General features: G+C 69.1%; 107 protein-coding genes and 2 tRNA genes (2 of these 109 cut by a window edge). 24 read left to right on the top strand and 85 right to left on the bottom strand.

Features of this window, described 5'->3' with window-relative positions:
- On the bottom strand, nucleotides 1-3166 hold the 5' portion of the coding sequence (gene ileS, locus AKH00_RS16275; RefSeq protein WP_050723819.1) for an isoleucine--tRNA ligase. The gene continues 197 nt to the left of window position 1, outside the view; 3166 of the gene's 3363 nt are visible here — the first part of the coding sequence; the start codon lies at nucleotides 3164-3166; the stop codon falls past the left edge of the window.
- 340 nt (nucleotides 3167-3506) lie between these two features.
- Here ileS and AKH00_RS16270 point away from each other — a divergent pair, with 340 nt between their 5' ends.
- Nucleotides 3507-4157, top strand: coding sequence for a pentapeptide repeat-containing protein (locus tag AKH00_RS16270; protein WP_050723818.1), 651 nt, complete (start codon nucleotides 3507-3509; stop codon nucleotides 4155-4157).
- 10 nt (nucleotides 4158-4167) lie between these two features.
- Here the strand turns inward: AKH00_RS16270 and AKH00_RS16265 are convergent, their stop codons facing one another.
- The 4 genes from AKH00_RS16265 to AKH00_RS16250 are packed head-to-tail and all read right to left on the bottom strand — an operon-like array spanning nucleotide 4168 to nucleotide 9070.
- Entirely contained in the window at nucleotides 4168-5679 is a 1512-nt protein-coding gene (locus tag AKH00_RS16265) for a dipeptide ABC transporter ATP-binding protein (RefSeq protein WP_050723817.1), read from the bottom strand.
- On the bottom strand, nucleotides 5676-6488 hold the full coding sequence (locus AKH00_RS16260) for an ABC transporter permease (protein WP_050723816.1): 813 nt from the start codon (nucleotides 6486-6488) through the stop codon (nucleotides 5676-5678). Before AKH00_RS16260 ends, AKH00_RS16265 begins: the two co-directional genes overlap by 4 nt.
- Nucleotides 6485-7426: an ABC transporter permease gene (locus AKH00_RS16255; protein ID WP_050723815.1), complete on the bottom strand. Its 942-nt coding sequence runs from the start codon at nucleotides 7424-7426 to the stop codon at nucleotides 6485-6487. Before AKH00_RS16255 ends, AKH00_RS16260 begins: the two co-directional genes overlap by 4 nt.
- Before the next feature lie 33 nt (nucleotides 7427-7459).
- Nucleotides 7460-9070, bottom strand: coding sequence for an ABC transporter substrate-binding protein (locus AKH00_RS16250; protein ID WP_050723814.1), 1611 nt, complete (start codon nucleotides 9068-9070; stop codon nucleotides 7460-7462).
- Nucleotides 9071-9249: 179 nt separating this feature from the next.
- On the opposite strand from AKH00_RS16250, the gene valS reads away from it, so the two are divergent.
- Both valS and AKH00_RS16240 read left to right on the top strand, forming a co-directional pair.
- Nucleotides 9250-11859: a valine--tRNA ligase gene (valS, locus tag AKH00_RS16245; RefSeq protein ID WP_050723813.1), complete on the top strand. Its 2610-nt coding sequence runs from the start codon at nucleotides 9250-9252 to the stop codon at nucleotides 11857-11859.
- Entirely contained in the window at nucleotides 11859-12074 is a 216-nt protein-coding gene (locus AKH00_RS16240; protein WP_050723873.1) for a hypothetical protein, read from the top strand. Before valS ends, AKH00_RS16240 begins: the two co-directional genes overlap by 1 nt.
- Here AKH00_RS16240 and AKH00_RS16235 read toward each other — a convergent pair.
- The 4 genes from AKH00_RS16235 to tdh form a co-directional block, all read right to left on the bottom strand.
- Nucleotides 12071-12289 carry a hypothetical protein gene (locus tag AKH00_RS16235; RefSeq protein WP_050723812.1) on the bottom strand — a complete coding sequence of 73 codons (219 nt, stop codon included), beginning with the start codon at nucleotides 12287-12289 and terminating at the stop codon, nucleotides 12071-12073. The two genes, AKH00_RS16240 and AKH00_RS16235, sit on opposite strands and share 4 nt — an antisense overlap.
- A complete protein-coding gene (locus AKH00_RS16230; RefSeq protein WP_050723811.1) occupies nucleotides 12286-12882 on the bottom strand; it encodes an ArsR/SmtB family transcription factor in 597 nt (198 codons plus the stop codon). The genes AKH00_RS16235 and AKH00_RS16230 overlap by 4 nt, the downstream gene beginning before the upstream one ends.
- Before the next feature lie 75 nt (nucleotides 12883-12957).
- Entirely contained in the window at nucleotides 12958-14136 is a 1179-nt protein-coding gene (locus AKH00_RS16225; protein ID WP_050723810.1) for a glycine C-acetyltransferase, read from the bottom strand.
- Nucleotides 14136-15179 (bottom strand): L-threonine 3-dehydrogenase, encoded by a 1044-nt coding sequence (tdh, locus tag AKH00_RS16220; RefSeq protein WP_050723809.1) that lies wholly within the window; start codon nucleotides 15177-15179, stop codon nucleotides 14136-14138. The genes AKH00_RS16225 and tdh overlap by 1 nt, the downstream gene beginning before the upstream one ends.
- A gap of 81 nt (nucleotides 15180-15260) precedes the next feature.
- Between tdh and AKH00_RS16215 the strand changes: the two genes are divergently transcribed.
- Genes AKH00_RS16215 through AKH00_RS16205 form a run of 3 tightly spaced genes read left to right on the top strand, consistent with a single transcriptional unit; the run spans nucleotide 15261 to nucleotide 18827 of the window.
- Nucleotides 15261-16169: a LysR family transcriptional regulator gene (locus AKH00_RS16215; RefSeq protein WP_050723808.1), complete on the top strand. Its 909-nt coding sequence runs from the start codon at nucleotides 15261-15263 to the stop codon at nucleotides 16167-16169.
- Nucleotides 16166-18217: a M3 family metallopeptidase gene (locus AKH00_RS16210; protein ID WP_050723807.1), complete on the top strand. Its 2052-nt coding sequence runs from the start codon at nucleotides 16166-16168 to the stop codon at nucleotides 18215-18217. Before AKH00_RS16215 ends, AKH00_RS16210 begins: the two co-directional genes overlap by 4 nt.
- Nucleotides 18210-18827 carry a class I SAM-dependent methyltransferase gene (locus AKH00_RS16205; RefSeq protein ID WP_050723806.1) on the top strand — a complete coding sequence of 206 codons (618 nt, stop codon included), beginning with the start codon at nucleotides 18210-18212 and terminating at the stop codon, nucleotides 18825-18827. The genes AKH00_RS16210 and AKH00_RS16205 overlap by 8 nt, the downstream gene beginning before the upstream one ends.
- A gap of 252 nt (nucleotides 18828-19079) precedes the next feature.
- Here AKH00_RS16205 and AKH00_RS16195 read toward each other — a convergent pair whose 3' ends face one another.
- From AKH00_RS16195 to AKH00_RS16145, 11 genes are all read right to left on the bottom strand, one after another.
- Nucleotides 19080-19634: an NUDIX hydrolase gene (locus tag AKH00_RS16195; RefSeq protein WP_050723804.1), complete on the bottom strand. Its 555-nt coding sequence runs from the start codon at nucleotides 19632-19634 to the stop codon at nucleotides 19080-19082.
- A 2-nt stretch (nucleotides 19635-19636) separates the two neighbouring features.
- Nucleotides 19637-20905 carry an ATP-dependent Clp protease ATP-binding subunit ClpX gene (gene clpX / locus AKH00_RS16190; protein ID WP_050723803.1) on the bottom strand — a complete coding sequence of 423 codons (1269 nt, stop codon included), beginning with the start codon at nucleotides 20903-20905 and terminating at the stop codon, nucleotides 19637-19639.
- Nucleotides 20906-21114: 209 nt separating this feature from the next.
- The gene (locus AKH00_RS16185; RefSeq protein WP_050723802.1) at nucleotides 21115-21966 is read right to left on the bottom strand and encodes an aldehyde dehydrogenase family protein; all 852 of its coding nucleotides are present in this window, start codon (nucleotides 21964-21966) and stop codon (nucleotides 21115-21117) included.
- Complete coding sequence (locus AKH00_RS16180) at nucleotides 21963-23405, bottom strand: aldehyde dehydrogenase family protein (protein WP_050723801.1); 1443 nt, start codon at nucleotides 23403-23405, stop codon at nucleotides 21963-21965. The genes AKH00_RS16185 and AKH00_RS16180 overlap by 4 nt, the downstream gene beginning before the upstream one ends.
- Nucleotides 23406-23415: 10 nt before the next feature.
- Complete coding sequence (gene deoC / locus AKH00_RS16175) at nucleotides 23416-24417, bottom strand: deoxyribose-phosphate aldolase (RefSeq protein ID WP_050723800.1); 1002 nt, start codon at nucleotides 24415-24417, stop codon at nucleotides 23416-23418.
- Nucleotides 24414-25349 (bottom strand): sugar-binding transcriptional regulator, encoded by a 936-nt coding sequence (locus tag AKH00_RS16170; protein WP_050723799.1) that lies wholly within the window; start codon nucleotides 25347-25349, stop codon nucleotides 24414-24416. The genes deoC and AKH00_RS16170 overlap by 4 nt, the downstream gene beginning before the upstream one ends.
- Nucleotides 25350-25515: 166 nt before the next feature.
- Nucleotides 25516-26157, bottom strand: a complete 642-nt coding sequence (locus AKH00_RS16165) for an ATP-dependent Clp protease proteolytic subunit (RefSeq protein ID WP_050723798.1) — start codon at nucleotides 26155-26157, stop codon at nucleotides 25516-25518.
- A 17-nt stretch (nucleotides 26158-26174) separates the two neighbouring features.
- A complete protein-coding gene (locus tag AKH00_RS16160) occupies nucleotides 26175-26765 on the bottom strand; it encodes an ATP-dependent Clp protease proteolytic subunit (RefSeq protein ID WP_050723797.1) in 591 nt (196 codons plus the stop codon).
- An 81-nt stretch (nucleotides 26766-26846) separates the two neighbouring features.
- Nucleotides 26847-27341 (bottom strand): tetratricopeptide repeat protein, encoded by a 495-nt coding sequence (locus AKH00_RS16155; RefSeq protein ID WP_050723796.1) that lies wholly within the window; start codon nucleotides 27339-27341, stop codon nucleotides 26847-26849.
- A gap of 81 nt (nucleotides 27342-27422) precedes the next feature.
- Nucleotides 27423-28880 carry a trigger factor gene (gene tig / locus AKH00_RS16150; RefSeq protein WP_050723795.1) on the bottom strand — a complete coding sequence of 486 codons (1458 nt, stop codon included), beginning with the start codon at nucleotides 28878-28880 and terminating at the stop codon, nucleotides 27423-27425.
- 63 nt (nucleotides 28881-28943) lie between these two features.
- Nucleotides 28944-29017, bottom strand: a tRNA-Pro gene (locus AKH00_RS16145).
- Nucleotides 29018-29125: 108 nt separating this feature from the next.
- On the opposite strand from AKH00_RS16145, the gene AKH00_RS16140 reads away from it, so the two are divergent.
- A tRNA-Gly gene (locus tag AKH00_RS16140) sits at nucleotides 29126-29199 on the top strand.
- A gap of 109 nt (nucleotides 29200-29308) precedes the next feature.
- Nucleotides 29309-30526, top strand: coding sequence for a hypothetical protein (locus tag AKH00_RS16135; RefSeq protein ID WP_050723794.1), 1218 nt, complete (start codon nucleotides 29309-29311; stop codon nucleotides 30524-30526).
- A gap of 94 nt (nucleotides 30527-30620) precedes the next feature.
- Here the strand turns inward: AKH00_RS16135 and AKH00_RS16130 are convergent, their stop codons facing one another.
- The 16 genes from AKH00_RS16130 to AKH00_RS16055 form a co-directional block, all read right to left on the bottom strand.
- Nucleotides 30621-30974 carry an RNA polymerase-binding protein RbpA gene (locus AKH00_RS16130; protein WP_050723793.1) on the bottom strand — a complete coding sequence of 118 codons (354 nt, stop codon included), beginning with the start codon at nucleotides 30972-30974 and terminating at the stop codon, nucleotides 30621-30623.
- Complete coding sequence (secG, locus tag AKH00_RS16125) at nucleotides 30974-31222, bottom strand: preprotein translocase subunit SecG (RefSeq protein WP_050723792.1); 249 nt, start codon at nucleotides 31220-31222, stop codon at nucleotides 30974-30976. Before secG ends, AKH00_RS16130 begins: the two co-directional genes overlap by 1 nt.
- A gap of 85 nt (nucleotides 31223-31307) precedes the next feature.
- Nucleotides 31308-32099, bottom strand: a complete 792-nt coding sequence (tpiA, locus tag AKH00_RS16120) for a triose-phosphate isomerase (protein WP_050723791.1) — start codon at nucleotides 32097-32099, stop codon at nucleotides 31308-31310.
- Nucleotides 32090-33304, bottom strand: a complete 1215-nt coding sequence (locus AKH00_RS16115) for a phosphoglycerate kinase (RefSeq protein ID WP_050723790.1) — start codon at nucleotides 33302-33304, stop codon at nucleotides 32090-32092. The genes tpiA and AKH00_RS16115 overlap by 10 nt, the downstream gene beginning before the upstream one ends.
- A 10-nt stretch (nucleotides 33305-33314) precedes the next feature.
- A complete protein-coding gene (gap, locus tag AKH00_RS16110) occupies nucleotides 33315-34325 on the bottom strand; it encodes a type I glyceraldehyde-3-phosphate dehydrogenase (RefSeq protein ID WP_050723789.1) in 1011 nt (336 codons plus the stop codon).
- A 114-nt stretch (nucleotides 34326-34439) separates the two neighbouring features.
- Nucleotides 34440-35066 (bottom strand): superoxide dismutase, encoded by a 627-nt coding sequence (locus tag AKH00_RS16105; RefSeq protein WP_050723788.1) that lies wholly within the window; start codon nucleotides 35064-35066, stop codon nucleotides 34440-34442.
- Between the two features lie 187 nt (nucleotides 35067-35253).
- Entirely contained in the window at nucleotides 35254-36231 is a 978-nt protein-coding gene (gene whiA, locus AKH00_RS16100) for a DNA-binding protein WhiA (RefSeq protein ID WP_050723787.1), read from the bottom strand.
- Nucleotides 36232-36299: 68 nt separating this feature from the next.
- Nucleotides 36300-37172, bottom strand: a complete 873-nt coding sequence (rapZ, locus tag AKH00_RS16095) for an RNase adapter RapZ (protein ID WP_050723786.1) — start codon at nucleotides 37170-37172, stop codon at nucleotides 36300-36302.
- 31 nt (nucleotides 37173-37203) lie between these two features.
- Nucleotides 37204-39123, bottom strand: coding sequence for an excinuclease ABC subunit UvrC (uvrC, locus tag AKH00_RS16090; RefSeq protein ID WP_050723785.1), 1920 nt, complete (start codon nucleotides 39121-39123; stop codon nucleotides 37204-37206).
- On the bottom strand, nucleotides 39123-42011 hold the full coding sequence (gene uvrA / locus AKH00_RS16085) for an excinuclease ABC subunit UvrA (RefSeq protein WP_050723784.1): 2889 nt from the start codon (nucleotides 42009-42011) through the stop codon (nucleotides 39123-39125). The genes uvrC and uvrA overlap by 1 nt, the downstream gene beginning before the upstream one ends.
- 9 nt (nucleotides 42012-42020) lie before the next feature.
- On the bottom strand, nucleotides 42021-42605 hold the full coding sequence (locus AKH00_RS16080; RefSeq protein ID WP_152926230.1) for a hypothetical protein: 585 nt from the start codon (nucleotides 42603-42605) through the stop codon (nucleotides 42021-42023).
- On the bottom strand, nucleotides 42602-43918 hold the full coding sequence (locus tag AKH00_RS16075) for a DUF58 domain-containing protein (protein WP_050723782.1): 1317 nt from the start codon (nucleotides 43916-43918) through the stop codon (nucleotides 42602-42604). The genes AKH00_RS16080 and AKH00_RS16075 overlap by 4 nt, the downstream gene beginning before the upstream one ends.
- A complete protein-coding gene (locus AKH00_RS16070) occupies nucleotides 43915-44883 on the bottom strand; it encodes an AAA family ATPase (protein WP_050723781.1) in 969 nt (322 codons plus the stop codon). Before AKH00_RS16070 ends, AKH00_RS16075 begins: the two co-directional genes overlap by 4 nt.
- Nucleotides 44873-45397 (bottom strand): hypothetical protein, encoded by a 525-nt coding sequence (locus AKH00_RS16065; protein ID WP_200903881.1) that lies wholly within the window; start codon nucleotides 45395-45397, stop codon nucleotides 44873-44875. Before AKH00_RS16065 ends, AKH00_RS16070 begins: the two co-directional genes overlap by 11 nt.
- Complete coding sequence (locus tag AKH00_RS16060; protein ID WP_050723780.1) at nucleotides 45394-46149, bottom strand: DUF4129 domain-containing protein; 756 nt, start codon at nucleotides 46147-46149, stop codon at nucleotides 45394-45396. The genes AKH00_RS16065 and AKH00_RS16060 overlap by 4 nt, the downstream gene beginning before the upstream one ends.
- Before the next feature lie 63 nt (nucleotides 46150-46212).
- A complete protein-coding gene (locus AKH00_RS16055; RefSeq protein WP_050723779.1) occupies nucleotides 46213-46653 on the bottom strand; it encodes a MarR family winged helix-turn-helix transcriptional regulator in 441 nt (146 codons plus the stop codon).
- Between the two features lie 45 nt (nucleotides 46654-46698).
- Between AKH00_RS16055 and AKH00_RS16050 the strand changes: the two genes are divergently transcribed.
- A complete protein-coding gene (locus AKH00_RS16050) occupies nucleotides 46699-46941 on the top strand; it encodes a hypothetical protein (protein WP_050723778.1) in 243 nt (80 codons plus the stop codon).
- 20 nt (nucleotides 46942-46961) lie between these two features.
- Here AKH00_RS16050 and AKH00_RS16045 read toward each other — a convergent pair whose 3' ends face one another.
- Nucleotides 46962-47294 (bottom strand): TfoX/Sxy family protein, encoded by a 333-nt coding sequence (locus AKH00_RS16045; RefSeq protein ID WP_050723777.1) that lies wholly within the window; start codon nucleotides 47292-47294, stop codon nucleotides 46962-46964.
- Between the two features lie 14 nt (nucleotides 47295-47308).
- The gene (gene uvrB / locus AKH00_RS16040) at nucleotides 47309-49381 is read right to left on the bottom strand and encodes an excinuclease ABC subunit UvrB (RefSeq protein ID WP_050723776.1); all 2073 of its coding nucleotides are present in this window, start codon (nucleotides 49379-49381) and stop codon (nucleotides 47309-47311) included.
- Nucleotides 49382-49446: 65 nt separating this feature from the next.
- Here uvrB and AKH00_RS16035 point away from each other — a divergent pair, with 65 nt between their 5' ends.
- Nucleotides 49447-50052: a DUF4126 domain-containing protein gene (locus AKH00_RS16035; RefSeq protein ID WP_050723775.1), complete on the top strand. Its 606-nt coding sequence runs from the start codon at nucleotides 49447-49449 to the stop codon at nucleotides 50050-50052.
- A gap of 39 nt (nucleotides 50053-50091) precedes the next feature.
- On the opposite strand, the gene AKH00_RS16030 is transcribed toward AKH00_RS16035, so the two are convergent.
- The 9 genes from AKH00_RS16030 to rpsA form a co-directional block, all read right to left on the bottom strand.
- On the bottom strand, nucleotides 50092-51324 hold the full coding sequence (locus AKH00_RS16030) for an MFS transporter (protein ID WP_050723774.1): 1233 nt from the start codon (nucleotides 51322-51324) through the stop codon (nucleotides 50092-50094).
- Complete coding sequence (gene coaE / locus AKH00_RS16025; RefSeq protein WP_050723773.1) at nucleotides 51321-51920, bottom strand: dephospho-CoA kinase; 600 nt, start codon at nucleotides 51918-51920, stop codon at nucleotides 51321-51323. The genes AKH00_RS16030 and coaE overlap by 4 nt, the downstream gene beginning before the upstream one ends.
- Before the next feature lie 30 nt (nucleotides 51921-51950).
- Nucleotides 51951-52529, bottom strand: a complete 579-nt coding sequence (locus tag AKH00_RS16020; protein WP_082297689.1) for a CoA-binding protein — start codon at nucleotides 52527-52529, stop codon at nucleotides 51951-51953.
- Nucleotides 52526-53830 carry an O-acetylhomoserine aminocarboxypropyltransferase/cysteine synthase family protein gene (locus AKH00_RS16015; protein WP_050723772.1) on the bottom strand — a complete coding sequence of 435 codons (1305 nt, stop codon included), beginning with the start codon at nucleotides 53828-53830 and terminating at the stop codon, nucleotides 52526-52528. Before AKH00_RS16015 ends, AKH00_RS16020 begins: the two co-directional genes overlap by 4 nt.
- Nucleotides 53827-55839 carry an acetate--CoA ligase gene (acs, locus tag AKH00_RS16010; RefSeq protein ID WP_050723771.1) on the bottom strand — a complete coding sequence of 671 codons (2013 nt, stop codon included), beginning with the start codon at nucleotides 55837-55839 and terminating at the stop codon, nucleotides 53827-53829. The genes AKH00_RS16015 and acs overlap by 4 nt, the downstream gene beginning before the upstream one ends.
- Nucleotides 55830-56690 (bottom strand): ABC transporter permease, encoded by an 861-nt coding sequence (locus AKH00_RS16005; protein WP_050723770.1) that lies wholly within the window; start codon nucleotides 56688-56690, stop codon nucleotides 55830-55832. Before AKH00_RS16005 ends, acs begins: the two co-directional genes overlap by 10 nt.
- A complete protein-coding gene (locus AKH00_RS16000; protein WP_050723769.1) occupies nucleotides 56687-57733 on the bottom strand; it encodes an aliphatic sulfonate ABC transporter substrate-binding protein in 1047 nt (348 codons plus the stop codon). The genes AKH00_RS16005 and AKH00_RS16000 overlap by 4 nt, the downstream gene beginning before the upstream one ends.
- Complete coding sequence (locus AKH00_RS15995; RefSeq protein ID WP_050723768.1) at nucleotides 57730-58578, bottom strand: ABC transporter ATP-binding protein; 849 nt, start codon at nucleotides 58576-58578, stop codon at nucleotides 57730-57732. The genes AKH00_RS16000 and AKH00_RS15995 overlap by 4 nt, the downstream gene beginning before the upstream one ends.
- 165 nt (nucleotides 58579-58743) lie before the next feature.
- Entirely contained in the window at nucleotides 58744-60198 is a 1455-nt protein-coding gene (rpsA, locus tag AKH00_RS15990; RefSeq protein ID WP_050723767.1) for a 30S ribosomal protein S1, read from the bottom strand.
- A 210-nt stretch (nucleotides 60199-60408) separates the two neighbouring features.
- Between rpsA and AKH00_RS15985 the strand changes: the two genes are divergently transcribed.
- Nucleotides 60409-61344, top strand: coding sequence for a 5'-3' exonuclease (locus AKH00_RS15985; protein WP_050723871.1), 936 nt, complete (start codon nucleotides 60409-60411; stop codon nucleotides 61342-61344).
- Nucleotides 61345-61354: 10 nt separating this feature from the next.
- On the opposite strand, the gene AKH00_RS15980 is transcribed toward AKH00_RS15985, so the two are convergent.
- Nucleotides 61355-62341 (bottom strand): PHP domain-containing protein, encoded by a 987-nt coding sequence (locus AKH00_RS15980; RefSeq protein ID WP_050723766.1) that lies wholly within the window; start codon nucleotides 62339-62341, stop codon nucleotides 61355-61357.
- Between the two features lie 8 nt (nucleotides 62342-62349).
- On the bottom strand, nucleotides 62350-63414 hold the full coding sequence (trpD, locus tag AKH00_RS15975) for an anthranilate phosphoribosyltransferase (protein WP_050723765.1): 1065 nt from the start codon (nucleotides 63412-63414) through the stop codon (nucleotides 62350-62352).
- 192 nt (nucleotides 63415-63606) lie between these two features.
- Here trpD and ctaE point away from each other — a divergent pair, with 192 nt between their 5' ends.
- From ctaE to AKH00_RS15940, 7 genes are all read left to right on the top strand, one after another.
- Nucleotides 63607-64260, top strand: coding sequence for an aa3-type cytochrome oxidase subunit III (gene ctaE, locus AKH00_RS15970; RefSeq protein WP_050723764.1), 654 nt, complete (start codon nucleotides 63607-63609; stop codon nucleotides 64258-64260).
- A 20-nt stretch (nucleotides 64261-64280) separates the two neighbouring features.
- Complete coding sequence (gene qcrC / locus AKH00_RS15965; protein ID WP_050723763.1) at nucleotides 64281-65084, top strand: cytochrome bc1 complex diheme cytochrome c subunit; 804 nt, start codon at nucleotides 64281-64283, stop codon at nucleotides 65082-65084.
- A gap of 36 nt (nucleotides 65085-65120) precedes the next feature.
- Nucleotides 65121-66197 carry a cytochrome bc1 complex Rieske iron-sulfur subunit gene (gene qcrA / locus AKH00_RS15960; RefSeq protein ID WP_050723762.1) on the top strand — a complete coding sequence of 359 codons (1077 nt, stop codon included), beginning with the start codon at nucleotides 65121-65123 and terminating at the stop codon, nucleotides 66195-66197.
- The gene (gene qcrB / locus AKH00_RS15955; protein ID WP_050723761.1) at nucleotides 66194-68041 is read left to right on the top strand and encodes a cytochrome bc1 complex cytochrome b subunit; all 1848 of its coding nucleotides are present in this window, start codon (nucleotides 66194-66196) and stop codon (nucleotides 68039-68041) included. Before qcrA ends, qcrB begins: the two co-directional genes overlap by 4 nt.
- Nucleotides 68042-68117: 76 nt before the next feature.
- Complete coding sequence (locus tag AKH00_RS15950; protein WP_050723760.1) at nucleotides 68118-68531, top strand: Rid family hydrolase; 414 nt, start codon at nucleotides 68118-68120, stop codon at nucleotides 68529-68531.
- The gene (locus tag AKH00_RS15945) at nucleotides 68528-69031 is read left to right on the top strand and encodes a GNAT family N-acetyltransferase (RefSeq protein WP_050723759.1); all 504 of its coding nucleotides are present in this window, start codon (nucleotides 68528-68530) and stop codon (nucleotides 69029-69031) included. Before AKH00_RS15950 ends, AKH00_RS15945 begins: the two co-directional genes overlap by 4 nt.
- A gap of 88 nt (nucleotides 69032-69119) precedes the next feature.
- A complete protein-coding gene (locus AKH00_RS15940; RefSeq protein ID WP_050723758.1) occupies nucleotides 69120-69539 on the top strand; it encodes a rhodanese-like domain-containing protein in 420 nt (139 codons plus the stop codon).
- A 58-nt stretch (nucleotides 69540-69597) separates the two neighbouring features.
- Here AKH00_RS15940 and AKH00_RS15935 read toward each other — a convergent pair whose 3' ends face one another.
- The 5 genes from AKH00_RS15935 to AKH00_RS15915 form a co-directional block, all read right to left on the bottom strand.
- The gene (locus tag AKH00_RS15935) at nucleotides 69598-70032 is read right to left on the bottom strand and encodes a cytochrome c oxidase subunit 4 (protein ID WP_050723757.1); all 435 of its coding nucleotides are present in this window, start codon (nucleotides 70030-70032) and stop codon (nucleotides 69598-69600) included.
- 3 nt (nucleotides 70033-70035) lie between these two features.
- On the bottom strand, nucleotides 70036-71769 hold the full coding sequence (ctaD, locus tag AKH00_RS15930; protein ID WP_050723756.1) for an aa3-type cytochrome oxidase subunit I: 1734 nt from the start codon (nucleotides 71767-71769) through the stop codon (nucleotides 70036-70038).
- A gap of 3 nt (nucleotides 71770-71772) precedes the next feature.
- On the bottom strand, nucleotides 71773-72675 hold the full coding sequence (gene ctaC, locus AKH00_RS15925) for an aa3-type cytochrome oxidase subunit II (RefSeq protein WP_050723755.1): 903 nt from the start codon (nucleotides 72673-72675) through the stop codon (nucleotides 71773-71775).
- A gap of 97 nt (nucleotides 72676-72772) precedes the next feature.
- Nucleotides 72773-73138, bottom strand: a complete 366-nt coding sequence (gene erpA, locus AKH00_RS15920) for an iron-sulfur cluster insertion protein ErpA (RefSeq protein ID WP_050723754.1) — start codon at nucleotides 73136-73138, stop codon at nucleotides 72773-72775.
- Between the two features lie 73 nt (nucleotides 73139-73211).
- The gene (locus tag AKH00_RS15915; RefSeq protein ID WP_050723753.1) at nucleotides 73212-74633 is read right to left on the bottom strand and encodes a dipeptidase; all 1422 of its coding nucleotides are present in this window, start codon (nucleotides 74631-74633) and stop codon (nucleotides 73212-73214) included.
- Between the two features lie 46 nt (nucleotides 74634-74679).
- Here AKH00_RS15915 and AKH00_RS15910 point away from each other — a divergent pair, with 46 nt between their 5' ends.
- A complete protein-coding gene (locus AKH00_RS15910; RefSeq protein ID WP_050723752.1) occupies nucleotides 74680-75267 on the top strand; it encodes a DUF3043 domain-containing protein in 588 nt (195 codons plus the stop codon).
- 66 nt (nucleotides 75268-75333) lie between these two features.
- Here the strand turns inward: AKH00_RS15910 and AKH00_RS15905 are convergent, their stop codons facing one another.
- The 9 genes from AKH00_RS15905 to AKH00_RS15865 form a co-directional block, all read right to left on the bottom strand.
- Nucleotides 75334-76365 (bottom strand): quinone-dependent dihydroorotate dehydrogenase, encoded by a 1032-nt coding sequence (locus tag AKH00_RS15905; RefSeq protein ID WP_050723751.1) that lies wholly within the window; start codon nucleotides 76363-76365, stop codon nucleotides 75334-75336.
- Between the two features lie 10 nt (nucleotides 76366-76375).
- Complete coding sequence (nrdR, locus tag AKH00_RS15900; RefSeq protein WP_050723750.1) at nucleotides 76376-76846, bottom strand: transcriptional regulator NrdR; 471 nt, start codon at nucleotides 76844-76846, stop codon at nucleotides 76376-76378.
- Between the two features lie 10 nt (nucleotides 76847-76856).
- Entirely contained in the window at nucleotides 76857-78161 is a 1305-nt protein-coding gene (hisD, locus tag AKH00_RS15895; RefSeq protein WP_050723749.1) for a histidinol dehydrogenase, read from the bottom strand.
- Nucleotides 78162-78164: 3 nt separating this feature from the next.
- Nucleotides 78165-79406 (bottom strand): hypothetical protein, encoded by a 1242-nt coding sequence (locus AKH00_RS15890; protein ID WP_082297688.1) that lies wholly within the window; start codon nucleotides 79404-79406, stop codon nucleotides 78165-78167.
- 150 nt (nucleotides 79407-79556) lie between these two features.
- A complete protein-coding gene (gene dnaE, locus AKH00_RS15885; protein ID WP_050723748.1) occupies nucleotides 79557-83075 on the bottom strand; it encodes a DNA polymerase III subunit alpha in 3519 nt (1172 codons plus the stop codon).
- A 76-nt stretch (nucleotides 83076-83151) separates the two neighbouring features.
- Complete coding sequence (locus tag AKH00_RS15880) at nucleotides 83152-83739, bottom strand: GNAT family N-acetyltransferase (RefSeq protein WP_050723747.1); 588 nt, start codon at nucleotides 83737-83739, stop codon at nucleotides 83152-83154.
- Nucleotides 83740-83774: 35 nt separating this feature from the next.
- Nucleotides 83775-84473: a hypothetical protein gene (locus AKH00_RS15875; protein WP_050723746.1), complete on the bottom strand. Its 699-nt coding sequence runs from the start codon at nucleotides 84471-84473 to the stop codon at nucleotides 83775-83777.
- Entirely contained in the window at nucleotides 84470-84916 is a 447-nt protein-coding gene (locus tag AKH00_RS15870) for a DUF6114 domain-containing protein (RefSeq protein ID WP_235556812.1), read from the bottom strand. The genes AKH00_RS15875 and AKH00_RS15870 overlap by 4 nt, the downstream gene beginning before the upstream one ends.
- Complete coding sequence (locus AKH00_RS15865) at nucleotides 84907-85524, bottom strand: DUF6230 family protein (protein ID WP_050723745.1); 618 nt, start codon at nucleotides 85522-85524, stop codon at nucleotides 84907-84909. The genes AKH00_RS15870 and AKH00_RS15865 overlap by 10 nt, the downstream gene beginning before the upstream one ends.
- Nucleotides 85525-85623: 99 nt before the next feature.
- Between AKH00_RS15865 and AKH00_RS15860 the strand changes: the two genes are divergently transcribed.
- The gene (locus AKH00_RS15860) at nucleotides 85624-86223 is read left to right on the top strand and encodes a TetR/AcrR family transcriptional regulator (protein ID WP_050723744.1); all 600 of its coding nucleotides are present in this window, start codon (nucleotides 85624-85626) and stop codon (nucleotides 86221-86223) included.
- A gap of 1 nt (nucleotide 86224) precedes the next feature.
- Here AKH00_RS15860 and AKH00_RS15855 read toward each other — a convergent pair whose 3' ends face one another.
- From AKH00_RS15855 to AKH00_RS15765, 19 genes are all read right to left on the bottom strand, one after another.
- Nucleotides 86225-87145 carry an RluA family pseudouridine synthase gene (locus tag AKH00_RS15855; RefSeq protein WP_050723743.1) on the bottom strand — a complete coding sequence of 307 codons (921 nt, stop codon included), beginning with the start codon at nucleotides 87143-87145 and terminating at the stop codon, nucleotides 86225-86227.
- 2 nt (nucleotides 87146-87147) lie between these two features.
- A complete protein-coding gene (gene lspA / locus AKH00_RS15850; RefSeq protein ID WP_082297687.1) occupies nucleotides 87148-87813 on the bottom strand; it encodes a signal peptidase II in 666 nt (221 codons plus the stop codon).
- A gap of 9 nt (nucleotides 87814-87822) precedes the next feature.
- A complete protein-coding gene (locus tag AKH00_RS15845) occupies nucleotides 87823-88410 on the bottom strand; it encodes a DivIVA domain-containing protein (protein ID WP_050723742.1) in 588 nt (195 codons plus the stop codon).
- Nucleotides 88411-88563: 153 nt separating this feature from the next.
- Complete coding sequence (locus AKH00_RS15840; RefSeq protein ID WP_050723741.1) at nucleotides 88564-88860, bottom strand: YggT family protein; 297 nt, start codon at nucleotides 88858-88860, stop codon at nucleotides 88564-88566.
- Between the two features lie 3 nt (nucleotides 88861-88863).
- On the bottom strand, nucleotides 88864-89349 hold the full coding sequence (locus tag AKH00_RS15835; RefSeq protein WP_050723740.1) for a cell division protein SepF: 486 nt from the start codon (nucleotides 89347-89349) through the stop codon (nucleotides 88864-88866).
- A gap of 43 nt (nucleotides 89350-89392) precedes the next feature.
- Nucleotides 89393-90073: a YggS family pyridoxal phosphate-dependent enzyme gene (locus tag AKH00_RS15830; RefSeq protein WP_050723739.1), complete on the bottom strand. Its 681-nt coding sequence runs from the start codon at nucleotides 90071-90073 to the stop codon at nucleotides 89393-89395.
- Nucleotides 90070-91230 carry a cell division protein FtsZ gene (gene ftsZ / locus AKH00_RS15825; RefSeq protein ID WP_050723738.1) on the bottom strand — a complete coding sequence of 387 codons (1161 nt, stop codon included), beginning with the start codon at nucleotides 91228-91230 and terminating at the stop codon, nucleotides 90070-90072. Before ftsZ ends, AKH00_RS15830 begins: the two co-directional genes overlap by 4 nt.
- Nucleotides 91231-91433: 203 nt before the next feature.
- A complete protein-coding gene (locus AKH00_RS15820; RefSeq protein ID WP_152926229.1) occupies nucleotides 91434-92186 on the bottom strand; it encodes an FtsQ-type POTRA domain-containing protein in 753 nt (250 codons plus the stop codon).
- Nucleotides 92187-92369: 183 nt separating this feature from the next.
- A complete protein-coding gene (gene murC, locus AKH00_RS15815) occupies nucleotides 92370-93767 on the bottom strand; it encodes a UDP-N-acetylmuramate--L-alanine ligase (protein ID WP_050723737.1) in 1398 nt (465 codons plus the stop codon).
- 62 nt (nucleotides 93768-93829) lie between these two features.
- Nucleotides 93830-94906 carry a UDP-N-acetylglucosamine--N-acetylmuramyl-(pentapeptide) pyrophosphoryl-undecaprenol N-acetylglucosamine transferase gene (locus AKH00_RS15810; RefSeq protein ID WP_050723736.1) on the bottom strand — a complete coding sequence of 359 codons (1077 nt, stop codon included), beginning with the start codon at nucleotides 94904-94906 and terminating at the stop codon, nucleotides 93830-93832.
- Nucleotides 94903-96159: a putative lipid II flippase FtsW gene (gene ftsW / locus AKH00_RS15805; RefSeq protein ID WP_050723735.1), complete on the bottom strand. Its 1257-nt coding sequence runs from the start codon at nucleotides 96157-96159 to the stop codon at nucleotides 94903-94905. The genes AKH00_RS15810 and ftsW overlap by 4 nt, the downstream gene beginning before the upstream one ends.
- Nucleotides 96128-97663, bottom strand: coding sequence for a UDP-N-acetylmuramoyl-L-alanine--D-glutamate ligase (gene murD / locus AKH00_RS15800; RefSeq protein ID WP_050723734.1), 1536 nt, complete (start codon nucleotides 97661-97663; stop codon nucleotides 96128-96130). The genes ftsW and murD overlap by 32 nt, the downstream gene beginning before the upstream one ends.
- Nucleotides 97653-98765, bottom strand: a complete 1113-nt coding sequence (mraY, locus tag AKH00_RS15795; protein ID WP_050723733.1) for a phospho-N-acetylmuramoyl-pentapeptide-transferase — start codon at nucleotides 98763-98765, stop codon at nucleotides 97653-97655. The genes murD and mraY overlap by 11 nt, the downstream gene beginning before the upstream one ends.
- Nucleotides 98762-100174, bottom strand: a complete 1413-nt coding sequence (locus tag AKH00_RS15790) for a UDP-N-acetylmuramoyl-tripeptide--D-alanyl-D-alanine ligase (protein WP_050723732.1) — start codon at nucleotides 100172-100174, stop codon at nucleotides 98762-98764. Before AKH00_RS15790 ends, mraY begins: the two co-directional genes overlap by 4 nt.
- 28 nt (nucleotides 100175-100202) lie before the next feature.
- Nucleotides 100203-101987: a peptidoglycan D,D-transpeptidase FtsI family protein gene (locus tag AKH00_RS15785; RefSeq protein ID WP_050723731.1), complete on the bottom strand. Its 1785-nt coding sequence runs from the start codon at nucleotides 101985-101987 to the stop codon at nucleotides 100203-100205.
- 40 nt (nucleotides 101988-102027) lie between these two features.
- Nucleotides 102028-102597, bottom strand: a complete 570-nt coding sequence (locus tag AKH00_RS15780; protein WP_050723730.1) for a hypothetical protein — start codon at nucleotides 102595-102597, stop codon at nucleotides 102028-102030.
- Entirely contained in the window at nucleotides 102594-103529 is a 936-nt protein-coding gene (gene rsmH, locus AKH00_RS15775) for a 16S rRNA (cytosine(1402)-N(4))-methyltransferase RsmH (protein ID WP_050723729.1), read from the bottom strand. Before rsmH ends, AKH00_RS15780 begins: the two co-directional genes overlap by 4 nt.
- A 117-nt stretch (nucleotides 103530-103646) precedes the next feature.
- Complete coding sequence (gene mraZ, locus AKH00_RS15770; RefSeq protein WP_050723728.1) at nucleotides 103647-104078, bottom strand: division/cell wall cluster transcriptional repressor MraZ; 432 nt, start codon at nucleotides 104076-104078, stop codon at nucleotides 103647-103649.
- A gap of 280 nt (nucleotides 104079-104358) precedes the next feature.
- Entirely contained in the window at nucleotides 104359-104736 is a 378-nt protein-coding gene (locus tag AKH00_RS15765) for a DUF3040 domain-containing protein (RefSeq protein WP_050723727.1), read from the bottom strand.
- A gap of 96 nt (nucleotides 104737-104832) precedes the next feature.
- Between AKH00_RS15765 and AKH00_RS15760 the strand changes: the two genes are divergently transcribed.
- Nucleotides 104833-105921 (top strand): polyprenyl synthetase family protein, encoded by a 1089-nt coding sequence (locus AKH00_RS15760; protein WP_235556811.1) that lies wholly within the window; start codon nucleotides 104833-104835, stop codon nucleotides 105919-105921.
- Between the two features lie 33 nt (nucleotides 105922-105954).
- On the opposite strand, the gene AKH00_RS15755 is transcribed toward AKH00_RS15760, so the two are convergent.
- Complete coding sequence (locus AKH00_RS15755) at nucleotides 105955-106260, bottom strand: Rv2175c family DNA-binding protein (RefSeq protein ID WP_050723867.1); 306 nt, start codon at nucleotides 106258-106260, stop codon at nucleotides 105955-105957.
- A 385-nt stretch (nucleotides 106261-106645) separates the two neighbouring features.
- Between AKH00_RS15755 and AKH00_RS15750 the strand changes: the two genes are divergently transcribed.
- Both AKH00_RS15750 and pknB read left to right on the top strand, forming a co-directional pair.
- Nucleotides 106646-107653, top strand: a complete 1008-nt coding sequence (locus AKH00_RS15750) for a LysM peptidoglycan-binding domain-containing protein (protein ID WP_235556810.1) — start codon at nucleotides 106646-106648, stop codon at nucleotides 107651-107653.
- Nucleotides 107654-107732: 79 nt separating this feature from the next.
- Nucleotides 107733-109679, top strand: coding sequence for a Stk1 family PASTA domain-containing Ser/Thr kinase (pknB, locus tag AKH00_RS15745; protein ID WP_050723724.1), 1947 nt, complete (start codon nucleotides 107733-107735; stop codon nucleotides 109677-109679).
- Between the two features lie 83 nt (nucleotides 109680-109762).
- Here the strand turns inward: pknB and AKH00_RS15740 are convergent, their stop codons facing one another.
- Both AKH00_RS15740 and AKH00_RS15735 read right to left on the bottom strand, forming a co-directional pair.
- Nucleotides 109763-111103, bottom strand: a complete 1341-nt coding sequence (locus AKH00_RS15740) for a class II 3-deoxy-7-phosphoheptulonate synthase (protein ID WP_050723723.1) — start codon at nucleotides 111101-111103, stop codon at nucleotides 109763-109765.
- A gap of 38 nt (nucleotides 111104-111141) precedes the next feature.
- Complete coding sequence (locus AKH00_RS15735; RefSeq protein ID WP_050723722.1) at nucleotides 111142-111840, bottom strand: lysophospholipid acyltransferase family protein; 699 nt, start codon at nucleotides 111838-111840, stop codon at nucleotides 111142-111144.
- A 162-nt stretch (nucleotides 111841-112002) separates the two neighbouring features.
- Here AKH00_RS15735 and AKH00_RS15730 point away from each other — a divergent pair, with 162 nt between their 5' ends.
- A protein-coding gene (locus tag AKH00_RS15730) for an AMP-dependent synthetase/ligase (RefSeq protein ID WP_050723721.1) crosses the window boundary here: on the top strand, nucleotides 112003-113418 show its 5' portion. It continues 417 nt past the right edge of the window; 1416 of the gene's 1833 nt are visible here — the first part of the coding sequence; the start codon lies at nucleotides 112003-112005; its stop codon lies off the right edge, out of view.

The following is a 113418-nucleotide window of genomic DNA, read 5'->3' as shown; positions in this document are numbered from 1 at the left end:
CCGCGAAGACGAGATCCAGACGGATCCGGTCGCTCACGTCGAAGCCGGCGTTCTTGCGGGTCTCCTGGACGGCGCGGATCACGTCGCGCGCGAGCCCTTCCGCCTCGAGCTCCGGCGTGGTCGCCGTGTCGAGCAGGATGAAGCCGCCGCCGGGCACGAGAGCGAGCGCCTCACCCTCGGGACGGCCGGAGGTCTCCAACGCCAGTTCGTACTCGGACGGCTCCAGGGCGATGCCGCCCGCCGTCACGACGCCGTCGGTCTCGGACCAGTCCCCCGCCTTCGCGGCCTTGATCACGGTCTGGACGTTCTTGCCCAGGCGCGGTCCTGCCGCACGGGCGTTGACGCTCAGGCGGTGGCTGATGCCGTAGTCGACCGCGGTCGTCTCCGACTGTGCGACGAGCTCCACGGCCTTGACGTTGAGCTCCTCGCGGAGGATGTCCTCGAACTGGCCGAGCGTGTCGGCGAGCGGCGATACGACCGTGAGGCGCGCCAGGGGCAGCCGGACCCGCAGCTTCTCCTTCTTGCGCAGAGCGTTGCCGACGCTCGACAGTTCGCGCACGGCATCCATCGCATCGCGGATGTCGTCCGCTGCGGGGAAGGCGTCCGCATCCGGCCAGTCCTGCAGGTGCACGCTGCGTCCGCCGGTGAGCCCCTGCCATACGCGCTCGCTCACGAGCGGCACGAGCGGGGCAGCCACGCGGCACAGGGTCTCGAGCACGGTGTAGAGGGTGTCGAACGCCTCGGTCGACGAGCCCTCCCAGAAGCGGTCACGCGAACGGCGGATGTACCAGTTCGTGAGCACCTCGGCGAAGTCGCGCAGACGCGACGAGGCCGTCGTGGAATCGAGACCCTCGAGGTCGGCGCGCACCTCGCGCACGAGGTCGCCGAGCCTCGCGAGGATGTAGCGGTCGAGAACGTCGGTGGAGTCCGTGCCGCGTTTCGTCTCGCTCCGCTCGCTCAACGACCGCTGGACTTCCGGGTTCGCGGCGTTCGCGTACGTCGCGAAGAAGTACCAGGAGTTCCACAGCGGCAGCAGGAACTCGCGCACGCCGGAGCGGATGCCCTCCTCGGTCACGGCGAGGTTGCCGCCGCGCAGCACCGAGCTCGACATGAGGAACCAGCGCATCGCGTCGGAGCCGTCGCGGTCGAGCACCTCGGAGACGTCGGGGTAGTTGCGCAGCGACTTCGACATCTTGTAGCCGTCGCTGCCCAGCACGATGCCGTGGCAGCTCACGCCCGTGAACGCCGGGCGGTCGAACAGCGCGGTCGACAGCACGTGCATGACGTAGAACCAGCCACGGGTCTGCCCGATGTACTCCACGATGAAGTCGGCCGGTGCGTGCGAGTCGAACCACTCCTGGTTCTCGAACGGGTAGTGCACCTGCGCGTACGGCATCGAGCCGGAGTCGAACCACACGTCGAACACGTCCTCGATGCGTCGCATCGTGCTCTTCCCGGTGGGGTCGTCCGGGTTCGGACGCGTGAGGTCGTCGATGTACGGACGGTGCAGGTCGACCTCGCCCTCCGGGTTGCGCGGCAGCGCGCCGAAGTCGCGCTCGAGCTCCTCCAGCGAGCCGTAGGTGTCGACGCGGGGATACTCGGGGTCGTCGCTCTTCCAGACCGGGATCGGCGACCCCCAGTAGCGGTTGCGGCTGATCGACCAGTCGCGCGCACCCTCGAGCCACTTGCCGAACTGGCCGTACTTCACGTTCTCGGGCACCCAGGTGATCTGCTCGTTGTTCGCGAGCATGCCGTCCTTGATGTCGGTCACGCGGATGAACCAGCTCGACACGGCCTTGTAGATCAGGGGGTTCCGGCACCGCCAGCAGTGCGGGTAGGAGTGCACGTAGCTCTGCTCGCGCAGCAGCCGGCCCTCGCCTCGCAGCAGGCGGATGAGCGGCGTGTTCGCATCCATCCACAGCATGCCCGCGACGTCGGTGACGTTCGGGAGGAACTTCCCTCCGTCGTCGAGCGACAGGATCGTCGGGACGCCCGCCGCACCCGCGACGCGCTGGTCGTCCTCACCGTAGGCGGGCGCCTGGTGCACGATGCCGGTGCCGTCGCTGACCGTGACGTAGTCGTCGACGAGGATGCGCCAGGCGTTCTCCGTGCCGTAGATGTCGGCATCCGCGTAGTAGTCGAACAGTCGGTCGTAGGTGACGTCCTGCAGCTCTGCACCCCGCACGGTCTGATCGACGGCGGCGAGCGCGTCCTCGGGGCTCTCGTAGCCGAGATCCTTGGCGTAGCCGGCGAGAAGCTCGCGGGCGAGGAGGTAGCGGTGCGCCGAGGCCTCGACCACGGCATCCGTGGTGCCGGCGGCGGCGTGCACGTCGGCGGCGCCGTTCGGACCCGCGGGCAGGACGACGTACTCGATGTCGGGGCCGACGGCGAGCGCGAGGTTGGTCGGGAGCGTCCAAGGCGTGGTCGTCCACGCGAGGGCCCGCACGGCGGTGAGCCCCAGCGCCTCGGCCTTCGCCCCGGTGAGCGGGAACGTCACCGTCACTGACGGGTCCTGACGGTTCTGGTACACGTCGTCGTCCATGCGCAGCTCGTGCGCGGACAGCGGGGTCTCGTCTCGCCAGCAGTACGGCAGCACGCGGTAGCCCTCGTAGGCGAGACCCTTGTCGTACAGCGTCTTGAACGCCCAGAGCACGCTCTCCATGTAGCCCAGATCGAGCGTCTTGTAGCCGCGCTCGAAGTCGACCCAGCGGGCCTGGCGGGTGACGTAGTCCTGCCACTCATGCGTGTACTTCAGCACCGAGGAGCGCGCCTTCTCGTTGAAGACGTCGATGCCCATCGACTCGATCTCGCTCTTCTCGGTGATGCCGAGCTGCTTCATGGCCTCGAGCTCGGCGGGGAGACCGTGCGTGTCCCAGCCGAACACGCGGTCGACCTTCTTGCCGATCATGGTCTGGAACCGCGGGAACACGTCCTTGGCGTAGCCGGTCAGCAGATGCCCGTAGTGCGGGAGTCCGTTGGCGAACGGGGGGCCGTCGTAGAACACCCACTCGTCCGCACCGTCGCGCTGCGCGATCGAGGCGCGGAACGTGTCGTCCTGCTTCCAGAACTCGAGCACGTCCTGCTCGATCTCGGGGAAGCGCGGGCTCGGGGCGACGGAAGCAGCCTGGTCGGCGGCGGGGCCGAAAGAGGAACGCGGGTAGGTCATGTCGTCTCGCAGGAGTCGTGGCGGATGCTGCTGCGAGGACGATCCGTCCGGCTTGTCGTTCCGGGGACCGCGGTACCACCTCGCGTGCCGCGCCTCACGGCGGGGCCACTCTCACTGCGGCTGTGACGGGCCTGCCCCGCTCGGTTCTACTTGCTCCCGCCTGCACTGGGCCTGCTGGAGCGTTCTTCCGAGAGCTCCCCGGTGATGGCCGGATCGGTGCTCGTGCCTCCATTGTACGCATCGGGTGCCACCCCTGGCGCGCGGGTCCCGACGTCTGCGCGACGGCGGCACGGGTACGAACCCGCGCCGCGGCGTCGGACCCCAGCCCTACGCTCGAGTCATGGCTCGTGCATCCGACTCTCTCGTCGCTCCCCGCGTCTCCCCTCCCGATCTGCCGCCGCGGCTCGAGCACGCACGTCCATCCCGCGGCGCCGACCTGCTGGCGGCGGAGCTCGACCTCCACGGCACGGCCGATCTGGCGCACGCCTCTCTCGAGCAGTGCGCGATCGCGGCGGATGCCGACGCGGTCGACCTCGTCGGGGCGACGCTGATCGACGTCGAGCTCGTGGATGCGCGGATCGCCTCGCTGCGGGTGCGCGACGCGAACCTCCGCCGCGTCCGCGTCACGGGAGGCCGGCTCGGCACTCTCGACCTCAGCGGAGCGCGCATCGACGAACTCGAGCTGCGGGGCGTGCGCATCGACTACCTGAACCTCGGCGGCGCGAAGGCGACGGATGTCGAGATCGCCGACTGCGCCATCCGCACGCTGGACATGCCCCAGGCCGAGTTGACCCGGGTGCGATTCGCGGACACCCGCACAGACGAGGTCGATCCGCGTGGGCTGCGAGCCGCGCACGTCGATCTGCGCGGACTCGACGCCGGCGCGTTCCTGGACGCGAACAGCCTGCGCGGCACCACGCTCTCCTCGTTCCAGGTTCAGCTGCTGGCGCCCGTGCTCGCCGCAGGCATCGGCATCCACGTGCTCGACTGAGAACGCGCACTCAGCGCGCCGTGGGGCCGCTCGCCTCCAGGAGCTCGCGGGTGAACGGATGCTGCGGTGCGGCGAACACCGAGTCCACCGCGCCCTTCTCGACGATCGCGCCGTCCTGCATCACGATGACCTCGTCGGCGACCGCGCCGACCACGTCGAGGTCGTGCGACACGAACACCATCGTGAGGCGGCGCTCGCGCTGCAGGCGGAGAAGCAGTCGGAGTACCCTCTCGCGCACCGAGGGATCGAGCGCCGACACGGGCTCGTCGAGCACGAGGATCTCGGGTTCGGCGGCGAGGGCCCGGGCGATCGCCGCGCGCTGACGCTGACCGCCGGAGAGCGCGATCGGTCGGCGTGCGGCGAGCGCGGGGTCGAGGTCGACCTCCCGCAGCAGCTCCGCGATGCGTGCGGCGCGCTGCGCACGCGGCACTCCTCCCGCCGCGAGGGCCTCGCGCAGAGAGCGTCCGACGGTCCAGCGCGGGTCGAAGGCTCCGAGCGGGTTCTGGTGCACGAGCTGCACCCGCCGCCGCCCGCCCGTCCAGCGCAGAGCACCCTCGTCGGGCGCCTCCACCCCGACGATCATGCGCGCGAGGGTGGTCTTCCCCGATCCGGACTCCCCCACCACTCCCAGGGTCCTGCCCTGTGGCACGGTGAACGACGCGTCCGACACCGCGACGAGATCTCCGTAGCGTCGGGTCGCTCCCGCGACGACGAGCACCGGCTCCGCAGCGGCCGTCTGCGGCTCGCGCGGCTCGTGGATCGTGGCGGCGATCAGCTGGCGCGTGTAGTCGTGCTGAGGTGCCTCGAGCACGTCCTCGACCGGCCCGGACTCGACGACGACTCCGTCGCGCATCACGATCACGCGGTCGGCGATGCGACGCACCGCGGCGAAGTCATGGCTGATGAAGACGACAGCCGTGCCGGCGTCCGCGATGTCCCGCAGCAGTGCGAGGATGCGCGCCTGCACCGTGGCGTCGAGCGCGGTCGTCGGCTCATCGGCCACGAGCACCGCGGGTTCGCCGGCGAGCGCCGAGGCGATGAGGGCCCGCTGGCGGAGCCCGCCGGACAGCTCGTGCGGGTACTGCCGCTCGCGACGATCGGCGTCGGGCATCCACACCCGCCGCAGCAGTTCGCGCACCCGTTCCTGCACGGCAGGCCGACCGGTCACGGTGCCGTGCAGGTGCAACGGCTCGGCGACAGCCGCCCCCACGCGCTGCAGCGGGTCGAGGGAGACGAGCGCGTCCTGCTCCACCAGGGCGATCCGACGACCCCGCAGCGCACGCCATTTTCGCTCGCTGAGCCCTCGGGCGTCAGCGCCGTCGACGAGGAGGCGCGCGAGCCGCACGCGCGCATCCGACGGTGTGAGTCCCAGGAGCGCACGTGCGGTGAGGGTCTTGCCTGCGCCCGACTCCCCCACGATCGCGACGCACTCTCCACGGTCGACGTGCAGCGAGACGCCGTCGACGACCGGTTCGCCTCCGAAGTCGATGCGGAGGTCGTCGAGCTCGAGCGCGGCGGTCATGCGCGCCGTCCTTCCGCACGAGCGCGCAGCACGCGCCCGACGATCGTCGCGGCGATGACCGTCACGGTGATCGCGATGCCGGGGAAGACGGCGATCCACCACGCCTGACCGAGCACGTTGCGCCCGCCCGCGAGCATCAGCCCCCACTCGGGAGTGGGCTCCGAGGGACCGAGACCGAGGAAGCTCAGCCCTGCGGCCGCGAGGATGCTGGAGCCGACGCCGATCGTCGCGAGCACGCTGAGAGATCCGAGCACGCCGGGCACCACGTGTCGGACGAACGCCTGCGCGGGCGGGACACCGAGGATGCGGGCGGCCTCGACGTGCTCGGCGACGCGCAGCGTGCGGGTCTGCACCCGGGCGAGCCGCACGTACACGGGCGCGGCGGCGAGAGTGACGGCGATCGCGATGTTCACGGGGCCAGGGCCGAGCACGGCGACGACGACGAGCGCGACGAGGAACTCGGGGAACGCCATGAGCACGTCGTTCACCCGCATGAGGGCGGTGTCGACCGGACGCGGTGCGAGCCCGGCCAGTGCACCGACGATCAGACCGGCGATGAGCGCGATCCCGGTCGCGAGCAGGCCGATGCCGATCGACCTCCCCGCGCCGAACACGACTCGCGAGTACACGTCCCGGCCGCTCTGATCCGTGCCGAACAGGTGCTCCCCGCTGGGCGGCAGCAGCGCCGAGCGCACGTCGGTCTGCAGCGGGTCGTGCGTCGCGAGCATCCCGGGGAACACGGCGACCACGGCGAGGACCGCGAGCACCCCCACGGCGATCCACAGCAGCACGCTCTGCCCGCGCCTCACCGGACACCTCCGCGCGTACCGCGCAGGCGCGGGTCCAGTAGCGGATGCACGAGCTCGACGACCAGGTTCACGATCACGAACACGACCGCGCTGAGCAGGATGATGCCCGTGATGACCGGGAGGTCGCGGTTGCTGATGGCCGCGAGCGTCACGCGGCCGAGGCCTGCCCGCGCGAAGACGGTCTCCACGAGCACGGCACCACCGAGCACGGACCCCGTGAGGTAGGCGGCGAGGGTGAGCGCGCCGGAAGCGCCGTGACGGAGACCATGGCGCAGCGTGAACCACGACGGACTCGCGCCGCGGGCGCGGACCGTCTCGGCGAACGGCATCCGCTCCGCCTGGGCCAGTCCGTCGCGGAGCACCTGGCTGAGCAGGGCGGCGACCGGGAGCGCGAGCGTGATCGCGGGGAGCACGATCGTCGCCGGGTTGCGGGCCCCTGACACGGGGAACCATCCGAGACCGAACGCGAACACGCTCAGGAGGATCAGCCCGATCCAGAACACCGGCGACGACAGGATCACGAGCTCGATGCCCGCCGCGACCGTGCGCGCGGCCTGACTGCGCACGAGCAGCGCCACCGCGAGGGCGAGCACCACCGCGAGCAGCAGCGCGAGCGCGGCGAGCTGCAGCGTGGGGCCCAGCTGGCGTCCGATGACCTCCGTCACCGGCATCCGCAGCTGGTACGACTCGCCCAGGTCGCCGCGCGCGAGCTGCCCGATGAACGTCAGGTACTGCTCGAGCGGCGGCCGGTCGAGCCCGAGATCGGCGCGGATGCCGTCCTTCACAGCCTCGCTGACCTGGGCCTGCGGGCCGAGCATGACCGACACCGGATCGCCCGGGATCACACGGAACGCGAGGAACGCCAGAGTCGCCGCTCCCCAGAGCACCACCACGACGGATGCCGCGAGACCGGCGATGCGGATGAGCGCAGCCTTCACGTCGCGCTCCGCTCGCTCAACGACCGATCCTGATCAGTCGATGCTCACATCGTAGAACAGGGGCCGGCCGTACAGGTCGTACTCCAGGTCGCTGACCCGGTCGCCGACCGCGGTGATCGCGGAGGGCACGTACAGCGGCACGATCGCCTGATGCGTCGCGTTCCATTCCTGCAGCTGCGTGTACAGCTCGTCGCGCTGGGCCTGGTCGCTGGTCGCCACGGCCTGCTCGAGCAGCGTGTCGACGGCGGGGTCCGACACTTGGGAGGCGTTCTGGAAGCCGTCGGTGTGCAGGTGGTTGCGCAGCAGGTCGGGGTCGACGCCCGAGAAGCCCCAGTCGGTCAGGTCGAACGTCTTGGGACCGTACTGCTCGTTGTAGGCGCCGGGCTCGAGGACCTCGCGCACGACGTCGAAGCCGATCGCCTTGAGGTCGGATTGAATCGCGTTGGCGAGAGCCGCACGGTCGTCGGGGACAGGCGTATAGGCGATCCACCGCACGGACAGCGGCTGGCCGTCCTTCATGCGGATGCCGTCCGCGTCGCGCTCGGTCCACCCGGCCTCGTCCAGCAGGGCGTTGGCGGCCGCCGGATCGAACGGCCAGCTGTCCTCGAGCGTGGCATCATAGCCGGGCGTGGTCGGGCCGAGGATGGACCACGCGCGCGGGAACTGGTCGAAGAAGATCTCCTCCACCGCGGCGTCGACGTCGATGCCGCGCGCGAACGCCTGTCGCACCTTCTCGTCGGCGAACACGCCGAACTTCTCGTTCAGGTAGAGCGAGTACGGGAGGCCGGGGTATTCGACGGAGTCGACCGTCACGTCGTCGCCCAGGTCGCCCGCGAGGTTCGGCGGGATGTTGCTGGCGATGTCGGCCTCGCCGCTCTGGACCACTCCGGCGCGCACGGACGCCTCGGGCTGGATCTCGACGCGGAGAGTCTCGACCTTCGGCGCCGTCTCGCCGTGCGGGCCCCACGCGTAGTCGTCGTTGCGCGTGTACACGATCTCCTGGTCGGGCGTGTACACGGTGAGCTCGTAGGGCCCGGTGCCGACCGTGATGCCGGGGCCGCCGGCCTTCAGCTGATCCGCCGACTCGGCGAGCACCGCCGGCGAGTAGAAGCCGAGCTGCGGGGTGCTGGCCGCCTGCAGGAACGGGGCGTACGGCTGCGTGAACGACACCTTCACGGTGTGGTCGTCGATGACCTCGGTGCCCTCGTAGAAGTCCGCGCCGAGCATGCTCGCGGCCTGCGCCGATTCGGTCTCGGGGTCGACGATGCGGTCGAAGTTCGCCTTCACGGCGGCGGCGTCGAAGGGCTCCCCGTCCGTGAACGTCACGTCGTCCCGCAGTGTGAAGGTGTACTCCGTGCTGTCGGGCGACACCTCCCAGTCGGTCGCGAGCCACGGCGTGAAGGAGCCGTCCTCCTCCTGGAACACGAGGGAGTCGAGCACTGCCCGCTGCACCATTCCCGACACATCGAGCTGGCTCACCTGGGGGTCCATGTGCCCGGCCGCGAGATTCGCTCCCTCGATCGACCACACCAGCTCTCCGCCCTCGGCGTCGGAGGAGGATGCGGTGCAGGCGCTGAGCGCGAGCGCCGAGACGGCGGCGAGCGCCACGAGCGGGAGGATGCGGCGTGCGGGGTGTGCGGGCATGACTATTCCTCGGAAGAACGGGTCGGGATGAGGCCAGTCTAGAGCGGATTCTTGGACCGGGTCGATCTGCGACGGGATCGGTCCCCGGGCGTCCGCCGCGCGGCTCTCGGTACACTGGAGGCACAACCCACACTCAGGCACGCTCACACAGTGCCGCATACATCGCTCGAGGAGACCTCATGGCCGCGTCCGCACACTCTCAGATCCCTGACAAGCCCGCGTTGGAAGGCCTCGAAGCGAAGTGGGGCGAGTCCTGGTCCGAGCGGGGCACGTACCTGTTCGACCGCATCCGCGCCGCGCAGTCCGGCCGCGACGGCGTCTACTCGATCGACACGCCTCCGCCCACGGCATCCGGCAGCCTGCACATCGGCCACGTGTTCTCCTACACCCACACCGATGTCAAGGCGCGCTACGAGCGCATGCGCGGCAAGACCGTTTTCTACCCGATGGGCTGGGACGACAACGGCCTGCCGACCGAGCGTCGCGTGCAGAACTACTACGGCGTGCGCTGCGACCCGTCGCTCCCCTATGAGGCGGACTTCACTCCCCCGTTCGAGGGCGGTGACAACAAGTCGAGCCGTGCTGCGGACCAGAAGCCCATCAGCCGCCGCAACTTCATCGAACTGTGCGAGCGACTGACCGTCGAGGACGAGAAGCAGTTCGAGGCGCTGTTCCGCCAGCTGGGCCTCTCGGTCGACTGGACGCAGACCTACCGCACGATCTCCGACGACACGATCCGCCAGAGCCAGCTCGCCTTCCTCCGCAATCTCGAGCGCGGGGAGGCCTACCAGTCACTCGCACCCACCCTGTGGGACATCGACTTCCGTTCGGCGATCGCCCAGGCGGAGCTCGAGGATCGCGACCAGCAGGCCGCGTACCACACGATCGACTTCCCGTTCGCGGACGGGTCGGGCGCGATCACGATCGAGACCACCCGCCCGGAGCTGCTCCCCGCGTGCATCGCGATCGTGACGCACCCCGAGGGCCCGCACAAGCACCTGATCGGCACGAAGGTGAAGACGCCCTTCTTCGGCGCCGAGATCGAGATCCACGGCCACCACCTCGCCCAGCCCGACAAGGGCACGGGAGCCGCCATGGTCTGCACCTTCGGCGACGTGACCGACATCATCTGGTGGCGCGAGCTGCGCACGGCCGACGGCCGCGACCTGCCCAACATGACGACCATCGGCCTCGACGGTCGCTTCCTGCCGACCGCGCCGTCGATCGTGACGGACCCTGCGGCGATCGGCTGGTACCAGACCGAGCTCGCCGGCAAGACCGTGTTCTCGGCGCGCAAGGCCATCGTCGAGAAGCTGCAGGAGACCGGCGACATGACGGCCGTCGGCAAGCCCTTCAACCACGCCGTGAAGTTCTTCGAGAAGGGCGACCGCCCGCTCGAGATCGTGTCGACGCGTCAGTGGTACATCCGCAACGGCGCCCGCGACAGCGAGCTGCGCGACCAGCTGCTCGCGCACGGCTCCGAGCTGTCGTGGCACCCCGACTTCATGCGCGTGCGGTACGAGAACTGGGTGGGTGGCCTGACCGGTGACTGGCTGGTGTCCCGCCAGCGCTTCTTCGGCGTGCCGATCCCCCTCTGGTACGGCCTCGACGAGAACGGCGAGCGCGACTACGACCGCGTGCTCGCGCCCGACCACGCCGCCCTGCCGATCGACCCCACGACCGACGTGCCCGCGGGGTACACCGAGGACCAGCGCGGTGTGCCCGGCGGGTTCGACGCCGAGGCCGACATCCTCGACACCTGGGCGACGTCGTCGCTCACCCCGCAGCTCGCGGGCGGATGGCAGCGCGACGAGGAGCTGTGGTCCCTCACCGCCCCGTTCGACCTGCGCCCGCAGGGCCAGGACATCATCCGCACCTGGCTGTTCTCGACCATGCTGCGCTCGACGCTGGAAGACGGCCGGACTCCGTGGCGCAACGCCGCGATCTCCGGCTTCATCGTCGACCCCGACCGCAAGAAGATGTCGAAGTCCAAGGGCAACGTCGTGACTCCGGCCGATATCCTCGACGCCCACGGATCGGATGCCGTGCGCTACTGGGCGGCCTCGAGCCGTCTCGGCATGGATGCGGCCTTCGACCCGCAGAACCCCACGCAGGTGAAGATCGGCCGCCGTCTGGCCATCAAGGTCCTGAACGCGGCGAAGTTCGTGCTGTCGTTCCCCGTGCCCGAGGGCGCGCAGGTCACGCACGCGCTCGACGCGTCGATGCTCACCGCCCTCGACGCCGTCGTGGTGGAGGCGACGAAGGCGTTCGAGAGCTACGACCAGGCCAAGGCGCTCGAGGTCACCGAGGCGTTCTTCTGGACGTTCTGCGACGACTACCTCGAACTCGTCAAGGAGCGCGCCTACGACCAGACGAACGTGGGCCAGGCCTCGGCCGCACTCGCCCTGCGCCTGGCGCTGTCGACGTTGCTGCGTCTGCTCGCCCCGGTGATCTCGTTCGCGACCGAAGAGGTGTGGTCGTGGTTCGAGGAGGGCTCCGTGCACACCGCGTCGTGGCCCGAGCCGCTGTCGATCGAGGGAGACACCGCGGTCCTCGCCGTGGCCAGCGAGGCCCTGATCGGCATCCGTCGCGCCAAGACCGAGGCCAAGGCCTCCCAGAAGACGCCGGTCTCGCACGCCACGATCGCCGCACCCGCCGGAAAGCTCGACGCGCTGCGCGCCGCAGCCGACGACCTGCGTGCCGTGGGACGGATCGCCGAACTCGAGTTCGTCGAGGCGGAGGACTTCGCCGTGACGGAGATCGTGCTCGCTCCGGTCGAGGAGGCATGATGCAGCTGGGTACGCGCTGGGCGACGGGTTCGGCCGCACCGGCATCCGTCCCGGCGGCGCTGCGACCGGCGATCGCCGAGGTCGAGGGCCGGGGATTGGTCGGCCATTGGACGCTGACCTGGCTCGAAGGCCGGGCGATCGCCGAGCTCGACGCCGGCTGGGAGGTCGTGCAGACGGCCTCCGGCGAGGTCGTCGCCCGCCCCTTCGAGGACTAGCGGCGCGGAACGCCCATCTGCGCGAGCAGGTGCTCGACGGCACGCGGGTCCTGCCTGCGCGCCTGCTGCTCGCGGAGCAGATCGTTGGCGATCTCGCGCCGCTCGGCGCGAGCCGCGATCCGGCGCTCCACGAAGGCCGTCAGATGCGTCGCGACGTTCAGCAGTCGGCGCTCGACGAGGGTCGGGGCCGCGAGGTGGAGCGCTGCACTGGTCATGATTCCTCCGTACGTGCGTCGGTGGGCAGATCGAAGAGCTCGGCGCGCAGGGACACACGCCGCACATCGGGACCGGACTGTCCCTGGTACCGCTCGACCACGCGGTCCACGACCTCGGTGAGTTCGGCCTTGAGCTCGGCCATCTGCTCGACCGTGAGGTCGAGGTAGGTCGTCATGACGATGCCCGCGTCGCGCCATTCCTCCGGGATCTCCGACTCGGCGCGATTGAGGTAGGCCATCAGGGTCTCGTGCCGCAGACGGAAGAACTCGGCGGTGACGATCTGCGCCGACGCCCTGTTCGAGGGCGTCATGCTGTCGTCGGGTCCGGGCAGGTCGATCCGCCCCTTGGGGCGCTCCCACCAGCGCTCGCGCGCCGTCCCCCGCCCCTCGACCTCGCGGATGAGGTCGTGCGCCGCGAGGGCGCGCAGGTGGTAGCTCATCGACCCGGAGGTCTCGCCGACCAGTGCAGCGAGCGTGCTCGCGGTCTGCGGGCCTCGCTCGCTGAGCAGGTCGAAGATGCGCACGCGCAGCGGGTGCGCGAGCGCCTTGAGCGCTCCGGCATCCAGGCTGCGGGACTCGCGTGTGTTCGTCATGCATGCAAAGATACTCTTGCAAACGTTTCTTTGCAAGTTTTTCTTTGCAAAGACTTCTCTGTACTCCCGGGGTCTTCAGGAGACAGCAGCGCGCGCGGCCACGAACGCCGCCACGCACCGCTCGACCTGCTCGGGCGTATGCGCCGCCGAGAGTTGCACCCGGATGCGCGCGAGCCCGCGCGGCACGACGGGGAAGCTGAACGCCGTGACATAGACGCCGTGCTTCTGCATCTCGCTCGCGATCCTGGCCGTCACCGCGGCGTCGCCGAACATCACCGGCACGATCGGATGCTCTCCCGGAAGCAGCTCGAAGCCCTCGGCCGTCATGCGCTCGCGGAACAGCGCCGCGTTCTCACGCAGCCGCGCCCGCAGGTCGGCCGAACCCTCCACGAGATCGAGAGCAGTGAGCGTCCCCGCGACGATCGAGGGGGCCAGCGTGTTGGAGAACAGGTACGGGCGCGAACGCTGTCGCAGCAGCGCGACGATGTCGGCGTGCGAGGCCACGTATCCGCCGGACGCCCCGCCGAGGGCCTTCCCGAACGTCCCCGTGTAGATGTCCACGCGGTCGGCGACCCCGCACAGCTCGGGCGTCCCCCGTCCGTGCTCCCCCACGAAGCCCACGGCGTGCGAGTCGTCGACGAACACCAGGGCGTCGTAGCGCTCCGCCAGATCGCAGATCTCCGTGAGTGGCGCGATGTAGCCGTCCATCGAGAAGACACCGTCCGTCACCACCACGCGGAAGCGCGCATCGGAAGCCGCCTTCAGCTGCTCCTCCAGGTCGGCCATGTCACGGTTGCGGTACCGCAGCCGCCGCGCCTTGGAGAGCCGGATGCCGTCGATGATCGACGCGTGGTTCAGCTCGTCCGATATGATCGCGTCCTCCGCGCCGAAAAGCGTCTCGAAGACCCCGCCGTTGGCATCGAAGCACGAGGAGTAGAGGATCGCGTCATCCGTGCCGAGGAAGCCGGCGAGCCGACGCTCCAGCTCGAGGTGCTGCTCCTGGGTGCCGCAGATGAACCGCACGCTCGCGAGACCGTAGCCCCACTCGTCCAGCGCGCTCTTCGCGGAGTCCCTGATGCGCACGTCGTCCGCGAGGCCGAGGTAGTTGTTGGCGCAGAAGTTCAGAACCTCGGCGCCGTCGGCCGTGATCTCGGCACTCTGCGGTCCGCGGATGCCGCGCTCGCGTTTCGTCAGTCCGGCCTCCTCGATCCCGGCGAGCTCCGCGGCCACATGCGTCTGAAAAGTCCCGTACATCACAGCTCCGTCCAATCGAGGATGATCTTTCCCGTGCCGGCGGACTCCGCCGCCGCGAATCCGCGCTCCCACTCCCTCGCCGGGAGCACCCCCGCGATCACGCGGCCGATCGACGCGCGCAGCGTCGCGCTCGTCTGCAGCATCGCGCCCATCGCATTCCAGGTCTCGAACATCTCGCGCCCGTAGATCCCCTTGATGGTCAGCATGTGCGTCACGAGTTTGCCCCAGTCGATCTCGAACCCCGACGTCGGGAGTCCGAGCATCGCGATGCGTCCGCCGTGATTCATGTTGTCGATCATGGCGGGGAGCGCCGACGGAGCGCCGCTCATCTCGAAGCCGATGTCGAAGCCCTCCCGCATCCCGAGCACCCGCTGCGCCTCGCGCACTTCCCGCTGCGACACGTCCACGACCTGGTCGGCACCCATGAGCGTCGCCATCTCGAGCCGCGGCGCACTGACGTCCGTCGCCGTGATGAACCGCGCCCCGGCGTGACGGGCCACCGCGATCGCCATGAGGCCGATCGGACCGCAACCCGTCACGAGCACGTCCTCCCCCACGAGCGGGTACGTGAGCGCGGTGTGCACGGCGTTGCCGAGGGGGTCGAAGATCGCACCGAGCTCGGGACTGACGTCGGCATGGTGCACCCAGACGTTCGTCGCCGGCAGGGCGAGGAACTCGGCGAACGCGCCGTCACGCTGCAGCCCGAGTCCGATCGTGCGGATGCACATCTGCCGTCGGCCGGCCCGGCAGTTTCGACAGGTCCCGCACACGATGTGACCCTCACCCGAGACCCTGTCACCCACGGAGATGTCGTGCACGAGGGGGCCGACCTCGACGACCTCGCCGTAGAACTCGTGGCCGGGGATCAGGGGCGCGTCGATCGCGGACGCGGCCCACTCGTCCCACCGGCGGATGTGCAGGTCGGTGCCGCAGATGCCGGTGCGGAGCACGCGGATCACGACCTCGCCGGCGGCGGCGACCGGATCCGGCCGCTCGACCATTTCGAGTCCGGATGCGCGTTCGGCTTTGAACAGTGCCCTCATGCCTCGATCCCACCGCACATGACCATGTAGAACAAGGCCACCCTTCTGCACAGATGATGTAGACAAGGCTAATGTGTGGGAATGGAGATCCATCAGTTGCAGATCCTGCGCGAACTCGGCGCGCTGGGCAGCGTGGCTGCCGTCGCTGACACCCTCGGCGTGACCCCTTCGGCCGTATCGCAGCAACTGTCCGCACTGCAGCGCGGGTTCCGCACCCCGCTCACCCGCAAGGACGGTCGCCGCCTCGCTCTCACCGCCGCCGGCGAAGTGCTCGCCGCCGCCGGCGCCGAGGCGATCGACGCGGTCGCCGCCGCGCGGAGCGCGATCGACGACTTCGAGGGAACCGCATCGGCCGTGGTCACCATCAGCGGCTTCCACAGCGTCGGCCAGGCGCTGTTCGGCGAGCTGATCCGCGAGCTGTCCGTCTCGGAGGAGGCCCCGACCGTCCAGCTCACCGACGAAGATGTCGCCCAGAGCGAGTTCCCCGGCCTCACCGCGCGGTACGACCTCGTGCTGGCGCATCGCATGGAGCACTCGACGCCCTGGCCGACGCAAGGAGTGCGCAGCCTCACGCTCGCGAAGGAACCGCTCGACGTCGCCGTCGCCCGCACGCATCCGCTCGCGTCGAGGTCGCGGGTGACCCCGGCCGACGTCGTCAACGGGCCGTGGGTCACGAGCCGGACCGGATACTCCCCCGACGACGTGCTCGGCGCGGTCGCGGCGGTCGCCGGGCGACCGGTGGAGATCCGGCACCGCATCAACGACTACGGCGCGGTCGCCGCGATCGTGGCCGGCGGGGACGTCATCGGGATGCTGCCGCGCTACACCTCGCGCACGGTCGACGACGACGAGATCGTGCGGCTGCCGCTGCGCGGAGTCTCGACTCACCGCCTCATCGACGTGCTCGCCCGACCCGAGAACCTGCGCCGCCGCTCCGTGCGCCTCGTCATCGACGCTCTCGGACGCGTGATGGCTAGGCTCAGGGGATGACCGACGACACCAATCCGCTGCTCCAGCCGTCGACGCTCCCCTACGGACTCCCCGACTACTCCCGCATCCGCCCCGAGCACTATCTGCCCGCGTTCCGGACCGCGTTCGAGGAGCACCGCTCGGAGATCTCGCGTATCACGATGGTGCGGTCGATGCCGACGTTCGAGAACACGATCGAGGCGCTCGAGCGCTCCGGCGCGCTGCTCGACCGGGTCTCCCACGCGTTCTACACCGTGAGCTCGGCCGACGCGACACCTGAGATCCAGGCGATCGACGAAGAGCTGGCACCGCTCATGGCCGCCCATCAGGATGCCGTGACGCTCGACGGCGCGCTGTACTGGCGGGTGCAGCAGGTGCACGCTCAGCTCGCCGATCTCGACCTGGATGCCGAGCAGCGCTACCTCGTCGAACGGCACCACCGCGAGATGACCCATGCGGGAGCGGCCCTCGACGACGAGGCGAAGGCCCACCTCACGCTCCTGAACCAGCAGCTGTCCACGCTGAGCACGACGTTCGAACGGAACCTGCTGAACGACACGAACGACCTCGCCGTCGTGTTCGACTCGCCCGAAGAGCTCGCCGGTCTCGGCACGGGAGAGCTCTCGGCCGCCGCCCGCGCCGCGCAGGAGCGCGGACTCGACGGGCGCTACCTCGTCACCCTCCCGCTGTTCACGGGACACCCGTACCTCGCGCAGTTGAGCGACCGCGAATCACGGCGACGCATCATGCAGGCATCGCGCAGCCGCGCCTCCCGCGGAAACGCGAACGACAACCGCGCCGTCCTCGCCGACATCGTTCGGCTCCGCGCCGAGCGCGCCGCGCTGCTCGGCTACCCCTCGCACGCCGCGTACGTGACGGCCGACGAGACGGCGGGAACTCCCGAAGCGGTGGAGCGGATGCTGCGCCGACTGGCCGCGCCGGCCGCCCGGAACGCGGCGGTGGAGAAGGCAGCCCTGCAGGAGATCGTCGACGAAGTCGAGGCGGAGCCGTTCACGGTCGAGGCCCACGACTGGGCGTTCTACACCGAGAAGGTCCGCGCGGCGCGCTATGACATCGACACCGCGGCCCTCCGCCCCTGGTTCGAGGCGGAGCGGGTGCTGCAGGACGGCGTCTTCTCGGCGGCCACGCGGCTGTACGGCATCACGTTCTCCGAACGCCACGACCTCGTCGCCTATCATCCGGGCGCGCGGGTGTTCGAGGTGAGCAACGCTGACGGCTCGGCGCTCGGACTCTACGTGCTCGACCTCTACACGCGCGACTCCAAGCGCGGCGGCGCGTGGATGAACCCGATCGTCAGCCAGTCGAGGCTCCGCGGCACAGCGCCCGTGGTCGTGAACAACCTCAACGTGGCACAGCCCGGCGACGGGGAGCCGACCCTGCTCACCCTCGACGAGGTGACGACGCTGTTCCACGAGTTCGGGCACGCTCTGCACGGCCTGTTCGCCGTCGTGACCTACCCGCACTTCTCGGGCACGAACGTGTTCCGCGACTTCGTGGAGTTCCCGAGCCAGGTCAATGAGATGTGGATCCTGTGGCCCGAGGTGCTCGACGACTACGCGCGACACCACGTGACGGGCGAGCCGCTCGACCCCGCGATCGTCGAGAGACTCCGCGCCACCGAGACCTTCGACCAGGGACACGCGACGAGCGAGTACCTCGCCGCCGCGTGGCTCGACCAGGCCTGGCACCGGGTCGGCGTCGATGCGGAACCCGGCGACGTGGCAGCGTTCGAGGCTGCCGCGCTCTCCGACATCGGCCTCGACGAGCCGGCCGTGCCGACCCGATACTCCTCGGCGTACTTCGCCCACGTGTTCTCGGGCGGCTACAGCGCGGGCTACTACTCGTACATCTGGAGCGAGGTGCTCGACGCCGACACGGTCGAGTGGTTCCGTGAGAACGGCGGGCTCACCCGTGAGAACGGCGACCGCTTCCGCGAGAGGCTGCTGGGCGTGGGCGGCTCGAAGGATCCGCTCGAGGCCTACCGCGACTTCCGCGGCCGGGATGCCGAGATCGAGCCGCTCCTGAAACGGCGAGGACTCGATGCCTGACGACCGTCTGGCGCGGATCCGTCAGGCGTTCGACGCCCGCGCCGCGGACTACGACGAGAGCGAGATGCATCGTGACCTGGCCGCGACGGTCGCCGAACGCCTTGACCTCGATGGTGTCACGACGATGCTGGATGTCGCCACCGGGACCGGGCTGGTGCTGCGAGCCGTGGCTCGTCGCGACCCCGGAGTCCGTCGCCTCATCGGGGTGGACATCTCCCGCGAGATGCTGCGGGTGGCCCAGAGCGCGCTCCCCTCCGCGGACTGGTGGGAGGCCGATGCGACCGCACTCGACCTCGACGACGACTCGGTGGATCTCATCACCTGCGTGACTGCGCTGCACATCCTTCCCGATGTCCCGGCGGCGCTCCGGGAGTGGGCGAGGGTGCTCCGCCCCGCCGGACTCCTGGTGACGGCCAGCTTCAGCTCGGCGCACCTGACCGGCGTAGAACGCACGTCCCATCCATACCCCCGCGATCACGCGCCGTACGCGTCTCCGGGAGCGATCGCGACCACGTTCGCGGCGCAGGGTTTCGCGCTCGACACCTTCTGGGAGTGGACAGACGGTGTCGACACGGTGCTGATCGCGCAGTTCCGCCTCATGGCGGGCTGAGTCTGCACTGTCGTCACGCGACCCGGCGTACCTCGAGGGCCTCCTCGATCACGTCCTGACCGGCTCTCCGCACCCGAATCGCGCTGCGCGCCTGCCGCTCGCCCCACCGCATCGACGAGCGCGCCGTCGCGGAAGACCAACGCGGCGAAATCGACGATGTGATCGTCGATCGCGGAGCGCCCCCGTCGGACATCGAGAATCCACCGCCGCCGAGGGCGACGATCGTTTCTCGAGCCGCGGATTCCGTGTTCGTCATGGAGCGTGATCTTCCGTCGTCTCGCGATCGCGCCATTCCCTGGCCTTGTACCAGGTGAGCTGGTGGTAGCTCTGGCGCAGCTGCTCCCCGAGCGACTCGAAGGGCAGGATCTGCACGGCGACCGTCTCGTTCTCGTCGGGTGACGGGTCACCGACGCGACGGCATCCCCGCGCGAGGAAGTGATGCACGCGATTGGTGTGCGAGCCGAAGTTCGCCCAGGTCGCACCGAGGTCGATGAGCTCCTCGGCGGCGTAGCCGGTCTCCTCGCGCAGCTCTCGCGCAGCGGCGTCGTGCGGGTCCTCCCCTGCGGCGACACCGCCGCCGATAGTCCCGAGCGCGATGACGCCGGCTCCATGCCGGTACTCGTCGACGAGGATCGCGCGGCCGTCGGTATCGAGAGCAAGCACCGACACCCAGTCGCCGTACTCGAGCACGTAGTACGGGGCGATCGACCGGCCGTCGATCGTGCGGCAGTCGTCGGCACGGAGCCGCAACCAGCGATCGTCCACGAGGATCCGCCGGGAGACGACCTCCCACGGCTCGGGTCGCATGATCAGGCGCTCTTGCGCTTGCGCTCCATCACGATGGTCGGCGGCGCGCCCTCGTCGACGGCCGCACGGGTCACGATGACCTTCGCGACGTCCTCGGCGGAGGGGATCTCGAACATGATCGGTCCGAGCACGTCCTCGAGGATCGCGCGGAGACCGCGGGCACCGGTCTTGCGCTCGACGGCGAGGTCGGCGATGGATCGGAGCGCCTCGTCTTCGAACTCGAGCTCCACACCGTCGAGCTCGAACATCCGCTGATACTGCTTCACGAGCGCGTTGCGCGGACCGGTGAGGATGTCGATCAGTGCGTCCTGGTCGAGCGGCGAGACGTTCGTGACGACGGGGAGACGGCCGATAAACTCGGGGATCAGGCCGAACTTGTGCAGGTCCTCCGGCAGCACCTCGCTGAAGAGGTCGAGGTCCTTGCCCTTGTCGTGCAAGGGCGCGCCGAAGCCGATGCCGTGTTTGCCGACGCGGGCCGACACGATGTCTTCGAGACCGGCGAAGGCGCCGGCGACGATGAACAGGACGTTCGAGGTGTCGATCTGCAGGAACTCCTGGTGCGGGTGCTTGCGTCCGCCCTGCGGCGGCACGGAGGCGACCGTGCCCTCGATGATCTTCAGCAGGGCCTGCTGCACGCCTTCGCCCGACACGTCGCGCGTGATCGAGGGGTTCTCGGCCTTGCGGGCGATCTTGTCGACCTCGTCGATGTAGATGATGCCCTGCTCCGCACGCTTGACGTCGTAGTCCGCCGCCTGGATGAGCTTGAGGAGGATGTTCTCGACATCCTCGCCGACATAGCCGGCCTCGGTGAGCGCTGTGGCATCGGCGACCGCGAACGGCACGTTGAGTCGCTTGGCGAGTGTCTGCGCCAGGTAGGTCTTGCCGCAGCCGGTGGGACCGATCAGCAGGATGTTGCTCTTGGCGATCTCGACGCTCTCGGCCTTCTGCTCTGCGGGCTGCAGGGTGCCGTGCGCGCGGATGCGCTTGTAGTGGTTGTAGACCGCGACGGCCAGCGCGCGCTTGGCGGGCTCCTGTCCGACGACGTACTCCTCGAGGAACGTGAAGATCTCGCGGGGCTTGGGCAGCTCGAAGTCCGCGGTGCCCTCAGCGGACGATTCCGCCATGCGCTCTTCGATGATCTCGTTGCACAGCTCGACGCACTCGTCGCAGATGTACACACCGGGGCCAGCGATGAGCTGCTGCACCTGCTTCTGGCTCTTTCCGCAGAACGAGCACTTGAACAGGTCAGCGCTTTCACCGATACGGGCCATGCGCGTCCTCCTCGAGGGATCCAGAGATCGTCTACTGAGCCTAACCGGTGCGTCGGACAGCAGGGCGCATTGGCGCGGAAGCGTCCTGGACTCGCTCCCACCAGCATCCGCCCCGCGACGCCCCTGCCGATCGACGAAGCCCCTGCTCAGTCACGTGGATGAGCAGGGGCTTCGTAGCCCGGCAGGGGCGTCGGCGGCGTGAGCCGGGGTCAGACCATGCTCTTCGTGTGCCAGACGGTCTTGACCTCCGTGAAGGCCGCGATGCGCTCGGGCGAGGCCACGACCGCGCCGGGCGCGAGCACGCGCTTCAGCGTCTCGGCCGCGGCGATCTGCATGTCGATCCACTCCAGGTCACCGGCACCTGCGAGGTCGAGTGCGTTGACGTCCTGGTGGGAGGCCAGCCACGGGGCGATCTCCGCGGGCGAGCCGGTCAGCACGTTCACGACTCCCCCGGGCACGTCGCTCGTCGCGAGGACCTCGGCGAGGCTGATGGCGGAGAGCGGATGCCGCTCGCTGGCGACCACCACGACCGTGTTGCCCGCGACGAGCGCGGGCGCGACGACCGACACGAGGCCGAGCAGCGCGGAGTCCTGCGGCGCGACGATCGCGACGACTCCGGTGGGCTCGGGCACCGAGATGTTGAAGTACGGACCCGACACCGGGTTCGCGTTGCCCGCGACCTGCGCGTACTTGTCGCACCATCCGGCGTACCAGACCCACAGGTCGATCGCATCGTCGACCTGTGCGGCGGCGGCAGATGCCGACACGCCCTCCTGCGCCGAGATCTCGTCGATGAACTGCGCGCGGCGCCCCTCGAGCACCTCGGCGACGCGGTACAGCACCTGGCCGCGGTTGTACGCGGTCGCCCCCGACCAGCCCTTGACGGCGGAGCGTGCCGCGACGACGGCATCCCTCGCGTCCTTGCGCGACCCCTGGGCCGCGTTCGCGAGGAACGCTCCCTTCGCCGACAGCACCTCGTAGGTGCGCCCGGACTCGCTGCGCGGGAAGGCGCCGCCGATCGCGAGCTTGTACGTCTTCGGAACGCTGAGTCGCTTGCTCATGCTGCGGCTCCCTTCAGGTACGCGGTGAGACCCTGACGTCCGCCCTCGCGGCCGTATCCGGACTCCTTGTAGCCGCCGAACGGGCTCGACGGGTCGAAACGGTTGAACGTGTTCGCCCACACCACTCCCGCGCGCAGCCGGTCGGCGACCGCGAGGATGCGCGACCCCTTGTCCGACCAGATGCCGGCCGACAGGCCGTACGGGGTGTTGTTGGCCTTGGCGATCGCCTCGGCCGGTGTGCGGAACGTGAGCACCGACAGCACGGGGCCGAACACCTCGTCGCGGGCGATCCGGTGCGAGGCCTCGACGCCGGTGAAGATCGTCGGAGCGAACCAGAAGCCCTTCTCGGGGATCGCGCAGTCCGCCGTCCAGCGCTCCGCGCCCTCGGCCTCGCCGATGTCGCTGAGCTCGCGGATGCGGGCGAGCTGGGCGGCCGAGTTGATCGCGCCGATGTCGGTGTTCTTGTCGAGCGGGTCGCCCAGGCGCAGTGTCGAGAGGCGGTTCTTGAGCCGGTCGATGACCTCGTCGTGGATCGACTCCTGCACGAGCAGGCGGCTGCCGGCGCAGCACACGTGCCCCTGGTTGAAGAAGATGCCGTTCACGATGCCCTCGACGGCCTGGTCGATGGGCGCGTCGTCGAACACGATGTTCGCGGCCTTGCCGCCGAGCTCCAGCGTGAGCTTCTTGTTCGTTCCGGCGACCGCACGGGCGATGTCGCGGCCCACGCCGGTCGAGCCGGTGAACGCGACCTTGTCGACGTCGGGGTGGCGCACGAGCGCCGCGCCCGTCGGCCCCGCGCCGGTGACGATGTTGACGACGCCGGCGGGGAGGTCTGCCTGCTGCAGGATCTCCGCGAAGATCAGCGCCGTGAGAGGCGTGGTCTCGGCGGGCTTGAGCACGACCGTGTTGCCCGCGGCAAGGGCCGGGGCGAGCTTCCACGCGAGCATGAGCAGCGGAAAGTTCCACGGGATGACCTGCCCGGCCACGCCGAGCGCACGGGGGTTCGCGCCGAGTCCCGCGTAGTCGAGCTTGTCGGCCCAGCCCGCGTAGTAGAAGAACCAGGAGGCGACGAGCGGCACGTCGACGTCGCGGCTCTCCTTGATCGGCTTGCCGTTGTCGAGGCTCTCGGCCACGGCGAGCTCGCGAGCGCGCTCCTGCACGAGACGAGCGATGCGGAAGAGGTACTTGCCGCGGTCGCGGCCGCTCATCTTCGACCAGGTCTTGTCGTAGGCGCGGCGTGCGGCGGCGACGGCGCGGTCGACGTCCTCGTCGCTCGCCGAGGCGATCTCGGCGATGCGGCTCTCGTCCGCGGGCGAGATGGTGACGAAGCTCGAGCCCGAGCCGTCGACGAACTCCCCGTCGATGAACAGGCCGTAGCTGTCCTTGAGGTGCAGGACCGCTTTGGACTCCGGGGCCGGAGCGTATTCCAGGAATGACATGTGCGGGCTCCTAGTCGATCGTGACGTAGTCGGGGCCGGAGTAATGGCCGGTGGTGAGCTTCTGGCGCTGCAGGAGCACATCGTTGAGCAGGCTCGACGCGCCGAAGCGGAAGAGGTGCGGCTGCAGCCACTCCTCACCCACGGTCTCAGCGACCGTGACGAGGTACTTGACGGCGTCCTTGGATGCGCGGATGCCGCCTGCGGGCTTCACACCGATGCGCTGCCCGGTGCCGCGATACCAGTCGCGGACCGTCTCGAGCATGAGCAGCGTGGTCGGCAGCGTGGCCGCCGGCTGCACCTTGCCCGTCGAGGTCTTGATGAAGTCGCCACCGGCCAGGATTCCGAGCCAGGAGGCGCGCTTGATGTTGTCGTAGGTGTTGAGCTCGCCGGTCTCGAGGATCACCTTGAGCGAGGCGTACGTGCCGTCCTCGCGGCGGCAGGCCTCCTTGACCTGAGCGATCTGGTCGAAGACGAGGCCGTAGCGCCCGGACAGGAACGCCCCGCGATCGATCACCATGTCGATCTCGTCGGCGCCTGCTGCGACCGCCTCGGCCGTGTCGGCGAGCTTGATCGCGAGCGAGGAGCGGCCGCTGGGGAAGGCCGTCGCGACCGCGGCGACGGAGATCAGTCCGTCGTCGGGGTCGCCGCGCATCGCACCGAGCGCCTCGGTCGCGAACGGGACCATGTCGCCGTACACGCAGACGGCCGCGACCTTGGGGGTCGTCGGGTCGGCGGCATCCGGGTTCTTGGCCTTGGCGACGAGCGAGCGCACCTTGCCGGGCGTGTCGGCTCCTTCGAGCGTCGTGAGGTCGATCAGACGGATGATCGTGTCGAGGGCCCAGGCCTTCGAGGTGGTCTTGATCGAGCGCGTGCCGAGGCCGGCCGCGCGCTGCTCCAGCCCCACGGCGTCGACGCCGGGCAGGCCGTGCAGGAAGCGGCGCAGTGTGGCGTCGTCCGGCTCACCGCCGAGGACGTCCACCGCCGTCCTGCGACTGAGTTCTTGGGTCGTCATCGTTCCTCCAACAATGCTCGTGCTGTGGTCTCATCGGTCACCAGGACGCTGCACAGGCCGCTCGTCACGACCGTGCGGGCGATGTCGTGCTTGGCGTCGCCCGCGGTCACGAAGATCGCCCGCTCCGCCGAGCGCAGGCGCGCGAGGTCGACGCCGACCGTGCGCGAGTCCAGCTGCGGGTCGACGATGTTGCCGTCGGCGTCGATGTACCGGCCGAGCACGTCGCCGACCGCACCGCGGCGCGCGAGCTCCTCGACGTCGGATGCCGACAGGTAGCCGTTCTCGACGTGCGCGGAGCTGGCGTCGCACGGACCGGCCGTGAACAGGAAGGCCTGTGCCTGCGCAGCCTCTTCGAGCACGGCCGCGACGGTGCGGTCGGATTCGATGGCCTGCTTGGTCTCGACGCGCTCGAGGATCGCCGGGCTGGGCAACAGTGACACGTGCCCGGAGGCGCGCTGCGCGATCGTGACGGCGAGACCCGCGGCCCCGCCGGAACGACGGTTCAGGCTCACTCCCCCGTTGAGCTGCACGACCGTGACTCCGGTCGCCCAGCCGTCGGGCAGGGCTTCGGCGACGGCGCGGAGCGTGCGGCCCCAGCTGACGCCGAGAGTGCGGGGCACGGGGCGCATGGCGCTCAGGTAGTCGGCGGCCGCCTGGGCGACGCGTTCGAGCGTGCCGTCGTCGCCATCCGGCGAGGGGACGACCACGGCGGCGGTGAGGCCGTGGCGTTCCACCAGATCGCGCTCGAGTCCGAGCCGTCGCGCGCGGGGGTGGATGATCTCGATGCGGACGATGCCGCGCTCGCGGGCCTGGGTCAGCAGGCGGCCGACCTTCCAGCGGGAGAGCTTGAGGAGGGCGCCGATCTCGTCCTGCGTCTTGTCCTCGTCGTAGTAGAGCTCGGCGACGCGGACCATCGTGAGTTCGTCTTCCACGGCATCCTCCTTCCTCATCAAGGGTACGACGGAATCACCGTTCGCGCACCCATCTGCTCATATGAGCAGTCAGGTGCCGTGGCGTCGCACATCCGACGGAGGGTGCGCCAGGACGCAGAAGAGGACGCCGACCCGAAGGCCGACGTCCTCTTCTGCAGCGACGAGGTCAGGCGCGCTTGCGCGAGCTCAGCACCTGGTCGACGATTCCGTACTCGTGCGCCTCGGACGCCGAGAGGATCTTGTCGCGGTCGATGTCGCGGTTGACCTGCTCCACCGACTTGCCGGTGTGGCGGGCCATGGTCTCCTCGAGCCAGGTGCGCATGCGGAGGATCTCCGCCGCCTGGATCTCGATGTCCGACGCCTGACCGTGACCGGCCTCACCCATCGCCGGCTGGTGCATGAGCACGCGGGCGTTGGGCAGCGCCAGGCGCTTGCCGGGGTGACCGGCGGCCAGCAGGACGGATGCCGCGGACGCGGCCTGTCCCAGCACGACGGTCTGGATCTGCGGCGCGACGTACTGCATCGTGTCGTAGATCGCCGTCATCGCTGTGAACGATCCGCCAGGCGAGTTGATGTACATCGTGATGTCGCGCTCGGAGTCCTGGCTCTCCAGCACGAGAAGCTGCGCCATCACGTCGTCGGCCGACGCGTCGTCGACCTGCACGCCGAGGAAGATCACGCGGTCCTCGAACAGCTTGTTGTACGGGTCCTGACGCTTGAAGCCGTAAGCCGTGCGCTCCTCGAACTGCGGGAGCACGTAGCGGCTGGAGGGCAGGTCACCGGCGGAGCGGAAGGTGGGTGTGTACATGAAGGGTCCTCTCGCTCTCAGTTGGCGTCCGTGCCGCCGCCGCCGATGACGTCGGTGGCGGACTCGCGGATGTGGTCGACGAAGCCGTACTCGAGGGCCTCTTCGGCGGTGAACCAGCGGTCGCGGTCGCCGTCCTCGTTGATCTGCTCGACGGGCTTGCCGGTCTGCGCCGCGGTGATCTCGGCGAGACGGTTCTTCATCGAGACGATCAGCTGAGCCTGGGTCTGGATGTCGCTGGAGGTGCCTCCGAAGCCGCCGTGCGGCTGGTGCAGCAGCACGCGGGCGTTCGGCGTGATGTAGCGCTTGCCCTTCGTGCCCGCGGTCAGCAGGAGCTGACCCATCGACGCGGCCATGCCGATGCCGACCGTCACGATGTCGTTCGGCACGAACTGCATCGTGTCGTAGATCGCCATGCCGGCCGTGATCGACCCGCCGGGCGAGTTGATGTACAGGTAGATGTCCTTCTCCGAGTCCTCTGCGGCGAGAAGAAGGATCTTCGCGCAGATCTCGTTGGCGTTCTCGTCACGCACCTCTGATCCCAGCCAGATGATGCGGTCCTTCAACAGCCTGTCGAAGACGCTCGTCGCGAGGAGGGGTTCTGCAGCCATGTCAGCTCCTGATTCCGTGTTTCAGTGATTCGAATCTACCGGCGACAACGCAGCCCCCAGGCCGTGTTCGCCGTCGGCATATCAGGTGTCGAGTCCCGCGATCTCGTGCGCGTACGCCGTCATCGAACGGTGGTATCTCGGCAGGTGCGGGACGAGGGCGAGCAATGCCACCGACAGCCCGGTCGCCGGACGCCCCGCGCTCGCGAGGATCAGGGCGTGCACGGTCGCGACCGCGTCGCGATAGGGGCCGTCGGCGGAGAGCCGCTCCTCCTCCACGATGACCGCGAGCGCCTCATCGTAGGCGCCGAGGTTGCGCAGGGAGCTCGCGAGCTGGATCACGCACTGGGGGCGGTGCTCCTCGTCGAGCCCGAGCGCGAGCGCGCGACGGTAGAGCTCGACCGCCTCGGCCGGGCGTCCGGCGGAATCCCTGGCGCCCGCACGCTCGAACTCCGCGCGGGCATCGTCATTTCCCCGCTCCGCCGCCAAAGCGTCGATCCGTCCGATCGTGACATCGCCGACCTCCTCGCCCGAGGCATCGGCCCAGACCTCGTCGATCCGCTCATCCCAGCTCTTCATGTCTTCTCCTCACGAGGTCGACTGCCATGAGAAAGGGGCGGATGCCGCAGCATCCGCCCCTTCGCACGTGATCGGATCCGATCACTCGGCCTTGTCGGCCGCCTTCTTGGCCGGAGCCTTCTTGGCGGCGGGCTTCTTGGCGGCAGGCTTCTCGTCGCCCTCGGCAGCGTCGACCTTCTTGGCTGCTGCCTTCTTCGCGGGAGCCTTCTTGGCGGGCTTCTCCTCGGCCGGAGCCTCGGTGACCTCGTCGGCGGCGTCGTCATCGGTCACGACGAAGTCCGAGAGATCGACGGCCTTGCCGTTGCTGTCGACGACCTTGACCTTGCCGAGAGCGATCGCGAGCGCCTTGTTGCGGGCGACCTCGCCGACCAGGGCGGGGAGCTGGTTCGAGGACTGCAGCGCCTCGACGAACTCCTGCGGGGCCATGCCGTACTGCGCGGCGGACTGGATGAGGTACTGCGAGAGCTCCTCCTGCGAGACCTGCACGTCGGCCTGCTCGGCGATCGTGTCGAGCAGCACCTGCGTGCGGAACTGCTTCTCGCTCGCCTCGGTGACCTCGGCGCGGTGCACCTCGTCCTCCAGGCGACCCTCGCCCTCGAGGTGGTTGTGGACCTCGTCCTCGATGAGCTGCGGCGGGACGGGGATCTCGATCTTCTCGAGCAGCGTCTCGACGAGCTTGTCGCGTGCGGCGGACCCCTGCGTGAAGACGCCCTGCTGCGCGACGCGCTCGGCGAGGCTCGCGCGGAGCTCGCCGATCGTGTCGAACTCGCTCGCGATCTGCGCGAAGTCGTCGTCGGCCTCGGGGAGCTCGCGCTCCTTGACGGCCTTGACCGTGACGGACACCTCGGCCTCGGAGCCGGCGTGGTCGCCACCCACGAGGGAGGAGCGGAACGTCGTGTCCTCGCCGGCGGTCAGCGACTCGATCGCGTCGTCGATGCCCTCGAGCAGCTCGCCCGAGCCGACCTCGTAGGACACGCCCTCGGCGCGGTCGATCTCGGCGCCGTCGATCGTGGCGACGAGGTCGAGTTCGACGAAGTCACCCTTGGCCGCGGGGCGGTCGACGGGGACGAGCGTGCCGAAGCGGGCGCGCATGTTGTCGAGTTCGGCGTCGAGAGCCGCATCGTCGGCCTCGACGGCATCGACGGTCAGAGTGATGCCCTCGTAGTCGGGCAGCTCGATGTCGGGACGCACGTCGACCTCGACGTCCACGAGCAGGTCGCCCGAGAAGTCCTTCTCGTTCGGCCACTGCGTGATGTCGGCCGAGGGACGGCCGACCACGCGGAGCTTGTGCTCCGTGGTCGCCTCGCGGAAGAACTTGTCGAGGCCCTCGTTGACGGCGTGCTCGATGACGGCGCCGCGGCCGATGCGCTGGTCGATGATCGGCGCCGGGACCTTGCCCTTGCGGAAGCCGGGGATCTGGACGTCCTGCGCGATGTGCTCATACGCGTGCGCGATGCTGGGCTTGAGGTCGTCCGGGGTGACCGTGATGGTGAGCTTGACCCGGGTCGGGGTCAGCTTCTCGACGGTGCTGTTCGCCATGCTGGTGTGTTCTCCTTGTGGTTTCCGCGCTGAATCGCGGCTGTCAGGCTTTGTCGAGCCGTGTCGGGGCGACAGGAGTTGAACCTGCGACCTCCCGCTCCCAAAGCGGGCGCTCTACCAAGCTGAGCTACGCCCCGGGGAATCCGCGCGCAGATTCAGCCCCAGCGAGTCTAACGGACGAGAGCACCCTCGTCTGTCCGCTATGATCGAACAGTCGGTGCGATGCTCCTCGGAGTCGCCGCTCCGGGGGTGTAGCTCAATGGTAGAGTCTCAGTCTTCCAAACTGATTGCGCGGGTTCGATTCCCGTCACCCCCTCCACGTCACGAAGGCCCCCGCAGCTCCTGCGGGGGCCTTCGATGTTTTCTGCGGTCGATGGACGTTCTTCTGGCAGAGTCGTCTTGAGCAGGTTCTCATCGGAGGTTCCCGTATGTCCGTGCCCGCAGACATCACCGCCCCGCCGCGCGGCGGCCATGCGCTCCCCGCGCACATCGTCGGCGCGTCCGCCGGCGGCTCCCCCGCTGCGCGCTCGCGCCGACGGCCGCGCCGAGGGATCGTGCTCGGCGTCGCGGGGGCTGTGGTGATCGCAGGGGCGCTCGGCGCCGTCCAGGTCACGGCGAACCTCGGCTACGACGACGCGGCATCCGGGTTCGACGACGCGTACGAGTCGACGCAGAGCTCCTTCTCCGCGCTCGACGGTGCGACCGCGCAGCTGGCGGAGACCACCGAGGTCGCGAACCAGCTCGTCGCGGCGGACGCGGGGACCCTCACCGACCCCACCGCGAAGGAGACGCTGAACGCGGCGGTCGCCGCCGCCGGAGAGACGCAGTCCACGGCGCACGGGCTCCTCGCCGCCGAACTGCCGGATGCCGGCGAGAAGCCGGCCTTCTTCTGGGACCTCTTCGGCGCGACCGAGCAGCTGCACGCGCAGACCGCACACCTCGAGGGCCTCGCCGAGGACGCGGACGCCGAGTCCCCCGCCGTGGGCGATGCGGATGCCGCGATCGACGGCGCCGGAATGGCCTACCTCGGCACCGCGGCGACCGCGGCATCCGCCTTCGAGGCGGCTCATCTGTCGGCACGCAACGACGATGTGATCGCCCTGCGCGAGGCCGCCGGCACGCTGTCGCTGTCCACGACACTCGACACCACCAGCATCGACTCCTTCCTCGCGCTCCAGGACGCAGCGAACCAGGTCGTCGCCTCCGAGCAGGCCGAGCTCGCGGAGAAGGGCGGACCGCTGCTGAACGCCCGTCTGGAGGTGGAGGCGTTCGCGCGCTCGCTCGCCCCTGGCGTGCTGCTGGAGTTCGACTGGAACCCCATCGTCAACAACGCGGGATTCAACGGCAGCATGGGCGGTCTCACCACCTGGTGGTGGGATGAACCCGACCGCGCCGTGATCGAGCTGTCGAACTCCGTGGCGGAGCAGTGGCCCGCCGAGCGCAGCAGGGCACTGGTGGCCCACGAGGTCGGTCATGCGATCAGCGTCAAGTGCGAGGACATGTACGACTCGTCGACGCAGGACAGCATCGAGAAGTGGGCGACCGCCTGGGCCATCAGCATGGGCTTCACGGACGACGCCAACGGGGTCTGGGCCTACGGCTATCCCCCGCAGTCATACATCGACGCGGCCTACGGCTGCCGCTGATCACCCGCATCCTCGAGACGAGAAGAGGCCGTCGCGATCGGATCGCGACGGCCTCTCCCGTGATGTCGGATCGAGGTCACTGACCTCGGCGAGGTCACTGACCCCGGCGCTCCCGCAACTGCGTCAGCGCGTCCTCGAGGAGCTGGACGGCCTCCTCGTCGGTGCGACGCTCCTTCACGTAGGCGAGGTGCGTCTTGTAGGGCTCGGTCTTCGCGAGCGCCGGCGGATTCGCCTTGTCGCGGCCGGCCGGGAGCCCGCTCTGCGGGTGATCGATCGTCTCCGGGATCTCCTCTTCGGGGAGGCCGGCGGCGAAGTAGCGGACGGTCTCGTTGCCGAGGCCGTCCCAGTACGACACGGCGATGCGGTCGGCGTGATAGCCGTGGTCCTGCTCGCCCATGGGGCCGGAACCGACGCGGGTCCCGCGGATCGCGTTTCCACCGGTAGCCATCAGATCACCTCGAACTTCGTGATGAGACCGAGCGCGACGATCGCCACGAACCACGCCAGGGCGAGGATCACCGTGAAGCGGTTGAGGTTGCGCTCTGCGAGGCCGGAGGATCCGACCGCCGTCGACATGCCGCCGCCGAACATGTCGGACAGCCCGCCGCCGCGCCCCTTGTGGAGCAGGATGAGGAGGGTCAGCAGGACGCTGGTGATACCCAGCACGACCTGCAGGACGAACTCGAGAATTTCCACGAGGAAGAGCCTTTCGCTGGGGCACGACTGCCCCCGTAACGGTCAAGTATACGGTGCGACGGGGCCGGAGCCCCGCCGCACTCGCTCACACCCCGACGTGCTTCTCGAAGCGGATGATCGCCGCGAACTCGTCGACCACGAGGCTCGCACCGCCGACGAGAGCACCGTCGACGTCGGGCTCGCGCATGAAGCTCGCGATGTTCGCGGCCTTCACCGATCCTCCGTAGAGGATGCGCGTGCGCGCTGCAGCCTCGTCACCGAGCTTCGCCGCGATGACGGCGCGAAGAGCGGAGCACACTTCCTGCGCCTGGTCCGGCGAGGCGACCTGACCGGTTCCGATCGCCCAGACCGGCTCGTACGCCACCACGATGTCATCCGAGGCGGAGACCGCGCCGAGCGCGATCTCGAGCTGAGCGACCGAGACCGCTGTGGGCCCGGATTCCTCGCGCTGAGCCAGCGTCTCGCCGACGCAGATCACCGGAGTCAGACCGTGCTTGATCGCGGCCTTCGTCTTCGCCGCCACGACCTCGTCGCTCTCCGCGTGGTATTCGCGGCGCTCCGAGTGACCGATGATGACGTACTTCGCGTCGAGCTTCGCGAGGAACGCGCCGGACACCTCGCCGGTGTAGGCGCCCGAGTCGTGCGCCGAGACGTCCTGAGCGCCCAGGGCGAAGGGGATCTTGTCGGCGTCGATCAGCGTCTGCACGCTGCGGATGTCGGTGAAGGGCGGGAACACCGCGACCTCGACCGACCCGTCCTCGTGCTTGGCGTCCTTGAGCGTCCAGTGGAGCTTCTGCACGAACGCGACCGCCTGCAGGTGGTCGAGGTTCATCTTCCAGTTGCCCGCAATCAGCGGGGTGCGGGTGTTCACTGCCATCCGAGGACCTCCAGGCCGGGTAGTTTCTTGCCCTCGAGGAACTCGAGGCTCGCGCCGCCGCCGGTCGAGATGTGACCGAAGCGCTCGTCCGCGAAGCCGAGCTGACGCACGGCCGCCGCAGAGTCGCCGCCGCCGACGACGCTGAGGCCGTCGACCTCGGTGAGCGCCTGGGCGACGGTCTTCGTACCGCTCGCGAAGGCCGGGAACTCGAACACGCCCATGGGGCCGTTCCAGAACACGGTCTTCGAACTGCGGATGACCTCCGCGAACCGCGCAGCGGTCTCGGGGCCGATGTCGAGTCCGATTCCGGAGGCGCCGAACGCGGTGTCCTCGATCGCGTCCGCGGCCGCGACCTCATGCTCGGCGTCGGCCGAGAACGAGGACGCCACGACGACATCGGTCGGGAGCACGAGCTCCACGCCGCGCTCCTTCGCCTCGGCGATGTAGCCGCGGACGGTGTCGAGCTGGTCCTCTTCGAGGAGGCTCGACGCGACCGCATGACCCTGCGCCTTGAGGAACGTGAACAGCATCCCTCCGCCCACGAGGATGCGATCCACGCGCGGCAGGAGGTGCGAGATCACACCGAGCTTGTCGCTGACCTTCGAACCGCCGAGGACGACCGCGTACGGCCGCTCCGGGTTCTCGGTCAGACGGTCGAGCACGTCGAGCTCGGTCGCGATCAGCAGGCCGGCGGCGGACGGCACCAGCTCTGCGAGGTCGTAGACGCTCGCCTGCTTGCGGTGCACCACACCGAACCCGTCGGAGACGAGCACGTCTCCCAGCTCCGCGAGCTGAGCCGCGAAGGCGCCGCGCTCGGCGTCGTCCTTCGAGGTCTCCCCCGGGTTGAACCGCAGGTTCTCGATGACGACGACGCCGCCGTCCTCGAGCGAGTCCACGGCCTCGTGAGCCGACTCGCCCACCGTGTCGCGCGCGAACGCGACGGGCTTGCCGAGCAGCTCGGACAGTCGCTGGGCGACCGGCGCGAGGCTGTACTGCGGGTCGGGCGCCCCATCGGGGCGACCGAGGTGCGAGCAGACGACGACGCGGGCTCCCGCGTTGATCAGGGCGTTCAGGGTCGGCAGCGAGGCGCGGACACGGCCATCGTCCGTGATGATCCCGTCCCGGAGCGGGACGTTGAGATCACAACGGACGATGACGCGCTTGCCCTCGAGCGAACCCAGCGAATCCAGGGTGCGCAGAGTCATGAGGCGTGTCTCAGAGACGCTCTGCCACGTACTCGGTCAGGTCGACGAGACGGTTGGAGTAGCCCCACTCGTTGTCGTACCAGCTGGAGACCTTGACCAGGTTGCCGCTCACGTTGGTGAGGGTCGAGTCGAAGATCGACGAGTGCGGGTTGTGCACGATGTCGCTCGACACGATCTGGTCGGCGTTGTACTGGAGGTAGCCCGCGAGACGACCGTCGGCCGCTGCCTTCTTGTACGCCTCGTTGACCTCCTCGACCGTGAGGTTCTCGCGGTCGGTGACGAGCGTGAGGTCGACGATCGAGCCGGTGGGGACCGGGACGCGGTACGACGAGCCGCTGAGCTTGCCGTTGAGCTCCGGGAGGACCTCGCCGATCGCCTTGGCTGCACCCGTGGAGGCCGGGGTGATGTTGATCGCGGCGGCGCGCGCACGACGCAGGTCGCTGTGCGGACCGTCCTGCAGGTTCTGGTCGGCCGTGTACGCGTGCGCGGTCATCATGAAACCGCGGTCGATGCCGAACTCGTCGTTGAAGACCTTGGCGAGCGGCGCGAGGCAGTTCGTGGTGCACGAGGCGTTCGAGATGATGTTGTGCGCGGCGGGGTCGTAGGTGTCCTCGTTCACGCCCATCACGAAGGTCGCGTCGACGCCCGTGCCGGGAGCCGAGATGAGGACCTTCTTCGCGCCGGCCTCGATGTGCTTCTTGGCCAGCTCCGCCTTCGTGAAGAAGCCGGTGGACTCGATCACGATGTCGACGCCCAGCTCACCCCAGGGGAGGTTCGCGGGGTCGCGCTCGGCGAACGCCTTGATGGCCTTGCCGTTGACCGTGATGCTGTCGTCGTCGTAGCTGATCTCGGCGTCGAGCACGCCGCCGACCGAGTCGTACTTCAGCAGGTGCGCCAGGGTCTTGTTGTCGGTGAGGTCGTTGACCGCGACGATCTCGAGGTCAGCGCCCTGCGCGAGAGCCGCGCGGAAGTAGTTGCGTCCGATGCGGCCGAAGCCGTTGATACCGATCTTGACAGACACTCAGGTCTCCCTGTTTCTCGTGCGCGGTGCGCAGCAATCGTGCAGCGCGATGCGCGGGGGTTTTTGGCTGAGATGGCGTCCCGACGAGACCAGGCCCGTCGGGACGCGACCCGATTACGACAGTACCAGCAGGCCGTTCGTCTTCTCGCGGGCGACCTCGAGGCGCTGGGCGACGTTCTCCCAGTTCGCGATGTTCCAGGCTGCCTTCACGTAGTCGGCCTTCACGTTGAGGTAGTCGAGGTAGAAGGCGTGCTCCCACATGTCGAGCTGGAACAGAGGAATCGTCCCCTGCGCGGTGTTCGCCTGCTGGTCGAACAGCTGCTGGATGATGAGGCGCTGACCGATCGAGTCCCAGCTCAGCACGGCCCAGCCGGAGCCCTGGATGCCGGTGGCGGCGGCGGTGAAGTGGGCCTGGAACTTGTCGAAGGATCCGAAGTACTCGTCGATCGCGGCCTTGAGTTCGCCTTCGGGCTGACCGCCGCCGTTCGGCGAGAGGTTCGTCCAGAAGATCGAGTGGTTGACGTGGCCGCCCAGGTTGAATGCGAGGTCCTTCTCGAGCTTGTTGACGTTCGCGAGATTGCCGCTCTCACGGGCCTCGGCAAGCTGCTCGAGTGCGGTGTTCGCGCCGGCGACGTACGTGGCGTGGTGCTTGTCGTGGTGCAGCTCCATGATCTTGCCGCTGATGTGCGGCTCGAGGGCTGCGAAGTCGTAGGGAAGGTCGGGGAGCGTGTAGGTCGCCATGTCGCTTTTCATCCAATCCGCGCCGCGCCGCGGCGCTTGTCGGTCCTCCGCGACGCCGAAGTGCGGTGCGGAGCGGACGTAACACATCCTAGTGACGACAACACGTCGCCGTCCTCGATCCTTCCGCCGTATGACGAAGAGAGGCGGACCCTTGACAGGGGCCACCTCTCTTGCGTATCGCGTCGCGTCAGACGTCGAGGCCTGCCGGCACTGCGGCTTCGGTCCCGGGAATGCCCTCCTGCTGGGCGCGCTTGTCGGCCATGGCGAGCAGACGACGGATGCGGCCGGCGACGGCATCCTTGGTCATGGGAGGGTCGGCGTGGTGGCCGAGCTCGTCGAGGCTCGCGTCACGATGAGCGAGCCGGAGCTCTCCTGCGACCTTGAGATGGTCGGGCACCTCGTCGGCGAGGATCTCGAGAGCGCGCTCGACGCGCGCGCATGCGGCGACAGCGGCCTGCGCCGAGCGGCGCAGGTTCGCGTCGTCGAAGTTCACGAGCCGGTTGACGCCCGCGCGCACCTCGCGGCGCTGGCGCATCTCCTCCCAGGCGACGGCGGTCTTCTGAGCGCCCATCTCGGCGAGGATCGTGCGGATCGCCTCGCCTTCGCGCACGACGACGCGCGGCATGCCGCGCACCTCCCGCGCCTTGGCGGCCACACCCAGGCGGTGGGCGGCGCCGACGAGCGCCATGGCGGCCTCCGACGTCGGACAGGCCACTTCGAGCATGGCGGAGCGGCCGGGCTCGCTGAGCGTTCCCGCGGCGAGGAAGGCACCGCGCCACAGACCTGCGACCTCGGCGCGGGAGCCGGTCGTCAGGCGGTTCGGGAGTCCCCGGACGGGGCGGCGTCGCTGGTCGAGCAGACCGGTCTGACGCGCCAGGGTCTCCCCCGCGGCGATCACCCGAACGGCCCAGCGGGCGCCGTCGCTGGAGGCGCTCGACTGCACCTGGGCGATCTCCGGGCGGACCCCGTAGATCTCGGCGAGGTCGCGGGCCACGCGTTGGGCGAGCACCTCCGCGTCCACCTCCGCTTCGACGGCGACACGGCCGGCGATGGAATGCAGCCCGCCGGCGAATCGCAGGATCGAGGTGACCTCCGCGACGCGCACCGTCGGGGGTGCGTTGCGGATGCTGACGAGCTCAGCCTTGACGTCGGTGGTTAGTGCCACGGGACTCCTTCACGATGACGCGTCGGGTCGCGACGCAAACCTCCAGCCTAGTCGGCCGAGGACCCCTGCTATTCCCTGCCGAGGTCGCGGTGCCGCACGTTCACGGCGACGCCGGGGACCGATGCGAGACGGCGTGCGAGTTCCTCGACCATCGCGACGGAACGGTGTTTGCCTCCCGTGCAGCCGATGGCGACCGTGGAGTGGCTCTTGTTCTCGCGCTGATAGCCCTCGAGCACGGGGGTGAGGGCGGCGGTGTACGCGTCGAGGAACTCGGAAGCTCCCTGGCGCGACAGGACGTACTCCTTGACCTCCTCATCCTGGCCGGTGAGCCCACGGAGCTCCTCGTTCCAGAACGGGTTGGGGAGGAACCTCATGTCGGCGACGAGGTCGACGTCGGTGGGGAGTCCGTACTTGAAGCCGAAGCTCAGGAGCGTGACGCGGTGACGCGGTGCCCCCTCCTCGGCGAACAGCTCCGACACCTGCGTCGCGAGCTGGTGGATGTTGAGCGCCGAGGTGTCGATCACGATGTCGGCGGCCTCGCGGATCGGCGCGAGGCGAGAGCGCTCACTGCGGATGCCGTCGAGCAGGGTCCCGTCCCCCTGGAGCGGGTGCGGGCGTCGCACCGATTCGAAGCGGCGGACGAGCACATCGTCGGACGCATCGAGGAAGAGCACCCGCACGGAACCGCGTGATCGGAGCGCGCGGGCCACTCCGGGGAAGTCGTCGAAGAGGTTGCGTCCCCGGACGTCGACCACCGCGGCGACCTTGGGGAGCGCTGTGCCGCCCATGTCGGTGAGGTCGAGCAGGGGGCGCAGGATCTGCGGGGGCAGATTGTCGACCACGTACCAGCCAAGGTCCTCCAGCGCATTGGCCACGGTCGTGCGCCCGGCGCCCGACATGCCCGTGACGATGAGGAACTCGCCCTTGTCCCCGTCAGTCATCGTTACTCCTTCTCCCCCCGCCGCGACCAGCCTAGCGAGTAGCGGCCTGCCGGGTGGCGAGATGGGAGTGGATGTTCTGCGCGAGGACGGGCCCGATGCCCTGGACCTCCTCGATCTGCCCGGGCTCGGCCGCCCGCAGTGCCGTGACCGACCCGAAGTGCTTGAGCAGGACCTTGATGCGCGATGCTCCGAGACCGGGGACCTCGGCGAGCACGCTCGTGATGTCGTTCCGCCGCCTCTTGCGCTGGTGGGTGATCGCGAAGCGGTGGGCTTCGTCGCGCAGCCGCTGCAACAGGTAGAGCGCCTCGCTGGTGCGCGGGAGGATCACGGGGAAGTCGTCGCCGGGCAGCCAGATCTCCTCGAGTCGCTTCGCGATGCCGCACACCGCGATCTCGATGTGGCCCGCGTCGCGAAGCGCGCGGGCGGCGGCTTCGACCTGCGGTCGGCCACCATCGACGAGCAGCAGCTGCGGCGGATAGGCGAACCGCGGCTTGCGCTTGACGGTCGCCTCCCCGACGTCTTCGCCGACGATCTCGTCGGTCGTGGGGTCGATGACCTCGATCTCCTCCGGGCGGTCGAGGTAGGCGAGGCGTCGGCGCAGCACCTGGTACATCGAGTCGGTGTCGTCGGTCGTCTCCGCGATGTTGAACGAGCGGTACTGGTCTTTGCGGGGAAGACCGTCTTCGAAGACGACCATCGAGGCGACCACGTTCGTGCCACCGAGGTGCGAGATGTCGAAGCACTCGATGCGCAGCGGGGCCTCGCTCATGCCGAGCGCCTCCTGCAGGTCGGTGAGCGCCTGGGTGCGCGCGACGTAGTCACTGGTGCGCCTGGTCTTGTGCCGGATGAGCGCCTGCTGGGCGTTGATCGTCGCGGTGCGCATGAGGTCGGCGCGTTGTCCTCGCTGCGCGACGGCGATCTCGACCTTGCGCCCGCGGCGCTCGCGCAGCCACTCCTCGAGCTCCGCCGCGTCGTCGGGAAGCGTGGGCACGAGGATGCGCCGCGGCACGTCCTGTGCGTCGCCGTACGCCCGCTGCAGCACCTGGTCGACGAGGTCGGCGGAGGAGATGTCGATCTCTTTCTCGATCGTCATGGCCCGTACGCCGCGCACGCGCCCGCCGCGGATGGTGAAGTGCTGCACGGCGGCGGCCAGCTCGTCCTCGGCGATGCCGAACAGGTCGGCGTCCTCGTCGGCCGCGAGCACGAGCGCGCTCTTGCCGAGCACTGCTTCGATCGCCGAGAGCTTGTCGCGGTACTTCGCGGCGGCCTCGTAGTCCATGGCGGCCGAGGCGGCCAGCATCCGCTTTCTCAGGTCGCGCGTGAATCGCTCGTCACCGCCGGCCATGAACGCGACGAAGTCGTCGACCATGGCACGGTGCTCTTCGATCGTGACGGTCATGGAGCAGGGTCCGCCGCACTTGCCGATCTGGCCGGGGAAACACGGCCGGCCGGTCTGCATCGCCCTCTTGTAGCTGGCGTCGCTGCACGTGCGGATCGGAAACGCCTTGACCATGAGGTCGATCGTCTCGTGCACGGCCCACACCTTGGGGTACGGGCCGAAGTAGCGTGCGCCGGGGATCTTCCTGTTCCGGGTGACGATCACCCTCGGTGCTTCATCGCCGAGCGTGACCGCCATGAACGGATACGACTTGTCGTCTTTGTAGCGGACGTTGAACGGCGGATCGAACTCCTTGATCCACATGTACTCCAATTGCAGGGAATCGACGTCGGTCGGGACGACCGTCCATTCCACCGATGCCGCAGTCGTGACCATGCGTCGCGTGCGCTCGTGCAGGGTCCGCAGAGGCGCGAAGTAGTTCGACAGGCGCTGACGCAGGTTCTTCGCCTTGCCGACGTAGAGCACTCGTCCTGCCGCGTCACGGAACCTGTACACGCCGGGGTCGGTCGGGATCTCGCCCGCCCTCGGCCTGTACGGCAGCACGTCGGCCATCAGCTGGCCTTCCGCGCGGAGCGCCCCTCACCCAGGATCTCCGCGAGGAACTGACCCGTGTGGCTCTCCTCGACTCGGGCGATCTGCTCGGGGGTCCCGGTCGCGAGGATCTCTCCACCGCCGGAGCCGCCCTCGGGTCCGAGGTCGATCACCCAGTCGGCCGACTTGATGACGTCGAGGTTGTGCTCGATCACGATCACGGTGTTGCCCTTGTCGACGAGTCCGTTCAGCACCTCGAGTAGTTTGCGGACGTCTTCGAAGTGCAGACCCGTCGTGGGTTCGTCCAGTACGTAGATGCTGCGTCCGTTGCTGCGGCGCTGGAGTTCGGTCGCGAGCTTCACGCGCTGCGCCTCGCCACCGGACAGGGTCGTCGCGGACTGTCCGAGGCGCACGTAGCCGAGACCTACGTCGACGAGCGTCTTCATGTAGCGGTGAATCGCCTGAATGGGCTCGAAGAACTCCGCCGCCTCGGCGATCGGCATCTCGAGCACCTCAGCGATGTTCTTGCCCTTGTAGTGCACGGCCAGGGTGTCGCGGTTGTAGCGCTTGCCGTGGCACACTTCGCAGTCGACGTACACGTCGGGAAGGAAGTTCATCTCGATCTTGATCGTGCCGTCGCCCGAGCACGCCTCGCAGCGCCCGCCCTTGACGTTGAAGCTGAAGCGCCCGGGCTGGTAGCCGCGCACCTTCGCCTCGGGGGTCTCGCTGAACAGCGTGCGGATGCGGTCGAACACGCCCGTGTAGGTCGCCGGGTTCGATCGCGGGGTGCGTCCGATCGGCGCTTGATCGACGTGCACGACCTTGTCGAGGTTGTCGAGCCCCGACACGCGCGTGTGCTTACCCGGCACCGTGCGCGCGCCGTTCAGCCGCGAGGCGAGCACCTGATAGAGGATGTCGTTCACGAGCGAGGATTTGCCCGAACCGCTCACGCCGGTGACGGCGGTGAGGACGCCGAGCGGGAAGTCCACGCTCACGTTCTTGAGGTTGTTCTCCCTCGCGCCCACGACGCTCACCTTGCGCTTCTTGTCGAGCTTGCGTCGCTTGCTCGGGGTCGGGATCTCTCGTGCGCCCGACAGGTACTCCCCCGTCATCGACGCGGAGTCACCGAGAAGCGCCGAGTACGGCCCGGAGTGCACGACCTCGCCGCCGTTGACCCCCGCACCGGGGCCGATGTCGACGACCCAGTCGGCCGCCTCGATCGTCTCCTCGTCGTGCTCGACGACGATGAGCGTGTTCCCGAGGTCGCGAAGTTTGATGAGCGTGTTGATGAGTCGACGGTTGTCGCGCTGGTGCAGGCCGATCGACGGCTCGTCGAGCACATAGAGGACACCGGTGAGCCCGGAGCCGATCTGCGTGGCGAGACGGATGCGCTGCGCCTCGCCGCCCGAGAGCGATCCGGCGGAGCGGCTGAGATTCAGGTACGACAGGCCGACCTGCAGCAGGAAGTCGAGGCGGAGGCGGATCTCGCGGAGCACCTGCGCCGCGATCTTCGCCTCGCGCTCGCTCAGAGTCAGGGTCTCCATGAAGTCGCGTGCGTCGGCGAGGCTCAGGTGCGAGACCTCGGCGATCGAGTGGCCGTGCACCTGCACCGCGAGCACCTCGGGCTTGAGGCGGTTGCCGTCGCACACGGGGCACGGGACCTCGCGGAGGTACTCCCCCCACCGGGCACGCTGCGTGTCGGACTCGGCCTGCGCGTACTGGCGCTCGATGTAGGGCACGACGCCCTCGAAACCCGAGGCGTAGCGCATCTCGCGACCGTAGCGGTTCTTCCACTTGACGGTCACCTTGTAGTTGTCGCCGCGCAGGATCGCGTCCTGCACGTCCACCCGGAGGTCCTGCCAAGGGGTGTCGAGCGAGAAGTTCAGGTCGGCGGCCAGTCCCTCGAGCAGACGCTCGTAGTACTGGAAGAGCCCCTTGCCCTGCGTGGTCCACGGGATGATGGCGCCCTCGCGGATCGAGAGCTCCTCGTCGCCGAGCATGAGGTCGACGTCGACCGACATGCGCGTACCCAGACCCGAGCAGGCCGGGCATGCGCCGAAGGGAGCGTTGAACGAGAAGGTGCGCGGCTCGATCTCGGTGAGGCTCAAGGGATGCCCGTTCGGGCACGCGAGCTTCTCGGAGAACGACTGCCACGCGGCATCCCCCTCCTCGTCGACGTAGTTGACCTGCACCACGCCGCCGGCGAGCCCCAGCGCGGTCTCCACGGAGTCCGTGACGCGGCCGAGGATGTCGTCGGAGGCCACGAGGCGGTCGACGACGACGGCGATGTCGTGCTTGTAGCTCTTCTTGAGCGTGGGCGGCTCGGCGAGCTGGATGAGGTCGCCGTCGACGATCGCGCGCGAGTACCCCTTGGCGCCGAGCTCGCGGAAGAGGTCGACGAACTCGCCCTTCTTCTGCGAGACGATCGGCGCGACGATCTGATAGCGGGTCCGCTCGGGCAGGCCCATGAGCTGGTCGGCGATCTGCTGCACCGTCTGGCGCTGGATGCGCTCACCGCACTCCGGGCAGTGCGGGATGCCGATGCGCGCCCAGAGGAGTCGCATGTAGTCGTAGATCTCGGTGATCGTGCCCACGGTCGATCGCGGGTTGCGGTTGGTCGACTTCTGGTCGATCGACACCGCCGGGCTCAGACCCTCGATGAAGTCGACGTCGGGTCGGTCGACCTGACCGAGGAACTGACGCGCGTACGCGCTCAGCGACTCGACGTAGCGGCGCTGTCCTTCCGCGAAGATCGTGTCGAACGCGAGGCTCGACTTTCCCGACCCCGACAGGCCGGTGAACACGACGAGCGAGTCACGCGGGATGTCGATGTCGACGTTCTTCAGATTGTGGACGCGGGCACCGCGAACGCTGAGTTTTCCTGGGGTTGCAACCGGGACGATAGGCACCGGACAAGTCTACGAGGGGCCACGGACATTGGCTCCGCCGGGGCTGGGAGCCACCTCCGAGATCCGCTCGTCTCGGGCGATGTCCGCCCGTCGCAGACTGCGCAGCGCGAATGCGATCCCGAGCACGAGGGCAGCCGCCGCGATCGGCGCGACCCATCCGACGCCGGTCGGGAGACCGCGCCCGGACAGGAGGGCGATGCCCAGCGCGAGAGGCTGGGAGATCAGCTGGATCACGGCGAGGCGGCGGAGCGACGCGCCGAGCACGCGCAGCGACAGTCGCGATCGGACCGGGATCACGAGGGAGAGGCCCGCGCACACGTGGATCGCGTGCACGAGCAGCACGGCCAGGGCGGTGCGGGCGATGCTCGGTTCCCCGAGAAGAACCCCGAAAGGCAGACAGGCCGCCGCTCCCCACGCCGCCATCGAGACAGGCAGGAGGACGGACGCGACAGCGAGGACGATCGCGATGCCCTGCCAGAGCGGGAACGGCATGAGCACGAGAGCACCGACCGCGACGAAGGCGACCACGAGGAGCCGCGGCACGATGCCGGGGATCGCCGCAGGGACGCGGAACGACTGTGCTCGCGCCTTCATCGGCGCCCCGCCCGCGCCCGCTGCTGCCGGAGAGCCGCGAGGCGCATCCCGGTGTCCCGGTCCGTCGCCCATCGCACGACCTCGATCCCCGCGTGCTGCAGTTCGGCGAGGACCTCGGTCCGTTCAGCGAGCAGCGTGCGCATCGCCACCGTCTGCTCCGGGGTCAGGCGCACGGCATCGAGTTCCGGGAGGGTGTCCACGGCGACCACGGCGTGGCCGGACGCCCGCCAGCGCGACGCCAGCTGCGCCGCGATGCCGTCGAAGAACGTCGACAGCACGAACACGATCGATCCCACGGGGACGACCGGAGAGCGACGGTAGCGGGTGCCGTCCGCACCGGTGCCGGTCGCCGAGATCGCTCCGCTCAGTCGGGCAAGATGCCGGGGACCGCTGCCCGACCGGAGTCCCTGCCCTCCGCTCGCGAGCGCGTGATAGGCGACCCGGTCCCCGGCGGCGATCGCAGTCGCGGCGATCGACAGCGCGGCCTCGCGTCCGAGGTCGAGCGAGGTGACGCCGCTGCGCTCGGGGTCGCCGGAGCCCCATGCGGCGACCGAGGAACCGAGGTCGTCGACGGTGTCGAGCGCCACGACGACCGAGGAGTCGCTCAGCGCGTCCGTGCGGCGCACGAGCAGATCTCCCGGGCGACGCGCGGCGCGGGCGGTCGCCCGCCAGTCGATGCGACGAAGCTCGTCACCGGGCGCGAAGGCGCGGATGTCGCGGAAGTCGCCTCCCTCCCCCGAACGCGCGCCGGGATGCCCTCCGTGGAGGCCCAGGAGGCGAGGGGCGAGCGGCAGCCGCCCCACGTCGTGTCGTCTCGGCGGGACGCGCCAGTCGAGCGAGACCCGCTCCCCGACCCCGGAGGCCCAGGCACCGTCGACGGAGATCGAGCGCCCGGTCACCGCGAGCAGCTCGACCGGTCCCGAGTGCAGCGGGCGGGTCGAGGTGGTGACGACGCCGCGCCCGGGCGGCACGTCGACGAGGCCCGCCCGGCGTCCACCCTGGTCCACCGCGAGCTGGATCCAGTCGAGGTCGGCGGGAGCCTGCACGTCGACCGCACCGCACACCTCGGCTCCCGTCTCCCCGTCGGCGGTGCGCGCCCGCAACGCGACGCTCACGGAGGCGCTCGTCGGGCGCCGCAGCAGCGCCCACGTCGATGCGAGGGCGAGCGGGAGTCCGATCGCGACCAGGTCGGCTCGGGACATCGCAAGACCGACGACGGCGACCAGCGCCGAGCCGATGATGCCGACGGCCACCACCGGACTCCGGTGCCATCGCACCGGCATCCGCGACTCGGACCGGACCTCCTCCGTCATCGTGCGACGGATGCGGTGGGTGGGACGGGTGTCTGCGCGAGCGCGGCCTCGACGACCGAGGCGGGATCCGTGCCCTGCGCCCAGGCCTGCGGAGTGAGCGTCAGCCGATGTGCGAGCACCGGGACCGCGATGCGCTTGACGTCGTCGGGGCGCACGTAGTCACGTCCGTCGAGAGCCGCCAGCGCACGACCGAGCAGCACGAGCGCCTGCGAACCGCGGGGCGAAGCTCCCACCGAGACCGTCGCGGCCGTCCGGGTCGCGCGAGCCAGATCGACGCAGTACGCGATCACATCCGCATCGACGTGGATGCGCTCGACGGCATCCTGGATGCCGCGGAGCTGCGCGCTGTCGACGACGGGCTCCACGGGCGCATCGGCACTGCGCCTCCTGATCCGCTCCGAGACGATCCGCGACTCGTCGTCGGTCGTGGGGTAGCCGACCGACAGCCTGACCATGAAGCGGTCCAACTGCGCCTCGGGCAGCGCGTACGTCCCTTCGTACTCGATCGGGTTGGACGTGGCGATCACGTGGAAGGGATCGGCGAGCGCGTGTCGGACGCCGTCGACGGTGACCTGACGCTCCGCCATCGCCTCGAGCATCGCTGATTGGGTCTTGGGCGTCGTGCGGTTGATCTCGTCCGCGAGCAGTAGTCCCGTGAAGATGGGCCCCGGTCGGAACTCGAACGATCCCGTGGCGGGGACGTACACCGACGAGCCTGTGACGTCGCCCGGAAGCATGTCAGGCGTGCACTGCAGACGCCGGAAGTCGAGCCCGAGCGCTGCGGCGAGGCTTCGGGCGGCGAGCGTCTTGCCGAGTCCGGGAACGTCCTCGAACAGCACGTGACCACCGGCGAGGATGCTCGCGAGCGCGAGCGTCAGGGGTTCGTCCATGCCCACGACGGCGGTGCGCACCCCCTCCAGGATGCGGCGTCCGGCGGCGGCGATGTCGACGGTCTCAGCGGTCATGCGTTCTCTCCTGGGCGGTGGGGTCGGTCAGTGTGCGGGCATCGCCGGGTGGCGAGCCCTGTTCGGGGAGGCGGTCGAGCGCGTCGAGGACTCTCTCGACATCCGCGCCGCGCACCTCTCTCGCGCGGATCAGGTCGAGGACGCCGGTACCGAGGAGCTCATCGATGCGCAGCCGATCCGCGGGGTCCTCGGGGTCGAGTCCGTGGCGGGCGAGCCGACGTCGCAGCACGCGGTCGACCCGACGGATCACCGCGTGGCCTGCGATGCCCGTGCGGCTGTTGATCGACCAGGCGAGCCGGGACACGTCCGAGCCCTGCGCGGAGCTCGATGGCGCGGGCGGAGGCCAGGCCCCGCTCTCGTCGACGAGCGTCGGGCGGGTGAGGAGCATGAGCGCGACCGCCAGCAGCGCCCAAGAAAGGGCGAAGTCGTAGGGCGCGCCGACGGCGGTCAGCAGCAGAGGTACGGCGACGACGAGAACGGCGCCGACCACGAGTACGAGGATCCTCCGCCTCATCGCCATCCCTCCTCGATCGATCGCAGACACTGCGCGGCCACCTCACGATCGTGCTCCGTCGTGACGAGTCCCCCGAAGCGCACGTCCTCGTACAGCCGCAGCAGTCGTGCGACCTCGCGGGTGATCGACGCGCGTCGCGCGAGGATGCGCACCGTGAACTCCGCTGCCGTCTCCGACGCGCCACGGATGACCCCGGCATCCGCGGCGGATTCCTCGAGACCGATCCAGGCGGCGACGATCGCGTCCGCGGGGATGTCGTCCCGCTCGATCGCGACGCGCGCTTCGGCGATCCCCCGACGGATCTCGACCGCATCCGGAGCATCCGTCGGCGCGGGCTCTGCGGCGACGGCACCCACGGCGACGTCCGCGCCGCCGCGACGACGCAGACGGCGCCCGTGCCACAGGCTCATCAGGGTGCGTACCAGGAGGCGGAGTCCGAAGAACAGGACGAGGAGGATCACCGCGCCGATGACAATGGCCACGACGGCCGTGAGGATCGTCAGGACGATCGAATCCTGCGGAGGTTCGAACTCGGGCAGCCCCGATGTCGTCGGAGCAGGCTCGGGCACCGGAGTCGTGGTCGGGAGCGGCTCGGCGTCGTCTGCCGTACGGAAGATCGGATGTCCTTGGACCGCGGCAGCGAGCATGAGGACCGCGAAGAAGCCGGCGACGGCGAGAAGCGGAAGCGCGAGGCCCGTTCGTCGCGCGACATCGGTTGTCCGCGGGTTCTCGGGCGGGACGGTGCGCGACATGCCTCCACCCTAGGTGGATGCTCGGCGACAGCTCGGACCCTGTGGACGGTGTCGGCGGAGCGGTCAGGCGTCCTGTCGTCGCCCCGCGAACCTCGACAGCCCGTCGCGCAGCGCGGATATCTGGTCGATGTCCATGCCCACGGCCGCCATGACCTGATGGGGCACGTCGAGTGCCCGCTCGCGCAACGCCCGTCCGGCGTCCGTGAGCGCGATGTCGAGCCGGCGCTCGTCCTGCGCGCTGCGCTGCCGGGTCACGAGTCCGTCGGACTCGAGACGCTTCACGAGCGGAGAAGCGGTGGCCGGGTCGAGCGCGAGGTCGGCCGCGAGGTCGTTCAACGGGCGCGGCGCCTTCTCCCACAGCGCCAGCATGACCAGGTATTGCGGATGCGTGAGCCCGAGCGGCTCGAGGATCGGCCGGTAGATCGCCACGACGTTGCGTGCCGCCGTGACCACGGCGAAGCACAGTTGATTGTCCAGCTTCAGCAGGTCGTCTCGGGTCGACATGCGATCGACTATACATGCCCCCTAATAGTTAGTACACTAAGCAACATGACGAGCCCCGATGAGCGCCCTCCCCTCCGCGACAGGATCCGCGAGGCCGGCGGGCTGTACTCGTGGATCAACACGAACCTCATCCGCTTCGCCGGCCCGGCGTCGGTCGGACCGTACGAGAAGACGCCTCCGCCGAGCGCCGCGGAGCGCGCGGAACGAGGATGCCCGCTGTGCGGAGCCCCTATGACGCAGCACGAGATCGACCGCTCGGGGCCCAAGCCGTTGGTGCACTGCCCCTGAGCACGGGGGTCAGCGGCGGGTCAGTGCAGACCTGAGGCGTCCTCTCGAGCGACGTCGAGCCAGAAGGCGAGCGCCTCGTCGTCGGCGGTCGCGCTCGGCGAGACGTCGAGCCACCCCGTGCCCATGGTCCGCGGTCCCATGACCGCGGTCGCCACGCCGGGTCGTGTGACCAGCGCCGCGCCGTTCTCCTCCTGCACTCGCACGAGCAGCACGCCTCCTGAGCGAGCGCCGACGAGGATGTGCCCGTCGACGAGGAAGGCGCGGGTGCCGAACATCCGCTTCTCCTCGACGTCACCCCCGAACGTCAGCAGCGCGCGCACCCGATCGGCGAGTTCCTCTCCGGCGGCATCCATCGCGGTCCCTTCGATCAGGCGTGCCCGGCGCGCTCCATGGCGCGCAGCTCCTTCTTGAGATCCTGCACCTCGTCACGCAGTCGTCCAGCGAGCTCGAACTTCAGCTCGGAGGCGGCGGCGAGCATCTGGTCCGACAGATCCTGGATCGTCGCCTCGAGCTGCTGCGCCCCCTCCGCCGCGATGCCCGTGCGACGCAGGTTCGGCGTCGGCGACTTGCCCTTGCCGGTGGCCCGGCCGCGACCCGCCATCATGTCGGCGGTGTCCTGCCCCTCGCGCGCGAGGACCTCGGTGATGTCGGCGATCCGCTTGCGCAGCGGTTGCGGATCGATGCCGTTCTCCTTGTTGTACGCGATCTGCTTGTCGCGGCGGCGGTCGGTCTCCTCGATGGCCTTGGCCATCGAGTCGGTCATATTATCGGCGTACATGTGCACCTCGCCCGAGACGTTTCGCGCGGCGCGGCCGATCGTCTGGATGAGTGAGGTGCCGGAGCGGAGGAAGCCCTCCTTGTCGGCGTCGAGGATCGCCACCAGCGACACCTCGGGGAGGTCGAGTCCCTCTCGGAGCAGGTTGATGCCCACGAGCACGTCATAGACGCCGGCACGGAGCTCGCTCAGCAGCTCGACGCGGCGCAGCGTGTCGACGTCGGAGTGCAGGTAACGGACTCGCACGCCGTGCTCGCCGAGGAAGTCCGTGAGCTCCTCCGCCATCTTCTTGGTGAGGGTGGTGACCAGGACGCGCTCGTCGCGCTCGACACGCAGGCGGATCTCCTCGAGCAGGTCGTCGATCTGCCCCTTCGACGGCTTCACGATGATGTGCGGGTCGACGAGTCCGGTCGGACGGATGATCTGCTCGACCACGCCGTCCGCGATGCCCATCTCATACTTGCCCGGCGTCGCCGAGAGGTACACGGTCTGGCCGATGCGGTTCTTGAACTCGTCCCAGCGGAGAGGACGGTTGTCCATCGCGCTCGGCAGCCGGAAGCCGTGGTCGACCAGGGTGCGCTTGCGCGAGGCGTCGCCCTCGTACATCGCGCCGATCTGCGGGACCGTGACGTGCGACTCGTCGATCACGAGCAGGAAGTCGTCCGGGAAGAAGTCCAGCAGCGTGTGCGGCGGCTCCCCCGCCTGTCGGCCGTCCATGTGTCGCGAGTAGTTCTCGATGCCGGAGCAGAAGCCGAGCTGCTGCAGCATCTCGAGGTCGAACGTCGTGCGCATGCGCAGACGCTGGGCCTCGAGCAGCTTGCCCTGACGCTCGAACTCGGCGAGGCGCTCCTCCAGCTCGTGCTCGATCGTCCCGATCGAGCGCTGGATCACGTCGGTGCCGGCCACGTAGTGCGAAGCCGGGAAGATCGGCACGGAGTCGAGCTTCTCGATGACCTCGCCCGTGAGCGGGTGCAGCGAGTAGAGCGCCTCGATCTCGTCGCCGAACAGCTCGATGCGGATCGCGTGCTCCTCATACACCGGGATGATCTCGATCGTGTCGCCGCGTACCCGGAAGTTGCCGCGCGAGAAGTCGACGTCGTTGCGGTTGTACTGCATCGCGATGAACTGCCTGATGAGGGCGTCGCGGTCGTACCGCTCCCCCACCTGCAGCGCGACCATTGCCCGCAGGTACTCCTCGGGCGCGCCGAGGCCGTAGATGCACGACACGGTCGACACCACGACGACGTCGCGGCGGCTGAGCAGCGAGTTCGTCGTGGAGTGCCGCAGCCGCTCGACCTCGGCGTTGATCGAGGAGTCCTTCTCGATGAACGTATCGGTCTGCGGCACGTACGCCTCGGGCTGGTAGTAGTCGTAGTACGACACGAAGTACTCGACCGCGTTGTTCGGCATGAGCTCGCGGAACTCGTTCGCGAGCTGAGCCGCCAGGGTCTTGTTGTGGGCGAGCACGAGGGTCGGACGCTGCACCTGCTCGATGAGCCAGGCCGTCGTCGCCGACTTTCCCGTTCCGGTCGCGCCGAGCAGCACGATGTCGGTCTCGCCCGCGTTGATGCGGGCGGCGAGGTCGGCGATCGCCTGAGGCTGGTCGCCGGCGGGAGCGTATTCGCTGACGACCTCGAAGGGACGGACGCTGCGGGTGGTCTGCATACCTCCAGCGTAGGCGGGACCACCGACATCCGGGCCGTGTCCGTCGCTGCGCCTAGAGTGGGGCCGTGATCGAGTTCGTGATCGGCACCAGCCTCGCGGCATCCGCAGGCCTCAACGCCTGGATGCCGCTCTTCCTGTTGGGACTCGCCGACCGGCTCCTCCCGCCGGTCGAGCTGCCCTCTGCCTGGGCGTGGCTGTCGAGCGATCTCGCGCTGTGGATCGTCGGCGCACTCCTCGTGCTCGAGATCGTCGCCGACAAGATCCCCGCGCTCGACTCGATCAACGACGTGATCCAGAGCATCCTCCGTCCGGCGTCGGGCGGAATCGCCTTCGGTGCAGGGGCCGGTGCGCAGACGGTCGCCGTCGACGACCCCGCCTCCTTCTTCGCCGACAGCACGTGGGTGCCCGTCGCCGTCGGCATCGTGATCGCGCTCGCCGTGCACGTCATCAAGGCGACGGCGCGGCTGGCCGCGAACGCGACGACCGGCGGGTTGGCGGCCCCCGTTCTCAGCACTGCCGAGGACGGCGCCTCGTTCGCCCTCGCTGCCGCGGCCATCCTGGTCCCGATCCTCGCCGCCGTTCTCCTGCTGGCCCTGATCGTGCTCGTGATCGTGCTGCTGCGACGGCGCGCGCGGCGACGTCGCGAGCGCGCATCCGTCCCGGTGCCGTGAGCCCACCGCGCCCTGACGTCTCCGCCGAAGCCTGAGAGCTCAGGACCCGCCGTCGTCGAGTGCGTGCGAGCCGGATGCCCGATGCAGCGCACCGCCCGCCAGCGCCGCCGCGACCCCGCACATCACGACGACCGCGACGACGAACCAGGTCCAGTCGACGCCTCCGAACACGATGCCCAGCGCCCAGCCGAAGAGACTCGACCCCGCGTAATACCCGAAGTAGTACAGCGACGACGCCTGCGCGCGGGTCGAGGGGTCGGCGGCGACCGGGGCCCATCCCGAGGCGACGGCATGGGCTCCGAAGAACCCCGCGGTGAACAGCACGAGTCCGAGCAGCACCAACGCCGTGACGCCCGCGAGCAGCAGCAGTGCGCCTGCGACCATGACGGCGATCGCTCCGAGCAGGACGGGGTATCGACCGAACCGCGACGCGAGCGAGCCCGCCCACGGCGAGGAGAACGTGCCCGAGAGGTAGGCGAGGAACAGCAGCGTGACGAGCCAGCTCGGCAATGCGAACGGTTCGGCGGCGAGATGGAACCCGAGATAGTTGTAGACCGCGACGAACGCGCCCATCAACAGGAACCCCTGCGCGTAGAGGGCGAGCTGAGATGCCGACCTCAGGGGCGTGACGAGCCGTGCGAGCGCCCCGACGGCGTCGCCCGGAGGACGCAGGCGTCCCGGCACGAACCCCTCCGCCCGCGGCACGAGCCACAGGAAGAGCACCGCAGCGACCGCGCAGATCGCGGCGACCGTCCACATCCCGACCCGCCATCCGGCGGGCTCCCCGACGATCCCCGAGAGGATGCGGCCGAGCAGGCCTCCGACGGTCGTCCCGGCGATGTAGCTGCCGGCTGCCGCCGCGGCGCTGCGCGCCCGGACCTCCTCGCTCAGATACGCGAGCGCGACGGCCGGGACCGCGCCGAGCGCCACACCCTCCACCAGACGGAGCAGGAGCAGCATCTCCAGAGTCGTGCTCAACGGCGCCAGGAGCCCGAGCACGGTCGCGGCGAGCACCCCGATGCCCATCGCCGGGATGCGCCCGATACGATCCGCTACGAGCGACCACGGGATCACGGCTGCGGCGAGTCCGAGCGTCGCGGCCGACACCGTGAGCGCCGCCGTCGCCGGCGCGACCCCGAGATCGGCCGACAGCCGAGGCAGGACCGCCTGCGGCGAATACAACTGCGCGAAGGTCGCGATGCCCGCGAAGAAGAGGCCGGCGATCAGACGGCGGTACGCAGTCGACCCCGGCGCGTGCCCGGAGAAGGTCACCGCGCGCGGAGGCGCTGCCAGAGCGCGTCGGTCTGAGCGAGCGTCTGGTCGAGCGTGCCCGACGTGTCGATCATCTCGTCCGCGATCGCGAGGCGCCGTTCGTCGGACACCTGCGCGTCGATGCGCCCCTGCGCAGACGCTGCGTCCATGCCGCGAAGCTCGACGAGGCGTCGAAGGCGCACCTCGGCCGGTGCGTGCGCGACGACGACGAGATCCCAGGGGTCGTCCACCCGCGCCTCGACGAGCAGGGGCACGTCGTACACCACGACCGCGTCGGGAGCCCCGGCGGCAGCCTCCTCGAATCGACGCTGCGACTCGGCCCGAACGGCGGGGTGCACGATCGCGTTGAGCCGCTGCAGCCGCTCCTGGTCGCCGAACACGATGGCTCCGAGAGCCGCGCGATCGAGCGATCCGTCCGCCGCGATCACCCCCTCGCCGAAGGTCTCGGCGATCGCTGCGAGGACGGGCGTCCCAGGAGCCTGCACGTCGCGGACGATCCGGTCGGCGTCCACGATGATCGCGCCGTGCTCCGCGAGCCGCCGGGCGATGGTCGACTTCCCCGACGCGATGCCGCCGGTGAGAGCGATGAGAGGCATGACGTCAGTCTAGGCTCGATGCCCGGCGCGTCAGCGTGCGAGCAGCTGCCGTCGCGAGCTCAGCACACCGGTGTCGAATCCTGCGAGGTGCAGCCCACCGTGGAAGCGGGCGTGCTCGATCTTGATGCATCGGTCCATGACGACCGAGAGCCCCGCGGACTCGGCGAGAGCTGCGGCATCCTCGTTCCACGAGCCGAGCTGCAGCCACAGCGTGCTCGCGCCCGCATCGATCGCCTCCTGCGCGACGCCCGGGAGGTCGTCGTGGCGACGGAACACGTCGACCACGTCCGGCACGACCGGGAGGTCGGCAAGCGAGGCGTACACGGGCTGTCCGAGGATCTCGGTCTCGCGCGGGTTCACCAGGTACACGTCGTAGCCGCTGCTCGATAGAAGGTAGGTGGTCACGAAGTACGAGGCCCGCGCCGGGTTGTTCGAGGCGCCGACGATCGCGACGCTCTTCGTGCGACGCAGGATCTCGAAGCGCCCCTGTGCACCCGGGCCGACCCACGTGCGCCCCTCCACGGTCGGCGCCGCGCCGGGCAGCGCGCAGGCGACGGCATCCGGGGTGGGGATGGTGCAGGCGTCGCCGGCGTTCACGGTGTCGCTCATCGGTTCGCTCCCGTCGCGAGGGTCAGGGCCTGGTCGAGGTCCCAGATGATATCGGCGGCGTCTTCCAGGCCCACCGAGATGCGGATCAGATCGGGGCGCACACCCGCCGCGACGAGCTGCTCCTCGGTGAGCTGACGGTGCGTCGTGGACGCGGGGTGGATCACGAGCGTGCGCGCGTCGCCGATGTTCGCGAGGTGCGACGCGAGTTGCAGGCTCTCGATGAGCTTCTCCCCCGCCGCACGTCCGTCCTCTGCCTTGACGCCGAACGCGAAGACGGAGCCCGGCCCCAGGGGCAGGTACTTCGCAGCGCGCTCATGGTGCGGGTGCCCTTCGAGCCCCGCCCACGTCACGTACTCGACTCGCGGGTCAGAGGCGAGCCAGTCGGCGACCACGCGCGCGTTCGCGACGTGCGCGTCGATCCGCTGCGGCAGGGTCTCGATGCCCTGCAGGAGGTTGAACGCGGACTGCGGGCTGAGTGCGGGACCGATGTCGCGCAGCTGCTCGGTGCGGAGCTTGGTGAGGAACCCGTACTCGCCGAAGTTGTCCCACCACTTGATCCCGCCGTAGGAGGCGACCGGCTCGGTCATCTGCGGGAAGCGTCCGTTGCCCCAGTCGAACGTGCCCTTCTCGATCACCACGCCGCCGAGCGTCGTGCCGTGTCCGCCGAGGAACTTGGTGACCGAGTGGATGACGATGTCGGCGCCGTGCTCCAGGGGTCGCGCGAGGTACGGCGTCGCGAGCGTGGCATCCACCACGAGCGGCACGCCGGCCGCGTGCGCGACCTCGGCGAGCCCCTCGATGTCGGCGATCTCGCCCGAGGGGTTGCCGATCATCTCGACGTAGACGACCTTGGTCTCGGGGCGGATCGCGGCGGCGAAGTCAGCCGGGTCGGTGGAGGAGACGAACGTCGTCTCCACACCGAAGCGACGCAGGGTCACGTCGAGCTGCGTCACCGTTCCCCCGTACAGCTGGGCGGCGGCCACGACATGGTCACCCGCGCCGACGAGGGCTGCGAACGTGATGAACTCCGCGCTCATGCCGGACGCGGTCGCCACGGCGCCGATCCCACCCTCGAGCGAGGCGAGGCGCTCCTCGAGGGCCGCGACGGTCGGGTTGCCGATGCGCGAGTAGATGTTGCCGTACTTCTGCAGCGCGAAGAGGTTGCCGGCGTCCGCCGCGTCGTCGAACACGAACGACGTCGTCTGGTAGATCGGCATGGCTCGCGCGCCCGTCGCGGCATCCGGCGTGCCGCCTGCGTGGAGCGCTCGGGTGCGGAATCCGAAGCGGTGTTCTTCCGTCATGGTGTCCTCAGTTCGACGTTCTCGAGCACGGCGGCGATGTCGTCGACGGCCCACGGGTTCTGCAGGGAGGTGGTGTCCCCCAACGGTGCGACCGGCCGACCGGCGCGACGGTCGTGCTCGGCCTCCCACAGCTGCGCGAGCAGCCGGCGCATGATCTTGCCCGATCGGGTCTTGGGCAGGTCCTCCACCACCACGATATGACGCGGCTTGGCCACGGGGCCGATCGCGCGGGCCACCTCGTCGCGGAGTGCGGCCGTCGAGATCTCGGCGCGACCGGAACCGGTGACGAAGGCGACGACCGCCTGACCGGTCACGGGATCCGCGACGCCCGCGGTCCCCGCCTCGCCCACGGTGTCGTGCGCCACCAGCGCCGACTCGATCTCGATGGTCGAGAGGCGGTGACCCGACACGTTCACGACGTCGTCGAGCCGGCCGAGGATGCGGATGCTGCCGTCGGCGTCGCGCGTCGCGCCGTCGCCCGCGACGTAGTAGCCGCCCCACTCGCCGTGTCCGGCGTAGGTCGCCCAGTAGGCGTCGCGGTAGCGCTGCGGATCGCCCCACACCGTGCGAGCCATGCCGGGCCAGGGTCGCCGGACCACGAGGGTGCCCGAGCGTCCGGGGGCGACCTCCTCGCCGTTCTCGTCGACCACGGCGGCGTCGATGCCGGGAAGCGGCACGGAAGCGGAGCCGGGAGTGATCGTGGTGACGCCAGGGAGGGGCGCGATCATCGCCGCGCCCGTCTCGGACTGCCACCAGGTGTCGATGACGGGGATCTCGTCGCGCCCGAAGTTCCTGCGGAACCACACCCACGCCTCGGGGTTGATCGCCTCGCCCACGGTGCCGAGAAGACGCAGCGTGGACAGGTCGTGACCCGCCGGGAGGTCGGCTCCGAACCAGGTCATGAAAGTCCGGATGAGCGTGGGGGCGGTGTAGTAGACCGTCACCCCGTAGCGCTCGATGATCTCGAGGTGCCGTTCCCGCGAGGGGGTGTCGGGCGTTCCCTCGTAGATGACCTGAGTCAGACCGTTCGACAGCGGGCCGTAGATCTCGTAGGTGTGCGCGGTGACCCAGGCCAGGTCCGCGGTGCACCAGTGCACATCGTCGGGCTTGGCGTCGAAGTGCGCCCAGTGCGCCCAGCTCGCGTGCGCGAGATAGCCGCCGGAGGTATGCACGAGGCCCTTGGGCTTCCCGGTCGTGCCGGACGTGTAGATGATGAAGAGCGGATGCTCCGCGTCGAACGGCTGGGGTGCGTGCACCGGCGATGCGGTGTCGACGACGTCGTGCCACCACACGTCGCGACCGCCGGTCCACGGAACGTCCTGGCCGGTGCGGCGGAGCACGAGCACGTGTTCGAGGTCGGGCAGACCCGCGGCGGCGGTGTCGGCGGTCGACTTCACCTCGGTGGCGGTGCCGCGACGGAACTGACCGTCGGTGGTGACGAGGAGCTTCGCTCCGGTGTCGGCGAGGCGGAAGCGCAGCGCTTCGGCCGAGAAACCGCCGAAGACGAGCGAGTGCACGGCGCCGATGCGGGCGCAGGCGAGCGTGATCACCACGGTCTCGACGAGCACGGGGAGGTAGATCACGACGCGATCGCCGGGGTGGATGCCGAGGGCCAGCAGTCCGTTCGCCGCCTGGGACACCCGACGCTGCAGATCGGCGTACGTGACCGTCGTGCGGTCGCCGGGTTCTCCCTCGAAGTGCAGGGCGACCTTGTCTCCACGACCGGCCTCGACGTGCCGGTCGACGCAGTTGTACGCGACGTTGAGTCGTCCGCCGAGGAACCATCGCGCCGCGGGTACGGCGCCCTCGACAGGCGGCTCCCACTCGTGCGCGGTGTGCCAGGACTCCGCCCAATCCAGTCGCCTGCCGGCATCCTCCCAGAACGCGATCGGGTCGGCGGCGGCCCGTGCGTAGGCCTCGGCCTGCACGTTCGCGCTGGCGGCGAGGTCGGCGGGCGGCGGGTAGCGGCGCGACTCGTGCAGTCGCGCTTCCGATCCGCTCACGTCCACCGCCGCAGCAGGTACTTCTCCACGAGCGCCAGGACGCCGTTCGTGATCGTGCCGAGTAGCGCGAGGAGAACGATAGACAGGATGATGCGGTCGACGCGTCCGCTGCTCTGCGAATCGGTCAGCAGGAATCCCAGACCCATGGACGACGCGATGAGCTCGGCGGCGACGAGGAACAGCCAGGCCTGCGCGAGCGCCAGTCGGAGGCCCGCGACGACCGACGGCACCACGGCGGGGAGCTGGACGGTGCGGAACAGCGACCACCCGCGCAGGCTGAACGAACGGCCCGCCTCCACGAGGTGCGGGTCGACGTGGCGCAATGCCGTCGCGACGGTGGTGTACACCGGGAAGAACGCGCCGATCGCGATGAGCGTGACCTTGGAGGACTCGCCGATCTGCATCCACAGGATCAGCAGCGGGACCCACGCGAGCGAGGGGACGGCGCGGATCGCGGCGAGCGTCGGGCTCAGCAGGATGTCTCCGAGCCGGGAGAGGCCGACGATGCCCGCGGCGGCGAGACCGATGATCGAGCCGATCGCGAAGCCGAGCAGCACGCGCTGCACCGAGATCGCGATGTGCGTCCACAGGGCACCGCGCTCGGCGAGCTCGACGCCCGCGGCCCACACGGACGCCGGACTCGGGAGGCGGTATGCCTCCACCATCCCGGTGGTGGTCGTGATCTGCCAGGCGGCGATGATGAGCACGGGAAGGACGAATCCTCCCACGATCCGCACCGCAGGACGGTCCCAGCCGCGGCGCGAACGTGCATCCGCGGGACGATACGTGCCCTTCGCGGCGTCGAGCGCGTCGCGCGCGTCCGCGAGGACGACCACGCGCTGGTCCGGGCCCGTCACTCTCCTCCGACCGCCCTCTTGGCGAACGTGTCGTTCACGATCGAGTCCAGGGCCTTGTCGACCGACTCCTTGCCGCCCTGCACGTCACCCGAGTCGACGAGCACCGGGGCGATCTTCTCGAGCACGGCGATCTGGTCGTCTCCGGGGACGCCGCTCACGTCGAGGTTCGAGCGCTCCTCGATCACCGTCGTGGCGACGGCGGGGTCGATGCCGGCGACCTCGGCGAGCAGCGCCGCGGTCTCCTCCGGGTTCTCGAGCGCCCACTCGCGTGCCTGCTCATAGGCGTCGACCACGGCCTGCGCCAGGTCGGCGTGGTTGTCGATGAAGTCCTCGGTGGCGTTGAGGAATCCGTAGGAGTTGAAGTCGACGTTGCGATAGACGAGCTTGTCGCCGGACTCCACCTCGGCGGCGGCCATGATCGGGTCCAGACCCGACCAGGCGTCGACCGAGCCGCCGTCGAGCGCTGCACGGCCATCCGCGTGCTGGAGGTTCTGCACCTCGACGTCGTCGACCGAGAGACCGGCCTCTTCGAGGGCCTGGAGCAGGAAGAAGTAGGGATCGGTGCCCTTGGTCGCGGCAACCGACTTGCCCGCGAGGTCCTCGACCGAGGTGATGTCGCTGTCGGGGCCGACGACGATCGCCGACCACTCGGGCTGCGAGTAGATGTCGATGACCTGGATGGGCGAACCGTTCGCCCGAGCGAGCAGCGCCGCCGACCCTGCGGTCGAGCCGACGTCGATCGATCCCGAGCGCAGCAGCTCGTTGGCCTTGTTCGAGCCGGCGGACTGCACCCACTCGACGGTGACGTCGTCGCCGAGGATGTCCTCGAGCAGACCCTGGTCCTTGACGACGAGGCTCAGCGGGTTGTACGTCGCGAAGTCGATCGACAACGTGTCGGCCGACCATTCGCCCGACGCCGCGGCGTCGTCCTTCGCGGCGTCGGCGGCCGGAGCGTCCTCGCCTGCGACGCAACCGGTCGCGAGGAGCATCGTCGTGCCGGCGATCGCGATCGCAGGGACGATTCGGCGGGTGATGGTGCTCATCGGGTCTCCTCGGTGGGGATGCGGTGGTGGGTGTCGACGCCGAGGCCTTCGAGGAGCTCGGCGCGGAGGTCGGCGAGGGCGCGGTCCGCCCTGTCGCGGGGCCGGGTGCCCGGGACGGTGATCGTGCGTGCGATGGACGGCTCGGCGGCCTCACCGGCCAGCGTGCGGAGCAGCAGCACGCGGTCGGCCAGGTACAGGGCCTCCTCGACGTCGTGCGTCACGAGAAGGATCGTCGTGGGCTCTGCGGCGTGGATCTCGAGAAGCAGGTCGTGCATGCGGAGGCGCGTGAGCGCGTCGAGTGCCCCGAAGGGCTCGTCGAGCAGCAGCACACCGGGGTTTCGCGCGAGCGCTCGCGCCAGCGACGCGCGCTGCGCCATTCCCCCGGAGACCTCGCGGGGGCGCTGCCCCGCGGCATGCTCGAGGCCGACCAGTCGCAGCAGCTCGGCGACGCGCTCGCGACCCTCACGGCGGGGAGTCCGCCGAGGCAGGCCGAGTTCGACATTCTGCGCGATGGTGCGCCAGGGCAGCAGACGCGGCTCCTGGAAAGCGACGGCGGTCCGCTCGTCGGCGTCCGCGACGGGGTCGCCTGCGAGCGCGATACGACCTCCGCTCGGCGAATCGAGTCCGCCGACCAGTCGCAGCAGCGTGGACTTGCCGCAGCCCGAGGGCCCGACGACCGCGACGATCTCGCCGGCCGCGATCTCGACGTCGACGCCACGCAGCACCGCGCGTGTTCCCCGTCCGAGGGGGAAGGAGCGCTCCACCGCGTCCAGACGCACCGGGACCGCGGCGCCGGGCGCTCCGAAGGCGTCGGTGCCCGAGGGCGCGCTGAGCAGGGAGGTCATGTCCCCATGGTGTCCGAGTGCGGCCGAATGTGACGAACCGCCTCGTAATGTTCGGTCACGAAGCTCCGAGGCCCGCGCATCCCGGTGCCCGGAGACACGGAACGGGCCGCCACCCCGAGGGGTGACGGCCCGTTCTGTCAGAGCGTCTCAGACGTGCTGAGCTGCTTAGGAGTTGCCACCCGAGAGCTTCTCGCGCAGAGCCGCGAGAGCCTCGTCGTCAGCGAGCGTGCCCGCACCGGCGGCCTCGCTCGTGAAGGACTGGCCGCCGAAGTCGTCGCCGGCCGCAGCCTCTGCCTCGGCCGCCTTGGTGACCTGAGCCTTGTGCGCCTCCCAGCGAGCCTGGGCCGCAGCGTACTCCTGCTCCCATGCCTCGCGCTGGGCGTCGAAGCCTTCCTTCCACGCACCGGTCTCGGCGTCGAAGCCCTCCGGGTACTTGTACTCGCCGTTCTCGTCGTACTCCGCGACCATGCCGTACAGGGCCGGGTCGAACTCGGTGCCGTTGGGGTCGACGGACTCGTTGGCCTGCTTGAGCGACAGCGAGATGCGGCGACGCTCGAGGTCGATGTCGATGACCTTGACGAAGACCTCTTCGCCGACGGAGACGACCTGCTCGGCCAGCTCGACGTGCTTGCTGGAGAGCTCGGAGATGTGGACGAGGCCCTCGATGCCGTCTGCGACGCGCACGAACGCACCGAACGGGACGAGCTTCGTGACCTTACCCGGCGTGACCTGACCGATCGCGTGGGTACGGGCGAAGACCTGCCACGGGTCCTCCTGCGTCGCCTTCAGCGACAGGGAGACGCGCTCGCGGTCGAGGTCGACCTCGAGGATCTCGACGGTGACCTCCTGGCCCACCTCGACGACCTCGGAGGCGTGCTCGATGTGCTTCCAGGACAGCTCGGAGACGTGCACGAGGCCGTCCACGCCGCCGAGGTCGACGAACGCACCGAAGTTGACGATCGACGAGACGACGCCCTTGCGGACCTGGCCCTTGTGCAGGTTGTTGAGGAACGTGGTGCGCGACTCGGACTGCGTCTGCTCGAGCAGGGCGCGGCGCGAGAGGACCACGTTGTTGCGGTTCTTGTCGAGCTCGAGGATCTTGGCCTCGATCTCCTGGCCGAGGTACGGCGTGAGGTCGCGGACGCGGCGCAGCTCGATGAGCGAGGCCGGCAGGAAGCCGCGGAGGCCGATGTCGACGATGAGTCCACCCTTGACGACCTCGATGACCGTACCGGTGACGACGCCGTCGTTCTCCTTGATCTTCTCGACGTCTCCCCAGGCGCGCTCGTACTGCGCACGCTTCTTGGAGAGGATCAGGCGGCCTTCTTTGTCCTCCTTCTGGAGGACGAGGGCCTCGACCTCGTCGCCGACCTTGACGACCTCGTTGGGGTCGACGTCGTGCTTGATGGAGAGCTCGCGCGAGGGGATGACGCCCTCGGTCTTGTAGCCGACGTCGAGCAGAACCTCATCGCGGTCGATCTTGACGATCGTGCCCTCGATGATGTCGCCGTCGTTGAAGAACTTCAGGGTCTTCTCGACCGCGGCCAGGAAGTCCTCAGCAGATCCGATGTCGTTGATGGCGACCTGCTTGGTGGCCGGGGCGGTCGTTGCGGTAGTCATGTAGTGGGTTGTCCTTGTGAATGGATACTCGGGCTGGGACGGCGTCGACCGCGCACGGTCGAGTGGATGCCTCTCAGCGGTGGGATTGTGATGTTCCGTCACGCGGGCATGCATAGGCACGCCACGAGTGACACTTCAGGCTATCAGATCGGAGGCGTCTCTGACGATGCGGATGCTGACGCGGAGCACGCGCGCTGACAGACTGTGCTCATGCCCCGCCCCGAGAAGCTTCTCCTGCTCGACACCGCAAGTCTGTACTTCCGCGCGTTCTACGGGGTGCCAGACAAGGTGACGGCGCCGGACGGCTCCCCCATCAACGCCGCCCGGGGGCTGCTCGATATCGTCGCGAAGCTCGTGACGCTGTACGAGCCCACGCATGTCGTGGCCTGCTGGGACGATGACTGGCGCCCGCAGTGGCGGGTCGATCTGATCCCGAGCTACAAGGCGCACCGCGTGGTCGAGGTCGTGCCTGCCGGGCCGGACGTCGAGGAGGTCCCCGATCCGCTCGAAGCGCAGATCCCGCTGATCCGGCAGACGCTCGGAGTCCTCGGCATCCCGATCATCGGCGTCGCCGAGCACGAGGCGGACGATGTGATCGGGACGCTCGCGACCGTCGCGACGATGCCGGTCGACATCGTGACCGGCGACCGCGACCTCTTCCAGTTGGTCGACGACGAGCGCGGCGTCCGCGTCGTCTATACGGCGAAGGGCATGAGCAACCTCGAAATCGTGACGGATGCCGTGGTCGTGGCCAAGTACGGCGTGCTCCCTTCTCAGTACGCGGACTTCGCGACGATGCGCGGCGATGCCTCCGACGGCCTGCCCGGCGTGGCCGGGGTGGGAGAGAAGACCGCGGCGACGCTCCTCAAGGAGCACGGCGATCTCGCCGGCATCCGCGCGGCGGCCGAGGCGGGCGAGGGCATGAGCGCCGGCGTGCGCGCCAAGATCCTGGCGTCGACCGTCTACCTCGACGTGGCGCCCACCGTGGTGGAGGTCGCGAAGAGCCTCGATGTCACCGTCCCGGCCGAGCCCCTCCTCCCGCTCGGGCCCGAGCGGGTCGATGCCGCCCTGGCGCTGGCCGAGAAGTGGAACCTCGGGGGTTCGATGGCCCGTGCGATCGCGGCGGTGGGCACGACCGCCGACTGAACGGCGGTCGTCAGCCCGCCCACGCGAGCAGCCGCTCGAGTCCCCAGGTCGTGACGATGCGGGATGCCGGGACACCGGCCCTCTCCGCACGCTGCGCTCCGTGATCGAGCAGCGACAGCTGTCCGGGAGCGTGCGCGTCGGAGTCGATCGAGAACAGGCATCCTTCCTCGAGGGCGATCGCGATGAGCTCGTCTGGGGGATCCTGACGTTCGGGCCGGGAGTTGATCTCGACAGCGACCCCGTGCTCGGCACACGCGGCGAACACCGTTCGCGCGTCGAACTGCGACTCCGGTCGCGTGCCGCGCTCCCCCTGCACGAGACGGCCCGTGCAATGACCGAGCACGTTCACCCGGGGATGCGCGATGGCCGCCAGCATCCGCGCCGTCATGGGCCGCGACTCCATACGGAGCTTCGAGTGCACCGAGGCCACGACGATGTCGAGTTCGCCCAGGAGGTCGTCGTCCTGATCGAGGGCGCCGTCTTCGAGGATGTCGACCTCGATTCCGGCGAGCAGAGTGAAGCCGTCGCCGGACTCGGCTCGCACAAGCGGGATCTGCTCGCGGAGCCGCTCCGCCGAGAGCCCGCGTGCCACGCGCAGGCGCGGCGAGTGGTCGGTGACGGCTTGATACTCGTGGCCCAATGCTCGGGCGGCGGCCGCCATGACCGCGATCGGCGTCGTCCCGTCCGACCAGTCCGTGTGCGCGTGCAGGTCGCCGCGGAGCTTCCCGCGGAGCTCTGATGCGATCTCCGGCTCGACCTCGCCGCGGAGTTCGACGAGATAGTCGGGCACCTCACCCGCCTGGGCCTGGCGGATCACCCCGAAGGTCGACTCTCCGATGCCCTTCGCGGCACGCAGCCGCGTGGGGTCCTCCCGGACGTCCGCCGGAAGCTGCTGCAGGGTCGCCGCCGCCTGACGGAACGCCTTCGCCCGGTAGCGCGACGCCCGCTCGCGCTCCAGCAGCGAGGCGATCTCGAGCAGCGCAGCGACCGGGTCCATGACGTCTCCTAGGCCGAGGCCAGTTCCCGGCTCACGCCGATCCACTGCTCGAGCTTGGCCGCGGCCCGTCCGTCGTCGACCGCCTCGGCCGCGCGGGCGTATCCCTCCCGCAGCCGCTCGACGATCGGCCGCTGCGCCTGCGCGGCATCCTGCGAGAGCTCGAAGGCGACGATGCCTGCCGCCGCGTTGAGCAGCACGATGTCGCGCACCGCGCCCTTCTCGCCCTCGAGCGTGCGACGCAGCACTCCGGCGTTGTGCTCGGGAGAGCCGCCGATGAGGTCGGCGAGGTCGGCGATCGGGATGCCCAGGTCGCGGGGGTCGAGATCGTGCTCGTGGATGTCGCCGCGGGTGACCTCCCAGATGCGGCTGTGCCCCGTGGTCGTGAGCTCGTCGAGGCCGTCGTCGCCGCGGAAGACCAGCGCGGTCGCCCCCCGTGTGCGGAACACGCCGGTGATGAGCGGCACGCGCTCGATCTGGGCGACGCCCACGGCGTTGGCCTCGGCGCGCGCCGGGTTGCACAGAGGTCCGAGCATGTTGAAGACGGTGGGGACCCCGAGTTCGGCTCGCACGGCGCCCGCGTGCTTGAAGCCCGGATGGAAAGCGCCCGCCCACGCGAAGGTGATGCCCGTGCGGTCGAGGATCGACGACACGGCGGCGGGGTCGAGCGTGAGCTCCAGGCCCAGCGCGCTCAGGACGTCGGAGGAGCCGGATGCCGAGCTCGCGGCCCGGTTCCCGTGCTTGACGACGGGGATGCCCGAGGCGCCGATGATGATGGCGGCGGTGGTCGAGACGTTCACAGTGCCGACGCGATCGCCGCCGGTGCCGACGATGTCGAGCACGTTCGGCGAGACCGGGAGCGGAACCGCGGCCTCGAGGATCGCGTCCCGGAAGCCCACGATCTCGTCGATCGTCTCGCCCTTGGCTCGGAGCGCGATCAGGAACCCGGCGAGCTGCGCCTCGGTGACGTCTCCGCGCATGATCTGGCGCATGGCCCAGGTGGACTCCCAGACGCTGAGGTCGCGACGCTCCAGGAGAGTGGTGAGGACGTCGGACCAGGTCAGCGATTCAGCCATGTGTGCGATCCTATCGGCGCGACACCTCGGGCCAGATTCTTCGTGACGGACGGTCGTCTGGCGAGCATCCCCCGTTTCCCGCGGATTCACCGTGGATTCGCAGTGTTTTCTTAGGGTCCCCTAAGTCGAATGCGGGCGAATCGGGTGCCCCGAGTGCAAGAATCACCCCCGAGGATCGGCCATAATGGAGGGGTGACGACCTCAGCGACGTATGCCCCGGCGGCGAGAACCATCAAGCGGCCCAACCCGGTAGCTGTCGGCACCATTGTGTGGCTCGGCAGCGAGGTGATGTTCTTCGCGGGACTCTTCGCGATCTACTTCACCCTCCGCAGCACCTCTCCCGAGCTCTGGGCCGACCGCACCGAGCTCCTGAACGTGCCCTTCGCGTTCGTCAACACGGCGATCCTGGTGCTCTCCTCGTTCACCTGCCAGATGGGCGTCTTCGCCGCCGAGGACCTGCAGCCCTACCGCATCGCCAAGGGCCAGAAGAACGGCGCCGGACGTCGTCGCCTGTTCGGCTGGGGCATGGTCGAGTGGTTCTTCCTCACCTTCGCCCTCGGCGCGATCTTCGTCTCCGGTCAGGTGTGGGAGTACGCCACGCTGGTCGCTGAGGGCATGCCGATCAGCGCCGACTCGTACGCCTCGGCGTTCTACCTGACCACCGGCTTCCACGCCCTGCACGTCACCGGAGGCCTCGTCGCGTTCCTCCTGGTGATCGGCCGCGCGTACGCCGTGAAGAACTTCCGGCACAAGGAGGCGACCTCCTCGATCGTGGTGTCCTACTACTGGCACTTCGTCGACGTCGTCTGGATCGTGCTGTTCGTCGTTATCTACTTCCTGAAATAAGAGCGGAGCTGATCCCCGAGATGGCACGAGAGAAGAAGCGCCGTTCGAACGGTCGTCGCAGTCCCCTGGCTGCGGCCGCCCTCATCGGCGCAGGCCTCATGATCACCGGCGCCGTGTACGCCGGAGCGTCTGCCGCGTTCGCCGCGACGGACACGCAGACCGCGGCGTCGAGCACGCTCACGGTCGAGGACGGCGAGAAGCTGTTCCAGGCGAACTGCGCGACGTGTCACGGTCTGGACATGCAGGGCACCGCGAACGGCCCGAGCCTCTACGGCGTCGGCGAGCTGGCCGTCGAGTTCCAGATGTCGACCGGACGCATGCCGCTGCAGATGCAGGGCCCCCAGGCCCCGCAGAAGCACCCGCAGTTCACCGAGGACCAGATCCTCGCGGTCTCGTCGTACGTGCAGTCCGTGGCGCCCGGCCCGACCTTCCCGTCGGACGAGACGCTCGACGGCAAGGGAGACGTCGCCCACGGCGCCGAGCTCTTCCGCGTCAACTGCGCGATGTGCCACAACGTGGCCGCCGCCGGTGGCGCGCTCACCGAGGGCAAGTACGCCCCCGCCCTGACCGAGACCAGCGCGCTGCACATCTACGCGGCCATGGTCACCGGCCCCCAGAACATGCCCGTCTTCGGTGACATGAACCTGTCCGACGAGGACAAGCGCGACATCATCTCGGCTCTGCTGTTCCAGCAGCAGTCGGTGCAGATCGGCGGCTTCTCGCTCGGCTCGCTCGGACCCGTGTCCGAGGGCCTGTTCGTCTGGATCTTCGGAATCGGCGCCCTGGTCGCCATCACCGTGTGGATCACGGCGAAGTCCAACTGACGCTTATTCATCGAAGAGGAACGTACGAGGAGCACCATGGCACACGACGACGACTCGCAGGCTCTCGAAAGGGCCTACCAGCCCTCTCCGGGGCTGGGTGTCGCAGTCAGCGACCCCGTGCAGAACCCGGGGCTGCCGCCGCACCGTGAGCGGATGACCGACAAGGACCCGCGCGCCGAGAAGACGGCGGAGCGCACGGTCTACACCCTGTTCTACCTCTCGCTCGCGGGCAGCATCTGGGCGGTCGCCGCCTACATGCTGTTCCCGATCGAGAGCGGCGCGCTCATCGACATCCGCCAGAACAACCTCTTCATCGGTCTCGGCATCGCCCTCGCGCTGCTCGCGATCGGCATCGGCGCGATCCACTGGTCCAAGGCGCTGATGAGCGACAAGGAGCACATCGAGCACCGTCACCCCACCCGGGGCAAGGACTCGACGCGTGAGGCCGCGGTCGCCGCTTTCGCCGCCGCGAACGAGGAGTCCGGCTTCGGCCGTCGCACCATGATCCGCAACTCGCTGTTCGCGGCGATCGTCGCGTCGATCATCCCCGGTGTCACGCTGTTCCGCGGCCTGGCGCCGCACAGCACCCCCGAGGACCCCACCGCGGGCGACCCGGTCGCGCTGCTCAAGCACACCATGTGGGAAGAGGGCGCTCGTCTCGTCCGGGACCCCGACGGCACCCCGATCCGCGCTGCGGACGTGACCCTCGGATCCGCCTTCCACGTGATCCCGGAAGAGCTCGCGACCCTCAGCCACCACGACGGCTACCTCGAGGAGAAGGCCAAGGCCATCGTGCTGATGATGCGCCTGCGTCCCGAGCAGCTGATCGAGTCGGAGGAGCGCAAGGACTGGTCGTACGACGGCATCGTCGCGTACTCCAAGGTCTGCACGCACGTCGGCTGCCCCGTCGCCCTGTACGAGCAGCAGACGCACCACCTCCTCTGCCCCTGCCACCAGTCGCAGTTCGACGTCACGGACCACGCCAAGGTCATCTTCGGCCCGGCCGCCCGTCCGCTGCCTCAGCTGCCCATCACCGTCGACGACGAGGGCTACCTCGTCGCACGCAGTGACTTCACCGAGCCCGTCGGCCCGAGCTTCTGGGAGCGCCATTGAGCACCGCAACGCTGTCCAAAGAGGACAAGGACACCAAGGCGCCTCTCGGCGGCCGCTTCGTCGGCGCCGCGTCGAACTACATCGATGAGCGCACCAGCCTCTCCGGCTTCGTCAAGGAGCTCGGCCGCAAGATCTTCCCCGACCACTGGTCGTTCATGCTCGGCGAGATCGCGCTGTGGAGCTTCGTCGTCGTGTTCCTCTCCGGAACCTTCCTGACGTTCTTCTTCCAGGCCTCCATGGTCGAGACGCACTACACGGGCGCCTACGCCCCGATGCGCGGCATCGAGATGTCGGCGGCCCTCGAGTCGTCGCTGCACATCTCGTTCGACCTGCGCGGTGGTCTCCTGGTCCGCCAGATCCACCACTGGGCCGCTCTGGTCTTCGTCGCCGGCATCGGCGTGCACATGCTGCGCGTCTTCTTCACCGGTGCGTTCCGCAAGCCCCGCGAGCTCAACTGGGTGATCGGCTTCGTGCTGTTCATCCTCGCCATGGCAGAGGGCTTCACGGGCTACTCGCTTCCCGACGACCTGCTCTCGGGCAACGGCCTCCGCATCATCGACGGCATGATCAAGGGCTTCCCGCTCGTCGGCACCTGGATCTCGTTCCTGCTGTTCGGCGGCGAGTTCCCCGGCACCGACATCGTCGGTCGCCTGTACACGCTGCACATCCTGCTGCTGCCGATGCTCGTGATCGCGCTGATCGTCGTGCACCTGATGCTGATGATCGTCAACAAGCACACGCAGTTCGCCGGCCCGGGCCGCACGAACGACAACGTCGTGGGCTACCCGATGATGCCGGTCTACATGTCGAAGATGGGCGGCTACCTGTTCATCGTCTTCGGCACGATCGTGCTGATCGCGACGTTCTTCCAGATCAACCCGATCTGGAACTACGGGCCGTACGACCCCTCCCCCGTGTCCGCCGGTACTCAGCCCGACTGGTACATCGGCTTCGCGGACGGTGCTCTGCGTCTCGCTCCCTCGAACTGGGACGTCGTGTTCCTGAACCACACGTGGTCGTTCGGCATCCTCGCGCCTGTCGCGGTGCTCGGTGTCTTCATCGTGATCGTCATGTTCTACCCCTTCATCGAGGCGTGGGTCACGGGCGACAAGCGCGAGCACCACATCGCTCAGCGTCCGCGCAACGCGGCGACCCGCACCGCGATCGGCGCGGCCGGCGTCATCTTCTACGCGGTCCTGTGGGCGGCGGCATCGTCCGACCTCATCGCGACGCACTTCATGCTCACGATGGAGGGCGTGATCCACACGCTCCAGGCCCTGCTGTTCCTGGGTCCGATCCTCGGCTACTTCGTCACGAAGCGCATCGCGCTGGCACTGCAGAAGAAGGATCGCGAGATCGTCCTGCACGGCTTCGAGTCCGGCCGCATCGTCCGCCTCCCCGGCGGCGAGTTCATCGAGGTGCACGAGCCGGTCGACAAGTACGACCGCTGGAAGCTCATCGATGTCGACGGCTACGAGCCCCTCGTGGTGCGCCCGAACGACAAGGGCCGCATCCCGTGGAGCGAGAACCTGCGGTCGTCGATCTCGCGGTGGTTCTTCGAGGACCGTCTCGCCCCGCTCACGCAGGCCGAGATCGACGAGGCAGACGCCCACCAGCACCATGTCACGGCTCACAACGACGAGGCCGAGGTCGCGGAGATCCAGGGCGCTCACGAGCGCGCCGGCTTCCCCGACGCCCCCATCGCCGTGGACGAGACCCACGTCGACGAGACGCCGAACACCCCCAGCACGGTCATCGCGACCGAGCCGGTGAAGCGTCGCACTGAGCGAGCGGAGCGAGACGAAGCGAAGCCTCGGAAGAAGAAGTCGGAGGACGGCGAGTAGAACTCCCGCTCCCCCACTCAGGGCCCTGTCCGTTCGCGGACAGGGCCCTTTCATGTCGGCATGAAAGGATCGGAGCATGGCCTCCGTCGTCCAACTCCTCCGATCCGACTCCCTCGCCGCGGCCCCCTACGCGCACGCCGCCACCGCTCCGGCGGGTGCGCGCCTGATCTTCCTCGCCGGTGCGTGTCCTCTCGAGGACGACGGGTCGACCACCGCGCCGGGTGACTACGCGGCACAGGCCGCACGCTGCGTGCAGACCCTGACGACGGCCCTCGAGGCCAGTGGAGCCGCGCTCGGCGACGTGATCAGCACCCGCGTCCTCGTGGCGTCCAGCCGTCAGCAGGATCTCGTGACGGCCTGGGACGTCATCCACGCCGCGTTCGGCGACCACGACGTCCCCAGTACTCTCCTGGGAGTCACGGTGCTCGGCTACGACGACCAGCTCGTCGAGATCGAAGCGGTCGCCGCAGTGGAAGGGGCGGCATCATGAGCACGACCATCCGCGAGGCCGCAGCCGAGGACGCCGAGGTGATCCAGGCGATCGAGGCCTCGGCCGACGCGCTCCTCATCGGTGTGCTCGGCGCGCCGGAGTGGCCCCCGCCAGGCGACCCGGTCCAGCGCCTGGGACAACCGGGGTTCGTTCTCGTGCTCGAGGAGTCAGCCGACGCCTCACCGCTCGGCTTCGTGCACGTGCTCGACATCGACGGCCACGCACATCTCGAACAGCTCTCGGTCCTACCTGAATCGGGCCGTCGGGGACACGGACGCCGTCTTGTCGACGCAGCACTCGTGGAGGCGCGTGAGCGGGGCTACTCACGCGTGACACTCCGCACATACGCGGAGGTGCCGTGGAACGCCCCGTTCTATGCCTCCTGCGGGTTCCTGGAGAGCATCCCGGAGTCGGGGTTTCAGCTCGCCCTCGTCGAGACCGAGGCCTCCCTCGGCATCGACCGCTACGGACGGCGCATCCAGATGACCGTCGAGCTCTGACTCCTCGACCACGAGGTTGGCGGGATCCGGCGCCTCGTCGACTGGATCAGGGCGGCGCGCTGCCGGTGCCACTCCCTACGCTGAGAGCATGATGGATCGCGCCGATTACTACGCCACCAAGCTCGCCGCCGAGACGGACGCGAGCGACGCCTATGCCGCACAGAAGGCTGGAGAGCCTCTCGTGATCGTCGACGTGCGCTCCGACGAAGCCTGGGCCCAGGGACGCGTCGCCGGCTCCGTCCACATGCACTACAGCGAGATAGCCGCCCGCGCCGCAGCGGAGATCCCTCAGGACGCCTCGGTCGTCGTGTACTGCTGGAGTCCCGGATGCAACGCCGGAGCCAAGGGCGCACTCGAGTTCGCGAGACTCGGATACGACGTCAGAGAGATGATCGGCGGCTTCGAGTACTGGGTGCGAGAAGGCTATCCCGTGGAGGATGCCGACGGCGTGCACCGCCGCCCCGTGGATCCCCTCACCGGCATTGCCCGCATCCGTACGCACGCATAGACATCGTGGATGCGGAGAAGGCCCCTGGGACGCGTCCCAGGGGCCTTCTGCATGTCGATCAGCGGGCGAAGTTGCCCCGGTAGTACTCGTAGACCCAGCCGACGATCGCGACCACGAAGATCGCGAGACCGATCGGGAGCAGGAAGTGGCCGACGGCCAGTCCCACCACGAACACCGCCGCAGAACCCGCGAGCACGAGCGGCCACCAGGACCACGGGCTGAACTCGCCGAGCTCGGGGTCGCCGTCGTCGATGTCGCTGGTCAGGATGTCCTCGGGGAGCTCACCCTGCTGAGCCTTGTGGGTCCGGTCGAGGTAGAACGCGATCATCGCGCCCATGAAGGCGGCGAAGAACAGCGCCACAGTGCCGACCCACTCGATCCGCATCGCGAAGTTGTCGTTCGGGGTGGCCAGGATGTGCCAGCCGGTGTAGACGACGCCGACCAGCGCGAAGAACGCGGTCAGGATCCACCAGAGGATGACGTTGTCGCGCATGGGTCAGTGGCCCTCTCGCTCGCCGGGTGCCGTGGTAGCGAACTCCGCGGCCTCCGGGTGGTTCAGATCGAATGCCGGACGCTCGCTGCGGATGCGCGGGATCGAGGTGAAGTTGTGACGCGGCGGCGGGCACGATGTCGCCCACTCGAGCGAGGCGCCGTAGCCCCACGGGTCGTTGACCGTGACCTTCGGAGCCTTGCGGGCCGTGATCCACACGTTCAGGAAGAACGGCAGCATCGAGGCTCCGAGGATGATCGCACCGATCGTCGAGACCTGGTTCTGCCACGTCCAGCCGTCCGCCGCCGAGTAGTCCGCGTAGCGACGCACCATGCCGTCGACGCCCAGCCAGTGCTGGATGAGGAACGTCATGTGGAAGCCGATGAACAGCATCCAGAAGTGCACGTAGCCGAGGCGCTCGTTCAGCATGCGGCCGGTCCACTTGGGCCACCAGAAGTAGAAGCCGGAGAACATCGCGAACACGACGGTTCCAAACACCACGTAGTGGAAGTGGGCGACGACGAAGTACGAGTCGGACAGGGCGAAGTCCAGCGGCGGGGCCGCGAGGATGACACCGGTCAGACCGCCGAAGACGAAGGACACGAGGAAGCCGAGGGCGAAGACCATCGGGGTCTCGAACGTCACGGAGCCTCGCCAGAGGGTTCCGATCCAGTTGAAGATCTTCACGCCTGTCGGCACCGCGATGAGCATCGTCATGAGGGCGAAGAACGGCAGCAGCACAGAACCTGTGACGTACATGTGGTGCGCCCACACCGCGACCGAGAGCGCCGCGATGGCGATGGTCGCGTAGACGAGCGTCTTGTACCCGAAGATCGGCTTGCGGCTGAAGACCGGGAAGACCTCCGACACGATGCCGAAGAACGGCAGCGCGATGATGTACACCTCGGGGTGGCCGAAGAACCAGAACAGGTGCTGCCACAGGAGCACGCCGCCGTTGGCCGGGTCGTAGATGTGGGCACCGAGCACGCGGTCGGCGCCGGCGGCGAAGATCGCGGCGGCGAGCACGGGGAACGCCATCAGGATCAGGAGGCTCGTGATGAGCGTGTTCCAGGAGAAGATCGGCATGCGCCACATCGTCATTCCCGGCGCGCGCATCGTGATGATGGTCGTGATGAAGTTCACGGCACCGAGGATGGTTCCGAAACCGGAGATGCCGAGTCCCAGCATCCAGAGGTTTCCACCCGCGCCCGGCGAGAACGAGGCGCTCGCGAGGGGCTGATAGGCGAACCAGCCGAACGAGGCCGCACCCTGCGGGGTGAGGAAGCCGGCGACCGCGATGGTCGATCCGAACAGGAAGAGCCAGAAGGCGAAGGCGTTCAGACGCGGGAAGGCGACGTCCGGCGCACCGATCTGCAGGGGCAGGATCGCGTTCGCGAAGCCCGCGAAGAGCGGCGTCGCGAACATCAGCAGCATGATCGTGCCGTGCATCGTGAACAGCTGGTTGTACTGCTCCTTCGTCGGGATGATCTGCATGCCCGGGGCGAAGAGCTCGGCGCGGATGACGAGGGCCATCACGCCGCCGAGGAGGAAGAACAGCACCGAGGCGATGAGGTACATGTACCCGATCGTCTTGTGGTCGGTGGAGGTGATCCACTTGACGACGATGTTGCCCTTCTGCTCGACGCGCGAGGAGCTCATGAGAGCGGCCTGGCGTGCCGGGAGGGTCGTGGGGCGCGAACGGGGCGCCTCGTCGGTGCGGGGGGCTTCAGTGGTCGACATGGCTTACTCCTCCCCTTCCTCGGTGCCGGCGGGGGCGGTGGTACCCGGGTAGTTGCCCAGACGGTCGTAAGCGTCCGTGATGTCTCCCGTGTTCCCCTCCTCCTTCAGCGACTCGAGGTAGGCGTCGTATTCGTCCTGCTCAACGACCTTGACGTTGAAGAGCATCATCGAGTGGTACTCGCCGCAGAGCTCGGCGCACTTGCCGGCGTACTCCCCGACGCGGGTGGGGATGAACGACCAGGAGTTGTCCTTCCCGATGTACATGTCCTTCTTGTAGAGGAAGTCGATGATCCAGAAGGAGTGGATGACGTCGCGGGACTGCAGGTCGATCGTGACCTTCTTGTCGACCGGCAGCACCAGCGTGGGGAGCTGCTCCTGGTCGATGTTGCCCTCGGCGTCCGGCTGGGCCTGGATGCCCATGGTCCACACGGCGTCGGAGTTGTCGTCCTCATCGCCGTCGTACTGGAAGTCCCACGCCCACTGCTTGGCGATCGCGGTGATCTCGACGTCGGGGTCGTCCCACTTCGCCTCGATCGCGGCCTGGTCGCGGGCCGTGAAGAAGAACATGCCCAGCACGAGGATGAGCGGCACGATCGTGTAGAAGATCTCGATCGGCATGTTGTAGCGCATCTGCACCGGCAGACCGGTCTGTCCCTTGCGGCGACGGTAGGCGATCGCAGCCCAGGCCATCAGGCCCCAGGTGATCACGCCGACGGCGAGGAGGACGATCCACGAGTTGACCCAGAGCGAGGACACCCGCTCGGTCTGGTTCGTGGCTGCTGGTCCGTCGTCCACGAAGCCCGGGAGGTACCCGTTCAGCTCGGTGGTGGTACATCCAGCCAGGGCCACGGCGGTCACTACTCCCAGGGGAAGAGCGACCCAACGAAGGCGGCGTTTCGAGGGCACGATGCACCTTTCAGATTGCGGACAGGGCACACCCAAGTCTAGGGCAACCTCACACCCGATTCATGCCAACCACGCAGGTTGGCGGAGGCGATCCGGATCAGTGGAAGCTGTCGCCGCAGGCGCAGCTGCCCGCAGCATTCGGGTTGTCGATCGTGAAGCCCTGCTCGGAGATCGTGTCCTTGAAGTCGATCGATGCGCCGTCCAGGTACGGGACGCTCATGTTGTCGACGATGACCTCGACGCCGTCGAAGTCGACCGTCTCGTCGCCCTCGAGGAAGCGCTCGTCGAAGTAGAGCTGGTAGATGAGTCCCGAGCATCCGCCGGGCTGCACGGCGACGCGCAGGCGCAGGTCGTCGCGGCCCTCCTGCTCGAGCAGGTTCTTGACCTTGGTGGCGGCCGCGTCGGTCAGCTTCACGCCGTGCGCCTGGGTGGTCTCTGCCGGGGTGAGTGTGGTGTCGCTCATGTCGCTCCTTGTGATCGGCCGTGCTCGCACACGGCTGGTAGCTCGATTTTACCCTTCGCCCTGCGGGGCGGGGTCAGATCACGACGTCGTTCATGCGCGCCAGCAGCAGCGCCTCGGTCGCGACGGCATGCCGGAACGTGTCGAGGTGCAGGGATTCGTTCGGGCTGTGCGCACGCGAATGAGGATCCTCCACGCCGGTGACGAGGATCTGCGCCTCGGGGAACTCGCGGACGAGGTCCGCGATGAACGGGATCGAGCCGCCGACTCCGAGGTCGATCGGGGCGACGCCGTAGCCGTCGTGCATCGCCGAGCGCGTGAGGGACACGGCCCAGCCGCTCGTGTCCACGAGGAAGCCGTTGCCGAGGTCGACGTCGGAGAACGTCAGCTCGGCGCCGAACGGTGCGTGGGCGCGCAGATGGGCCTCGAGTGCCGCGTACGCCTCCTCCCCGGACTGCCCCGGTGCGACGCGGGCGCTGATCACGACCGAGACCTCCGGCAGGAGGGTGTTGGATGCCGCGGCGACACTCGTGGCGTCGATGCCGATGATCGTCACCGAGGGCTTGTTCCAGATACGGCTGAGGATCGTGCCGTCACCGATCGGCGTGGTCCCGGGCAGCAGACCCGCCTCGTCACGGAGGGTCTCCTCGGTGTAGTCGGGCGTGGGTGCGTCGCGCTCGGTCATGCCCTCGACGGCGACCGAGCCGTCGGCGTTCCACAGCGTGGACAGCATGGTGACCGTCGCCATCATGGCGTCGGGCACCGCTCCCCCGAACATGCCGGAGTGCGAGGCGTGATCGAGCGTGCGCACGCGCACCGTGAAGCGCGCGTTGCCCCGCAGCGAGACCGTGAGGCCCGGGGTCTCCGAGTCCCAGTTGCCGGAGTCGGCGACGACGATCGCATCCGCGCGCAGCGCCTCCTTGTTGTCGGACAGGAACTGCGCGAACGAGCGGGAGCCGTACTCCTCCTCCCCCTCGATGAACATCGCGATGCCGAGTTCGAGGTCGTCACCGAGCACCTCGGCGACGGCGCGGATCGAGGCGATGTGCGCCATGATCCCAGCCTTGTCGTCGGCGGCTCCGCGTCCGTAGAGGCGCCCGTCGCGCACCGTCGGTTCGAAGGGCGGGGTCTCCCACAGCGCGTCGTCACCCGGAGGCTGCACGTCGTGGTGCGCGTAGAGCAGGATGGTCGGCTTGCCGTTCTTCGCCGCGCGCGTCGCGAGCACGGCCGGCTGCCCCACCTCGTCGTTGCCCGGGATCGCCGCACGAAGGATCCGGACGCTGTCGAACACGCCCGTGTCCTCGGCCAGCGCCGCAACGGCCTCGGAGCTGCGCTCGAGCTGCGTCTGGTCGAACGCGGGCCAGGCCATCCCGGGGATGCGCACGAGGCGCCCCAGGTCGCTGAGAGCAGCCGGCATCCCGGTTGCGGCCGACTCCAGGACGGCGGGTTCGCGGTCGCTGGTCGGAATCTGGTCGCCGGGCTGAACAGGAGAAGTCATGCGAGTAATCTTAAGGTGATCCGCTCTCATCGAACCGAGGAACCTCGTGGCCACTTCCCCCGCATCTCCGCCGACGAACGACGACGCCCCCGAGACGAACGCCGTGGGCAAGGGGCGCGCCACGCCGACCCGTGCAGAACAGGAGGCGGCTCGCCGACGCCCGCTCGTCGCGAACACCAAGGAGGCCAAGGCCGCCGCGCGCGCCGAGCTCAACGAGCGCCGCTCGCGCGCCCAGGCGGGCCTCGCAGCGGGTGAGGAGAAGTACCTGCCTGCCCGTGACAAGGGTCCGCAGCGCCGATGGGTCCGAGACTATGTGGATGCCGGATGGCACCCCGCCGAGTTCGTGATGGGCGTCATGGTGCTCGTGATCCTCATCTCGCTGCTCCCGCCGAACCTCGCGATCGGCGGCTTCGCGGTCGCCGGCTGGGCGTACCTCGTGATGATGGCCTACCTCGTGATCGCGATCGGCGGAATGATCCTGCTCGGCTACCGCGTGAAGAGGAAGATCGCGGCGAAGTTCGGCAAGGAGCGGATGGAGCGCGGCCTGGGCTGGTACGCCGCCATGCGGTCGCTGCAGATGCGGTTCATGCGTCTCCCGAAGGCTCAGGTCAAGCGCGGCCAGTACCCGGCCTGACCCACGTATGTGAAAGGCGCCTCCCGCTCTGTGCGAGCCGGAGGCGCCTTTTCGCTGCCGCTCACGTCAGCGACGGCGGAGCCGGAGGAGACCCCGGTTGATCTCCCGGCCCCAGAGCGGACCGCGATAGAGGAAGGCCGTGTAGCCCTGCACGAGCGTCGCACCGGCATCCAGACGCTCCTGCACGTCGGCGGGCGTCTCGACGCCGCCGACCGCGATCACGCAGAAGTCCTCGGGGACGGCCCCGCGCACCAGGCGCAGCACCTGCAGGGAACGCTCCTTGAGCGGGGCTCCGGACAGACCTCCGGCCCCCGCGGCCTCCACGGTCGCGTCGTCGGTCAGGAGACCGTCGCGACTGATCGTCGTGTTGTGCGCGATGATTCCCGCGAGACCCTCCGCGACGGCGAGCTGCGCGATCGCGGTGATCTCCTCGTCGGGGAGGTCAGGAGCGATCTTGACGAGAAGCGGTGTGTCGCCGGACGCCGCCTTCACGGCGCGCAGCAGCGGCGCGAGCGTCTCGACGGCCTGCAGCCCGCGCAATCCCGGCGTGTTCGGCGAGGAGACGTTGACCGCGAGGTAGTCCGCGAGCGGGGCGAGACGCGTCGCGGAGGCGACGTAGTCCGCGGTCGCGTCCTCCACTTCGACCACGCGGCTCTTGCCGATGTTGACGCCGATCACCGTGTCGGGCGCGCCACGGCGGAGCTTCGCGAGGCGCCGAGCCGCGGCATCCGCTCCCTGGTTGTTGAACCCCATGCGGTTGATGACCGCACGGTCGGCGAGGAGTCGGAACAGTCGGGGCTTCGGGTTGCCGTCCTGCGGGATCGCCGTGAGCGTACCGACCTCGACATGTCCGAACCCGAGCGCGGCGAGCCCCTTCACGCCGACGGCGTTCTTGTCGAACCCTGCCGCGATACCGAACGGCGAGGGGAACGTGAGCCCCAGCGCGTCGACGCGCAGAGACGGGTCGGGCTTCGTCAGCGCGCGGGTCGCACCGGCGAACGGCGGCGCGCCGAGCACCCTGATCACCGCCATGCCGGCGTGATGGGCGAACTCGGGGTCGAAGCGCGCCAGGACGGCGCGGAAGAGCAGCGGATACATCCCTGCCAGGTTACCGGTCGGCGGGCTCGCGCTCGGCGTGATCGGCCCGGAGGTCGGTGATCGCGCTCTCGAAGTCCTCGAGGGAGTCGAACGCCTGGTAGACGCTCGCGAAACGCAGGTAGGCGACCTCGTCGAGATCACGGAGCGGACCGAGGATGGCCAGGCCGATCTCGTTCGTGTCGAGCTGCGAGACGCCCGTCTGGCGCACGGCCTCCTCCACCCGCTGGGCGAGGATCGCGAGGTCGGCCTCCGTGACGGGACGCCCCTGGCAGGCCTTGCGCACGCCCGAGATCACCTTCTCCCGGCTGAACGGCTCCATGACGCCGGAGCGCTTGATCACGTTGAGGCTCGCGGTCTCGGTCGTCGTGAAGCGACCGCCGCATTCGGGACACTGGCGACGTCGGCGGATCGAGAGGCCGTCGTCGCTGGTGCGCGAGTCGATGACGCGGGAGTCCGGGTGACGGCAGAACGGGCAGTGCATCTGACCGATCCTACGCGGTGAAGCGCGCCTCGACGGCCTCGCCGTGAGCGGGCAGGATCTCGGTGTTCGCGAGCGCCACGACGCCTGCGCGCACCGCGGAGAGGGCGGCGTGGTCGTACCGGATGACCTGCTGCGGGCGCAGGAACGTGTAGGCACCGAGCCCGGGTGCGTATCGCGCCTGCCCGCCGGTCGGCAGCACGTGGTTGCTTCCGGCCATGTAGTCCCCGAGGCTCACGGGCGTCTGGTCCCCGACGAAGACGGCTCCCGCGCTGGTGAAGGACGCGGCGGCTTCCTCGGCATCCGCGAGGTGCAGCTCGAGGTGCTCGGGGGCGTAGGCGTTGCTGAAAGCGGTGGCCATGCCGCGGCCGTCCACGAGGACGATCGCCGACTGGGGGCCGTCGAGTGCGACCGCGACGCGCGCGGCGTGGCGGGTCCGCTCGGCCTGGCGTGACACCTCCGCTGCGACTTGCTCCGCAAGTTCGACGGAATCCGTCACGAGCACGACGGACGCCTCCTCGTCGTGCTCGGCCTGACTCACGAGATCGGCGGCGACGAGTCGCGCATCCGCGGCGGAGTCGGCGACCACGAGGATCTCCGTCGCGCCCGCCTCCGAATCTGTGCCCACCACTCCCGCGACGGCACGCTTGGCGGAGGCGACGTAGTTGTTGCCAGGGCCCGACACGACATCGACCGGGTCGAGGCCGACTGACGCGACACCGTGGGCGAACGCGCCGATCGCGCCGGCTCCCCCCATGGCGTACACCTCCGTGATGCCGAGCAGACCCGCAGCGGCGAGGATCGTCGGGTGGATGCGGCCGCCCTGGTCGGCCTGAGGCGGCGAGGCCAGAGCGATCTGCGTCACGCCTGCGACCTGCGCCGGTACGACGTTCATGATGACGCTCGACGGGTACACGGCCTTGCCGCCGGGGATGTAGACGCCGACGCGCTGCACCGGCTGCCAGCGCTGGGTGATCGTGGCGCCGTCGCCGATCTGCGTGACCTGCGGTGCGGGCACCTGCGCAGTGGAGGCGAGACGCACGCGGCGGATCGCTTCCTCCAGTGCATCGCGCACCGCGGGGTCCAGGGCGTCCAGCGCCTCCTGGATGTGCGCGGCGGGCACGCGTATGTCGTGTCCCGTCACCTGGTCGAACCGCTCGGCCTGCTCGCGCAGAGCGACCTCGCCGCGGTCGCGGACGTCGTCGACGATGCGCGCCGCGGTGTCGAGGGCCTCGGCCCTGGCCTGAGTGGCGCGCGGCACGGCCGCGAGCATGTCGGCGGGCGAGAGCTCTCGCCCTCGCAGATCGATCGTGCGCACAGATCAGCCCTTCGTGATGTCCGCGATGTCGTGCAGATAGCCGATGCGGCCGTCGTCATGACGCACCACGTAGGCGCCGCCGCGATCCTCGATCACGAGCGCCCAGGCGGTCGGCCCGATCCGGAAGATCGCGTCGCCGCGCTCGTCGTGGACGTCGCGCTCGGTGGGCGCGAGGATCCAGAACGGTTGGGGCGCTGGTGCGGATTCACGCGGATTCGTGGCATCGAGGTCGACGTCTCCCACGGCTGCGAAAGCCTCGGTCCGGGGTGCGCCGACCTCCTGTGCGGGAGCACCCAGGATCGACTCGATACTGCCGGTGTCGGAGACGATGTCCGGTTCCTCGTTCCAAGTGCGACGCGAGTAGGCCGGCGTGTACTCCTCATCGGAGGTCGCCTGCTCGGTCCCCGTCCCGCCACCGGAGGCGTGGGAGGACAGCGGCACCTGTGACGCGAGATCGAGGCGGGCGACCTCGTCGGTCGCCTGCTGACCCGAGAGCTCGACGTCGAGGCCGTCGGCGGAGAGCGTCACGTAGCTGTCGGGTGCGAGCGTCGGGTTCTGCTGGCCTTCCGGGAACCCGGCGCCCTCGGCGGCGGGGTCGGCGACAGTCGGCTCAGGGCGCTCGGGGCGCGGACGCGCGATCACGGGGCGCGCCGGGTTGGCGTTGCGGTGCGCGAGCGTGACGAGGCGACCGTGGAAGTCCTCGCGGAGGCCGGGGATGAGAGGCGCGAAGACGGTGACAGCGACGAGGGCGAGGGCGACGGCGAACTGCACCCAGGGCACCCAGACGACCGCGGAGACGCCCGTCGCGATCACGACGGACACGTACTCCCACAGGAGCTGAGCCCACCAGACGGCCGCGACAGAGAAGGCCACGGACGCGAACTGGTCGATTCCCAGTGAGCCGACGCGACGGATGCCCTCGGGTGAGAACCGGCGGAGGACGAGCAGGAACACGGCGACGGTAGGAACGCCGATCGGCAGCACCCAGGAGATCCCCTGGGCCCACAGCGACGGCGACCAGCCGAGGGGCACGAACGACAGGACGAAGAGGACGAGCCATGCACCCACGATCACGAGTTCGCGCAGGGTGAGACCGAGGATGCCGTACTCCGGCGTCACCTCGTCGTCGTAGAGGACGCCGTCGTCGTCGGAGAAGGTCTCGTCGGCGGCGGAGACGGCGGACACGGAGGCCGTCGTGTCGGCATCCGCGGGATCACTGTTCAGGAAGGGGGATTCCGTGCTCATGGGTGGTCCTTTCGTCACGGTACGGGTTCGGACGCCTCGTACCCAACGGGTCAAGATCCTACCGGGTGCTCCGGAGAGTGCACCCGGCAGGTCGCCCCGCGCGACCTCGGATGACGGTGGAGACGGGGCTCGATGACGTCGGAGGCGGATTCAGCCGAGGCAGGAGGGGCCGAGCAGCGACTTCAGGTCGCCGAACAGATCCGCCGAGACCTTGACGGGCATCGGCACCTCGAACACCTTGGCCATGCCGCCGCGATGAACACGCAGCATGACCTCGGTCTCGCCGCTGTGTCGCCGCAGGATATCCGCGAGATCCAGCATGACCCGTTCGGTCGCACGCTGCTCCGCGAGCACGAGCGCTAGTGGACCGGCGGCGTCGAACGACCCGACGTCGGGGGCGAACGCCGACTGTGCGTGGAGATTGAGGCCGTCGTCGCGTCGCGAGACCCGTCCGCGCACCGCGAGGATCGAGTCCTGCTGCAGGGTGTGCTGGAACTCCGTGTAGGTCTTTCCCATGAACATGACGGTGACCTCGCCGTTGAAGTCCTCGACCGTGATCATGCCGTACGGGTTTCCGCTGGCTTTCGCGACGCGGTGCTGCACACTCGTGACGAGCCCGGCGACGGTCACCTGGTCGCCGTCCTGGAGGTCTTCCGAGTTGTTGAGGTCGTGGATCGAGATCGACGCATGTTTCGCGAGGGGGACCTCGAGTCCGGCGAGCGGATGGTCGGACACGTAGAGCCCGAGCATCTCCCTCTCGAACGCGAGCTTGTCCTTCTTGATCCATTCCGGGCGGGCGGGGACTTTGGCCGGTGCCGTCTCCTCCATCCCGTCGTAGAGGCTGTCGAAGTCGAAGCCGATCGCGCCCTGGGCCTCGTTGCGCTTGCGGTCCACGGCCGCTTCGACCGCATCCTCGTGGATCTCCATGAGCGCGCGGCGGGTATCGCCCATGGAGTCGAAGGCTCCGGCCTTGATCAGCGACTCGACCGTGCGCTTGTTCGAGACGTGCAGCGGCACGGTGTCGAGGAAGTGATGGAACGACGTGAACCGTTCGTCCTTGCGCGAGGTGACGATGCCGTCGACCACGTTGCTGCCGACGTTGCGCACGGCGCCGAGGCCGAAGCGGATGTCGTCGCCGACGGCCGCGAAGTAGTTGATCGACTCGGAGACGTCGGGCGGGAGGACCTTGATCCCCATGCGGCGGCACTCGTTGAGGTAGAGCGCCATCTTGTCCTTGGAGTCGCCGACGCTGGTGAGCAGCGCGGCCATGTACTCGGCCGGGTAGTGCGCCTTGAGGTAGGCGGTCCAGTAGGACACCACGCCGTAGGCGGCGGAGTGGGCTTTGTTGAACGCGTAGTCGGAGAAGGGCAGCAGGATCTCCCACAGCGCGTTGACCGCGGCGTCGGAGTAGCCGTTGGCGTGCATGCCCGCCTGGAAGCCCTCGAACTGCTTGTCGAGTTCGGACTTCTTCTTCTTGCCCATCGCGCGCCGGAGGATGTCGGCCTGTCCGAGGGAGAACCCGGCCACGCGCTGAGCGATGGCCATGACCTGCTCCTGATAGATGATCAGACCGTAGGACTCCTCGAGGATGTCGGCGAGCGACTCGGTGAACTCGGGGTGGATCGGTGTGATCGGCTGCGCGCCGTTCTTGCGCAGCGCGTAGTTGGTGTGCGAGTTGGCTCCCATGGGGCCGGGACGGTACAGCGCGATGAGGGCCGAGATGTCGCCGAAGTTGTCGGGCTTCATCAGGCGCATGAGCGAGCGCATCGGCCCGCCGTCGAGCTGGAAGACGCCGAGCGAGTCACCGCGCGCGAGGAGGTCGTACGCGCCGCGGTCATCGAGCGCGAGGTGCTCGAGGTCGAGCTCCTCTCCCCTGTTCATGCGGATGTTGTCGAGAGCGTCGGAGATGATGGTGAGGTTGCGGAGCCCCAGGAAGTCCATCTTGATGAGTCCGAGGGACTCGCACGACGGGTAGTCGAACTGCGTGACGATCTGGCCGTCCTGCTCACGGCGCATGATCGGGATGATGTCGAGCAGCGGCTCGGACGACATGATCACACCGGCGGCGTGCACGCCCCACTGGCGCTTGAGCCCCTCGAGACCGAGTGCGCGATCGAACACCGTCTTCGCCTCGGGATCGGTCTCGATCAGCGCGCGGAACTCGCTCGCCTCCTTGTACCGCTTGTGAGCGGAGTCGAACATGCCGCCGAGCTCCATGTCCTTGCCCATGACGGGCGGCGGCATGGCCTTCGTGAGGCGCTCGCCCATGCTGAACGGGAAGCCGAGCACGCGGCCGGCATCCTTGAGGGCCTGCTTGGACTTGATGGTTCCGTAGGTCACGATCTGCGCGACGCGCTCGGAGCCGTACTTCTTCGTCACGTACTCGATGACCTCGCCGCGGCGACGGTCGTCGAAATCGACGTCGAAGTCGGGCATCGAGACGCGGTCGGGGTTGAGGAACCGCTCGAAGATCAGTCCGTGCTCGAGAGGATCGAGGTCGGTGATCTTCATGGCGTAGGCGACCATGGAGCCGGCGCCCGAGCCGCGGCCCGGTCCGACGCGGATGCCGTTGTCCTTGGCCCAGTTGATGAAGTCGGCGACGACGAGGAAGTACCCGGGGAAGCCCATCTGCAGGATGATGCCGGTCTCGTACTCCGCCTGCTTGCGGACCTTGTCGGGGATGCCGTTCGGGTACCGGTAGTGGAGGCCGGCCTCCACCTCCTTGATGAGCCAGCTGTCCTCGGTCTCGCCGTCCGGAACGGGGAAGCGCGGCATGTAGTTTGCGGCGGTGTTGAACTCCACCTCGCAGCGCTCAGCGATCAGGAGCGTGTTGTCGCACGCCTCCGGGTGATCGCGGAAGAGCTGGCGCATCTCGGCGGCGGTCTTGATGTAGTAGCCGTCGCCGTCGAACTTGAACCGGTTCGGGTCGTCGAGCGTCGAGCCGGACTGCACGCACAGCAGCGCCTCGTGCGCGTCGGCCTCGTGCTGGTGGGTGTAGTGCGAGTCGTTGGTGCCGACGAGCGGGATGTTCAGGTCCTTCGCGAGCCGGATGAGGTCCGACATCACGCGCCGCTCGATCGAGAGACCGTGGTCCATGATCTCGGCGAAGTAGTTCTCCTTGCCGAAGAGGTCCTGGAACTCCGCCGCGGCCGCACGCGCCGCGTCGTACTGCCCGAGGCGCAGTCGGGTCTGGATCTCGCCCGAGGGGCAGCCGGTCGTGGCGATCAGCCCCTTGCCGTAGGTCTGCAGGAGCTCCCGGTCCATACGGGGCTTGAAGTAGTACCCCTCCATGCTCGACAGGGAGCTGAGGCGGAACAGATTGTGCATGCCCTGCGTGTTCTCGCTCCACATGGTCATGTGGGTGTAGGCACCGGACCCCGAGACGTCGTCGCTCTTCTGGTCGGGCGAGCCCCACTGCACTCGCGTCTTGTCGCTGCGGTGGGTGCCGGGCGTCACGTACGCCTCGAGACCGATGATCGGCTTCACGCCTGCGGCGTTCGCCGCCTTGTAGAACTCGAAGGCCGCGAACGTGTTGCCGTGGTCGGTCACCGCGATCGCCGGCATGTCGTAATCGGCGGCGGCCTGGGTCATCGACGCGATCTTCGCCGCACCGTCGAGCATGGAGTACTCGCTGTGCACGTGCAGGTGGACGAAGGAGTCGGATGCCATGGTCCGAGTCTACTTTCGGCGTCCGACATCGCGGCCGCGGAGCGCTGGCCGTTCCGCGATGCGAGGTCTCTCGTGGTCACCGCAGATCGAGCCGCATCAGCACCCGGGGGAAGCCGTTCAGGACCGACCCGGTGTCGGCGGCCTTGACGAAGCCCGCATCCTCGAAGATCTTGCGCGTGCCGACGTAGGCCATGGTCAGGTCGACCTTCTGACCCTTGTTGTCGACGGGATACGCCTCGACCATGGGCGCCCCGCGCTCTCGCGCATAGGCGACGGCGCCGTCGACCAGGGCGTGCGTGATGCCCTGCTTGCGATGGCCGGGTCGCACTCGCAGGCACCACAGCGACCATACGTCGAGGTCGTCGATGTGCGGGATGAGGCGGTTCGTCGCGAAGCTCGTATCGCTGCGCGGGTGCAGTGCCGCCCACCCCACGGGCTCGTCTTCGAGATAGGCGATCACCCCCGGAGGCGGATCGTGTCGGCAGAGCTCGCGCACCCGCTCGGCGCGGGCGTGCCCCTTCAACGCCTGATTCTCCTTGCTGCCGATCCGGTAGCTCAGGCAGAAGCACACGTTCGACGTCGGCTTCTTCGGACCGACGAGGGTCGCGACGTCATCGAACGCGGTGGCCGGCCTCACCTCGATCCGCTCGCTCCCGGTGCTCATGGGCCCAGTCTGGACCACGGCTCCGACATGCGCACCTAGTCGAGCTCGACGATCCGCTGATCCGTGTTCGAGTACGTGATCGAGTCCGCCGTGCTGCCGACGAGACCCATGGTCACGTCCAGCAGACCCGGCTCGATGTCGGTGAGCGGCGGCGGCGTGTCGAGTCCGATCGTGAGCGGCTCCCCGCCCAGCGCGGAGGCGCTCACCGATCCGAGGTAGACGCTCACATGCCCCTGCAAGGACATCGTGTCGGCGGTGGTGACGAGCCCCGGGCCGTCGGGCGGACGGACCGTGAGCGAGAATCCGTCGATCGTGATCGAGTCGGCGCTGATCTTGAGCACTCGCACTCCGCCACCGTCCACGGTCGGCACGGTGACGATCGAGATCCCGGAGAGTCCCGTGAAGGACAACGACTTCGACCCTAGAGCCGCCGGCGTACCGGTGAAGACAGGCGCGGCATCGTCGACGGGTGCGGGCACGGGGTCGACCGGTGCGGGCTGCACGGGCGGAGCCGGGACCGTCGGCAGAGGAACCGCGGGCAGCGACGGATCCGCGGGATCGGTCGGGGACGGGCTCTCGGACGGCGTCACGGGATCGGTCTCCGGATCCGGACAGTAGATCAGCGGGATGCAGAAGCCCGCCTGAGGGTGCGGGGCGGCCGCTCCGAGCGTCATCGGCGTCACCGCGGCGGCGACGAGGAGCGCAGCGGCGGCGAGGGCGGGGCGACGGATCACGTCGCTGTCGCCCCGACGTCCGGCGCCTCGACGGAGATCGTCTCACGCGGGGCCATCCACGCCACGACGAGGACGCCCCCGACGACGGACAGGAGCATGCCGATGAGGAACCCGCCCAGATTGACGCCGATCAGCGAGTACAGGGCGACCGCGAGCGCGATCACTCCGTAGAACACATGGTGCGCGGGCATGGTGATCGCCAGGATGCCGAGGAGCAGCAGCACGACGGGGATGATCGTCGCCTGGAGTCCTTCGATGCCGAGCTGCACATGCAGGTGTCCGATGTCGAGCTGCCCCGAGAAGAACATCTCGATGCCGCCGAGCGCGACGAGGATGCCGCCGATGAAGGGACGCTGGCGACACCACGCGCGGAAGCGCCCGGGCACGGCGACGGCGGTCTCCGGCGAGTTGTCGGTCACGGCATCCGTCCCGTTCAGAAGCATCCCTGCGAACCGTCCGTGAGCTCGAGCGACATCCCCTTCAGCGTGAACACGGACGCCTGGGTGCTCCATGCGGTCTGCTGGAGGTTCGTGATCGAGATCGTGTCGGAGTCCTGGGCGAAGTCGCCCGGTGTGCCCTTGGCGTCGGTGTTCACGGTCGAGGCGTCGACGCCGATGCGGATCCCGCCGAACGTCGCGTCGCCCTTGAGACCGGTCATCCCGATCTGCAGGTCGCTCGCGGTCGCCGGTTCCCCGCCCCCGCCGGCCTTGATGAGAACCCCGACGGTGCCGAGCGGCGTCTCGGTGATGACCGACTGGCAGAGGTCGCTGAGCGTCGCGCTCTTGATGTTGGCGATCGCGACGGTGTGCTCTCCGCCCTCGGTGTCGGTCGCGACGCCCGCGTACTGCGAGAACCCTGTGCCCTCGAGCTGGCTCGCGCCGATCTGGAACTGACTGCCCGAGACGGCGAACGATACGGGCACGGAGCCCTGCGCCACTCCTCCGAGCAGGACTGCGGCGACGATCCCCGCCGGGACGGCGGCGAGAGTGATGCGTCCGGCGTGCGACGAGGTCGCGGCGGACAGGACTCTGGACGGCTTCGGGAACTTCATCGATCCTCCTCCTTCGCGCGGACGGCTCCGTCAGCGCGATGGTCCGATCCTATGCCTTATTGATTCAGAGTCAATACCTGTACTCGTTAGGCTTCAGGCATGTCGTCGGAGCGCCGTTCTCGCCTCAGCCCCGACGAGCGCCGCGCCCAGCTGATCGCGATCGGGGTGCACTTCCTGACAGAGCATCCGCTCGACGACCTCACGATCGAGGAGCTCGCGCTCCGCGCCGGCGTATCGAAAGCCCTGGTCTTCCACTACTTCGAAAGTCGCCAGGGGCTCGAGCGGGCGATCGTCACGACCGCCAAGGACAGCCTCCTCCTCGCGACCGAGCCGCGCCTCGACCTCCCCCCGCGCGAACGGATCAGAGACACCCTGCTGCGGATCTCCGGGTTCGTGCGGGACCACAGCGGCACCTTCTCCTCCCTCGTCCGCGGCGTCGCGAGCGGCGACCCGGCCGTGCGCGCGATCGTCGACGAGTCCCGCGAACTCAACGCGCTGCGCCTCCGAGAGGCCTTCGTCGAGCTGGGTGTGCGCGACGACGTGGCGCTGCGCGTGGCGCTGCGCGCCTGGGTGTCGTTCACCGAGGAGGCGCTTCTCGAACTGGTCGTGGATCGGCGAGTCGGCGATGATGCTGTCGTCGACTTCCTCGAGAGGACGCTCGACGGCGTCGTCGCCGCGGCGCGGGACGCACGCTTCTGAGTCACTCCCCGCGCAGCACCTCGAGCGCATGCTGGAAATCGGCGGGATACGGCGACTCGAACTGCACCCACTCCCCCGTCGCGGGGTGCGTGAACGCGAGCCGATGGGCATGCAGCCACTGCCGGGTCAGTCCGAGACGTGCCGACAGCGTCGGGTCCGCCCCGTAGAGGGGATCGCCCACGCACGGATGCCGGTGCGCGGCCATGTGCACGCGGATCTGGTGCGTGCGGCCGGTCTCGAGGTGGATCTCGAGCAGCGATGCCCCGGGGAACGCCTCGAGCGTCTCGTAGTGCGTGACAGAGGGCTTGCCGTCGGGGACGACCGCGAACTTCCACGAGTGCCCGGGATGCCGACCGATCGGAGCGTCGATCGTTCCCGCGAGCGGGTCGGGATGCCCCTGGACGACCGCGTGGTAGATCTTCTCGACCGTGCGCTCCTTGAAGGCGTGCTTGAGGGCGGTGTAGGCCGACTCGGTCTTGGCGACGACCATGAGCCCGCTCGTGCCGACGTCGAGGCGATGCACGACGCCTTGCCGCTCGGGAGCACCGCTGGTCGCGATGCGGAACCCCGCCGCGGCCAACGCGCCGACCACCGTCGGGCCGTCCCACCCGAGGGAGGGATGCGCGGCGACGCCCGTGGGCTTGTCGACCACCACGATGTCATCGTCGTCGTACACGATGCCGAGTTCCGGAACCGCGATCGGGATGATCCGCGGTTCCTCCTTCGGCTGCCATTCGACCTCGAGCCAGCCCCCGCCGCGCAGACGGTCGGACTTGTCGAGCACGGTCCCGTCGACGCGGACGCCACCGGCGGCGGCGACGTCTGCCGCGAACGTCCGGGAGAAGCCCAGCATCTTCGCGAGCGCCGCATCGACGCGCACGCCGTCCAGCCCGTCCGGGACGGGAAGAGATCGGAACTCCACGATCAGCGACCGTCCGCGGTCGGTGCTCCGGCGGAGGCCTCCGGCGTGTCCGGACGGCCCGCGGAATAGTCGTCGTTCGCGACATCGGCCTCGTGATCCGCGGCCGCCGCCGCAGCCTCGGCATCCTCGTCGTTCTCGACGACCGCATGCTCGTGGTCGCGCTCGCGCGTTCCGTCGAAGCGCAGGCCGAACACGACCAGGAGAGCGACGGAGATCATGCCCGTGACGATGAACACGTCGGCGACGTTGAAGATCGCCGGGAGCATCCACGGCATCGAGATCATGTCGACGACATGCCCCACGCCGAAGCCCGGCTCACGGAACAGACGATCGCCGAGGTTTCCGAGCACGCCTCCGAGCAGACCGCCCAGCACGACGGCCCAGAGCCGCGAGCGCAGCCCCGTGGCCTTCCACACGATCACGACCGCCACGACCGCGAGCGCGATCGTGAAGATCCACGTCACGTCGGAGCCGAGCGAGAACGCCGCGCCGGGATTCCGGACGTAGTACCACTGGAGGAACTCGCCGAGAACCGGCACCGGCTCCTGCAGGGGCAGGTACGTGATCGTGAGGTACTTCACACACTGATCGGCGGCCAGCACGAGCGCTGCGATGATCGCAACGATCGCGCCGGCCGCCGACCGACGAAGAGGAGGGCGTCCTGGCAAAAGGACGACCTACAGACCGATCGCGGAGACCGGGGTCGAGTCCGTCGACGCCGACTTCTCGTCGAGGTCGCGGAGCTGGCCCTCGATGTAACCGCGCAGCTGCGAGCGGTAGTCGCGCTCGAAGTTACGGAGCTCGGTGATGCGGGCCTCGAGCGTGTTGCGCTCGCGCTCCAGACGTGCCGACTCCTCGCGCTGCTTGGCCTCGGCCTCGGTGCGGATGCGCGTGACCTCGCCCTCTGCGTCCGCGATGAGCTGGGCGCGCTTGGCCTCACCCTCGGCGACGTGCTCGTCGTGCAGACGCTGCGCGAGCTCGATGATGCCGGCGGTGGCGGTCGCGGAACCCGACGGGGCGGGCTCGGCAGCGGGAGCTTCGACGACGGGCGCGGGTGCCTCGGCGACGGGAGCAGCCGGAGCGGCGGCCTCGCCGGACTCGAAAGCGGCCAGCTTGGCCTTGAGCTCGACGTTCTCCTCGAGGGCCTTGCGCCACTCGATGACGATCTCGTCGAGGAAGTCGTCGACCTCGTCCGGGTCGAATCCGTCCTTGAAGCGGACGTGCTGGAACTGCTTGGTGACGACGTCATCCGGGGTAAGTGCCATGGTGGCTCCTTCGATGAGTTCGGTTGCCAGTTTCGAGAATGGCGTGGTCGTGATGTGGCGCGAACCCGGGGCGCGCACCTGGGAGCCAAGCATAGTCCCCGAGCCTGGTCGTCGCGATGCCGCGACACCCGGTCACCCGGAACTCGCGGCGTGTCAGCGGAAGATCCCCACGATGTTCATGAGGATCAGCACGATCAGGATCGTGAGGGAGAACCCGAAGTCGAGCGACAGCGATCCGATCCGCAACGGCGGTATGAGCCGCCGGAAGAACCGGACCGGCGGATCGGTGATGGTGTAGACGACTTCGGCGGCCACGAGACCGGCGCCCTTGGGGCGCCACTCGCGGTTGAACAGCGGGATGTAGTCGAGGATCAGCCGCGCGAAGAGGACGAGCAGGTACAGCAGCAGCGCCGTGTGGACGATGCTCGCGAGGACGGAGACGAGCCCCACGGGTTACGACTGGTCGAAGCCCGCGGACTCGGCGTCCGCGTGCGCGATGCCCCCGTGACCGGAGACGTTGATGTTCTCCGGCGAGAGGAGGAACACCTTCGAGGTCACGCGCTCGATGCGGCCGTACAGGCCCAGTGAGAGGCCGGAGGCGAAATCGATCAGACGGCGCGCATCCGCGTCGCTCATCTGCGAGAGGTTGATGATGACCGGCACGCCCTCGCGGAAGCTCTCGGCGATGAGCTGGGCATCGCGGTACTGCTTGGGGTGCACGGTGAGGATCTCGTTCACGGCCCCTCCTGCGGGCTGACGCACGGCGACGGGACGACGCAGCGGGGTGATCGGCGCGGGGGCCGGCTCTTCACGGTCACGGTCACGGTCGCGATCACGCTCGCGGTGGGCGCGGGCCGGAGCCTGCTGCTCCTCCTCGTAGACCTCTTCCTCGTCGGCGAGGCCGAGATACACCATGGTCTTCTTCAGCGGGTTACCCATCGTGTCCTCCGGTTCGAACGTGTCGGGCTGGTCTGGTTAGAGGTTAACCCCGGTCGGGGCGGGGTCCCGTGATTGCGGAGCCGATCCGAAGGTGTGTCGCGCCGGCCGCGATCGCCTCGACGAAGTCGCCGGTCATACCCGCCGAGATCCAGTCGGCGTCGGGCGCGACCTCTCTGACCTGCTCGGAGAGGTCGCGCAGACGGGCGAACGCCGGAGCCGGGTCCTGATCGAGCGGGGCGACGGCCATCACGCCCCGCAGGCGGAGCGACGGCAGCGTGAGGATGTGCTCCGCGAGCGATCGCACGTCGGCGGGAGCGACGCCCCCACGACCCGGGTCGTCGGTCAGATTGACCTGCACGGTCACATCGAGGACGTCGTCTCCCTCGGCGGCGCGGTGCAACGCGTCGGCCAACCGGTCACGATCGACCGAGTGCACGGCATCCGCGCTCCGTCGGATCGCGGCGGCCTTGTTGGTCTGGGCCTGGCCGATGAAGTGCCAGCGCACATCCACGTCGCCGAGCTCGGCGGTCTTGCCGGAGAGCTCCTGCTGCCGGTTCTCCCCCACGTCGCGAACGCCCAGCTCTGCGAGCTCGCGCACGAGCGAGGCGGGGTGGAACTTGGTGACGACGATGCGGGTGATCTCCGCGGGATCGCGTCCAGCGAGACGCGCGGCGTCGGCGATGCGATCATCGATCGCCGACAGCCGCGCGGCCAGCTCGGTCACTTGAGGAATTCGGGGATGTCGATGTCGTCGTCGGCGAAGGCCGGCTCGATGCTCGTCGCGGTCACGCGCTGCGGCGTCTGCTCGGGCTTCTCGGCGGCGGACTCGGATGCCGAGGGAGCGGCGTCCTCGTCGCTGGGGAGCGACACCTCCGGCAGCGTGCTCGCCGCGGCAGGGCGGGTGACGACCATCGGGTCGAGGCGCAGCGACGGCTCGCCGCCGTCGAAGCCCGCGGCGATCACCGTGACGCGCACCTCGTCGCCGAGGGTGTCGTCGATGACCGTTCCGAAGATGATGTTCGCCTCCGGGTGCGCGGCCTCTTTGACGAGGTCGGCGGCGTCGTGGATCTCGAAGATCCCGAGGTTCGATCCACCCTGGATCGAGAGGAGCACGCCGTGTGCGCCTTCGATCGACGCTTCGAGGAGCGGCGATTCGACCGCGAGCTCGGCGGCCTTGATCGCTCGGTCAGCGCCGCGTGCCGAGCCGATGCCCATGAGCGCGGAGCCTGCCCCCTGCATGACCGACTTCACGTCGGCGAAGTCGAGGTTGATGAGACCCGGCGTCGTGATGAGGTCCGTGATGCCCTGAACACCGGCCAAGAGCACCTGGTCCGCCGTGGCGAACGCCTCGATCATCGAGATGCCACGGTCGCTGATCTCGAGGAGCCGGTCGTTCGGGACGACGATGAGGGTGTCGACCTCTTCCTTGAGCTTGGAGACGCCTGCCTCGGCCTGGCTCTGTCGGCGACGGCCCTCGAACGAGAACGGCTTCGTGACGACACCGATGGTGAGCGCTCCGATCGACTTCGCGATCCGAGCGACCACGGGGGCGCCGCCGGTTCCGGTGCCGCCACCCTCGCCGGCCGTGACGAAGACCATGTCGGCGCCGGTCAGGGCCTGCTCGATCTCCTCCGCGTGGTCCTCGGCGGCGCGGCGTCCGACCTCGGGGTCGGCGCCTGCTCCGAGTCCGCGGGTGAGCTCACGGCCCACGTCGAGCTTGACGTCGGCGTCGCTCATGAGGAGCGCCTGCGCGTCGGTGTTGACGGCGATGAACTCGACTCCGCGGAGGCCGAGCTCGATCATGCGGTTGACGGCGTTGACGCCGCCACCGCCGACGCCGACGACCTTGATCACGGCGAGGTAGTTCTGGTTCTGGCTCATGGCCGGCCTCCGAAAGATTCGAGCCTGTCTTGTGGTGTCCACCGGCCGGGTCAAACCTTAAACCTCAACTAGAGGTGTAAAGTATTTCCCGGTATCGGTTTCTCTTGTTCGAAGGTAAGCGCCGCACGCACGCGCGGACGCAGCGACACGGGCGTGTCGCCCGTTTGCCGTCGGAACCTCGTCCCGACTCGCGCCCGGAGGCCTCAGCCGACCACGACCGCACGCGGCGAGGTCACGTCGATCGTCGACGCCCCGGGGCTCGAGAGGAGCGTCTTCGTGAGGACCTCGCTCTTCAACGGCGACTCGTCCGCGCTCCCCCACACGATCGTCAGACCGGAGTTCAACGTCAGCGTCACGTCGTCCTGCGTCGACGCGCTCACGTTCGTCAATGCGGCCCGCACGTCCGCGGGCACCGAGCGCACGACGAGTCCCGCGCTCTCGAACGCCGCCGAGCCGGTGCCGCCCGCGACGTCGAGCAGCGGCTGCCCGGCGGGCTGGTCGGAGGTGGTCGAGAGCGCGACGCCCGCGGCATCCACGAGGGTGTACCCGGCATCGGAGCGGATCACGCCGACCGGCGTGCGCTCCACGATCCGCACCGTGAGATCGTGCGGGGGCCTGGCCTCCAGCGCATAGGTCTCGATGAGCGGGAACGCGAGCAGCGCGGCCTTGACCTCGCTCGCATCGACCAGCGCGAGCGGGGTCCCCAACTGGTCCGACAGCGCCGACTCGACGGTCGACGCATCGAGCGTCGAGGCCCCGACCACCGTGATGCGCTCGACAGCGAACAGCGGGCTGTAGGCCGCGGCGATGCTCCCGCCGATCAGGAGCACCGACGCGCCCACGGCGCTGAGCCAGACGATGCGGCGACGGCGCGACCGCTGCGTGAAGCGACGGATCTCCGCGCGCAGCGCCTTCCGACGTGCACGCGCCGCCCGCCACACGTCCCGAGCCGACATGGGGCCCGGGTCATCGTGCCCCGCGCGGGGCGCCTCCGCAGACCCGTCGTACGCTGTCGCCGAATCGGCCGCGCGTCCGGCATCCGTCGCGCTCGCGCGCGCCCCGCCCCGCGGACGTCGCGTCGTCGCGTCGTCCGTCGCACCGCCGGGCGACGTCGGGAGCGGGGGCGGCCGGCGCATCGACTACGCCCCGGTCGACCGCAGCGACTCGAGCACCTGCGGGATGATCTGGTACACGTTGCCGCAGCCGAGCGTCACGACGAAGTCGCCGTCGCGGGCGACGGAGGCGGTGTAGTCGGCGGCCTGCTGCCAGTCCGCCACGAAGTGCACGTGGGACTGATCGTCGAAGGCACCGCTCACGAGCTCGCCCGTGACCCCGGGCACGGGATCCTCTCGCGCGCCGTACACGTCGAGCATGACCGTGTGATCCGCGTACGTCTCGAGCACCTCGGCGAACTCGCGGTACATGTGCTGCGTGCGCGAATAGGTGTGCGGCTGCTGGATCGCGATGATCCGTCCGGAGCCGGCGATCGAGCGCATGGCCTCGAGCGCCGCGCGCACCTCGGTCGGATGATGCGAGTAGTCGTCGTAGACGGTCACGCCGCGCTCGATCCCGTGCTGCTCGAGACGACGCACGGTGCCGGCGAAGCCCTCGACGGCCGTGACAGACTCCCCGAGCCCGAAACCGAGCGACAGCAGTACCGCGACGGCGCCGGTCGCGTTGACCGCATTGTGCACACCGGGCACCGCGAGCTGAAGGCGGACGCTCTCGCCTCCGAACGTGACAGTCGCCGACACGGGACCCGAGGCGACGATGTCGGTGAGGCGGACGTCCGCGTCCTCGGCCTGCCCGAAGGTGATCACCCGGGGATGCGAGAGCCCGGCCCCGACCCGGAGGGCTCCCGGATCGTCGCTGGAGATCACGACGGCCTCGGTCGCGGCGTCGGCGAAGCGCACGAAGGCATCGTGGAACGCCTCCTCGGAGCCGTAGTGGTCGAGATGATCGGGGTCGACGTTCGTGATCAGCGCGACAGCCGTGTCGTACAGCAGGAACGTGCCGTCGGACTCATCGGCCTCGATCACGAACAGATCGCCCGAGCCGGTCGCGCTCGAGACGCCGAGCTGCTCGATCACGCCTCCGTTGACGAAGTGCGGATCGGCGCCGAGCGCCTGCAGCGCCGTGACGATCATGCCCGTCGACGTGGTCTTGCCGTGCGCGCCGGCAACCGAGACCAACCGTCGCGACCCGATCAGCCAGTGCAGAGCCTGCGAACGGTGGATCACGTGCAGACCGCGCTCCTTGGCCGTCACGAACTCGGGGTTCTCGGGCCAGATCGCCCCGGTGTGCACGACTGTGTCGGCATCGCCGAGGTGCGCGGCGTCATGCCCCACGTGCACGGTCGCGCCGGCGGCCGCGAGGGCGCGCAGGTTGTCGCTGTCGGCACGGTCGCTGCCGGACACCCGGATGCCGGCGTCGAGGAACATGCGGGCGAGGCCGCTCATGCCGGAACCGCCGATGCCGATGAAGTGCGCGGAGGAGATCGATTCGGGGATCGGGAGCGAGAGGTCGGGTCTGATCATGTCGTGTTCAGTCTACTTTTCGGTCGGGCGTACTCGGGTGGGCCGCGGCGGGCGATCGCGGGTCAGGCGACGCCGAGCGCCCGGTCCACGAGGGCGATCACGTTCTCGGTGCCGCTGCGCGTGCCGACACGACCGGCGGCCTCGGCCATCGCGGTCAGTCGCGCCGGATCGTTCAGCACGGGGATCACGATGCGGCGCACGGCGTCGCCGTCGAATGTGGCATCGTCGAGGAGTCGGGCTGCCCCGGCGGCGACCGCGGACGCCGCGTTCAGGCGCTGCTCGCCGTTGCCGACCGAGTACGGCACGTAGAGGGCGGGGATGCCGAGGGCGCTGATCTCGCTGACCGTGGCCGCGCCCGAGCGCGACACGACCAGGTCGGCGAGCGCGAACGCGAGGTCCATGCGGTCGACATAGCGCTGCAGCGAGTAGCCGGGCACCTCGGGGTCGGTGAGCTCGCTGCGCTCCCCCGTGACGTGCAGGAGCTGCCATCCGGCGGCGAGCACGTCGCCCCAGGAGTCCGCGAGTGCCTCGTTGAGACGCTGGGCGCCGAGGGATCCGCCGAACACGAGAAGCACCGGGCGGTCGGCGTCGAGGCCGAAGTGCTCGGCGGCCTCGGCACGTGCCGCGGCGCGATCGAGCTCGATGACCTCGCGACGCAACGGCATCCCCACGACCTCGCCGCCCCGCAGAGGGGTGCCGTCGAAGGCGACGCCGGTGGCCGCGGCACCGCGGGCGCCCAGGACGTTGGCGAGCCCCGGTTTGGCGTTGGCCTCGTGCACCACGAAGGGCACGCCCTCGCGGCGGGCGGCGACGTAGGCGGGTGCGGAGGCGTAGCCGCCGAATCCGACGACGACGTCGACCGCGTGCGCGCGGATGTGGTCGCGGACCTGGGCGACGGCCCGGCGGAAGCGTGAGGGGAAGCGCACGGCCTGCGCGTTCGGGCGCCGCGGGAACGGAACCTTGTCGACGATCAGCAGCTCGTAGCCGCGCGCCGGCACAAGGCGCGACTCCAGCCCTTCGGCCGTACCGAGCACGAGGATCTCCGCCGCCGTGTCGCGGGCACGGAGACCGTCGGCGACGGCGAGCAGGGGGTTCACATGGCCGGCGGTGCCTCCGCCGGCGAGAAGGTACGTGGTCACCGTGCGACCCTACCCCGACCCGCCGTGCGTCCCGCGCCGCGCGCGACGGCGGCCGATCGTGCGGCCGCCTTCTCCTCGGCCCCCGGAAGCGTGCGCGCGAAGGAGAGCAGCACGCCGCACGCGATGAGCACGGCGAGCAGGGCGGTGCCACCCTGCGACATGAACGGCAACGGCACGCCCATCACGGGGAAGACCCCGATCACGACGCCGATGTTGAGCACGGCCTGACCCGTGATCCACACCGTGATGCCGCCCGCCGCCACGCGGATGAAGGGGTCGTCGGTCTTGCGGATCACGTGGAACGCACCGACCGTGAAGATCGTGAAGAGCGCGAGCACGACGATGCAGCCGATGAGTCCGAGCTCCTCGCCCACGATCGCGAAGATGAAGTCGTTGCCCGCGGCGGGAAGCCAGCCGTACTTCTCCTGCGAGTTCCCCAGGCCGACGCCGAAGATGCCGCCGGACGCCATGCCCCAGATGCCATGGATCGACTGGTAGCAGTCGCCGGTGTACGCCGACATGTCGGAGCACGTCGCGGTGATCCGACGCATCCGGTCGGGGCTCGTGATCGCCAGCGCGATGACCGAGATCACGCCGAGGATCACCGGGAGGATGAACAGCCGGAGTTTGACGCCGGAGAAGAACAGGCACCCGAGCAGCACGAGCACCATCACCATCGCGGTGCCGAGGTCCTTTCCCGCGAGCACCGTGCCGATGGCCAGGGCGCCCACGGGGACGACAGGGATGAAGACCTGGTGCCACGTGCCGAGCATCGTGTGCTTGCGCATCAGCACGTAGCCGATCCAGACAGCGAGCGACAGCTTGAGGAACTCGGACGGCTGCAGCGTGAAGCCCGCGATGTTGATCCAGTTCCGGTTTCCGCCGTCCTCGATGCCGAGGGGCGTGAAGACGAGCAGCTGCAGGGCGATCGCGCCGAACAGCGCGGGCCAGGCCATCCGCTTGAGGAACTTCATGGGCATGCGCGAGAGCAGGAACATGAGCGGGATCCCGAGCAGGGCGAACACTCCCTGGCGCAGCGCGCCGCCCATGGGGTTCTGGCCGCTCGCCACCGCCGTCGCGCTCGTCGCCGACAGCACCATGACGATCCCGAAGATCGTGAGGAGCAGCGCCGCCGAGGCGATCATGAGGAACTCGGTCGACAGAGGCGTGAATCGGCGTCCGAGCGAGACGCGGGCCGCGAGCCCTGCGCCGCGTCCGGCGTCAGAGCGCGGGGGGCGTTCGACCTGTGTCATCGCTCCCCCGGTCTATCCAGTCCCGCACCGCCTCGGCGAAGCGGTGTCCGCGATCCGCGTAGCTCGTGAACTGATCGAAGGATGCGGCGGCGGGGGCCAGCAGCACCGTTCCCTCGCCGTCGACGATCCCCGCAGCGATCTCCACGACGCGGTTCATGACGTGTCCAGTCTCGCCAGCATCCACCTCGAAGACCGGCACCGCGGGCGCGTGTCGCTCGAATGCCGCGATCACCCCGGCCCGCTCTACCCCGATCACGACCGCGGCACGCGCGGTCGTGCCGGCCGTGGCCACCAGCTCGGCGATGTCGACGCCCTTCAGGTCCCCGCCGACGACCCAGACCGCGCCGGGGTAGGCGCGCAGCGAGGACGCGGCGGCGTGCGGGTTCGTGGCCTTGGAGTCGTCGACCCAGGTGATGCCGGCGTGGCGGGCGACGACCTGGATGCGGTGGGCGTCGAGGCGGAAGGCCTGCAGCGCCGCGTGGATCGCCTCGGGCTCGGTGCCGAGCGAGCGGGCGAGTGCGCTCGCGGCGAGGATGTTCTGCACGATATGGGGCGCGGCGAGGCCCGCGTCCTCCAGGTCGGCGAGCGTCGTGAGTTCGAGTGCGCTGCGGGCGCGATCCTCCAGGAACGCCCGGTCTACCAGCAGGCCCTCGACGACTCCGAGATCGCTCGGCCCCGGCACGCCGAGGTCGAAGCCTATGGCGCGCGCGCCCTCGACGACCTCGGCCTCCTCGACCATGATCCGGGTCGCTTCATCGGCCTTGTTGTACACGCACGCGACTCGGGTGTTGCGGTAGACGAGCGCCTTGGCGTCCCGGTACGCCTGAGCGGTGCCGTGCCACACGAGATGGTCGTCCGCGAGGTTGAGGCAGACGGCGGAGTGCGGGACCGGCTGCCCCTCCGGTGCCGAGAGTCCGAGATACCAGAGCTGGTGGCTGGACAGCTCGACCACGAGCACGTCGAACCCGGCGGGGTCGCGCACCGCGTCGAGCACGGGTACGCCGATGTTGCCGCACGGCGCCGCACGCAGACCGCCCTCGACGAGCAGCGTCGCGGTGAGCTGCGTCGTCGTGGTCTTGCCGTTCGTGCCGGTGATCAGCACCCAGTCGGCGGGAGTACCGTCCGGCCTCGTCACCTTGTCGCGCACCCGCCAGGCGAGTTCGATGTCGCCCCAGAGCGCGATCCCCGACTCCTGCACCCAGCGGATCACAGGATGCGACGGAGAGAAGCCGGGCGAGGCGATCACGACTTCGGGGTCGAAGTCGACGAGAGCCTGCGGCACGTCCGACAGCGCCCCGATCTCGAGCCGGGCGCCGACCACGGGCACGAGCCTCGCGTATTCCTCGTCGGCGGACTCGCTGAGCACGAGCACATCCGCCCCGAGCTCGGCGAGCGTGTCCGCGACAGAGAACCCGGTCATCGACAGACCGAGCACCGCGACGCGCAGGCCCGACCAGTCGGCGCTCCAGCTCGTGAGCGTCGCGAGTCGCGCCTCAGCCGACACGGGTCAGCCACTCGACGTAGAACAGACCGACCGCCGAGACCGCGAGAAGACCCGCGATGATCCACATGCGCACCACGATCGTGACCTCGGACCAGCCCCGCATCTCGAGGTGATGGTGGAACGGGCTCATGAGGAAGAGCCGTTTGCCGCGCGTGACCTTGAAGTAGGCGCGCTGCAGGATGACCGAGCCGGAGGCCATGACGAACACGCCGGCGATCACGAGCAGCAGCAGCTCGGTGCGGGTCAGGATCGCCATCGCCGTGATGACGCCGCCGATCGCCATGGAGCCCACGTCGCCCATGAACACCTTGGCCTTGGGTGCGTTCCACCACAGGAACCCGATGAGGCTCGCGGCGAAGGATGCGGCGATGATGGCCAGGCTGAACGGGTCGCGTACCTCGTAGCATCCGCCGATCGCGGCCTTCTCGACACCTTCGCCGACGCAGGACTGCTTGAACTGCCAGAAGGCGATGAGGCTGTAGGCGCCCACCACGATCACGCCCGCTCCCGCAGCGAGTCCGTCCAGGCCGTCCGTGAGGTTCACGCTGTTGGAGGTCGCGACGCCGATCACCGAGATCCAGAGCAGGTACAGCGCCCACCCGAGGACGACCGTGAACGCGAACAGGTTGAGCCAGGGGATGTCACGGAACAGGGAGATCGACCCGGATGCCGGGGTCTGGTCGAACTTGTTGGGGAAGTTCAGGGCCACGATGCCGAAGGGGATGATCACCAGCAGCTGCCCGATGATCTTGCGCCAACCGGAGAGCCCGAGGCTGCGCTGGCTGCGCACCTTCATGTAGTCGTCGATGAATCCGACGGCGCCGAAGCCGATCATGAGCCAGATCACCAGCAGCGCGGAGAGCGCGGGGGTGCCGCCGCCGACGTACACGCCGGTGAAGTAGCCGACCATGGTGCCGAGGATGAAGATCACCCCGCCCATCGTGGGCGTGCCGCGCTTGGCCTCGTGGCTCGGATTCTCGATCGCTTCGGGGGTGCGGATGACCTGACCCCATCCCCATTTGCGGAAAAGCCGGAGGAAGACGGGAGTCAGGAAGAGTGTGAAGGCGAGCGAGATGGCCGCCGCCATGATGAGTGACCTCACGAGAACGATTCTCCCAGACGATCGCCGAGATGCCGGAGGCCCACGGAGTTGGATGACTTGACGAGCACGCGGTCGCCGTCGCGCAGCTCGGTGAGGAGGTACTCGAACGCGGAGTCCTGATCCGCGAAGAACACGGCCTCGCTGTCCCAGGAGCCCTCGCCGATCGCGGAGATGTACAGCCGCCTCGCCTCCTGGCCGACCACGACGATGCGCTGGATGTTGAGGCGCACCGCGAGCAGCCCGATGCGGTCGTGCTCCTCCCCCGCGGTCTCGCCCAGCTCGCTCATGGCACCGAGCACCGCGACGGTGCGCTCCCCGGGGCCGGTGATCTGCGCGAGCGTGCGCAGCGCCGCCGCCATCGAGTCGGGGCTCGCGTTGTACGCGTCGTTGATGATCCGCACCCGATCGCTGCCGAGGGGCTGCATCCGCCAGCGCTCGGCGATCTCGACGGTCTCGAGGCGAGCGATCGCGTCCGCGGCCGCGACGCCGAGCACACCGGCCGCTGCGATCGCAGCGAGGGCGTTGTTGACGTGGTGGGCGCCGAGGACGCGGAGGTGCAGCGGGATGCGCTCCCCCGCGGATTCGATCACGCACGTCGTCCCGGAGGCCGTGACCTCGAGATCGTGCGCGCGGACGTCGGCGGCGCTGCTCTGGCCGAACCCGACGACCGTCAGCCCCCGGGAGTCGGCCAGGTCCCGCATCCCGGCGACACGCGGGTCGTCGACGTTGAGCACGGCCGTGCCGCCGACCGCAGCGGCCGCCACGAGCTCGGACTTGGCGCGCGCGGTGGCCTCGATGCCGCCGAACCCGCCCGCATGCGCGAGACCGACCATGAGGACGACCGCGACGTCGGGCTCGACGAGTCCTGCGAGCCTCGCGATGCTGCCGGGTGCGTCGGCGCCGAACTCGCTCACGAGGAACCGTGTGCCATGCGTGACGCGCAGCATCGTGACCGGGGCGCCGACCTCGTTGTTGTAGGAGTTGATCGGGGCGATCGTCTCGCCCTCATCCGACAGGATCCGCGCGAGGAAGTTCTTGGTGGTGGTCTTGCCGTTGGAGCCGGTGATGCCGACGATCTTCAGGCCGCCACCGGCACGGACGCGCGCCACGACCTCGCGGGCGAGATCGGCGAGGGCGAGCACCGCGTCGGGCACGACGATCTGCGTGATCTCGTCGTCCACGGGACGCTCGACGATCGCGAGCACGGCGCCGGCCGCCAGGGCGGCGCCGACGAAACGGTGGCCGTCGGTCTCCGCACCCGGCTTGGCGACGAAGATCGCTCCCGGGCCCATGTTCCGCGAGTCGGTGTCGACCACCCCCTCGACGGTCGTCTCGGGCGTGGCGGTACCGGCGAGCCGCAGATCACCCCCGAGGACGGCGGCGATCTCGGCAAGCGACAGGGCGATCATGACATCTCCAGGCGCAGCAGGCGCCGATTCATTCGAACTTGGGAAGCAGTGCGTCCATCGGGGAGGAGGACGGCATCACGCGGTACGTCTTCATCGTCTGGGTCATCGCCTTCTGGAAGGCCGACGCGGTCGCCGCGGATGATGTGATTCTAGTCGGCTGGTCGAGCGTGACCACGACGACGTACTGGGGATCGTCCACCGGAGCGAAGCCCACCATGCTCGTGTAGTAGACGCCCTGCTTGTAGCCGCCGTTGCCGTCTTCGATCTGCGCAGTACCGGTCTTGCTGGTCACGCGGTAGCCCGGCACCTGGATGCGCTCGGCGTTGCCGCCCTGCACCGCGACGTTCTCCAGCATCCGGGTGAGATCGGCCGCCGTCTGCGGCTGGATGATCTGCTCGGTGGTCGGCGCGTCCGGCGTGATCACGGTGCCGTCGGTCGCGGTGCACGACTCGATGAGGGACAGCCCGATCTTCTCGCCGCCGTTCGCGATCGCCTGGTAGGCGCCGGCGAGCTGGGGAGCGGTGACCGTGAAGTACTGGCCGAAGGTCGTCGTGTAGAGCGACTGGTTGTCCCAGTCGCTGGTCGGATGCAGCATGCCGCTCGCCTCGCTGGGGAAGCCGATCGTCGACTCGCCGACACCGAAGCGCTGCAGGTAGTCGTAGCGGACGTCGGGGCTGACCATCGTGCCGAACTTCGACAGGGCGACGTTGGACGAGTCGATCAGGGCCCCGGCGAGCGTGTACTGGTACGTGGGGTGCACGAACGCGTCGTTGATCACGGCCCCGTTGTCGAACTTCTCCTTCGAGGACGCCGACACGGTCGGGCTCGTCATCGTGACGCCCGCGTTCTCCATCACCGCCGCCGCGGTCACGGCCTTGAACGTGGAGCCGGGCTCGAACGGGTAGGAGAACAGCTTGCTGACGAGCGTGCCGTTCTGCGAGGCGGCGTTCAGGTCGTTCGGGTCCATGGTGGGCCACTCGGCGGCCGCGCGGATCTTGCCGGTCGCGACCTCGACGACCGTGACGGTGCCGCCCTGGGCGCCCTGCGCCTGAGCCTCCTCCGCGATCATCTGCTGCATGTACCACTGCAGATCCGCGTTGATCGTGAGCTGCACGGTGCCGCCGTCGACGGCATCCGTCCGGCTCTCGCTGCCGGGGATGACCACCCCGTCCTTGCCGGTGCGGTAGCTCTCCTCGCCGTTCGTGGGCGCGAGGCAGCGGTCGTCCATCTTCTCGATGCCGGCCTGCGCCGTGCCGGTGCCGTCGAGGAATCCGACCACGTTGCCCGCAACCGCGCCGTTGGGGTAGACCCGCACCTCGCGCGCCTTCAGCGACAGATAGGACGAGACCTTCAAGTCGCGCAGCTCGATGTACTGCTCGGCGGTGACGCCTTTCATCAACGGGAGGTACTGCGAGTCGGGGTCCGCCTCGAGCGCAGCCGCCACGTCGGCGCGCAGCTTGTCGGCGTCGAGGCCCAGGATCTCGGCGATCCGAGTGGATGCCTCGGCCCACGGCGTCTTCGGCGGGTTCTTGTCGTCCTCCTCGAGGAGACGGATGACCTGCGGGCTGAGCTGGGCGTCGTACACCGTGACGCTCTCGGCGAGCACGCTGCCGGTCGAGTCCACGATCGAGCCGCGGTCGCCGTAGATGGGCGTACCCCGGGAGATGTACTCGAGGGACTGCGTGACGTGCTCGTCGGCGCGCACGATCTGGATGTCGACGAGGCGCACGATGAACGCGGCGAGGACCGACAGGATGACGGCCAGCGCGACGACCGTGCGTCGCCGTGGCGTCCGGGTGGCTCGTGTCGTCATGGACTGTCTCCGTCAGATCGTGATGCGGGTCTCGTGTCGGCTATCGGGTCGTGGGACTCGGGAGTCCGTCGGTGATCGCGGGGGGCAGCTCCTGCTGCGTCTGCCCTGCTGTCGTCTCGTCGGCGGCCTCGTCCGTCGCGGCAGGCGGTGCCTGCAGCAGCGAGTTCGCCACGGCTCCGGCGCCGTTCGGGTCGATCGTGGACGTCCCCGCCGCTCCGGTGCCCTGTCCGAACACCGCTCCGTCGCTGAGTCGGATGTAGGCGGGCGAGCCGGCGACGACCATGCCGAGCGAGGCCGCGCTGCTCGCGAGCGCCTGCGGTGAGCTGAGCCCGGTGAGATCGTCCTGCAGGGCGTCGGTCCGCAGATCGAGATCATGCTGCTGGGACGTGAGGCTCGCGAGCAGGAACGAGTCCTGCGTGATCGCGAGCGACAGACCGATCTGCGCGGCCCCGATCGCCATGGCGCCGGCCAGCGCGATGATCGCGTAGGCGAGCTTGGGCTTGCGGCGTGCCGGGGTGCCGGTGACGGGTTCGAGTCGCCGGCGCGGTGCGCGGGTGGGAGCCTCGGTCTCGAGGGAGCGGGGCTTCCGGGCGATCGCGGACATGCTCATGATTCACGCACCTTCTCCGCCGCCCGCAGACGGACCGGGATCGCTCGGGGGTTGCGGGCGCGCTCCTCGTCGCTCGCGAGCTCGGCGCCGCGCGTGACCACGCGGAAGCGCGGGGCATGCTCGGGCAGCTCGACCGGGAGTCCCCGGGGCGCGGTCGACGCGGCGCCTGCCGCGAAGGCCTGCTTGACCAAGCGGTCTTCCAGGGACTGGTAGGACATCACGACGATGCGTCCCCCCACTCGGAGCGAGTCCATCGCGGCGGGAATCGCATCCGCGAGGACGCTGAGCTCGGTGTTGACCTCGATGCGAAGCGCCTGGAACACGCGCTTCGCGGGGTGTCCTGCACGCTGTGCGGCGGCCGGTGTCGCGGCCACGAGGATGTCGACCAGCTCCCCCGAGCGGAGGATCGGCTGCGTCTGCCGGGCCTCGACGATGAAACGCGCGTAGCGTCCCGCGAGCTTCTCCTCGCCGTAGCGTTCGAAGATGCGTCGCAGGTTGCCTTCGCTGTACGTCGCGATGACCTCGGCGGCGGTGACGCCCTTGGTCTGGTCCATCCGCATGTCCAGCGGCGCGTCCTTCGAGTAGGCGAAGCCGCGCTCGGCCTCGTCGAGCTGGAGGGAGGAGACTCCGAGGTCGAACAGGATGCCCGAGGCTCCCTGTGCGTGCAGGCCGATCTCGTCGTAGACCGTGTGCACGAGCGTGATGCGGTCGCGGAAGCGTGCGAGCCTCTCCCCCGCGATGCGCAGGGCGTCGGTGTCGCGGTCGAGTCCGACGAGGCGGATGTTCGGGAAGCGCTCGAGCAGGGCCTCGGAGTGACCGCCCATGCCGAGCGTGGCGTCGACGAGGACGGCCCCGTCGGCCTGGAGGGCAGGGGCGAGCAGCTCGATGCAGCGCTCGAGCAGGACGGGGGTGTGGATGTCGCGGAGGTTCATGATCTTTCTCGGGTGACCTCTGTGTGTGAGTGACCAGGGCCCTGATCCCCCTCCGCTTCGCGACCCGGCACCGGGGAAGTGTGTCGGGGCGGGAGCGGCGGGGCATCACAGCCGTGGTCAGAACAGTCCCGGGATCACCTCCTGCTCCAGGTCGGCGTAGGACTCCTCGCCGGCGGCGAGGTAGGTGTTCCAGCTCTCGGCATCCCAGATCTCGGCGTGGGCGCCGACTCCGGTGACGATGAGCTCCTTCTGCAGGCCCGCGTACTGACGGAGGTGCGCGGGGATGGTGATGCGGTTCTGGCTGTCGGGCATCTCCGCACTGGCACCGGAGAGGAAGAGGCGCATGAAGTCACGCGCCTGCTTGTTCGCGAGCGGGGCCTGGCGGATCCGCTCGTGCATCGCCTCGAACTCGGCCGTGCTGAAGACGTAGAGGCAGCGCTCCTGGCCGCGCGTGACGACGATGCCGCCACCGAGGTCTTCGCGGAACTTCGCGGGCAGGATGACCCGCCCTTTGTCGTCCAGCTTCGGAGAGTGCGTCCCCAGCAGCATCGGCCATCACCCCCTCTGCGTCCGGCCAAACTCGAGGTGCGCCCCACTTTACTCCACTTTCCTCCACAAACATATGAGCAATTGGCAGTATTCCCGATCCATCGAGAAGGCGCACGAGAAAGACCCGCGTGATTACGCGGGTCTTGGAGGTGAATCGGAGGTGGAGGACGGTGGAGGAGCAGTGGAGGTCCACCCCAGGAGAGGCGCGCGGATCACCTCCTCACACGACGAAGGCCCGGATGCTGAGCGCATCCGGGCCTTCGTGGAAGATCGTGGTGGGTCAGTGACCGTCCTGTCGCCGGTCCCATCGGTCGTTCATGCGGTCCATGAACGAGGCGGACCCCTGCGGCTGCTTCTTCGGACCGCGTTCGCGGGGTGCGGCGGAGAGCGGTCGGCGCACGGGGGTGACGGCGAGCATGACGCCGCCGAGCATCGCTGCGAATCCGATCACGCCGACGACGACGCCCCAGACGTCCCCGAGGATCACACCGACGATCAGCCCGCCCACTCCTGCGAGGAGCAGGAGCGCCCCGTACACCAGGTTGCGGTAGCTGAGTGCTCGGTCGCCTGACGGCGCACTCACGACATCGGCGTCATTGTGCAGGAGATGGCGCTCCATCTCATCGAGCAGACGCTGCTCCTGTTCGGAGAGTGGCATTTCGTCCCCCTCGGGTATGGTCTGTCCATTCTACGCGCGGTATGAGCCTCCGGGCTAGCCGTTCGGCCCCAGTTCCCTTTACGTATGCTGGGAGTCGTGCCGTCCCCCTCCCTCGTCCCCGACGCCGTCGCCGCCCGCCTGGACCTCTTCCTCGACCGGATGCGCACCGAGTCGCGCGAGTACGGTCCGGATGCCGCTGCACTCCAGGAATCCGCGGCAGACACGCTCGTCGGAGGCAAGCGCCTCCGCGCCCGTTTCTGCCACGCGGGCTGGCGCGCGGTCGCCCGTCAGCGCGATCGCGCCGCAGCGGAGACGGAGAGCCTGTGGGACGTGTGCGCCGCGCTGGAGATCTTCCAATCAGCCGCCCTCGTCCACGACGACCTGATCGACAACTCCGACACCCGTCGAGGACGCCCGGCCGCGCACCGCGCGCTCGAGGCGTCGCATCGTCGCGCCGGCTGGACGGGCGACGCCGAGTCGTTCGGCCGCTCGTCCGCGATCCTCCTCGGCGACCTCCTCGTCGCCTGGAGCGACGACCTGCTCGAGGACGCCGTCAGCTCTCTCCCCCACGCGCGCCGAGTGCGACGCGAGTACGCACGGATGCGTCGCGACGTCACGGTCGGACAGTTCCTCGACATCGCGGAGGAATCCGCCTGGAGCGTGAACGCGACGGACTCGCACGTCGAGCGCGCCCTGCGCGTGGTCTCCCTCAAGTCGGCCAGGTACAGCATCGAGCAGCCACTCGTGCTCGGCGCCTCCCTGGCCGAGGCCGACGAGGAGCAGTTGCGGGCGCTGCGCCGGTTCGGACATCCCGTGGGGATGGCCTTCCAGCTCCGGGACGACATCCTGGGCGTCTTCGGCGACGCCGCCGTGACGGGCAAGCCTGCGGGCGACGACCTGCGCGAAGGCAAGCGCACCGTGCTCGTGGCGCTCACGAGGCAGTCGCTCGACTCCTCAGCGCGCACGCTGTTCGACGAGCTCCTGGGCGACCCCGACCTCACCGCGGAGCAGGTGTCCTTCCTGCAGGCGACCATCGCCGGGTCGGGCGCGCTCGAGTCCGTCGAGGAGATGATCGCGGGCTACGCGAAGGACGCGGACCGTGCGCTCTCCGGCGCGCGACTCGACAACACGGCCGTCGGGGAGCTGCGCGACCTCGCCCGAGCGGCGACGGTGCGCTCGGCCTGATCCCCGCGCCCGCACACGGACCGGGCAGAACTCTCAGGCGAGAGTCCGTGCGATGCGGCGCACCTCGCTCTTGTGTCCGGCGAGCAGCGCGGCGATCGGCGAACGGCCCAGGGTGTCCTCGTCGGCGAGAAGCCAGTCGACCACCTCGTCGTCGCTGAAGCCGGCATCCTGCAGAGCGATCACCGTGCCGCGCAGCGACGGCAGCGGGTGCCCGTCGACGATGAAGACGGAGGGCACCGCGAATACGCCGGTCCGGCGCGACCCGACGAGGTAGTGCTCGTCGATCAGGCGGCGGACGCGGCCGAGCGGCTCGCCCAGCACCTCGACGAGGTCCGGCATGGCCAGCCAGTCGGTGGGAGTGGCCCCGGCGTTCTCGGGATTGCTGTTCTCAGACTGCTCAGACACGTTGCCACTATCTCATCTCCGCGGTCCGGGCGCATTTCCACGACCGATATGTCACATGCGTCACATGCATCACTCCTGTTGACTTCCGTATACATACGTGTCAGCGTGAGCAGACGCCGAACAAGGGGGAAGCCTTGAGACAGCACGCTGTGCGACAGCCCGACTCGCGATCCCGCGCCGCCGCGCGACGGACGACATACCTGCAGCTGGGGGTGCCCGCCGCCGTGCTCGGGACCCTCACGGGCCCCCTCGCCGTGGCCCGGCCCACGCCGACTCCCCGGTCGCTCCGATCGAGCGGGCGCACGCGGCCGCACGGGTCGTGCCGCTCCAGACCACGCCGCCCACGTACGTCGTCCAACCCGGAGACACGGTGTCGTCGATCGCGTCCGGCTTCGGACTCCGCACGGTCGACGTGCTCACCTGGAACGGCCTCAGCTGGAGATCGGTCATCTACCCGGGCCAAACGCTCGCGCTGACCGGGGCCGCCTCCGCGGCCGCTCCGGCTGCTGCTCCGGCACCGGTCCCCACGGCCTCCCACGTCGTCGTCGCCGGCGACACCGTGTTCGGGATCGCGAAGAAGTACGGTCTCACGGTCGACGCGGTCCTCGCCGCGAACGGCCTGACCCGGGCCTCGGTCATCTACCCCGGCCAGACGATCGCGCTGAGCGCGACCGCTCCCGCGGCGCCGGCCGCTCCGGCGCCGGTCGCCTCGGGCGCGCAGACGCACACCGTCGTCGCAGGCGACACGCTCTTCGGGATCGCGCAGAAGTACGGCACCACGACCGCCACGCTGCTCGCGCTCAACGGGCTCTCCGCCGGCGCGATCATCTACCCGGGTCAGAGCATCGCCGTCACCGGCGCGCCCGCACCCGCCCCCGCGCCCGCCGCGGCGCCGGCCGCTCCCGCGCAGTCGTTCGCCGCGCTCGATGCCGAGCAGGCGGGCAACGCGGCTCTGATCATCGGCGTCGGCCGTCAGCTCGGCGTCTCGGACCGCGCGATCGCCCTTGCGCTCGCGACCGCGATGGTCGAGTCGAGCATGCGAAACCTCGCGTGGGGGGATCGTGATTCCCTCGGCCTCTTCCAGCAGCGTCCCAGCACCGGCTGGGGTCTGCCCGAGCAGATCCTGGACGCCGACCGGAGCACCCGCGTGTTCTTCGGCGGCTCCGCGGACCCCAACGGTCAGGCCACACGGGGACTGCTCGATATCCCCGGGTGGGAGTCGATGCGGTTCACGGACGCGGCTCAGGCCGTGCAGATCTCCGCCTACCCCGAGCGCTACGGCCTATGGGAGACACAGGCGTACCAGTGGCTCGCACAGTACGGATGACCGTGTTCCGGGCAAACCTGCAGGCTCGAGGGGCGAGCCGCTCCCGAGGCTTTCAGGGAGTCCTCAATAGAATCTTGACGTGACGACCAATCAGCAGGCCGACCCCCTCATCGGGCGGCTTGTCGACGGCCGGTACCGGGTCAGGGCCCGCATCGCCCGAGGCGGAATGGCCACGGTCTACGTCGCGACCGACCTCAGGCTCGAACGACGCATCGCCCTCAAGGTGATGCACGCGCATCTGAGCGACGACTCCGCGTTCCAGAGCCGATTCATCCAGGAGGCCCGTTCGGCCGCCCGTCTGGCCGACCCGCACGTCGTGAACGTGTTCGACCAGGGGCAGGACGGCGAACTCGCCTACCTGGTCATGGAGTATCTTCCCGGCATCACTCTGCGCGAGCTCCTCCGCGAGCAGAAGCGTCTGACGGTGCCGCAGACGATCACGATCATGGATGCCGTGCTCGCGGGTCTCTCTGCCGCGCACCGCGCCGGCATCGTGCATCGCGACGTCAAGCCCGAGAACGTCCTGCTGGCCGAGGACGGGCGCATCAAGATCGGCGACTTCGGACTGGCTCGCGCGACGACCGCGAACACGGCCACGGGACAGCAGCTCCTCGGGACGATCGCGTACCTGGCTCCCGAGCTCGTGACCCGAGGGACCGCCGACGCCCGCAGCGACATCTACGCGCTCGGCATCATGCTGTACGAGATGCTCGTCGGCGAGCAGCCGTACAAGGGCGAGCAGCCCATGCAGATCGCCTTCCAGCACGCCACGGAGTCCGTGCCGCGCCCGAGCGCGCGCAACCCCGGCGTCCCGGAGCCGCTCGACGAACTCGTCCTGTGGGCCACCGAGAAGTCGCCCGACGAGCGACCCGACGACGCGCAGCAGATGCTCGACCGTCTTCGGGAGATCGAGCGGGACCTGGGCATCGCCCCTGCGGTCGCGGCCGCCACGACTCCGCAGCGCGCTCAGGCCGATTCGGCCGATCTCACGAAGGTCATGCCGAGCACCATGGTGCTCCCGAACCCGACAGCCCCGACGCCGACGGCCGTGGACAATGCGACGCTGCTCCGACGACGCTCGTCACGCCGTCGGGCGCGTGGAGCCCTCCTGCTCACCCTCGTGCTCCTGCTGGCGACGGTCGCAGGGGGCGTGGGCTGGTGGTTCGGCTCCGGCCCCGGGTCTCTCGTGGCCGTGCCGAGCGTCGCGGGTCTCTCCTACGAGGATGCGGCCGCGCAGCTGACCGCCGAGGGCTTCGCGCCGGTGCGCGGTGAGGAGAACTCGATAGACGTCGCCCCCGATCTCACCATCCGGACGGATCCGGATGAGGGGCAGCGCCTCGACAAGGGCGCCACGGTGACCGTCTACATCTCGATCGGCCCCGCCGGCCACACCGTCGAGGCGCTCAACGGCAAGGCCGAGCAGGAGGCGCGGGACTACCTCGCCGACATCAAGGTCCGTGTGACCGAGCAGCCGCTCGTGCTGTTCTCGGACGCCGCCGAAGGCCAGGTCATCAACGCCTACGTCACTCCGCGCGACGGCGGCGAGGTCTATGCCTGCGGCGACGGCTGCGAGATCCTCGAGGACGACACGGTCGAGCTCTACGTCTCGGCCGGCGCGTTCCCCGACGTCTCGGGGATGTCGATCGATCAGGCCACCACGACGCTGACGGACAAGCAGCTGCTGGTCAACCCGGAGATCGCGTATGCCTTCAGCGAGAACCTGGCGAAGGATCTCGTGATCGGCATCGCCGACCGCGCCGAGGAAGGCAACTGGCGCCCCGGGGACACGGTGCAGCTCATCGTGTCGAAGGGACCCGAGCTGTTCCCCGTGCCGGACGTGACCGACAAGACGCTGGTCGAAGCGAAGAAGATCATCGAGGATGCCGGCTTCACGGCGACGTACGCGGCGTGGGGCGATCTTCCCGGCTTCGCCGAGATGGCGCGCGTGACGTCGCAGGATCCGGGAGCCGACAAGACGCTGCCGCGCGGCGGCACGGTCAAGCTGTCGATCCAGCTCAGCGGCTGAGCCCGCGCGGCATCCGCCGCGACTGTCACGATGAAGGCCCTCCCCGCTCGGCGGGGAGGGCCTTCCTCCGTCGTGTCGACGGGTCAGCGCTTCTCGAGCTCCTCTGCCACGAGGAACGCCAGCTCGAGCGACTGCATGTGGTTCAGACGCGGGTCGCACAGGCTCTCGTAGCGCGTCGCGAGAGCGGCCTCGTCGATCCGCTCGGAACCGCCCAGGCACTCGGTGACGTCGTCACCCGTGAGCTCCACGTGGATGCCGCCGGGGAACGTGCCCACGGCACGGTGCGCCTCGAAGAAGCCGCGGACCTCGTCGACCACGTCGTCGAAGCGACGCGTCTTGTACCCGGTCGGCGTGGTGATGCCGTTGCCGTGCATCGGGTCGGTGACCCACAGCGGCTGCGCACCCGAGTCGCGGACGGCCTCGAGCAGCGGCGGCAGAGCGTCGCGGATCTTGCCGGCGCCCATGCGCGTGATGAACGTGAGACGGCCAGGCTCGCGGTTCGGGTCGAGCTTGTCGATCAGCGCGAGCGCCGTCTCGGGCGTCGTCGTCGGACCGAGCTTCACACCGATCGGGTTGCGGATCTTCGAGAAGTAGTCGACGTGCGCGCCGTCGAGCTCGCGCGTGCGCTCCCCGATCCACAGGAAGTGCGCCGAGGTGTTGAACGGCGTGTCCGTGCGGGAGTCGATGCGGGTCATCGGGCGCTCGTAGTCCATGAGCAGACCTTCGTGTCCCGTGAAGAACTCGACGCGCTTGAGCTCGTCGAAGTCGGCGCCGGCCGCCTCCATGAACTTGATGGCACGGTCGATCTCCGCAGCCATGCGCTCGTAGCGCTGGTTGGCCGGGTTCTGAGCGAAGCCCTTGTTCCAGGAGTGCACCTCGCGGAGGTCCGCGAAACCGCCCTGCGTGAAGGCGCGGATGAGGTTCAGCGTCGACGCCGCCGTGTGGTAGCCCTGGAGCAGACGACCGGGGTCGGCCTGACGGGAGCCCTCGGTGAAGTCGTAGCCGTTGACGATGTCGCCGCGGTAGGCGGGCAGCGTGACGTCTCCGCGGGTCTCCGTGTCGCTGGAGCGCGGCTTGGCGAACTGCCCGGCCATGCGCCCCATCTTCACGATGGGCATCGAGGCGCCATAGGTCAGCACCACGGCCATCTGCAGGACGGTCTTGATCCGGTTGCGGATCTGATCGGCGGTGGCGCCGGCGAACGTCTCGGCGCAGTCGCCGCCCTGGAGCAGGAAGGCCTGCCCGGACGCGGCGCGCGCGAGTCGGTCACGGAGGTTGTCGACCTCGCCGGCGAACACCAGGGGCGGGAGCGCTGCGATCTGCGCGGAGACCTCGGCGACGCGCTCGGCGTCGCCCCACTGAGGCTGCTGCTTGATCGGGAGCGCGCGCCACGCGTCAAGCGCGTCGATGTGGTGCTGGAGCATGCTCTCCAGCCTAGTGCGCGCGGCGAGTCGCAGACGCCTCAGGAGCGCCGTGTGACGCGCACCGGGAGCCGGTCCTTCACGGTGGACGCGTAGACGTCGTCGTACTCCTGCTCCCCCAGGCGCTGGAGCGCCACCATGATCTCGTCCGTGACGGACCGGAGGATGTAGCGATCGTTCTCCATGCCCTGGTAGCGGGAGAAATCGAGAGGCTCGCCGATCACGATGCCGACCCGCACGATGCGCGGCACCTTCTGCCCGATCGGCATCGCGGTGTCGGTGTCGACCATGATCACGGGGATGACGGGGACCCGAGCCTCCAGCGCCATGCGCGCGAGTCCCGTGCGGCCACGGTAGAGCTTGCCGTCAGGGCTGCGCGTCCCCTCGGGGTAGATGCCGAGCAGGTCCCCCCGCCCGAGCACCTGGAGACCGGTGTTGAGGGAAGCCTCCGATGCCTTGCCGCCGGAGCGGTCGATCGGGATCTGGCCTGTGGCCTTCATGAAGAACTTGGTGGCCCAGCCCTTGATGCCGCGACCCGTGAAGTAATCGCTCTTCGCGAGGAAGGACATCGGGCGGTCGATCATGAGGGGCAGGAAGATCGAGTCCGCGAAGGACAGATGGTTGCTGGCGAGGATCGCCGCACCGTTGCGGGGCAGGTTCGCGCGCCCCACGATCCAGGGGCGGAAGACCGCCTTGACCACGGGGCCGATAGCGACGTACTTCATCAGCCAGTAGAACATCGATGTGAAGTCTAGCGCCGCCCTCGCTCCGCGCCAGCGTTCGCGCGAACTCCTGCACCCGCACCGCCGGTGAGGCGACCCAGTTCCATCCTTCTTGCGACCCGGTCCCATGCCCTAGACTCGGGAGGGACACCGTGCCCGACCGGTACCGAAGGAGCTGCCGTGGTCCAGTTTGAAGTCCCCGCCGTCGTCCCCGCCGACCCCGACGCGAACATCACCGACCTGCTGGTGAAGCGCGTCGAGGCCACTCCGGATCGCCCCCTGTTCGCCGTCCCCGACGGCGAGAACTGGCGCGACATCTCCTCCGCCGACTTCCAGACCGCGGTCATCGCGCTCGCGAAGGGCTTCGTCGCCTCCGGCATCCAGCCCGGCGAGAAGGTCGGATTCCTCGCACGCACGACCTACGAGTGGTCGCTCGTCGACTTCGCGCTCTTCTACGCCGGCGCCGTGATGGTCCCGATCTACGAGACGAGCTCCCCCGCGCAGATCCAGTGGATCCTCGAGGACTCGGGCGCGATCGCGCTGATCGTCGAATCGCCCGAGCACTTCGCCCGCGTCGACGAGGTGCGCGGAGACCTCCCCCTCCTCCGCGAGGTCTGGCAGATGCACCTCGGTGCGATCGACACGCTCACGGCGAAGGGCGCATCGGTGACGGACGCCGAGATCGAGCGACTGCGCAGCATCGCGGTCGGCTCCGACATCGCGACGCTGATCTACACGTCCGGATCCACCGGACGCCCCAAGGGCTGCGTTCTGACGCACAGCAACTTCGTGGAGCTCGCCCGCAACTCGGCCAAGGCGCTCGACGAGGTCGTGCAGACGCCGGGATCCTCCACCCTCCTGTTCATCACGACCGCGCACGTGTTCGCGCGCTTCATCTCGATCCTCAACGTGCACGCGGGCGTCCGCACGGGCCACCAGCCCGACACGCGTCAGCTCCTTCCCGCGCTCGGCTCCTTCAAGCCGACGTTCCTTCTCGCCGTGCCCCGCGTGTTCGAGAAGGTGTACAACTCCGCCGAGCAGAAGGCCGAGGCCGGCGGCAAGGGCAAGATCTTCCGTGCAGCCGCCGACGTCGCGATCGAGCACTCCAAGCTCCTCGAAGAGGGCAAGAGCATCCCGTTCGGCATGCGCCTGAAGTTCGCGCTCTTCAACAAGCTCGTCTACGGCAAGCTGCGCGACGCCATGGGCGGCCGCGTCGTGTACGCCGTCTCCGGATCCGCGCCTCTCGGCTCCCGTCTCGGACACTTCTTCCACAGCCTCGGCGTCGTGATCCTCGAGGGCTACGGGCTCACCGAGACCACGGCGCCTGCGACCGTGAACCTCGCCGACAAGTCGAAGATCGGCACGGTCGGACCGGCGCTCCCGGGCGTCGGCGTCCGTCTGGCGGAGGACGGCGAGATCGAGGTGCGCGGCATCAACGTGTTCCGCGAGTACTGGAACAACCCGGAGGCCACGGCCGAGGCGTTCAGCGAGGGCGGCTGGTTCCGCACGGGCGACATCGGCAGCTTCGACCCCGAAGGCTTCCTCACGATCACGGGCCGCAAGAAGGAGATCATCGTCACGGCGGGCGGCAAGAAC

The organism is Microbacterium sp. GCS4, assembly GCF_001262495.1.
Taxonomy (GTDB): domain Bacteria; phylum Actinomycetota; class Actinomycetes; order Actinomycetales; family Microbacteriaceae; genus Microbacterium.
This window is presented reverse-complemented; position numbering and strand designations above follow the sequence as displayed.

Bases quoted from the DNA above. Each gene is read 5' to 3' on its own strand.
- AKH00_RS16155 (WP_050723796.1), bottom strand. From the start codon at position 27,341: ATGAAGAGCTGGGATGAGCGGATCGACGAGGTCTGGGCCGATGCCTCG.
- AKH00_RS16215 (WP_050723808.1), top strand. From the start codon at position 15,261: ATGGAGATCCATCAGTTGCAGATCCTGCGCGAACTCGGCGCGCTGGGC.
- AKH00_RS16015 (WP_050723772.1), bottom strand. From the start codon at position 53,830: ATGACGGAAGAACACCGCTTCGGATTCCGCACCCGAGCGCTCCACGCA.
- AKH00_RS15870 (WP_235556812.1), bottom strand. From the start codon at position 84,916: ATGCTTCTGAACGGGACGGATGCCGTGACCGACAACTCGCCGGAGACC.
- qcrA (WP_050723762.1), top strand. From the start codon at position 65,121: ATGGCACACGACGACGACTCGCAGGCTCTCGAAAGGGCCTACCAGCCC.
- AKH00_RS15880 (WP_050723747.1), bottom strand. From the start codon at position 83,739: ATGAGCACCGGGAGCGAGCGGATCGAGGTGAGGCCGGCCACCGCGTTC.
- uvrC (WP_050723785.1), bottom strand. From the start codon at position 39,123: ATGGCCGACGTGCTGCCGTACAGGCCGAGGGCGGGCGAGATCCCGACC.
- coaE (WP_050723773.1), bottom strand. From the start codon at position 51,920: ATGCCTCTCATCGCTCTCACCGGCGGCATCGCGTCGGGGAAGTCGACC.
- ctaD (WP_050723756.1), bottom strand. From the start codon at position 71,769: ATGTCGACCACTGAAGCCCCCCGCACCGACGAGGCGCCCCGTTCGCGC.
- mraZ (WP_050723728.1), bottom strand. From the start codon at position 104,078: ATGCTGCTGGGGACGCACTCTCCGAAGCTGGACGACAAAGGGCGGGTC.
- AKH00_RS16185 (WP_050723802.1), bottom strand. From the start codon at position 21,966: ATGAGCAAGCGACTCAGCGTTCCGAAGACGTACAAGCTCGCGATCGGC.
- AKH00_RS15985 (WP_050723871.1), top strand. From the start codon at position 60,409: ATGCCCCGCCCCGAGAAGCTTCTCCTGCTCGACACCGCAAGTCTGTAC.
- AKH00_RS16115 (WP_050723790.1), bottom strand. From the start codon at position 33,304: ATGACTCTGCGCACCCTGGATTCGCTGGGTTCGCTCGAGGGCAAGCGC.
- AKH00_RS16055 (WP_050723779.1), bottom strand. From the start codon at position 46,653: ATGTCGACCCGAGACGACCTGCTGAAGCTGGACAATCAACTGTGCTTC.
- AKH00_RS16070 (WP_050723781.1), bottom strand. From the start codon at position 44,883: ATGACCGCTGAGACCGTCGACATCGCCGCCGCCGGACGCCGCATCCTG.
- rpsA (WP_050723767.1), bottom strand. From the start codon at position 60,198: ATGACTACCGCAACGACCGCCCCGGCCACCAAGCAGGTCGCCATCAAC.
- AKH00_RS15740 (WP_050723723.1), bottom strand. From the start codon at position 111,103: ATGCTCCAGCACCACATCGACGCGCTTGACGCGTGGCGCGCGCTCCCG.
- AKH00_RS15860 (WP_050723744.1), top strand. From the start codon at position 85,624: ATGTCGTCGGAGCGCCGTTCTCGCCTCAGCCCCGACGAGCGCCGCGCC.
- nrdR (WP_050723750.1), bottom strand. From the start codon at position 76,846: ATGCACTGCCCGTTCTGCCGTCACCCGGACTCCCGCGTCATCGACTCG.
- AKH00_RS16080 (WP_152926230.1), bottom strand. From the start codon at position 42,605: ATGAAGGCGCGAGCACAGTCGTTCCGCGTCCCTGCGGCGATCCCCGGC.
- ftsZ (WP_050723738.1), bottom strand. From the start codon at position 91,230: ATGAGCCAGAACCAGAACTACCTCGCCGTGATCAAGGTCGTCGGCGTC.
- AKH00_RS16270 (WP_050723818.1), top strand. From the start codon at position 3,507: ATGGCTCGTGCATCCGACTCTCTCGTCGCTCCCCGCGTCTCCCCTCCC.
- erpA (WP_050723754.1), bottom strand. From the start codon at position 73,138: ATGAGCGACACCACACTCACCCCGGCAGAGACCACCCAGGCGCACGGC.
- dnaE (WP_050723748.1), bottom strand. From the start codon at position 83,075: ATGGCATCCGACTCCTTCGTCCACCTGCACGTGCACAGCGAGTACTCC.
- AKH00_RS16045 (WP_050723777.1), bottom strand. From the start codon at position 47,294: ATGGATGCCGCCGGAGAGGAACTCGCCGATCGGGTGCGCGCGCTGCTG.
- AKH00_RS15935 (WP_050723757.1), bottom strand. From the start codon at position 70,032: ATGCGCGACAACGTCATCCTCTGGTGGATCCTGACCGCGTTCTTCGCG.
- tig (WP_050723795.1), bottom strand. From the start codon at position 28,880: ATGGCGAACAGCACCGTCGAGAAGCTGACCCCGACCCGGGTCAAGCTC.
- AKH00_RS15995 (WP_050723768.1), bottom strand. From the start codon at position 58,578: ATGACCTCCCTGCTCAGCGCGCCCTCGGGCACCGACGCCTTCGGAGCG.
- AKH00_RS16250 (WP_050723814.1), bottom strand. From the start codon at position 9,070: ATGCCCGCACACCCCGCACGCCGCATCCTCCCGCTCGTGGCGCTCGCC.
- rapZ (WP_050723786.1), bottom strand. From the start codon at position 37,172: ATGACTGACGGGGACAAGGGCGAGTTCCTCATCGTCACGGGCATGTCG.
- AKH00_RS15915 (WP_050723753.1), bottom strand. From the start codon at position 74,633: ATGACTTCTCCTGTTCAGCCCGGCGACCAGATTCCGACCAGCGACCGC.
- AKH00_RS15945 (WP_050723759.1), top strand. From the start codon at position 68,528: ATGAGCACGACCATCCGCGAGGCCGCAGCCGAGGACGCCGAGGTGATC.
- AKH00_RS15780 (WP_050723730.1), bottom strand. From the start codon at position 102,597: ATGAGCATGTCCGCGATCGCCCGGAAGCCCCGCTCCCTCGAGACCGAG.
- AKH00_RS15890 (WP_082297688.1), bottom strand. From the start codon at position 79,406: ATGAGCACGGAATCCCCCTTCCTGAACAGTGATCCCGCGGATGCCGAC.
- murC (WP_050723737.1), bottom strand. From the start codon at position 93,767: ATGATCAGACCCGACCTCTCGCTCCCGATCCCCGAATCGATCTCCTCC.
- clpX (WP_050723803.1), bottom strand. From the start codon at position 20,905: ATGGCCCGTATCGGTGAAAGCGCTGACCTGTTCAAGTGCTCGTTCTGC.
- tpiA (WP_050723791.1), bottom strand. From the start codon at position 32,099: ATGGCAGTGAACACCCGCACCCCGCTGATTGCGGGCAACTGGAAGATG.
- AKH00_RS16210 (WP_050723807.1), top strand. From the start codon at position 16,166: ATGACCGACGACACCAATCCGCTGCTCCAGCCGTCGACGCTCCCCTAC.
- AKH00_RS16050 (WP_050723778.1), top strand. From the start codon at position 46,699: ATGACGAGCCCCGATGAGCGCCCTCCCCTCCGCGACAGGATCCGCGAG.
- AKH00_RS15835 (WP_050723740.1), bottom strand. From the start codon at position 89,349: ATGGGTAACCCGCTGAAGAAGACCATGGTGTATCTCGGCCTCGCCGAC.
- AKH00_RS16225 (WP_050723810.1), bottom strand. From the start codon at position 14,136: ATGTACGGGACTTTTCAGACGCATGTGGCCGCGGAGCTCGCCGGGATC.
- AKH00_RS16135 (WP_050723794.1), top strand. From the start codon at position 29,309: ATGTCCGTGCCCGCAGACATCACCGCCCCGCCGCGCGGCGGCCATGCG.
- AKH00_RS15820 (WP_152926229.1), bottom strand. From the start codon at position 92,186: ATGTCGGCTCGGGACGTGTGGCGGGCGGCGCGTGCACGTCGGAAGGCG.
- AKH00_RS15845 (WP_050723742.1), bottom strand. From the start codon at position 88,410: ATGGCACTTACCCCGGATGACGTCGTCACCAAGCAGTTCCAGCACGTC.
- AKH00_RS15755 (WP_050723867.1), bottom strand. From the start codon at position 106,260: ATGCCGGACCTCGTCGAGGTGCTGGGCGAGCCGCTCGGCCGCGTCCGC.
- ftsW (WP_050723735.1), bottom strand. From the start codon at position 96,159: ATGACACAGGTCGAACGCCCCCCGCGCTCTGACGCCGGACGCGGCGCA.
- AKH00_RS15785 (WP_050723731.1), bottom strand. From the start codon at position 101,987: ATGACGACACGAGCCACCCGGACGCCACGGCGACGCACGGTCGTCGCG.
- AKH00_RS16060 (WP_050723780.1), bottom strand. From the start codon at position 46,149: ATGTCGCGCACCGTCCCGCCCGAGAACCCGCGGACAACCGATGTCGCG.
- AKH00_RS15865 (WP_050723745.1), bottom strand. From the start codon at position 85,524: ATGAAGTTCCCGAAGCCGTCCAGAGTCCTGTCCGCCGCGACCTCGTCG.
- AKH00_RS16075 (WP_050723782.1), bottom strand. From the start codon at position 43,918: ATGACGGAGGAGGTCCGGTCCGAGTCGCGGATGCCGGTGCGATGGCAC.
- tdh (WP_050723809.1), bottom strand. From the start codon at position 15,179: ATGAGGGCACTGTTCAAAGCCGAACGCGCATCCGGACTCGAAATGGTC.
- AKH00_RS16160 (WP_050723797.1), bottom strand. From the start codon at position 26,765: ATGGCTGCAGAACCCCTCCTCGCGACGAGCGTCTTCGACAGGCTGTTG.
- AKH00_RS15735 (WP_050723722.1), bottom strand. From the start codon at position 111,840: ATGTTCTACTGGCTGATGAAGTACGTCGCTATCGGCCCCGTGGTCAAG.
- AKH00_RS16205 (WP_050723806.1), top strand. From the start codon at position 18,210: ATGCCTGACGACCGTCTGGCGCGGATCCGTCAGGCGTTCGACGCCCGC.
- AKH00_RS15790 (WP_050723732.1), bottom strand. From the start codon at position 100,174: ATGATCGCCCTGTCGCTTGCCGAGATCGCCGCCGTCCTCGGGGGTGAT.
- AKH00_RS16265 (WP_050723817.1), bottom strand. From the start codon at position 5,679: ATGACCGCCGCGCTCGAGCTCGACGACCTCCGCATCGACTTCGGAGGC.
- AKH00_RS16235 (WP_050723812.1), bottom strand. From the start codon at position 12,289: ATGACCAGTGCAGCGCTCCACCTCGCGGCCCCGACCCTCGTCGAGCGC.
- AKH00_RS16020 (WP_082297689.1), bottom strand. From the start codon at position 52,529: ATGAGCGACACCGTGAACGCCGGCGACGCCTGCACCATCCCCACCCCG.
- AKH00_RS15980 (WP_050723766.1), bottom strand. From the start codon at position 62,341: ATGGACCCGGTCGCTGCGCTGCTCGAGATCGCCTCGCTGCTGGAGCGC.
- AKH00_RS16230 (WP_050723811.1), bottom strand. From the start codon at position 12,882: ATGACGAACACACGCGAGTCCCGCAGCCTGGATGCCGGAGCGCTCAAG.
- AKH00_RS16165 (WP_050723798.1), bottom strand. From the start codon at position 26,157: ATGTACACACCCACCTTCCGCTCCGCCGGTGACCTGCCCTCCAGCCGC.
- valS (WP_050723813.1), top strand. From the start codon at position 9,250: ATGGCCGCGTCCGCACACTCTCAGATCCCTGACAAGCCCGCGTTGGAA.
- AKH00_RS16000 (WP_050723769.1), bottom strand. From the start codon at position 57,733: ATGAGCACCATCACCCGCCGAATCGTCCCTGCGATCGCGATCGCCGGC.
- AKH00_RS15940 (WP_050723758.1), top strand. From the start codon at position 69,120: ATGATGGATCGCGCCGATTACTACGCCACCAAGCTCGCCGCCGAGACG.
- qcrC (WP_050723763.1), top strand. From the start codon at position 64,281: ATGGCACGAGAGAAGAAGCGCCGTTCGAACGGTCGTCGCAGTCCCCTG.
- AKH00_RS16240 (WP_050723873.1), top strand. From the start codon at position 11,859: ATGCAGCTGGGTACGCGCTGGGCGACGGGTTCGGCCGCACCGGCATCC.
- AKH00_RS16180 (WP_050723801.1), bottom strand. From the start codon at position 23,405: ATGTCATTCCTGGAATACGCTCCGGCCCCGGAGTCCAAAGCGGTCCTG.
- rsmH (WP_050723729.1), bottom strand. From the start codon at position 103,529: ATGAACCTCCGCGACATCCACACCCCCGTCCTGCTCGAGCGCTGCATC.
- AKH00_RS15905 (WP_050723751.1), bottom strand. From the start codon at position 76,365: ATGTATCCGCTGCTCTTCCGCGCCGTCCTGGCGCGCTTCGACCCCGAG.
- AKH00_RS15765 (WP_050723727.1), bottom strand. From the start codon at position 104,736: ATGCCACTCTCCGAACAGGAGCAGCGTCTGCTCGATGAGATGGAGCGC.
- AKH00_RS15950 (WP_050723760.1), top strand. From the start codon at position 68,118: ATGGCCTCCGTCGTCCAACTCCTCCGATCCGACTCCCTCGCCGCGGCC.
- AKH00_RS16130 (WP_050723793.1), bottom strand. From the start codon at position 30,974: ATGGCTACCGGTGGAAACGCGATCCGCGGGACCCGCGTCGGTTCCGGC.
- AKH00_RS16195 (WP_050723804.1), bottom strand. From the start codon at position 19,634: ATGCGACCCGAGCCGTGGGAGGTCGTCTCCCGGCGGATCCTCGTGGAC.
- uvrB (WP_050723776.1), bottom strand. From the start codon at position 49,381: ATGCAGACCACCCGCAGCGTCCGTCCCTTCGAGGTCGTCAGCGAATAC.
- AKH00_RS16105 (WP_050723788.1), bottom strand. From the start codon at position 35,066: ATGGCGACCTACACGCTCCCCGACCTTCCCTACGACTTCGCAGCCCTC.
- AKH00_RS16065 (WP_200903881.1), bottom strand. From the start codon at position 45,397: ATGAGGCGGAGGATCCTCGTACTCGTGGTCGGCGCCGTTCTCGTCGTC.
- trpD (WP_050723765.1), bottom strand. From the start codon at position 63,414: ATGGCTGAATCGCTGACCTGGTCCGACGTCCTCACCACTCTCCTGGAG.
- deoC (WP_050723800.1), bottom strand. From the start codon at position 24,417: ATGACGACCCAAGAACTCAGTCGCAGGACGGCGGTGGACGTCCTCGGC.